This is a genomic window from Pseudomonas sp. CLCA07 (assembly GCF_053615335.1).
Genome location: NZ_CM132131.1, coordinates 4751543 through 4864839, shown reverse-complemented (window position 1 = coordinate 4864839; position 113297 = coordinate 4751543). Strand labels below are relative to the sequence as shown.

Here is a 113297-nt window from a genome sequence, read left to right as displayed (position 1 = left end):
TAGGCAATCCAGGTTTCTTCGAAGGGCAAAATACGCTGATCCAGCAGGTACAGGGCGCCATCACGCCAATCGATGGCCTTCACCTTCTCCGCAGCCAACAGTCGATCGCGCATCCCTCACCCCGCACTCAAGCACAAAAGCCGCCGATTATAGCGATCCCCCCGCGAAGACGCTCGGGTATACTTCGCCATCCTTTACAAAAGCACTGGAACCCCACCCTCGATGCCGAACACTGCCGCTGCGCTCGACCTTTTGTTGCTGCCGACCTGGCTGGTACCCGTCGAACCCGCTGGTGTTGTCCTCAAAGAGCATGGCCTGGGCATCCGTGACGGACGCATCGTGTTTATCGGCCCACGCTCGGCTGCGTTGAAGCTTAACGCAACCGAAGTCCGTGAATTGCCGGACATGTTACTCAGCCCCGGGCTGATCAACGCTCATGGGCACGCCGCCATGACGCTGTTTCGTGGCCTGGCCGATGACCTGCCACTCATGACCTGGCTGGAAAACCATATCTGGCCGGCAGAAGCCAAGTGGGTCGATGAAGCCTTTGTACGAGATGGTACGGACCTGGCCATCGCCGAACAGATCAAAGGTGGCATCACCTGCTTCTCTGACATGTATTTCTTCCCAAAGGTTGCCAGCGAGCGCGTGCATAACAGCGGTATTCGCGCGCAAATCGCGATTCCGATCCTCGATTTCCCGATCCCGGGCGCCAGTACGGCGGACGAAGCCATTCGTCAGGGCGTGGAATTGTTTGGCGATCTCAAACACCACGAGCGCATCAAAATCACCTTCGGCCCCCATGCGCCCTATACCGTGGGCGACGAAAACCTGGAAAAAATCCGCATGATCGCCGAAGAGCTGGACGCTTCGATCCACATGCACGTCCATGAAACGGCCTTCGAAGTGCAGCAATCGGTCGAGCAGCGCGGTGAACGCCCACTGGCTCGCCTCGGCCGCCTGGGCCTGCTCGGGCCGAGGTTCCAGGCCGTTCACATGACCCAGATCAGCGATGAAGACCTGGTGATGCTGGTAGAAAGCAACACCAATGTGATTCATTGCCCGGAATCCAACCTCAAGCTGGCCAGCGGATTTTGCCCGGTCGAGCGCTTGTGGCAGGCAGGCGTCAATGTGGCCGTCGGCACCGACGGTGCCGCCAGTAACAACGATCTCGACCTGCTCGGCGAAACCCGCACCGCTGCGTTGCTGGCCAAGGCCGTCGCCGGCTCGGCCACCGCGCTGGATGCTCATCGTGCCTTGCGCATGGCCACGCTCAATGGCGCCCGCGCCTTGGGGATCGAGGCTGAAACGGGTTCGCTGGAAGTCGGCAAGGCGGCCGATATGGTGGCGTTTGACCTGTCCGGCCTGGCGCAGCAACCGGTCTATGACCCGGTTTCGCAACTGATCTACGCCACCGGCCGGGACTGCGTGAAACACCTGTGGGTCGCCGGCAAGCAACTGCTCGACGACCGGCGCCTGACCCGCCTGGATGAAGAACAGTTATGTGCCACCGCCAAGGCCTGGGGCCAGCGCATCAGTGGCCGCACCGAATCGTAAGATCCCCGGACCAAACACCGGGGCAACAGGATTTTTCAAGTTTTAGAGGACTGAACCATGAGCAACGTCGACTACGCCGAGATCGCCAAATTCGAAGCCCTGGCCCATCGCTGGTGGGACCGTGAAAGCGAGTTCAAGCCGCTTCACGACATCAACCCGCTGCGGGTCAACTGGATTGATGAACGCGTCAATCTGGCCGGCAAGAAGGTGCTGGACGTCGGTTGCGGCGGCGGGATTCTCAGCGAGGCCATGGCCCAGCGCGGCGCTACCGTCATGGGCATCGACATGGGTGAAGCGCCGCTCGCAGTCGCGCAGTTACATCAGCTGGAATCGGGCGTGAACGTCGAGTACCGCCAGATCACCGCCGAAGGCCTCGCCGAGGAAATGCCCGAGCAATTCGACGTCGTCACGTGCCTGGAAATGCTTGAGCACGTACCGGATCCGTCTTCGGTCATACGCGCCTGCTTCCGCATGGTCAAGCCCGGTGGCCAAGTGTTCTTCTCCACCATCAACCGCAACCCGAAGGCGTACCTGTTCGCCATTGTCGGCGCTGAATACATCATGAAGCTGCTGCCGCGCGGCACGCACGACTTCAAGAAATTCATCCGTCCATCCGAGCTTGGCGCCTGGAGTCGCATGGCTGGCCTGACCGTCAAAGACATCATCGGCCTGACCTACAACCCGTTGACCAAGCACTACAAACTGGCGGCCGATGTGGACGTCAACTACATGATCCAGACCCTGCGCGAGGAGTAAGTCGATGCGTATCAGAGCAGTCCTTTTTGACATGGACGGCACGCTGCTCGACACCGCGCCGGACTTTATCGCCATCTGTCAGGCTATGCGCGCCGATCGTGGCTTTCCACCCATGAATGACAAATACATTCGTGACGAGATCTCCGGCGGCGCCAAGGCAATGGTCGCCGTAACCTTTTCGATGGACCCGGAATCGCCGGGCTTTGAAGAGCTGCGACTCGAGTTCCTGGAGCGCTATCTCGTCGGTTGCGCGGTTCACAGCAAGCTCTTCGATGGCATGGGCGAACTGCTGGCCGACATCGAGAAGTCCAACCTGATCTGGGGCGTGGTCACCAACAAGCCTCTGCGTTTTGCCGAGCCGATCATGCAGCAACTGGGGCTGGCCGAGCGTTCCGCACTGCTGATCTGCCCCGATCACGTGAAGAACAGCAAGCCAGACCCGGAGCCGCTGATTCTGGCGTGCAAGATGCTCGACCTGGACCCGGCCAGTGTGTTGTTTGTGGGCGATGATCTGCGAGATATCGAATCCGGTCGCGATGCCGGCACTAAGACGGCTGCGGTGACCTACGGCTACATTCACCCTGACGACAACCCGCGACACTGGGGCGCGGACGTGGTGGTGGATCATCCCCTGGAATTGCGCAAGGTTTTAGATAGCGCCCTCTGTAGCTGCTGAAAACCGGTTTCAATTCCGAAATCGGGTTGTCGGTGCTGACGCCTTCGCGGGCAAGCCCGCTCCCACATGGATCTCGCAATACCTGTGGGAGCGGGCTTGCCCGCGATGGGCGCGCCGCGATCTGTGTTCTGTTTTAGTTGAGGTTTCTTATGTTTGATTATTCCGCCCGCCCTGAATTACTCAAAGACCGGGTCATTCTGGTCACCGGTGCTGGTCGCGGCATCGGCGCGGCGGCTGCGAAAACCTACGCAGCCCATGGCGCCACCGTATTGCTGCTGGGCAAGAGCGAAGCCAACCTGACTCAGGTTTATGACGAAATCGAAGCGGCCGGGCATCCACAGCCGGCGGTGATTCCGTTCAATCTGGAAACCGCCCTGCCCCACCAGTACGACGAACTGGCCGCCATGATCGAAACCGAATTCGGCCATCTCGACGGTTTGCTGCATAACGCGTCGATTATTGGTCCGCGCACGCCGATCGAACAGCTGTCCGGCGAAAACTTCATGCGCGTCATGCATGTCAACGTCAACGCCATGTTCATGCTCACCAGCACCCTGCTGCCTCTACTAAAGCTGTCGCAGGACGCCTCGGTGGTGTTTACCTCCAGCAGCGTCGGCCGCAAGGGGCGTGCCTATTGGGGCGCGTATGGCGTGTCCAAATTTGCCACTGAAGGCCTGATGCAAACCCTGGCCGACGAAGTGGACACCGTGGCTCCGGTACGTTCCAACAGCATCAACCCGGGCGCCACGCGCACCAGCATGCGGGCCCAGGCTTACCCAGCGGAAAATCCGCTCAACAACCCGACCCCGGAAGAGATCATGCCGGTCTATCTCTACCTGATGGGCCCGGACAGTACCGGCATCAATGGCCAGGCGTTCAACGCCCAGTAACACCGTGCGTCGCTTTTGTGCCGTGCCGATTTCCCGGCGCGGCACACAAAGTGCGCCACAACCATACCCCCTTGCCAGTCAAACAACTGTCACACATTTCATCACCCGCCCTCGCCATCGAATTCAACCTAATGATTTATATAGACTTTTATCTGAATGAACCGAATGGCACGACTTTCGCTCTAAAGCTGCTCAGACAGCAGTGTGAAAGCAGACGGGCGGACGCTTGAGTCGATAGTTCATTGATCTTCGGCGAAGCGGACTAAACTTGCGGCATATGTCCTACGGGACTGATGGACCAGTATGTCGCGCAGCCCAAAGCCGCTCTCACCCAGCCTGTAAGACTGCTTTACTGCTTAGGGGCTTACGCCATATGAAATCACCTTCCCAGTCCAACGCAATTGACTTCGACACTGCCAAATTGCAACGCCTGGGATTTGGTCAGCAGCCTCCCCTTCTGGAACGGCCCGTCAACCTTGCGCAATTGCGCCAGCAACTGGGTCAGCAGCTGCAAACCAGTCTTGAGCCACAACGCATTCTCGGACTTTTCTTCCGCGAAATTCAGCGCCTGGTGCCACTGGATGCCTTGACCTATCAGCATCAAGCCAGTGACTTGCGCCTGGAGTTTGGTCAGCGTGGTCATCACTCGGTCAGTTACAGCCTCAGCCATGAAAGCGAACAGCTCGGTGAACTGGTGTTCCGGCGCAATGAGCGATTCAGCGAGCTGGATCAAGGCAATCTGGAGTCGTTGCTGTCCGCACTGCTCTTCCCGATGCGCAATGCGCTTCTTTACCGAGCCGCTACCCAAAGCGCATTGCGCGATCCGCTGACCGATACCGGTAACCGCATTGCCATGGATCAGACCCTGGAACGCGAAATCGAGATGTCGCGACGCCACTTGATGCCTTTGTCATTGCTGATGCTGGACATCGATCACTTCAAAAACGTCAACGACAGTTATGGCCACAATGCGGGCGACGATGTGCTCAAGGCTGTCGCCACCGCGATCAAAAACCAGTTGCGCAATGTCGACATGGTGTTCCGGTTTGGTGGCGAAGAGTTCCTGATCCTGCTGTCCAACACCACGCGGGAAGTAGCAGCCATGGTCGGTGAGCGACTACGGGTGGCAGCTCAGGCCCAGGAGTATCAGGCCGATGGCAATGCCATAGAGCTGACCGTCAGCCTCGGATGCTCGACCCTGCTGCCTGGCGAATCTGCCGAAAGCTTGTTGCGGCGGGCCGACAGTGCGCTGTATGTCGCCAAGCGCGAAGGACGTAACCGGCTGACGATGGCGGGTTGAGTTTTCGCAACACCGCATAACCAATGTGGGAGCAAGCCCGCTCCCACATTTGGTTTGTGTTGCCTATGGATCAGCTTTCAGCCAGCGCCATGCGCTCACGCAGCACCGGTGCTTTTTCCGAATGCTCAAGCTGCATGCAGCGCTCCAGAAACAGGTGCATGTAGTCGTAGCTCTTGCACACTGCCTGTCGCAATTCCACTTGCAGGGATTTGCTCGGGTTCATGCCCGCCAGGGTACAGATGATCTCCAGTGCTTCCCATGGATGGGCATCGTCATATTGGGCATGCATCTTTAACCACTTCATGGCTCGCTTGCGATCTTCTTCCGGGAATGCCGCGGCGTAGACGCCACTGGAGCAGACCAGGGCCGACCACTCTCCAGTCGCGCCTTCAATGGCGTAGTTGGTCGCAGCGATGGCCACGATCAACGAATCGGCCGAACTGGTGTGCCAGCACCAATGGCTCAAGGCATGAAGTTCGGGGGCAACCTGTTGCGCTTGCAGGTCTTCCAGGCTGACCCCATGAGCCCGACTCCAGTGCACCCAATAATCGGCATGGTTCAACTCCACGCGAATATTGCGCATCAGCCAACGACGCGCCATGTCTTCGCCGGGATGACGGGCAAAACGAGTCTTGGTCAGGTTCTGTGCCATGTATAACGCGAACTGTTCAACAACCGGCCAGCCACCAATAAGGTACTGGCGCATGGTTTTTGCGCTGAGTTTGTTGTCTCGCATGCGCTGATACAGTTCGTGTTCAACAACCCGGCGCTTACTCTCGCTGCAATCCTTGATGAGCTGCTGAGCCCAGGCGGGATAACTTGCCGCTTCCATGAGTGGTCCGGTTCGGTTGAATGTGTCGATCACTGTCGAGCTCCTTTTGATTGTGATTGTTCGGATCAGCAAGAGATTTCAACGGAACGTGCCAGGAGCCTTGAATAACAAAGGCTGAGGCCTGGCAGGACGACTTTGCAAACTATCGCAGGTAAACGGATTCGGGCGTTCAATCACATACCCTTGAGCGAAATCGACCCCGATTTCCAGCAATGCCTGCTCAATCTGGGGTGATTCTACAAACTCGGCAATCGTGCGCTTACCCATGACATGCCCTATGTGGTTAATCACTTCGACCATGGCGCGGTTAATCGGGTCGTCCAACATATCCTTTACGAAACTCCCGTCGATCTTCAGGAAGTCTACAGGTAAATGTTTCAAGTAAGCGAACGAGGACATTCCGGCACAGAAATCATCTAATGAAAAGTGACAACCTAAACCTTTGAGTTCATTGATAAATCTAGTTGCACTGCCCAAATTGGAAATTGCACTGGTTTCTGTGATTTCAAAACAAATCATTTCAGGTGGAATTGAATAGTTAACGAATTGTTCACGCAGGAAGTCCAGAAACGCCTCATCTCCGATAGTTGTGCCTGACAGATTAATCGCACACATGGCTAATGGACCTTGGCGCTCTTCAGCCCTGCATTGGGCAATGATCTTGAAGACGTTCTCCACCACCCAACGATCCAGTGCAGTCATCAACCCATAACGCTCGGCGGCCGGAATAAAACTGTTCGGCAAGATCATGCGGCCGGCTTCGTCATGCAGACGCAACAGGATTTCGATATGACCGCCGCCGCGCTCGGTATGCCCCAACGGCGCGATTTCCTGGGAATACAGGCAAAAGCGATTCTCTTCCAGCGCTATGTGCAGGCGCTGCACCCAGGCCATTTCGCCAAAACGCAATGTCAGTTCCGAGTCATCGGCGTGATAGACCTGAACCCGATTTCGTCCTTTTTCCTTGGCCATGTAACACGCCATATCAGCGGCGCGCAGTGATGCTTCCAGCGTCGTAGGAGGTTGCGCGACATGCACCAGCCCTATGCTTACCGTGGTGACAAAGGGTCGGCCTTTCCAGACAAAGTGCAGGTTTTGTACGGTCAGGCGCAAACTTTCGGCAATCTTCTCGGCAGCGTCCGATGCACAGTTTTCCAGCAAGATGCCGAACTCATCGCCACCCAGCCGAGCCAAGGTGTCACCTTCGCGCAACCCGGATTGCAACAACGCACAGATATGCCGCAGCAGCTCATCTCCCGCCGCATGACCGCACGTGTCATTGACCAGTTTGAATTGATCCAGATCGAGAAACATCAGGGCATGGCGCCCGGTATGCCGCGCCAGATTTTGCAGTGCCTGCTCCAGTCGAAACTCGAACTCGCGGCGGTTGGCGAGCCCGGTCAAGGCGTCATGAGTCGCCTGCCAGGACAGATTGGCAATGTACTGGCGCTCCTGCGTCATGTCATGCAACACCAGCACGGTGCCACTGACCTTGCCCACATTGCGAATCGGCGAACCCACCAACGTTACCGAAACCGTACTGCCATCCAGACGCTGAATCAGTTTGGAATGTTCGCTGCCACCGCTGAGTTGACCGCTCAAAATATGTTCGATCAACGTGAACCCGTCAGCCTGAGCGTTTTCATCCAGCAAATTGAACAGCGCCGCCAGCGGCAAACCCGTCGCCTGTTCGGCTTTCCAGTGGGTCAGCGCCTCGGCGGCGGGATTCATGTAGGTGATAGCGCCCTCGACATCCGTGGTGATCACGCCGTCGCCAATGGATTGCAAAGTGATCTGCGCCCGGTCTTTCTCCAGTTGCAGCGCTTCGGCGAATTCATGCCGCTGCTTGAGCAACTTGTGGGTACGCAGCAACGCAAGCGCGATCAAGCCCAGCGCCGTGGCGAGGTTGGTCACCAGCAGCAACTGGAGGATCAAGCGCGAGCCCTCGCCCAATGCATCACTGAACGCTTTGGCGGCTGGCGTCACTGCATCGTTGATGGCAAGTATCTGGTCTTTCCAGCGCCAGATATCAGCGGGTGAGACCTGTTTGTCGGCAACGCGCTGGTGCATCTCTTGCGCAACATCATCGAGTTGCAGCAAGTACGCGTCACCCACCGTCCAGCGGTCGATGGCTTTTTCAAGGTAAGAGAAATGCCGGAAGTTGAGGTAGAGCCAGATCAGACTGGAAACGTCGTCAGGGTGGTTGCCCCCTTTGAGGATCGCCTCTCGCGCGGTTTCGATTTCAGGTGGCTGGTGATCCAGCGCCAGGCGCAATTCGTGCCCCCCCTGAGGTATGGCAATGGCGTTCTGGTATTTGAGGAAAATCGCCTCGTCGCGACTGTCCGCGTAGAGGTTGAGGTAATAGATGGCGTCTTTTTGCCCCTTCGACCATAGGCTCTCACCGGCAACATAGCCGCGCACTGCCGACAGAACGTACAAGCTGACGCCCCCCAACAGGGCCTGAAACAACACGACGGCAATAAATGGCCAGACAATGCCCAACAACCGTGGCGTTCCGAGAGTCCGGGTTTGATTCATGAGGTCCCTTTTTAGCACTGCCAGATCATCATCCCAACGTGATCGCTACCGCTAGACTAGGGTGCGATCTCGATCCCGGCAAGCAAACCGTCCAACTTCAAGACTTGCACTGACAAAGACGCACTGAATTACTACCGGCGTTATAGCTGTTGTAAATGCCCGTAAAGCTTGGCGTACAAACCACCATCAGCTATCAATTGCTGGTGGTCGCCATCCTCGGCAATCTGTCCGCCATCGAACACCAGCACCCGGTCAGCCTGCTTCACCGCCGACAATCGGTGGGCAATGATCAGCGTGGTGCGGTGGCTGAGGAACCGCGCCAGCGCCTGATGCAGGTTGTATTCGGTGGCGGCGTCCAGCGCTGAAGTGGCCTCGTCGAGAATCACAACTTTGGGTTCGGCCAGGACCATCCGCGCAATCGCCAGGCGTTGGCGCTGGCCTCCGGACAAACGCACACCGGAGCGTCCGACGATGCTGTCCAGACCGTTTGGCAGCGCTTGAACCGTCTGGTGCAGCTGTGCGATTTCCAGCGCTTGCCAGCAGGCTTCGTCGCTGCGCACTCGGCCCATCGTCAGGTTGGCGCGGATGGTGTCGTTGAACAGCGCAGGATGTTGCAGAACCACCGCGACATTTTCGCGCACGGTTTCCAGGCCGATCTCCTGTTGGGTCGAGCCACCGAAGCGGATGGTCCCGGCCTGTGGCGTGTACAAGCCCAACAACAGTTGCACCAACGTGCTTTTGCCGCCGCCACTGGCGCCGACAATCGCGACTTTTTCACCGGGGGCGATGGACAGGTCCATCTTGTTCAGCACCCACTCATCGCCGTAACCGAAACTCAGGCCCTGGACTTCAATGCCCACGGTGTCACGGCCCTGGAACGGATCGACGCCGCCGGGGTATTGCGGCTCATCGGCCCGGGCCAGTAGCTCGTTGATCCGCGACAGCGCACCACTGGCGGCGTAATAGGCGTACTGCAGATTAAGCAGCTGTTCCACCGGACCGATCATGAACCACAGGTAGCTGAACACCGCCAGCATCTGGCCGATGGACAGGTCGGAGAACAGCACGGTGAGCATGGCCGCCGCGCGAAAAATATCGATGCCGAACTGGAACAGCAAACCGCTGGCCCGGTTCGAGGCATCGGTTTTCCATTGCGAGTTGACCGCGTAGTCGCGCACTTCCCGGGCCCGCAGGCCAAGGCGACCGAGGAAGAATCCCTGGCGGTTGCCGGCGCGCACTTCCTGGATCGAGTCGAGGGTTTCGGTCAGTGCCTGGGTGAAGCGCGAGGTGCTGTCGTTCTCGAGTTTCTTCAGGTGTTTGACCCGTTTGCCCAACAGCACCGTGGCGTAAATCACCAACGGATTGAACAGCATGATCAGCAGCGCCAGCTTCCAGTGCATCCAGACCAGAATGCTCGCGGTGCCGACCAGGGTCAGCATCGCCACAAGGAAACGACTGAGGGTTTCACCGACGAATTTGTCCAGCGTGTCCAGGTCGGTGACCATGTGCGTGGTCACCGTGCCGCTGCCCAGGCTTTCGTATTCGCCCAGGGAAATGCGCTTGAGCCGCTCGATCAGCCGGGTGCGAATGCGATACACGATGTCCTTGGCCAGCGCCGAGAACAATTTGGCCTGTATCACGTTGAACAACAAGGCGCCGCAACGCAGCAACAAGGTCACGAACAACATCAGGCCGATGTAGCCTGCCGCTTTCTGCCAGCCTTCGGGCAGGGCGTGGTTCATCACCTTCAGCGCGGCGTCACCGTGTCCCAGCAACACTTCGTCCACCAGCAACGGCAGCAGCAACGGAATCGGCACGCTGCACAAGGTCGCCAGCACGGCGACGCCATTGGCGATCCACAGGGATTTTTTATGGTGCAGGGCCAGTCGGCGGATTTCGGCCCAGCTCAGCCGATCGACACGCGTGGGAGCCGGGACATCATCGGGTACATCATGCACAGACAGAGTGCTCCAGCCAGCGGCCGAGCAACGGGGACAATTCACTCAGGGGTTGATAGCCATTGGTCAGCAACGCCAATTGACCATTGCGCTCAGCCAGCAACGTAGGGAACCCGGCGATGCCCAGGTCCTGAACCCAGGTGAAATCGGCCGCCGTGGCGGTGTGCATATCCGCACGGTCGAACGCAGCGGCGAATTCAATGCGCGGCAGACCGGCCTGCTCGGCCAGTTCCACCAGCACGCTGGCGTGGGTGACGTCGCGACCTTCGACGTAGAACGCGTGCTGAATCAGGCCCAGCAGCTTCCACGCGCAATCCGGCGCCAGGCTGCGCGCAGTCACCAACGCCCGACACGCAGGCTCCGTGTCGTAGACAAAGCCGTCGGGCAGAGCGCCTTCGGTTTTGAACGGTTGGCCGGTGGCCTCGGTAACCGCTTGCCAATGCTCAAGAATGTAGCGTCGGGTGGTCGGCTCCAGCGCCGCACCACTGCCGGTGCGCAAACCACCGACGATCAGATGCACCTCTACGCCCGCTGCGTGCGCCTGTTCGACCAAGGCGTTAGCCACTGGCGCAAAGCCCCAGCACCAGGAACACATCGGATCCATCACATAGAGCAGGCGGCGCGCAGACATGATTCAAGCCTCGGAAGGGGTTTGCTTATAGTTGTAACCGATCGGGTGCGGCAAGTTGCGAGCCTTGGCCAGTTCGATCTGCTTCTGCCGATCAATGGCACTGCGGCGGGTTTTCTCGCTCAGCGTGTTCCAGCAATGCGGGCAGCTGATACCGGCCACGTAATGCTCGCAGGCGCGGTCTTCGACGCTGATCGGCGTACGGCAGGCATGACATTGATCGTAGTCGCCTTCACTGAGGTCATGACGCACGGTCACTCGGTTGTCGAACACAAAGCAGTCGCCCTGCCATTTGGTTTCTTCCTGCGGCACCTCTTCGAGGTACTTCAGAATGCCACCTTTGAGGTGATAGACCTCATCGAAGCCTTCGCTGAGCATGAAGCTCGACGCCTTCTCGCAGCGGATGCCGCCGGTGCAGAACATCGCGACTTTCTTGTGCACGGCTGGGTCGAAGTTGGCTTTGATGTAGTCGGGAAATTCGCGAAAACTGGTGGTTTTCGGGTCGATGGCGCCTTCGAAGGTGCCAATCGAGACTTCGTAATCATTGCGGGTGTCGATCAACAGTACTTCAGGATCGCTGATCAGCGCGTTCCAATCCTGAGGATCAACGTAGGTGCCGACCTTTTTGTTCGGGTCCACGCCTTCAACGCCGAGGGTGACGATTTCTTTCTTGAGTTTGACCTTGGTGCGATAGAACGGCTGATCGTCGCAGTACGACTCTTTGTGATCGATGTCGTCCATGCGTGGGTCGTTCTTGAGCCAGGCCATCAGCCCGTCAATGCCTTCGCGACTGCCGGACACGGTGCCGTTGATGCCTTCTTCGGCGATCAGCAGCGTGCCTTTGATGCCGTTGTCGACCATTGCTTGCAGCAGTGGCTCGCGCAGGGCAACGTAATCTTCCAGGGTGACGAACTTATACAGTGCCGCCACGACAATCTGTTGTGTCATGGGTGTTTCTCCAGGTGGCTACCCTCGCAAAGGGTGAACCGGATTCAAAAAAAACGCGCCGGATGAGCGGCGCGTTGCGGATTCTAGCAAAATTAACGAGATCTCTGTAGGAGCCAGGCTTGCCTGCGATAGCGATCTTGAATACGCCATCGCCGGCAAGTCGGATCGCCGCACCGCGTGCTCCTACAGGTGCTGATTTCAGTGTTTGCTGCCGCCAGCACAGGTCGGTGAGGCCGGGGCCGCGTCGATCTGTGCCCATTCCTCAGGCGTGTAGGTATGCAGCGCCAACGCATGAAACTCGCCCATCAGCTCGCCGAGCGTGCCGTAGACTTTTTGATGACGCTTGACCCGATTCAGCCCTTCGAACTGCTGGCTGACCACCACGGCCTTGAAGTGGGTCTGCAACCCACGGCTGTGCATGTGGCTCTCATCCAGCACTTGCAGATGCTGTGGCTGTAACAGGCCCAGCGTCGATTCAATGCGTTGTTGCATGGTCATACCGAACTCCGCTTAAGGCTTTTTCTTGGCTGGAGCGGCGGCGCCTTTAGGCTCCAGCTCGGCGGTCATGTCAGCCAGCAGTTTGTTGACCACAGGCACCGCGCTTTCCAGCTTGGCTTGAGTCATCTGGGCCGATTGCTGAGTCAGCTGTGGCATTTTTTCCAGGACTTTCTTGCCCAGTGGCGACTGGTAGAACGCAACCAGGTCTTTAAGCTCGGATTCGCTGAAGTTGGTGGTGTAGAGCTTGACCATGTCCGGCTTCAGCTTATTCCAGCCAATGGCTTGGTCCAGCGCGGCGTTGGCTTTGGCCTGATACGTTTCCAGCACGGCTTTTTTCGATTCAGGGGCTTTGGTCTGTTCAAAGCGCTGAGCGAACATTTGCTGCACTTGCATGTACACCGGAGTGCCCAATTTGTCAGCGTGCGCCAGGGTCAGGAAAGCTTCAGCACTGGCGTTGTGGCTGGCGGTATCGGCAAAAACTGGGCCGCTGGCGCAGACCAGTGCAACCGCGGTACAGATGGCACGAAGACGAGTCATCGAGTTTCCTTTTCTAGCAGGCGAGGTAAAACCCCAAGGGCGTCCATTCTGCGCCTAAAAAAGTGTGTCGCTCAACCCCAAGCCTTGTCGGGACTGAATTAGAGGGGTTGAAGGGGCAAAAACCGATCAGATGGAACCACAGCCGCCGATCACAGCCTAAACTGCGCTATCAGACCAACAGGAGTGTGCATGATGAGCCGTATCGAAACCGACAGCCTTGGCCAGGTGGAAGTCCCGGATGAAGCTTACTGGGGCGCTCAGACGCAACGCTCGCTGATTAACTTCGCCATCGGCAGCGAGAAAATGCCGCTTGCGGTGCTGCATGCCCTGGCGCTCATCAAGAAAGCCGCAGCGCGGGTCAATGACCGTAACGGCGACGTGCCCGCCGATGTCGCCCGGCTGATCGAACAGGCTGCCGACGAAGTGCTCGATGGCGACCACGACGACCAGTTCCCTCTGGTGGTCTGGCAGACCGGCAGCGGCACCCAAAGCAACATGAACGTCAACGAAGTGATCGCCGGTCGCGCCAACGAGCTGGCAGGCAACCCCCGCGGCGGCAAGTCGCCGGTGCACCCCAACGATCACGTCAATCGCTCACAAAGCTCCAACGACTGCTTCCCCACCGCCATGCACATCGCGGCAGCCCAAGCGGTGCAGCAAGACTTGCTGCCGGCCATCAGTGAATTGTCGGGCGGGTTGTCCGAGCTGGCGGCGCGACACATGAAACTGGTCAAGACCGGTCGAACACACATGATGGACGCCACGCCGATTACCTTCGGCCAGGAAATCTCGGCGTTTATCGCGCAACTGGATTACGCCGAACGGGCAATCCGTAGCGCGCTGCCTTCCGTGTGTGAACTGGCCCAGGGCGGCACTGCTGTCGGCACGGGCCTGAATTCACCTCACGGTTTTGGCGAAGCGATTGCTGCCGAACTGGCTGCCCTCTCCGGTCTGCCCTTCATCACCGCGCCGAACAAATTCGCCGCGCTGGCCGGTCATGAACCGTTGACGACCCTGTCGGGTGCGCTGAAGACCCTGGCGGTGACGCTGATGAAAATCGCCAACGACCTGCGCCTGCTGGGCTCTGGTCCCCGGGCCGGTTTCGCCGAGGTGAAACTGCCAGCCAACGAGCCGGGCAGCTCGATCATGCCGGGCAAGGTCAATCCGACACAGTGCGAGGCGCTGTCGATGCTGGCATGTCAGGTCATGGGGAATGACGTCGCGATCGGGTTCGCGGCAAGTCAGGGTCATCTGCAATTGAACGTGTTCAAACCGGTGATCATTCACAACCTGCTGCAATCGATCCGCCTGCTGGGGGATGGCTGCAGCAATTTCCAACAGCATTGCATCGCCGGACTTGAGCCGGACGCAGAGAAAATGGCTGAACATCTGGAGCAGGGGTTGATGCTGGTGACCGCGCTGAATCCGCATATCGGCTATGACAAATCGGCGGAAATTGCCAAGAAGGCTTACGCCGAAGGGCTGACATTGCGGGAGGCGGCGTTGCAGCTGGGGTATCTGACGGATGAAGAGTTTGATGCCTGGGTGCGGCCGGAGAATATGCTGGAGGCAGGGGCCAAGGGCTGAAACTTGTAGCGCCTGACAGTCAGTCTTCGCGAGCAAGTCGAATCGTCGCACCGCCGCTCCCACAGGAGACTGTGATCCCCTGTGGGAGCGTGGCTTGCCCGCGATGAACGATAACGCGGTTTACTTAACCTGCTGCCATCCGAACGCGACGCGCCTTGAGCCCCGCAATCAACGAAGGCCCCAACGCCACCAACGCCGACCCCAACACCACCAGCACCGCCCCGCCATAACCCAAACCATTGATCGTTTCGGCCTGTACGAAGTCAGGCCACAACCACGCGGCCACGGCCACCGCGACAAACGTCACCAATGGCGTGATCGCCAGCGTCGCACTCACCCGCGACGCTTCCCAATGGGCCAGCGCTTCGGCAAACGCGCCATAGGCGATCAGCGTATTCATGCAGCACGCCAGCAGCAGCCAGCCTTGCAGCGGGCTTAATTGCAACGCCTCAAGTGGATGCACCCACGGTGTCAGCAACAGCGCGCAGAACAGGTAGATCACCATCATCACCTGCAGCGAATTCCACACCGTCAGCAATTGCTTCTGCCCCAAGGCGTAGAAGGTCCAGACCGTGGACGCCAACAACACCAACAGCACGCCGGTGGTGTATTCGGTCAACGAAGTGAGCAGCTCGGCCAGGCGCTGATTGAAAAACAGGGTGAAACCGATCAGCAGCACCAACAGGCCAATCCCCTGACCCACGCTGAAACGTTCCTTGAACACAAACAGACTGGCGATCAGCAACATGATCGGGCCCATCTGCACCACCAATTGCGCAGTGCCGGCGCTAAGCAGGTTCAGGCCCATCAAGTACAGCACGTAGTTGCCGACCAGACCGAGCACCGCCATCAACACCAGCCAGCCACCTCGCGGGCCGAGGACTTTACGAGTCGGCAAACGCCTGGTCGCCGCCAGATACACAAACAGGCACCCACCGGACACGATCAGGCGAAACCAGGTGACGGTCACCGGGTCCATCACCAACAACACTTGCTTGAGTTTGATCGGCAGGATTCCCCACAACAGCGCAGTCAACAAGGCCAGAAACAGACCGTAGACCCAGCGACCGGATGAAATGTGCATGCGAACCCCAACAGCCAGATGGCGAGAATCGTCATTCTAGGCGCAGAGGCGTCTGGCACACAGGGACAGTTGGCGAGCAGGCGCGAATGAAACTGTGCAGGTCGCAGCATCGTTTGATCGTCCGCAGGCGGCAGAGCGGGAGATTCGGGTGTATATCGAGCGGATGCGGATTTTATGTGCCCGCCGATTAACCGAGGTGCTGCCTTCGCGAGCAGGCTCGCTCCCACATTGGAATGCGATCAATTGTGGGAGCGAGCCTGCTCGCGAAAGCGATTAATCAGACAACTCAACTATTGGAGGCTTAACGCACCGCTTCAAACAACCCCGTCGCCCCCATCCCGCCACCCACGCACATGGTGACGATGCCGTAACGCAATTTGCGCCGCTGCAATTCGCGCACGAGATGCCCGACCTGACGCGAACCGGTCATGCCGAACGGGTGGCCAATGGAAATCGACCCGCCACTGACGTTGTACTTCTCGTTATCGATCTCCAGCCGATTGCGGCTGTACAGGCACTGCGAAGCAAACGCTTCGTTGAGTTCCCACAGATCAATGTCGGCGATCTGCAAACCCTTGGCCTTGAGCAACTTGGGCACCGAGAACACCGGACCGATGCCCATCTCATCCGGCTCGCACCCGGCGACCGTGAAACCACGGAAGAACGCTTTGGGCTTCAAGCCCAGTTCCAGCGCTTTTTCCAGGCTCATCACCAACGTCATCGACGCCCCATCGGACAGTTGCGACGAGTTGCCCGCCGTGACCGAACCGTCTTCGGCAAACACCGGTTTCAAGCCCGCCAGGCTTTCCAGCGTGGTGTCCGGGCGGTTGCAGTCGTCGCGATCGACGATGCCATCGAGAATTTGAATTTCACCGGTGTTTTTGTCTTCAACCCGGTACTTCACCGCCATTGGCACGATTTCATCATCGAACAGACCGCCAGCCTGAGCCTGAGCGGTGCGCTGCTGACTTTGCAGGGCATACAGGTCTTGCTCTTGGCGACTGACGTTGTAACGACGCGCGACGATTTCGGCGGTCTGGCCCATCGGAAAGTAGATGCCCGGTACCTGCTCCTTCAGCAACGGGTTGATCAGGTTATCGGTATTGACGCTTTTCATGGTCAGGCTGATGGACTCGACGCCACCGGCAACGATGATGTCGCTGCAACCCGAAGCAATCTGGTTGGCGGCAATGGCAATCGCCTGTAAGCCCGAGGAGCAAAAGCGGTTAAGGGTCATGCCGGCAGCGCCGATGCCCAAACGCGACAACACGGCGACGTTGCGACCGATGTTGTAGCCCTGCGCGCCTTCGTTGGAGCCTGCACCGACGATGCAGTCTTCGACGCTGGCCGGGTCGATGCCATTTCGTGCCAACAACGAGTCGACACAATGCGCCGCCATGTCATCTGGCCGGGTCTGGTTGAACTTGCCGCGAAAGGATTTGGCCAGGCCAGTCCGCACGCTGTCGACGATCACCACTTCACGCATGGCATACCTCATTGTTGTTATCGGTTGAGAGTGGACCGAGCATAAGTCCACCTCATAACTCACCGCGACAATCATTCATCCCGCGTATGCGTAACCATCGACTCAGTTCTTGTGCTTCCTGGCCCTCTTGTCGGACTTTTCGAACGCGGCTTCCAGCGCCCGATTAATCGTGCGCAAGACTTTGACTCGCGCCCAGCGCTTGTCATTGGCCTCCACCAGCGTCCAGGGCGAGATTTCGGTACTGGTGCGATCGACCATGTCACCCACCGCAGCGCGGTAAGCGTCCCACTTATCTCGATTGCGCCAGTCCTCTTCGGTGATCTTGAAACGCTTGAAGGGAATTTCTTCCCGGGCCTGAAAACGCTCCAACTGTGTCTGCTTGTCGATGGCCAGCCAGAACTTGACCACGATGACGCCCGAGTCGGAAATCTGTTCTTCGAAGTCGTTGATCTCGCTGTAAGCCCGCAGCCAGTCCGTCGGCGGGCAAAAGCCTTCGATGCGCTCTACCAGCACCCGCCCGTACCAGGAGCGATCAAAAACCGTGAACTTGCCCTTGGCCGGGAGGTGGCGCCAGAACCGCCACAGATACGGCTGCGCCCGCTCCTCTTCGGTCGGAGCGGCGATCGGCACGATGCTGTACTGACGCGGATCGAGCGCCGCCGCGACTCGCCGAATCGCCCCGCCCTTGCCCGCCGCATCGTTGCCTTCGAACACCGCCACCAACGCGTGCCGACGCATGCGTTTATCGCGCATCAGGCCCGAGAATCGCGCCTGTTCGGTAATCAGTTGTTCTTCGTAGTCTTCCTTGTCCAGGTGCAGGCTCAAGTCGAGACTGTCGAGCAGGTTGATCTGATCGATATGGATCGGCAGCGGCGCGGCATTGACCTTGTCGGGATGGACATCGGGGCGTTTCAGCGCAGTTTGCAGACCTTCAAGCAGGATCTTGCCTACCGCCAGGCTACGGTAATGGGCGTCCAACCCTTCAATCACATGCCACGGCGCGTAGTCGCGACTGGTGCGGCGCAACACACGCTCGCCATATTTCACAAATTTGTCGTATGTCTGGGATTGTTGCCAGTCCAGCGGACTGATGCGCCAGCTGTGCAGCGGATCGTCGGCAAGGGCCTTGAGGCGCGCTTTCATTTGCTTTTTGGAGAGGTGGAACCAGAACTTGAAGATCAGCGCGCCTTCGTCGCACAGCATCTTTTCAAAACGCTCGGATTGGTTGATCGACTGATCCAGCACCGCGTCTTTGAACAGGCCATGAACCCGGCCTTGCAGCATCTGGCTGTACCAATTGCCGAAGAAAATCCCCATGCGACCGGAGGCCGGCAGCATCCGCCAATAACGCCAGGCGGGTGGTCGGGCCAGCTCCTCATCAGTTTGCTGGTCGAAGGTGCGGACCTCTATCAGGCGCGGGTCCATCCATTCGTTGAGCAACTTGACCGTCTCGCCCTTGCCGGCGCCTTCGATACCATTGATCAGGATGATCACCGGGAAACGTTTTTGCTGCTGAAGTTCGAACTGCGCTTCAAGCAAGGCTTCGCGCAACGCCGGCACCTCGGCGTCATAGGTTTCTTTGTCGATGGCGTGACCGATTTCAGCGGATTCGAACATTGGACGGCTCCCTTTCCAGATTGAGCAAGACTAGCGGATTGACCTCCGTTGCGGGGGAGGAATCCCTTACTTCACGGCCGCAATAGTTATGTGTAGCAGCTGCCGAAGGCTGCGTTCGGCCGCGCAGCGGTCGTGAACCTGAGCTCACGTTTTACCTGAAAAAACACATTGCCTGATTTTGCGACCGCTACGCGGTCGAACGCAGCCTTCGGCAGCTGCTACAAGTCTTCCGTTGCCATGGATCAAGCAGTGTCTCGGCGATCGGCTAGAATGGCGACCTTGCCGCTGCCGAGCCTGCCATGAAACCTGTATTGCCTCACGCCCAACTCGACTGGGACGACCAGGGTCGCCCGTATTCGCGGGTGTTCGACGACGTGTATTTTTCGGACAAGTCGGGCCTTGAAGAAACCCGCTACGTGTTCCTGGAGCAGAACAATCTGCATGAGCGTTTCACCGCGTTACCGGACGGCGGTCGACTGGTCATTGGCGAGACCGGCTTCGGCACCGGGTTGAATTTTCTGTGTGCCTGGCAATTGTTTGAACAACACGCGGTGGCGGGTGCGCGCCTACACTTTGTGAGCGTCGAAAAATATCCGCTGAGCTTGCCCGATCTGCGACGCGCCCTGGCGTTATGGCCAGAACTCAAACGGTTCGCCGATCAATTGCTCGCGCAGTACGTAGCGATCCATCAAGGCTTCCAGCGATTGATCCTGGACAACGGCCGCGTGACGCTGACCTTGCTGATCGGCGATGCTCTTGAGCAGCTGCCGCAATTGGACGCGCAGATTGACGCCTGGTTTCTCGACGGTTTCGCCCCGGCGAAAAACCCCGACATGTGGACCGCCGAATTGTTTGCCGAGCTGGCACGGCTGGCAGCGCCAGGCTCGACGATAAGCACGTTCACCAGCACCGGTTGGGTGCGCCGCCTGCTGAACGCGGCAGGCTTCAAGATGAAGCGCACACCGGGCATTGGCCACAAGTGGGAAATCCTGCGGGGTGTGTTCCTTGGCTGGCCCGAAGACACCGAGGCACCCGTTGCTGCAAAACCCTGGTTTGCTCGACCGACAGCATTGACTGGCGAACGTCGAGCCTTGGTAATCGGTGGCGGCCTGGCCGGTTGCGCCACAGCCGCCAGCCTCGCCACGCGGGGTTGGCAGGTCAGTTTGTTGGAGCGACATGACGCACTGGCCCAGGAAGCCTCAGGCAACCCACAAGGCGTGTTGTACCTCAAGCTTTCCGCCCATGGCACCGTATTGTCTCAGTTGATCGTCAGTGGTTTTGGCCACACACGACGCTTGCTGGAGCATTTGCAGCGCGGTGTCGACTGGGACGGTTGCGGCGTGCTGCAACTGGCCTTTAACGCCAAGGAAGCGCAACGTCAGGCGCAATTGGCGGCGGCGTTTCCCGAAGATCTGCTGCACGTGCTGGATCGAGAAAACGCCGAGATTCACGCCGGTATCGCACTGCAATCAGGCGGTCTGTTTTACCCCGAAGGCGGCTGGGTGCATCCGCCCGCCCTGTGCCACTGGCAAGCGACGCATCCGGATATCCAGATTCTTACCCATCGCGATGTGCTGGAACTGCGCCGCGTCGACGGGCACTGGCAAGCCTGGGATGGCAAATCATTATTAGCTGACGCCCCCGTGGTGGTGCTCGCCGGCGCCGCCGAGATCAAGCGTTTCCCATACAGCAGCGAATTGCCGCTCAAACGTATTCGCGGGCAAATCACTCGCCTGCACCAGACACCTGAGAGCAAAAGCCTGAGTACCGTGGTTTGCGCTGAAGGTTATGTCGCCCCGGCTCGATTGGGTGAACACACGCTGGGCGCCAGTTTCGATTTCAACAACGATGACCTGACGCCAACGGCAGCCGAGCATGCCGGCAACCTGCACATGCTTGAAGAAATTTCGGTGGATCTGGTTGCTCGGCTCGGCGCAGACACCTTGCAACCTGAAGCCCTTGAGGGTCGCGCGGCATTTCGCTGCACCAGCCCGGATTACTTGCCGATTGTCGGGCCCTTGGCCGATAGTCAGGCGTTTGCCGACGCCTATATCGCCCTGAGCAAGGATGCCCGGCAAACCCCGGACATCCCTTGCCCCTGGCTGGACGGTTTGTACGTCAACAGCGGCCATGGTTCACGAGGGCTGATCACCGCGCCATTGTCGGGCGAGTTGCTGGCCGCGTGGCTGGAGAACGAACCACTGCCATTGCCCAGAGCAGTGGCCGAAGCCTGTCACCCAAACCGTTTTGCCTTGCGGCGTTTGATCCGGGGTAAGTGAATCCACTCGACTCATGACGTCCCGGGTCAGGCGCACGGTCCCGATGGCGTTGCCCTCCTTGTCCGTCCCGCGGACTTATTACTTATCGATCTAAAACTCCCTCGCCCCCACCGGGTCAGTTTCTGAGTACCTGCCGTTTTGGCCGGGTATCGATTGACCCTCCCCAACGGAAAAACCGGTAAGGATTTTATGTGCGGATTAGCTGGCGAGTTACGTTTTGATCACCAACCGGCGGACCTCGCGGCCGTTGAACGAATCACCCATCACCTGGCCCCTCGCGGCCCGGATGCCTGGGGCTTTCACGCTCAAGGGCTGATTGCGCTGGGCCATCGGCGCCTGAAAATCATGGACCTGTCGGACGGCTCGGCGCAGCCGATGATCGACAATCAATTGGGCTTGTCCCTGGCCTTCAACGGCGCAATCTACAACTTCCCGGAACTGCGCGCCGAGCTCGAAAGCCTCGGCTATGTCTTCTATTCCGGCGGTGACACCGAGGTGCTGCTCAAGGGTTATCACGCCTGGGGCGAAGCCTTGCTGCCCAAGCTCAACGGCATGTTCGCGTTCGCGATTTGGGAACGTGACGCCCAGCGCTTGTTCATCGCCCGCGACCGCCTCGGCGTGAAGCCGCTGTACCTGTCGCGCACCGCTCAGCGACTGCGCTTTGCCTCGGCGTTGCCGGCATTGCTCAAGGGTGGCGACATCAACCCGATGCTCGACCCGGTGGCGCTCAATCATTATCTGAATTTCCATGCCGTGGTCCCGGCGCCGCGCACCCTGCTGGCCGGTATTGAAAAACTGCCGCCGGCCACCTGGATGCGCATCGAAGCCGATGGCAGTACCACGCAGAAAATCTGGTGGACCCTGCCCTACGGCCCACGCGCCGACGAAATGAACCTGACCCTCGAAGACTGGCGTGACCGTGTGCTCGACAGCACTCGCGACGCAGTGGCGATACGTCAACGTGCGGCAGTCGACGTCGGCGTATTGCTTTCGGGTGGTGTCGATTCAAGCCTGCTGGTCGGGCTGTTGCGGGAAGTCGGCGTGGAAAACCTGTCGACCTTCTCCATCGGTTTTCAAGATGCCGGCGGCGAGCGCGGCGACGAATTTCAGTATTCGGACCTGATCGCCAGGCACTACGGCACCCAACACCATCAATTGCGCATCGACGAAAAAGAGATCATCGAGCAACTGCCGGCAGCGTTCCGCGCCATGAGCGAGCCGATGGTCAGCCATGACTGCATTGCCTTCTATCTGCTGTCCCGCGAAGTGGCCAATCATTGCAAAGTGGTACAGAGCGGCCAGGGCGCGGACGAGTTGTTCGCCGGGTATCACTGGTATCCGCAGGTCGACGGTGCTGCCAATCCGTACACGGCCTATCGAGAGGCGTTCTTCGACCGCAGCTACGACGATTACGCAGCCACCGTGCAGCCAAGATGGCTGACAGCCAATGACGCCGCCGGTGACTTCGTGAAGGAACATTTCGCACAGCCCGGCGCCGACGCGGCGGTGGACAAGGCCCTGCGCCTGGACAGCACGGTGATGCTGGTCGACGACCCGGTTAAACGCGTCGACAACATGACCATGGCCTGGGGTCTGGAAGCACGCACGCCGTTTCTCGACTATCGGCTGGTCGAATTGTCGGCCCGCGTGCCGAGTAAATTCAAACTGCCGGACGGCGGCAAACAAGTCCTCAAGGAAGCCGCGCGACTGGTGATTCCGAGTGAAGTCATCGACCGCAAGAAAGGTTACTTCCCGGTGCCTGGCCTCAAGCACTTACAGGGCGATACGCTGGACTGGGTGCGCGAACTGCTGCTCGATCCCAGTCAGGATCGCGGCCTGTTCAACCCGGCCATGCTCGACCGGCTGCTGACAGATCCGCAAGGTCAATTGACCCCGCTGCGCGGCTCCAAGCTGTGGCAATTAGCGGCCCTGAACCTGTGGCTCAGCGAGCAAGGAATCTGATTGATGAAACCCAACGCTACGGCTTACAGCCAACGCTTGTTGCGCGGCCAGACGCCTTCCTATGAACGCTTGCAGGCGCGTCTGGCCGAAGACGGCAGCGAACTGAGTGCCGCGCCGATTGCCGTGCATTGCGGCTGGGGCCGGTTGCTGATCGGGCACACCTTTCCCGATCCGGCCAGCCTCGCCCAAGAGTTGCTCAATGAGCAGCCGGGCGAACGCGACATTGCGTTGTACGTTGCCGCACCTCAGCAAATACTGGGGCTTGAACCCGCACAGCTGTTTCTTGACCCGTCCGACACCTTGCGGTTGTGGTTCAGTGATTACCGTCAGGCAACGCGCGTGTTTCGCGGTTTTCGTATCCGTCGGGTACAAAGTGATGCGGACTGGCTGGCAATCAATCAGCTGTATCAGGCGCGCGGCATGTTGCCCATCGATGCAAATCTGCTGACCCCGCGCCATCTGGGTGGCCCGGTGTATTGGCTGGCCGAGGACGAAGACAGCAGCGCGATCATCGGCAGTGTCATGGGCCTCAATCACCACAAGGCGTTCAACGACCCGGAAAACGGCAGCAGCCTGTGGTGCCTCGCGGTCGACCCTTGCTGCTCGCGGCCCGGTGTCGGTGAAGTGTTGGTGCGACATTTGATCGAACACTTCATGAGCCGTGGGCTGAGTTACCTCGACTTGTCGGTTTTACACGACAACCGGCAGGCGAAAAGCCTTTACGCCAAGCTCGGATTCCGCAATCTCTCGACCTTTGCCATCAAGCGCAAGAACGGCATCAATCAGCCGCTGTTTCTCGGGCCGGGGCCGCAGGCCCAATTCAATCCCTATGCACGGATCATCGTCGAGGAAGCCCATCGGCGCGGCATTGATGTGCACGTGGATGATGCCGATGCCGGCCTGTTCACCCTCAGCCATGGCGGGCGCCGGGTGCGCTGCCGCGAATCGTTGAGCGACCTGACCAGCGCCATCAGCATGAGCCTGTGTCAGGACAAAAGCCTGACGCACAAAGTGCTCAAAGGCGCAGGGCTGAACCTGCCTTCGCAACAACTGGCGGGCAATGCCGATGACAACCTGGCGTTTCTCGATGAGCACGAGCGGGTGGTGGTCAAGCCGCTGGATGGCGAGCAAGGTCAAGGGGTTGCCGTGGATTTGCGGACGATTGAAGAGGTGCAGCAAGCCATCGAAGCCGCTCGCCAGTTCGACAGTCGAGTGCTGCTGGAAAGTTTTCACGAAGGCCTCGACCTGCGGATTGTGGTGATCGGGTTTGAGGTGGTGGCGGCGGCGATTCGACGGCCGGCGGAAGTGGTCGGCGATGGCCAGCATTCCATCGGTGCGCTGATCGAAGCCCAGAGCCGGCGTCGACAGGCGGCGAGCAGCGGAGAGAGCAAAATACCCCTGGATCATGAGACCCAGCGCACGTTACATGCGGCGGGTTACGACTACAGCAGCATTCTCCCGGCGGGCGAGCATTTGTTCGTACGGCGTACGGCGAATCTACATACAGGCGGGATTCTGGAGGATGTCACGGCGATTCTGCATCCAACTCTGGAGGATGCGGCGGTGCGTGCGGCGCGGGCGCTGGATATCCCGATGGTCGGACTCGACTTGATGGTGCTCGCTGCCGATCAGCCGGCGTATGTGTTTATCGAGGCTAATGAGCGCGCCGGATTGGCCAACCATGAACCACAGCCGACGGCTGAGCGGTTTGTGGATTTGTTGTTTCCGCACAGTCAGCCGGCGGTTTCCTAGTGATGTGTCGTCTGAACTGACGCCATCGCCGGCAAGCCGGTCTCGCTCCCACAGGGGAATGCGGTCAAATGTGGGAGCGAGACCGGCTTGCCGGCGAAGGCGGCCTGACCGACACTACAAATCCTGTTTCCTCATCGAAACCATCGATGTTCTGTACCCATCAGGAGTTTCCATGACCAGCAAAATTCCCGAACCGGATCTCAACTATCTGCAAAAAGTCCTGCTGGAAATGCTCGCCATTCCCAGCCCGACCGGGTTCACCGACACCATCGTGCGTTATGTCGCCGAACGTCTTGAAGAGCTGGGAATCCCATTCGAAATGACCCGTCGCGGGACCATCCGTGCGACCCTCAAAGGCAAGAAAAACAGTCCCGACCGCGCAGTTTCCGCCCACCTGGACACCATCGGTGCGGCGGTTCGCGCCATCAAAGATAACGGTCGTCTGACACTGGCGCCGGTCGGTTGCTGGTCCAGCCGTTTTGCCGAGGGCAGCAGGGTCAGCCTGTTCACCGACAACGGCGTGATTCGCGGCAGCGTGTTGCCGCTGATGGCTTCCGGGCACGCCTTCAACACCGCCGTGGACGAGTTGCCGATCAGTTGGGATCACATCGAGTTGCGACTGGACGCTTATTGCGCCACCCGTGCCGACTGCGATTCGCTGGGGATCAGCGTTGGCGATTTCGTGGCCTTCGACCCCTTGCCGGAATTCACTGAAAGCGGGCACATCAGCGCACGCCATCTGGACGACAAGGCCGGTGTTGCTGCATTGCTCGCGGCAATGAAAGCCATCGTCGACAGTGGTGAAGAGTTGATGATCGATTGCCATCCGCTGTTCACCATTACCGAGGAAACCGGCAGCGGCGCGGCGGCAGCGTTGCCGTGGGACGTCAGCGAATTCGTCGGCATCGACATTGCGCCCGTCGCGCCCGGCCAGCATTCCAGCGAACACGCCGTCAGTGTGGCGATGCAGGATTCCGGTGGACCTTATGACTATCACTTGTCGCGACATTTGCTGCGCCTGGCCAGTGACAACGAATTGCCGGTGCGCCGCGACCTGTTCCGTTACTACTTCAGCGATGCGCACTCGGCGGTGACCGCCGGGCACGACATTCGCACCGCCCTGCTCGCCTTTGGTTGCGATGCGACGCACGGTTATGAGCGTACGCATATCGATAGCCTGGCGGCATTGAGCCGCTTGCTGGGTGCCTACATTCTGAGCCCGCCGGTGTTTGCCAGCGATGCGCAACCGGCGAAGGGGTCGCTGGACCGGTTCAGTCATCAGATTGAACATGACGCGCAGATGGAAAGTGATACGCGGGTGCCGTCGGTGGATAGTCTTGTCGGGCAGCGCACCGATAGCTGATCCGGACATTTGTATCGCCTGATCCACCGCCATCGCGAGCAAGCCCGCTCCCACAGTTGACCACATTCCCCTGTGGGAGCGAGCTTGCTCGCGATGGCGGTGGATCAGGCGACAAATGAACCCAGAGTAGCCGCCACCGATCATTCGCCGTAGCATCGCGCCATTGTTTAGCCGAGGTGCCTATGCTGATCCCCTACGACCAACTTGAAGTCGACACCCTGACCCGCCTGATCGAGGATTTCGTGACCCGCGACGGTACGGACAATGGCGATGACACGCCGATGGAAACCCGTGTGTTGCGGGTCCGCCAGGCATTGACCAAAGGCCAGGCACTGATCGTTTTCGACCCGGAAAGCGAACAATGCCAATTGATGCTCAAGCACGATGTGCCCAAGCACCTGTTTGACTGAACGGCTCAGCGCCCCTTGGTCTTGGCCAGTTTTACCTGGATGCGCTCATAGACTTCAGCCCGATGCACATTGACGTTCAGCGGCGCTTCGACGCCAAAGCGCACACTGTTGCCGCTGACGTTGAGGACACGCAGTGAAATGTTGTCACCGATGGAAATCACCTCGCCCGCAACGCGACTGAGTACAAGCATGGTATTGGTCCTTGAGGATTGCCGGCCCTTGAAGATGCCCGGCGTTTAGCGGGTCTTCAAGGCGAGGACGGCAAATCAGTCCAGCCCTACAGCGCTGGACGATCACATCTGACGGATGCGTCCGACAAATCGATTGAATGCAGGACCGTTCCTTCAGGACGCGGTAAAGCGCGGGCCAAACAAAATGACGCTGGCCCCGATCACGCACAGCACCACACCAATCCAGTCCGAGCTCAATGGACGGATTCGCTCGACGACCGCCAGCCAGCCAATTGAAGCAATGATGTAAATGCCACCGTAGGCAGCATAGGCGCGCCCTGCGTAGGAGGCCTCGACACGCGTCAGCAGCAGCGCGAACAAGGTCAGGCTGAGCAGCGCCGGAAGCACCCACACAACGCTTTTGCCTTGGCGCAACCACATCCAGAACGCGAAACAGCCGGCGATTTCAAACAGCGCCGCGAGGAAAAACCACAAGTAATTGAGCATGCAGATGCCTCGTGAGGATGGCCGATGGCGGCCACCCTAACGACGCTGTTGACTACGGGCAAGTTCAGCCAGCGTTTTGTTTGGCCTTGGCGCGCATTTTATCGGCCATGACGGTCATTTCGTTGTAGAGCAGTTGCGGGTTCTTCTGTTTGATCGCCCAGGCCATACGGCCTTGTTCGTGAGGCAGGATCATGAACTCGCCAGCAGCCACCTGTTGGTAGATGTAGTCGGCAATGTCGGTGGCGGTGATCGGCGAACTTTCCAGCAATTTACCGACCTGCGCCTTCATCGCCGGGGTCGGACCGCGGAAAGAGTCGAGCAAGTTAGTCTGGAAGAACGACGGGCACACCACATGCACGCTCACTTCCTGCTGTGCCAGTTCGATCAACAGGCTTTCGGACAACGCCACCACGCCGGCTTTGGCCACGTTGTAGTTGCTCATGGCCGGGCCTTGCATCAGGGCGGCCATCGACGCGATGTTGATGATTTTGCCTTTGCTTTCTTCCAGCAGCGGCAGGAACGCCTTGCAGCCCTTGACCACCCCCATCAGGTTGATCGCGATTTGCCAGTCCCAGTCTTCCAGCGACAGTTCACTGAAGAAGCCGCCCGAAGCAACACCGGCGTTATTGACGATGATATCGATGCCACCCAGCTTTTCTTCGCAGGCCTGAGCGAATGCGGTCAGCTGGCTGTAATCGCGCACGTCGCAGCGCTGGATAAATCCGTCACCCCCGGCCTCGCGAACCAGTTTCAGGGTTTCCTGCAAGCCGGGTTCGCTGACATCTGACAAGGCCAGTTGCCAGCCTTCGCGCGCCCAACGCAGCGCGATTTCGCGACCCAGGCCCGAGCCCGCGCCAGTGATCATCATGCGATTTTGCATAGCAAACAGCCTTGTGGTTCCGGGGAAGATTCGCTGAGTGTAGCGAAGGACATTGCCCGACCCACGCTCCATCAGATTGCTGAATGGCCCGAGCAAACCGTGGGCGCGTGTGACTCAACTAACGCTGGAACAAATGAAATAAACCCGTCTTCGAAAAACATTAAAAAAACATGGAATTTTCCGACTCGCGCACCAGTCGGACTTTGTAAGCAGCTAGAAATTATTGCCTTCCAGCTGACAGTTAAAAGACAGGTCATTCCAGAAGACTTTCAACAAGGAAATAGACATGGGCACAATTCTGATCGTTATTCTGATCCTCTTGCTGATCGGTGGTCTGCCGGTTTTCCCACACTCCAGAAGTTGGGGTTATGGCCCGTCGGGTATCATCGGCGTGGTGTTGGTGGTGCTGTTGATCCTGCTGTTGCTTGGCCGGATATAACGGACATAACGAGTTAACAGACAAAAAAAGAGGCCCTTGAAAAAGGACCTCTTTTTTATTGCGCCGAAAGCTTAGTCCGGCGTGCCATCAACCACACCAGCGGTGTTATCGAGCAGGCTTTTGGTCGCCGTTTGCAGGAACGATTCGAGCTTGAGCTTCAACTCCGCAGTGCGTGGATCGTTAGGAACGATCTCGGAACGCGGATTGGCGCCCAGCTCGTAGCGGTACATCTTAGGCTCCATATCCTTGTCTTTCGGTAGCACCAGAATCTGGTCAGCAGTAAGAATGGCCGTGGTCTGTTCGCTGCCCGACGGTTTGATCACGCCAAAACCGGCGTCACCTTCCGGTAGGTTGAGCAGGTCACGACCCCAGCACTGGTGGCGCACTTCGCCACCGATACGGCCCATGATAGTCGGAACGATGTCGATCTGAGTGCCCACGGTGTGGTCACGCTGGCCGAACTTTTCTTGGATGCCCGGTGCGATCATCAGCATCGGCACGTTGAAGCGACCCAGGTCCATTTCGGTGATTTGCTGCTCGTTACCGAAACCATGGTCACCCACGATGACAAACAGGGTTTCCTTGAAGTACGGCTCTTTACGCGCCTTCTCAAAGAACTGACCCAGCGCCCAGTCGGAGTAACGCATGGCGGTCAGGTGTTCGTTGAGGTTGCCGCGATCGGTGACGCGCTCGACCGGCAAAGGTGTCGGCAAGGCATACGGCGTGTGGTTGGACAGTGTTTGCAGCAAGGCATAGAACGGTTTGCCGTTTTCCCGAGCCTTGAGCTCCACCAGGCCACGGTCGAACATGTCCTGGTCAGACACGCCCCAGGTCGGATCAGAGAACACCGGGTTCACGTAATCGTTACGACCGATAAAGTTGGTCATGCCCTGGTTACTGAAGAAGCCCGACTGGTTATCCCAGGCGAAGTCGCCGTTATAGACGTACACGTCTTCGAAGTCACGGGCACTGAGCAATTGCGGCAGGCCGGACAGTTTGTGGCTGCCTTCCGGGGTCTGCATCAGGTATTCGAAACCCGGCAGGTTCGGGAAGCAGGCCATGGTGGCGAACATACCCTGGTGGGTGTGGGTGCCATTGGAAAAGAAACGGTCGAACAACAGGCCTTCCTTCGACAGTTTGTCGAGGTACGGCGTGATGTTACCCGGTCCGCCCAGCGCGCCGACCGAGTGCCCGGCCATGCTTTCCATCAGGATCACGACTACGTTCTTGATTGGCAGGGTCTTGTCGGCCGGTGGTGTGTAATCACGACGCACGGCGGCGGTTTCGGCATCCACCAGTTTTTCGTCTTTCATCACCAACATGTCACGCACGGTCTGCTGAGCCTGAGGCTGCGGCAGCGTCGCTTTCCAGATGTTGTCGCGATCTTCGGACATCCGGCTCTTGGCCGCCGCGATCAGCGACAGGGTGCCGTTGAGGCCCAACTGGTTGGCAAAGATCGAGTCGGTGGTGTAGACGTCCCCCCAACGCATCGGTGGGCCCTGACGCAGAGTGCCACGAGCAGCAACCACGCAGATCAACAGGCAGACAACGAACACGCCGATGCGTGCATACCACGGGGCGATCTTGCGCGTGCTGATGCTGCCACCGCTGAACGGGCCGCGAGGACGGGTCGCACGATCGGCGCCCTTGAACGCCAGAGTCAGGATCAAAGTGCCAAAGGCCCACGCCAGCAGATAGCGAACCACCGGGAAACCGTACCAGAGCATGCTCATCACGGTTTTCGGGTCTTCTTTCACATACTGGAAGACCAAGCCGTTGAGGCGCTGGTGAAACTCGCGGTAGAAGTCCATCTCCATCAGTCCGAGGAACAGCGCGATGCTCGAAGCGAGGGTCAGCCAGAAGCGGAAGAACCCGCGAGCAGCCATCGCCCGGGCGCTGAACAGTGCCAGCAACAGCGGAATGCAGAGGTAGACCACCAGACGCAGGTCGAAACGCAGGCCGTTGGCGAACGCTTCAAGAAAGGTCGCAGCCGGTGTGTCGAGGATCATCGAGCGGTTGTAGACCAGCAGCGCAACACGCAGCAGGCTGAACATGACCATCATGATCAAGGCGCACAACAGCGTATAGGCCAGATGCGATTTGACGGTCGGTTGCAGCAGGCGACTAGAAGCTCGCTGCTGATTCAGGGCGTCCGGGTTTGACATGTCGTTTTAGGACCCATTGGAAGTTGAAGTTTCAAAAATACGGCGGCGCCTTGCCCTCTATTGGCCAATACCTGACCCCGGGGCTTGCGCGGTGCGCAAATGTTGCACGATCACCCGCCTCATTGCCATTGATTACTGTTTGGCTGGCAGATGCGGGGCGGATTGTCTTGGAGGCTTTGTGAAAATTTTGTGCAACGCATATCCGGAAACACAATAAAGCCGCGCACTGGTAAAAACGCAAACGCCCCGAACCAGTCGGGGCGTTTTGCAGAACAACGGTGCGATTACTTCTCGGCGCGTTCTTTCAGGGCTTTCAACGTATTGAACGGCGCATCGACGACGAACTTGTTGGCGACCATCGACGGCACACTGCCGCCGGGCTCGGTGTGAACCTGATAGGTCACTTCAACCTGGTCACCCTTGGGTACGAACTTCCAGAACCCGTCGACCTTGGCGACGCGCACGAAACCTTCTACTTCCGGAATGTACTTCGGTACGCCTTCAAGCTTGCGGGTCAGGCTGCCATCGGCGCCTTCAACGGTGGTGATGTGCAACACCGAATCACGCGGGGTGACGGGCCACGGGGTATTGAACTGGGTGTAGGTCCAGGTCTGATCGCCTTCGCGCTTGAGCAGCTTCTGCATTTTGCACTCGTGAATCCAGGCACAGGCGCCGGACACGTCTTCCTGCAATGCGCGCAGTTTGGCAACAGTGGTCTTCATCAAGGTAACGCCCTGATAGGACTTGTAGTCCGAACCCGGCACTTCAGCTAGAGAGATCTTGATGCCGTCTTCGTTCTTGGCGACCTTCCAGTCTTCAGCCTGGGCGGCCGTCGTGGCGAGCACAGCGGTCAACCCACACAACACAGCGATACGATGCAGCGAACCCATAGTTTTATTCCTTATTGTTGAAGTTCCGTTGTTGAACACATCACACCGCCGTCATTTGCTCCCACCATCCCAGCAATTTGATCGCTTCGTCACTGTTGCTTCCGCACACCTCGACATCAGCTTCAAAGGCCGAACACACCGCCGGGCGTTGTGGACGGCCAAAAATGAGGCACAGGTTATCGACCGAAAGTTGTACGCAACGTTCGCCAGCGGCTTTGCCATTGGGCATACCGGGAATCGGTGAGCTGATGGAAGGGGCTATGCAACAGGCGCCACAGCCTTCACGGCATTTCATGATGACGGGCTCCTCACGAGGAGTGATGTGTAAAAAGGACGGGCACAGAGTAACCGCTAAAACAGTTGTTTAAAATTACCTGAACCGGGGTTTTTCCGTTCAAATCAACGTGACTGACCAGTCTCCGACAAAGCGTCTGGCCAGCGGGTCACGGACAGTGACGGATTTACCGCTTGAACTCGAAATCCAGCGCCGCGCCTTCGACTTCGTGGCGCTCATCATTGCGCAGTTGCAGCTGCATTTCGTTATTGAGCAGCCGACCGTTGAGCTGAAACGGGCTGCTGCCGGTCTTGTCGCCAAACATGGGTGGCAGCAGCGCATCGTTGCCAGGCATCGGCACCGTGCCGACCGGTTTCAGTTCTTGTGCCATTTGCGGGGGCAATTTCAAGTCAAGTTTGGCGGGCGGGAGTTCGGTTTTCACCACTTCGCTGGCCGCTTTTGACTTGGAGGCAGTGGGTGGACGCTTTTTCACCACCTTGACGGGCTCGGCTTTTTTGGCAGGCGCCGGTTCTTCCGCGGTATCGCCAGTCGTCGGTTTTTCCTGACCCGCCGCCATGACGCCTTCAACGTGAACGCTCATCAACAGGCAAAAAAACAGGCAGACGGCAGGAAAAATCGGTTTCATGAACCCAACAGCAAAAAACGGCAGAGGGCCATATGCTCCCCTGTTGCACGCCACATGACAAGCACCGCCGTGAACGACCGACTCAGAAGCCGCCGGCCGTTTCCTGGCAAAGTTGCGTGGCCAACATCCCAAGGGTCATCAATGCACGCTCGGCCTCACGGTTCCAGGGGGTGCCGCAATTCAGCCGAATGCAGTGATTGAACTGCTCGGTGTTACTGAAGATAAGCCCCGGCGCAATACTGATGCCCTGTTGCAACGCCCGCACGTGCAATTCCTGTGTGTTGACCCGCCCCGGCAAACTGACCCACAAAATGAAGCCGCCAGTCGGCCGGGTCATCTGCGTGCCTTCAGGGAAGTACTGCTGGACTGCCAGCTGGAAGGCGCTGAGGTTCTTGCGGTATTCCTGACGGATGTAGCGTAAATGTCGGTCGTAACCACCGTTTTCCAGATAGGCCGCAATGCCCATTTGCGTGACGCTGCAGGCCGAATGGGTACTGAACGTCTGCAGCCGCTGGATTTCCTGCTGGTACTTGCCGGCAATCATCCAGCCGATCCGCACGCCTGGCGACAGGGTTTTGGAGAAGCTTGAACAATAGATGACCCGATCCAGCCGATCGTAGGCCTTGAGCGATTTGGTGCGCCCCTGCTCGAACATCAGCTCGCCGTAAATATCGTCTTCGACAATCTGGATATCAAAATCCGACGCCAGGCGCAGCAATTGTTTTTGCCGCTCCTCGGGCATGGTCCCGCCCAATGGATTGCTCAAGCGCGTGGTCAGCACCAGCGCCTTGATCGACCACTGGTTGGCCGCCAGTTGCAGGGCTTCGAGGCTCATGCCTGTGGCCGGGTCGCTCGGAATTTCGATCACTTTGAGGCCGAGCAAGTCTGCCAGTTGCAGCAGGCCATAATACGTTGGCGACTCGGCGGCGATCAGGTCGCCAGGACGGGTCAGTACACGCAGGGACATCTGCAACGCATCGACGCAGCCATGGGTGATGACCACTTCGGAGGGGTCAACCACCACGCCGGCATCGCGCATGCGGATCGCCACTTGCCGGCGCAACGGCTCAAAACCGGGGCTGAACATGTAGCTGAATGCCCGCGGGCTATGGAATCGGGTGACTTTGGCCAATTGCTGATGCAGCGCCCGAACCGGCAGGTAATCGACGCTGGGCACTGCGGCGCCCAGCGGAAAAACACCCTCGCGGCGGGATTCGACCAACACTTGCTGAATGATGCTGCTGCGCGTGACCAGCCCCGGACGCTCGACCCGGGCGATGTCCGGCGTCGGTGCGGTCAGGGCTGGCGTTTGGTGAACGTAGTAGCCCGATTGCGGCCGAGCCCGGATCAGCCCCTGGTCTTCAAGATTGGCATACGCCTGCAACACCGTCGCATGGCTGACGTTGAGCTGCGAACTCATCTTGCGCACCGAAGGCACGCGCTCCCCCGGTTGATAGACACCACGGCGGATGTCTTCGGCCAGTTGTTGAGCAATACGTTGGTAGAGCAAGAGATTGGTCATGACGCAGCACTCGATTTCACGGGCATTTTATTCTTGTGTGAAACAATACCGGAACAGTTTAGAAGTGTACGGGGACAGTTGCCACAATAGTCGACCGTACAGTGCAGTGTCAGCAAAATCTGTACTGCTTTTTTCCATGTACCCAGACAATTGGCAGGCGCAAAAAAACCCGGCGCTGTCTGGCAGGCCGGGTTTTCCAGAGACGCGGCCCTTAGCGGGCAGCGCCGAGCTGGCCTTTTTCGTCGGAGAACACAATTTCCACCCGACGGTTCTGCGCACGGCCACGCTCGGAAGCGTTCACGTCCACCGGGTATTCATCGCCGTAGCCTTCGACCTGGATGCGTTTGTCGTCGATGCCCAAGTCCATCAAGACGTCAGCCACCGATTGCGCACGGTCACGCGACAGTTTGAGGTTGTCGTGTTTACCGCCGGTGCTGTCGGTGTAGCCTTCGATCCGCACCACGCGTTTCGGATTGAGCTGCAGGAACTGAACAATCTTCAGCACCACACGGTTCGCCGAGTTTTTCAGCTCGGCTTCACCCGTATCGAACAGCACATCGCCCAATGTCATCACCAGCCCCCGGTCAGTCTGGGTGGTCGCCAATGCGACAATCTGTTCTTCGAGCCACTTGCCCTGCTGCTGAACGCTGAGCAATTTGGATTCGCGCAACGCCAATTGCAGACGCTGACGCTCCAGTTCGAGCTTCGCCGCACGCTCTTCGTTGAGCACTTGATTGGTGTGTTCACGGGCGATTTCGCTGTAGCGCTGGCTCAGGTAGGCGTAATGCACCACGTCCGAACCGCTGCCCCAATAGCTGGACAGACGATCTGCGCGGGCCAGGGATTCACCGGCGCGGATCACGTCTTTGGGCGCGATACGCAGCACATTGGAATCTTCCTTGACCTTCTGGAAGTCTGCGCCCGCTTCTTGCAACGCGGCTTCACTGTGTTGCCCGGCGCAGCCATACAGGCTGGCGCAACCGGCGAGGATCAAGCTGCCGAGCACTTTTGACTTGAGGCTCATTGGGCATCTCCCAGTTGCTTGCGCAGACGAGTGATGCGGGTATTGAGCACGTTCAATTGCTCCTCGCTCTTGAGGGTCAGCACCTTGGCTTCGGCCAGGCGCGCGTCCAGTTCGGCCTGCTCGGCTCGCATGCGCGCACGTTTGTAGGACTGCTCGGTCATGTTGCTTTGGGCACGAGCGAATTTTTCTTCGGCCAGTTTCATTTCCGGCATGTCATCGGCGGTAGCGCCCACGGCTTTGGCTTGTACGAGAGCCTGTTCGGTCAGGCGAATCTGTTCATTCGGCGCCGGATCGGCTGCACAACCCGCCAGAGCCAGAACGGCCAGGGCAGCGAAAAGAGGTCGAATACTCACTAAAAATCCCTACTGTTTTGGGGTACTGACAGGTTGTTGCTGTTGCTGCGCTTTCCAACGCTCGATATTGCGTTGCAACGCGGCGTCCGTCAGTCCTGAGGCGGGCAATTCTGTCATCTTTTTGGCCAGCTGTCCGCGCAACCACGGATCGTTGCAGACGGAGTTATGGGAAACCGCGAGGTAAAGACCGGGCTTGTCGATCGGTTGCGGGTAGGCGATCAGGTCATTGGCCATGCTCAGCGTCTGCGCGACCGCCATACCTGAATAGCGTCCGGCAAGGACAAATTCCACCTCACCCAGGAGCAATTTCTGAAAGGCCAGGGTCAGGTTGGGTGTACGGATGAGGGTCAATTGCTGCTCGGCAAAAGTGCCGAATGCCGGGGTCATTCGAGACTTTTCCGACAACGCGCCGGGATGACCGTGAAGGTCCTGAGCTCCGTTGTAGATCAATGTCGAATTCTTGCGGGTCCAGACCAGGTAGTCGTTTTCCAGCAGCGGCGGATGAATGTAATCCAGGGTTTCCAGTTCGCTGATAGTCAACGGTGCATCGGCCAACATGTCCATGCGCCCGCTGCGCACTTCGTCCAGCGCCTGGGAGCGTTTGCCGGCATAAAGCAGTTCAACCTTGATGCCCAACTCCCCCGCCACGTGCTGCAACAGATCAGCACTGGCACCGATCAGGTTTTTAGGATTTTGCGGGTCTTGCCACAGGTACGGAGGTGCGTCCGGGCTGCCGGTCACGACCAGTCGCTCGCACTTGCCCGCCGCATTGGACAGCGCCGGCAACATCATCAAACCCAGCAGTAATGGCCAGCCGCACACGCGACGCAGATCCATGGCAACACTCTCCACTAAAACCCTGTTATATCGCCGGTAGGAGCTGTCGAGTGAAACGAGGCTGCGATCTTTTGATCTTCCGCTTGGGATTCGAGCGGACCTGAAAATTCGCAGCCTCGTTTCACTCGACAGCTCCTACAACAGCTCCTACAGAAGAACAAAAAAAAGCCCGACCAAAAGGTCGGGCTCTTTATAAGTCAGGCCGCTGGATTAGACCAGCTTCTCGAACTCTGGGATAGCTTCGAACAGGTCAGCTACCAGGCCATAATCGGCCACCTGGAAGATCGGCGCTTCTTCGTCCTTGTTGATCGCAACGATCACTTTGGAGTCTTTCATGCCGGCCAGGTGCTGGATCGCGCCGGAGATACCGACCGCGATGTACAGCTGTGGAGCAACGATCTTGCCGGTCTGACCGACCTGCATGTCGTTGGGTACAAAACCTGCGTCGACCGCGGCGCGGGAAGCACCGACGGCAGCGCCCAGCTTGTCAGCCAGTGCGTACAGGTGTTTGAAGTTGTCGCCGTTCTGCATGCCGCGACCGCCGGAAACGACGATTTTGGCAGCGGTCAGTTCCGGACGATCGGACTTGGCCAGTTCTTCGCCGACGAAGCTGGAAGTGCCAGCGTCGTGAGCAGCGGCAACGGCTTCAACGGCAGCCGAACCACCTTCAGCTGCAACCGGGTCGAAACCGGTAGCACGCACAGTGATGACTTTCACCGAAGCGTTGGACTGAACGGTAGCGATGGCGTTACCGGCGTAGATCGGGCGCTTGAAGGTGTCAGCGCTTTCGACCGAGATGATCTCGGAGATCTGGTCAACGTCCAGCTGCGCAGCAACGCGCGGCAGGATGTTTTTGCCGTTGGAAGTGGCGGCAGCCAGGATGTGGCTGTAGCCCTTGCCCAATTCGGCCACCAGCGGCGCGACGTTTTCCGGCAGTTGATGAGCGTAGGCGGCGTTATCAGCCACCAGCACTTTGGCCACGCCAGCGATTTTCGCCGCGGCTTCAGCAACAGCACCCACATTCTGGCCAGCGACCAGAACGTGAATGTCGCCACCAATTTTGGCGGCAGCAGCAACGGTGTTCAGGGTGGCAGGAGCCACAACCTTGTTGTCGTGCTCAGCGATTACCAAGATAGTCATGATTAGATTACCTTCGCTTCGTTTTTCAGTTTCTCGACCAGTTCAGCCACCGACTTGACCTTGATACCCGCGCTGCGTGCAGCAGGCGCTTCGACTTTCACGGTCTTGTTGGTAGAGGCGGTGGAAACGCCCAAAGCGTCCGGAGTCAGCACTTCGAGAGGCTTCTTCTTGGCTTTCATGATGTTTGGCAGGGACGCGTAGCGCGGCTCGTTCAAACGCAGGTCGGTGGTGACGATGGCCGGCAGTTTCAGGGAAACTGTCTGCGCGCCGCCGTCGACTTCGCGAGTCACGGCAACGCTGTCGCCGCTGATTTCAACTTTGGACGCGAACGTGCCCTGACCGTAGCCGCTCAATGCAGCGAGCATCTGGCCAGTCTGGTTGTTGTCGCTGTCGATGGCTTGTTTGCCAAGGATCACCAGCTGAGGCTGTTCCTTGTCGACAACAGCTTTCAACAGTTTGGCAACGGCCAGCGAAGTCAGGTCTTCGGCGGATTCGACGAGGATGGCGCGGTCAGCACCCAGAGCCAGCGCGGTACGCAGTTGCTCTTGAGCGGTGGACGGACCGACGGAGACGACGACGATTTCAGTCGCAACACCTTTCTCTTTCAGGCGTACGGCTTCTTCCACGGCGATTTCGCAGAACGGGTTCATCGACATCTTGACGTTGGCAAGATCGACGCCGGAATTGTCCGCCTTGACGCGGACCTTGACGTTGTAGTCCACAACGCGTTTGACAGCTACAAGAACCTTCATGGATTCCTCGTTACTCTCCGGTGAAAAGAAAGTCGCCTAGGCGAACCTGGCGGTTGATGCTCATCGGCGCAAGGGCACCTCTAAAAACGCTGGCAAAAGTGTCAAGTGACCATCGCTCACAATGATGATGACCGTTTGTCAGTGGTGACCGACGAGTCATTCATTATCGCGGCGTGTAAACTGCGCGCTATACGTGCGCTGCGCATCACCTTGTACTGCCATCGCCCTGTCTTTAGAGGTGCTCTTGAAACCAACAGTGTGCCTACGGCGAGCGCAAAACCGACCGTATCTTGACCGGAACGCCTATTCCGGTCAATACGGTAAAATGGCCGTTCGTAAGCCGCGTGACTTTGATTTCTCTGGCTTTGAGCCAATTCAAACAAACGTTTGTATTGGACGCTGGGAGTGGTGTAGATATAATGCGCCACCCAGAGAGAAAGGTGGACTATCGATTGTCCTGTTCCGCGCTCGCGCAGGGATTCATGGATGCGACACCAAACCTCCAAAATTAGAAAAAAAACTGTTGAGCCTTGAGTAGGAGATAACCTGTGGAACGCGAATACATGGAATTCGACGTCGTCATCGTCGGTGCCGGCCCCGCTGGTCTTTCCGCTGCCTGCCGCTTGAAGCAGAAGGCTGCTGAAGCCGGTAAGGAAATCAGCGTCTGCGTGGTCGAAAAAGGCTCCGAAGTCGGTGCTCACATCCTGTCTGGTGCCGTGTTCGAACCACGCGCCCTGAACGAATTGTTCCCGGACTGGAAAGAACTCGGCGCCCCGCTGAACACGCCGGTCACCCGCGATGACATCTTCGTTCTGAAAAACGCAGACAGCGCGCAAAAAATTCCTGACCTCTTTGTGCCCAAGACCATGCACAACGAAGGTAACTACATCATCTCCCTGGGCAACCTGTGCCGCTGGCTGGCCCAGCAGGCCGAGAACCTGGGCGTAGAAATCTACCCCGGCTTCGCCGCTCAGGAAGCGCTGATCGACGAGAACGGCGTGGTGCGCGGGATCATTACCGGCGACTTGGGCGTTGATCGCGAAGGTAATCCGAAAGAAGGCCTGTACACCCCGGGCATGGAACTGCGTGGCAAGTACACGCTGTTCGCCGAAGGTTGCCGTGGCCACATCGGCAAGCAGCTGATCAAGCGTTTCAACCTCGACAGCGAAGCCGACGCCCAGCACTACGGCATCGGCCTGAAAGAAATCTGGGAAGTCGACCCGGCCAAGCACCAACCAGGCTTGGTAGTCCACACCGCCGGCTGGCCGCTGGACATTATGGGCACCGAGAACACCGGTGGCTCCTTCCTCTATCACCTGGAAAACAACCAAGTGGTTGTCGGCCTGATCGTCGATCTGTCCTACAGCAACACTTACCTGTCGCCGTTCGATGAGTTCCAGCGCCTCAAGCACCACCCGGTGCTCAAGCAGTACCTGGAAGGCGGCAAGCGCATCAGCTACGGCGCCCGTGCCATCAGCAAAGGCGGCCTGAACTCGTTGCCGAAAATGGTCTTCAAGGGCGGCGCGCTGATCGGTTGCGACCTCGGCACCCTGAACTTCGCCAAGATCAAAGGCAGCCACACCGCGATGAAGTCCGGCATGCTCGCCGCTGAATCCGTGGCCGACGCGCTGTTCGCCGAGAAAGATGGCACCGAAGAACTGACCACTTACGTCGACGCGTTCAAGAAAAGCTGGCTCTACGACGAACTGTTCGCCAGCCGCAACTTCGGCCCGGCGATTCACAAGTTCGGCGCGATCGTCGGCGGTGGTTTCAACTGGCTGGACCAGAACATCTTCGGCGGCAAACTGCCGTTCACCTTGCACGACACCAAGCCGGATTACGCTTGCCTCAAGCTCGCCGCCGACTGCAAGAAGATCGACTACCCGAAACCGGACGGCAAGATCAGCTTCGACAAACTCAGCTCGGTGTTCATCTCCGGTACCAACCACGAAGAAGAACAGCCGTGCCACTTGAAGCTGGCCGACCCAAGCATCCCGATCAGCAAAAACCTGCCGCTGTACGATGAGCCTGCCCAGCGCTACTGCCCGGCCGGCGTGTACGAAGTGATCACCATGGAAGACGGCGAGAAGCGCTTCCAGATCAATGCCCAGAACTGCGTTCACTGCAAGACCTGCGACATCAAGGACCCGGCACAGAACATCACCTGGGTCACACCGGAAGGTGCTGGCGGTCCGACTTACCCGAACATGTAAGTTGAACGCCTGAACATCAAGGCTCCCGATTGGGGGCCTTTTTGTTGCCCGGTATGGTAGGAGCCGAGCTTGCTCGCGATAGCGGTGTGTCAGACAACAATGAAGCCGGATGACAAACCGCTATCGCGAGCAAGCTCGGCTCCTACAAGGGATTTGCGGTAGATCAGGCAGCGCGCTCATCGCCGGGATTACGCTCGAAGTAGCGCTTGTACTCCCGACTGAACTGCGACGTACTCTGATACCCCACCCGATGCGCCACTTGCGCCACCCCCAAGCCTTCAGACAGCAACAACTGCTGCGCCTTGAGCAAGCGCAAACGCTTCAAGTACTGCACCGGCGACAACAAGGTGCTGCGTTTGAAATGCTCATAAAAAGTCGACGCACTCATGTTCGCGCAACTGGCGAGGGTCTCGACATTCAGCGGCTCGGTGTAATGCGCATGCAGATGACTGAGCGATGCCGCGACCCGTGCGAATTGCCCCTGCTGCTCCACCAGCGCGCGCAACACATCGGCTTGCGGCCCGCGCAACGCGACGAACAACAACTCACGCAAACGCGCCTGGCCCATGACCTGACATTCCAGCGGATCGTGCAGGCAACGCAACAACCGTTCCACGCATCCACGCATCGCGTCGTCGAGCACTGTCGAGGTCATGGACTCCAGCGTCTGCGCAGCAATACTGCGCCCGGACACGAGCCCCATGGCCAATACCAATTCACCGAGCAAAATCCGGTCTATCGCGATGGAAATGCCCAGCATCGGCCCATCCGGCGCCGCAAAGGTTTCGCACTCAAACGGCACCGGCAATGCCTGAATCAGATAATGCCCAGCACCGTACTCCAGCGTTCGCGGGCCCAGGTACGCCAATTTGCTGCCCTGGACGATGATGACCAGGCTCGGCTCATAAATCTGCGGGCCACGGGCGACGTCGCAACTGGCACGCAACACCTGCACACCTGGCAACGCGGTAGGAGCGAAGCCGTCGCGAGTGGTCAGCGTCTGGATCAACGAAACCAGCGTGGCATTGGCATCGAGATGACGGGTCAACAACATGGGAGCTCTTCACAAAAAAGTCGCGGGAAAAGGGATGAAAGCATCTTCGCAGGTCTGATCGTCCATTTGATCAATCGCACGTGGATGCCGGAGGAATAGGCATGACACCCGGAGGAATCGCCATGGCCGGTGCAAGGTGCGGCGCCCAGAATGCACCGCCTCACCTGTCACTGCTTTTGCGAGGTTCCTCATGTACACCGCCATCGGATACGCCGCCCAGTCGGCCACCACTCCCCTCGCCCCCGTGAAATTCGAACGCCGCAGCCCTCGTGCCGATGACGTGGCGATCGAGATTCTCTACTGCGGCGTCTGCCATTCCGACATCCACCAGGCGCGCAACGAGTGGGGCATTGCCGTTTACCCGCTGATGCCCGGCCACGAGATCGTCGGCAAAGTGACCGCCATCGGTGCGAATGTGACCCGGTACAAGGTCGGGGATTTGGTTGGCGTCGGCTGCATGGTCGATTCCTGCCGCAGCTGCGAAGCCTGCCAGTCGAACCTTGAGCAATACTGCCTCGAAGGTCCGACCATGACCTACGCCACCCCGGACCGGGTCGATGGCAGCAACACCATGGGCGGCTACTCCGACAGCATCGTGGTCAGCGAGCACTTTGTCGTGCGCATCCCGGAAAAACTCGCCTTGGCCAGCGCCGCGCCGATCCTGTGTGCCGGCATCACCACCTACTCGCCGCTCAAGCATTACGGCGTCAAGGCCGGTGACAGAGTCGGGATCCTCGGCATGGGCGGCCTCGGTCACATGGGCATCAAGTTCGCTAAGGCGATGGGCGCCGAAGTCACCCTGTTCACCCGTTCGGCAAGCAAGGCCGAAGAAGGTCGTCGCCAGGGCGCAGACCACGTGATCGTGTCTACCGATGCCGAGCAGATGAAGGCTGCGGCTGGCCAATTCGACTTCCTGCTCGACACCATTCCGGTGCAGCACGACCTCAACCCCTACCTCGACACCCTGCGTTTCGACGGTGTGCACATTTTGGTGGGTTTGATTGAACCGATCGATCCACCGGTCCACGCCGCAAAATTGGTGTTGGGACGTCGCGTGCTCGCCGGTTCGTTGATCGGCGGTATTGCCGAAACCCAGGAAGTGCTGGATTTCTGCGCCGAGCACAACATCACCTGCGACATCGAAATGCTCGACATCCGCCAGATCAACGAGGCTTACGCCCGCATGATCGCCGGGGATGTGAAATACCGCTTCGTTATCGACATGGCGACCTTGAAGATCTAAACCTTCAAGCCCAGTTCTGCCGACAGCCGGGCTGTGACCCCTTTGATCAGGGGAATCAGCTCGGCCATTTTTTCCAGCGGCATGTACGGCACAGTGCTGGCAATGCTGATGCCGGCGACGATGCGCTTGCTGGCATCACGGATCGGCGCCGCCACACAACGGATCGACGGTTCGTTGTCTTCCAGATCAAAGGCATAACCGCCTGCCACATACTCGACCATGCGCTGCTGAAACTGCTCCCAGGATTGCTCCGGGTGCTGCGGCCAAAACAGATTTTTCCCACCCGCCGGCAAGCTGATTTCGTACAGCCGCTGCCATTCTTCCTGCGTGTCATCCAGCATCAGCGCCTTGCCGATCCCGGTGCGCGCCAACGGCATACGATGGCCGACCCGCGAACGCATTTCCGGGCCATTACGCCCCGGATTCTTGTGTAGGTACAGCACCTCGTCGCCTTCGCGAACCGCCAAGTGAATGGTGTCGCCGGTCAACGCCGACAACTCATCCAGATACGGTCCGGCCAAGGTCACGAGCGGCAACTCTTCACGCGCCTGGAAACCCAGTTCGATCAGCTTTGGCCCCAACAGGTAGCCGACCTGCGGCACCACGCGCAGGTAACGCTCGTCCACCAGGCAACTGGCCAGTCGATGGGTGGTGCTGCGCGTCGTGCCGATCAGCCGGGCGATTTCCTTGAGATCGCGGGCGCCGCTGGCCACAGCCTGAACCACACCCAAACCACGAAGCAGTGTCTGGGTGCCGGTCGGCGCGGCGTCCTTGGCGATTTTTGGGGCGTCTTCCTGCATATCCAGCCTTTACGTTGAGCGAGTGACGGGCGGCATTATGGTCGCCCGATGCCCGCGACTACAACTTGATACGCTCGACTTTGCCCACCAGCAAGATGTAGGAAAGCGCGCCAATCAATGCCAGAACCGAGATGTAGGTAATCGCCGGGGCAAACGAGTCACCGGTCGCCAGGAAACCAATGACAATCGGCGTGGTGATCGCCGACAAGTTGCCGATGAAGTTGAACACCCCGCCGGTCAGCCCCAACAAACGTGCCGGTGCCAAGGTTGAAACCAGCGACCAGGTGATCGACGCCAGTCCGTTGCCGAAGAAGGCCAGCGCAAGGAAGGCAATCACCAACGGCGTCGATTCGACGAAGTTGGCGCCGATGATTGAGGTGGAAATCAGCAGGCCGCCAATGATCGGCAACTTACGGGCGAAACCTACCGTGTAACCGCGACGGATCAGGAAGTCAGAGAAGAACCCCGAACACAACACACCGACGAAGGCGGCGAGGAATGGTAGCGAGGCCAACAGGCCGGACTTGATGAAGTCCATGCCGCGATATTTCACCAGGTAAGTCGGGAACCACGTCAGGAAAAACCACAGCGTCGAGTTGAGGCAGAACTGGCCGAGGTAGATGCCCCACAGTTTGCGTTTAGTCAGAACAATCCCGAGGTCAGTCCAGCTGAACTTCGCTTTGACTTTGGCTTGCTCGGCCTGAATATCCACCAACCCGCCACCCTCGCGGATCAGATCGATTTCAGCATCGTTGACGCCTTTGAAATCCCGAGGCTCGCGATACACCGCGTACCAGATCACCGCCCACAGAATGCCTACCGCACCGGTGCTGATGAACACCATGTGCCAGCCAAATTCATGCTGCAACCATGCGAGTACCGGCGTCAGGAATGCCAGGCCGACGAACTGCCCGGAGGTGTAGAAACCGATGGCAGTGGCGCGTTCGCGCTCGGGGAACCAAGTGGTGACCACGCGACTGTTGATCGGATAGGCCGGGGCTTCCAGGGCACCGACCGCCATGCGCAAGACGAACAGCGCGATGAAACTCGCGGCGAATCCGAGCATGACCGTGGCGATCGACCAAAGCAGCAAGGCGACGCTGTAGAGGATGCGCGGTGGAACACGGTCCACCAGCCAGCCGCCGGGAATTTGCATCGCGGCGTAGGTCCAGCCGAAGGCCGAGAAGATCAGCCCGACGTGGATCGGATCGATGCCCAGTTCGCTGGTCAGCGCCGGGGCTGCGATGGAGAGGTTGCTGCGGTCCAGGTAGTTGATCACCACGGTGATGAACAGCAGGACCATGATGAAAAATCGCTTGCGACTGGGCGTCACCAACGACGCTTGCCCGGTGAGGGTTTGCGATTGCATGAGGAGTGCCTCTTCTTATGTTTATTGAGGTCGTCTAGAAGACTTGCGCTGAACCCTGTAGGAGCCGGCTTGCCGGCGAAAGCATCCTGTCAGTCGCATCAATGTCGGATGTCATGCCGCCTTCGCTGGCAAGCCAGCTCCTACAGGGGATTTGGGGTGGATCAGAGATCAATCACCACTCAGCAAAACTGCCATCGGCATGGCGCCAGATCGGGTTGCGCCAGCGGTGACCGACGGCGGCGCGTTCGATCACGTATTCCTCGTTGATCTCGATACCCAAGCCCGGGCCATTCGGGATCTTCACGAAGCCTTTGTCGTAGTCGAACACCCGCGGATCTTTCACGTAATCGAGCAGGTCATTGCTCTCGTTGTAGTGAATGCCCAGGCTCTGTTCCTGGATGAACGCGTTGTAGCAAACCGCGTCCAGTTGCAGGCACGCCGCCAAGGCGATCGGCCCCAGCGGGCAATGCAGCGCCAGCGCCACGTCGTAGGCTTCGGCCATGTTGGCGATTTTGCGGGTTTCGGTGATGCCACCGGCGTGCGACGCATCCGGCTGGATGATGTCGACGTAACCTTCGCTCAGTACGCGCTTGAAATCCCAGCGCGAGAACAGCCGTTCACCGAGGGCAATCGGGGTGCTGGTCAGCGGCGCCAGTTCCTTCAGCGCTTCATAGTTTTCGCTGAGCACCGGCTCTTCGATGAACATCAGTTTGTACGGATCGAGTTCCTTCATCAGCACCTTGGCCATGGGCTTGTGCACCCGGCCATGGAAGTCGACGCCGATGCCGACGTTCGGTCCGACCGCGTCACGTACGGCCGCGACGTTGGCCAGGGCCAGGTCGACTTTCTCGAAGGAGTCGAGAAATTGCAGCTCTTCGGTGCCGTTCATTTTTACCGCAGTAAAACCACGGGAGACCGCTTCTTTCGCCGCGCGCGCAGTGTCCGCTGGCCGGTCGCCGCCGATCCACGAATACACACGAATCTTGTCCCGCACCTGGCCACCGAGTAAATCACTGACCGACACGCCCAGCGCCTTGCCCTTGATGTCCCACAAAGCCTGATCGATACCGGCCAGCGCGCTCATGTGGATCGCGCCGCCCCGGTAGAAGCCGCCTCGATAGAGCACGGTCCAGATGTCTTCGATGTTGCGTGGGTCTTTGCCGATCAGGTAGTCAGACAATTCTTCAACGGCAGCTGCAACGGTGTGGGCGCGGCCTTCAACCACGGGCTCGCCCCAACCGGTCACGCCCTCGTCGGTTTCGACCTTGAGGAAGCACCAGCGCGGCGGAACGATGAAGGTGGTCAGTTTGGTAATTTTCATCTCTGCTCTCTTTTTATAAATGCAGCTCTTATAGATGTAGCGCTCACAGCGCCAAAAGTCTTAGCGAAGGGCTTTCCAGGCAGCCACGTAGGCCTTGGCATTGACGGCCACGTCCGCTGGCGTCATCCCCGGCTTGAACAAACCTGAACCAAGACCGAAGCCTTTGACGCCCGCGTCAATAAACACCTGCATGTTGTCCGGCGTGATACCGCCGACCGGTGCGAGAATGGTTCCGGCCGGCAATACCGCGAGCCAGGCTTTGACGACTGCCGGCCCCATCTGCTCGGCCGGGAACATCTTCAGCACGTCCGCACCTTCGGCCAAGGCTGCAAAGGCTTCCGTCGGCGTCGCCACACCCGGCGACAGGAACAACCCCGCCGCTTTCGCCGCGCGCAGCACCTTGGGATCGCTGTGCGGCATGACGATCACTTGGCCGCCGGCGGCTTTCACTTGCTCGACTTGCTCCGGTGTCAGCACAGTGCCCGCGCCGATCAGGCAATCGGCAGGCAAGGTACTGCGCAGGATGCGGATACTTTCGTACGGTTCGGGGGAATTAAGCGGCACTTCGATGACGCGAAATCCGGCGGCGTACAGGACTTCGCCGATGGCCGCCGCTTCTTGCGGGCGCAGGCCACGCAGGATCGCGATCAGGCCGTTTTGCGCCAAGGCGTGTTTGAGCATGTCAGACCTCCAGTCAGGTTTAACGGGATGGGTTGGGTGTGATCAGTCCAGCGGCGAGCGCCAATTGCCACAACCCGCGTTCGGTGGCTTGCTCAGCCAGCAGCACCCGAGCAAAACCGCAGGCGTCGAGAGCCCGGCTGTAGCGGGCACAGAGTTGGGCATTACCGATGAGGATGATCGAAGGCAGGTGTACGCTATTGCGCCGACGTCGCTGGGCGGTCGCCAGCGCTGACAGTTCATGACCGATCAACAGCCCCGACAAATAATCCGCCTGGGCCGTGGCGCTCAGATCACCGATCAGCCCGAGGCTGCGGGCACTGAACAATGTCGATAACGGGCCGATCTCGCCGTCCACCGACAAGGCCACTTGCACCCCACGATCAAAAGCCTGGCCATCGAAAGACGCGCCTTTTTGCTGGGTGCGCCCCAGAATGCTGTGTTCGCTGAGCACGGCGAAAATTTCGCCGGTCATGAACGTATCGAAATGCACGATGCAGCCGTCGGCCACTTCCACCCATTTCGAATGACTGCCTGGCAAGCCGATCAGCAGATCGTTGCCCGCCTCGCCCTGAAGAGTGTGCAAAACGCCAAGTACCTGCGTTTCTTCGCCACGCATCACATTCGGCAACGGCGAACGCTGAATCACACCCGGCACGATGTGCACATCGACACCGCGAAGACTGCGAACCGTTTGTAGGGAAGTTCCGAGATTGGCGACGTTCGCCGGCGTATCGCGGTAGGCCGCTTCAAGCCAGCCCTGGGCGCTGCCGACCATGCCACAGGCGATCACCGGAAAATCCGGCTGCGCGTCGAGCCAGTCACCACAGGCCTCATCGAAGGCCAGTTCAAAACCGTCTGAACATTCCTGACCTTTGATGATTCGCGGCGTCCGGGGCAGCTGCATGACCCCCGATGACAACGAACGTTGTTCGAGCACCAGGCCATCCGCAGCGAGTTTGTAAGCACGTAATGAGGTTGTCCCCCAATCGAGCGCGATCAATTGCGCCAGCATCGCTTCACCTGTTTTGTTTATTGGCAGTGAGTGAGCGGGACTATAAACCGGGAAGTGCAATAATCTCAATATATAAATATCACTCCCATATATTGGGATATACGCAAAAAAAATCGCAACTCAAGGCTGCGATCTTTTAACCGGCGACGCTGGCGATTAATTACCCTCGGCAAACTCGCGCAACACCGCCCCATCCATCCGGTATCGCACCCACTCTTCCTGTGGTTGCGCACCCAACGATTTATAGAACTCGATCGCCGGTTTGTTCCAGTCCAGCACGCTCCACTCAAACCGTCCGCAATCATTGGCGCAGGCGATTTTCGCCAGGTGGCGCAGCAAAGTTTTGCCCGCACCACCGCCACGTTGTTCGGGGGTGATGTAGAGGTCTTCGAGGTACAGGCAGTTGCTGCCGAGCCAGGTGGAATAGCTGAAGAAGAACACGGCGAAGCCGATCGGCTGACCGTCGCGCAGGCAAATCAGGCCGTGAGCGGTGGCGCCTTCGCTGAACAGACTGCGCTCGATGTCGGCGACGCTGGCGATGACTTCGTGGCGGGCACGTTCATAGTCGGCCAGTTCAGTGATGAACCCGAGAATTTGCGGAGCATCGCTGGGGGTCGCCGGGCGGATCTCGATCGTCATGGGACGTGCCTTCGTCAAAGGTTGAAAACGCCATACTAAGTTGCCACGCTGCGTCCGTCACATGGGAAATTAATCCTGATCTATGGACAACGCATTCACATTCAAAGGAAGGTTATGACCACCAACGCTTTCGTCCCCCTGCAAACCCTCGCCGCTCAATTGCTGCCCCATGCGCTGGAACCCTCAGAGGACGGCGCCCACGACCTGTCACACTTGCAGCGGGTCTGGCACAACGCGCGTACGATTCAGGCACAAGAAGGCGGCGAGCTTGAGGTGCTGCTGGCAGCGGTGCTGTTGCATGATTGCGTGGCGGTGGAGAAGAACTCGCCGCTGCGTTCGCACGCATCGCGACTGGCCGCCGAGAAAGCATCTGCTGTGTTGGCAGACTTGCATTGGTCCAGCGTAAAAATCAGCGCGGTGGTCCACGCTATTGATGCTCACAGCTTCTCCGCCAACATTCCCGCTACATCGCTCGAAGCGAAAATCATGCAAGACGCCGACCGCCTCGATTCCCTCGGTTTGCTCGGTGTCGCGCGCACGTTCTACGTTGCCGGGCGCATGGGCAGCGCGTTGTACGACCCGCTGGACCCGGAGGCACAGCATCGCGACTACGACGACAAACGCTTTTGCCTCGACCATTTCCAGACCAAGCTGCTGCACTTGGCAAACGGCTTCCAGACCACTACCGGTCGACGCCTGGCGCAGATCAGGCATGAGCGTCTGAAAGGTTTCATGGAGCAGTTCAAGGAAGAGATCGGCGTCTGTTGAAGGCAATACTCCGGCCAGCGCTAATCCTGAAATCGCTAACCCAGGACCTAACATCGGCGCGATGCGTGATAGATATCAAACGCTCATTTCTATCGGCTCAAGGAACCGCGTCATGTCCAGCGCAACACCCCCAGTCTCCAGCCGGTTGTTCGGCCTGTTTTGCCTTGCCAGCTATTTGCTGTCGCTGTCCTACGGCTCGACTTTTTTGCTGTCGTTGCTGATCGGCTCACGCGGCGGCAATGAACACGATGCCGGCAGTGTGATTTCGGCGGCCATGCTCAGCACGTTCGCGGCGGTGATCGTCTCGGGGCATTTGTCTGACTGGCTCGGTGCCGCGCGCTCGATTGCCTTGTTCGGCGTCTTACTGGTGGCGGCCAGCCTCGGCTTCGCCTTGACCCCGGGCTTCGGCACTGCGCTGTTGTTTTTTGGACTGTTGCTGGGGCTGGGTTGGGGCGTGTTTTACACCCTCGGGCCGATCATTGTGGCCAGCTTGGTGACACCGGCCCAACGGGCCAAATACTTTGCGTTGCTGTCGGGCAGCATGATGACCGGGATCGGCAGCGGCCCTTTACTGGGCCGCGCTGCCAGCGCCCTCGGCTATCCGGTAACCGCCGCGTTTTACCTCGCTGCAATGGCCAGCCTGATCGGCGTTTTACTGTTCTGGCGACTGGATGCACAGATCAGAAAAACGCCCGCGCCCGCCACCTCGGTCGCGCGAATTTCCTGGCGCGCAACGGTTCGAGTGCTGTCGTCCAGAGCCGTGTTCCCGATCTTCATGGTGGGTCTTGGTGGTTGCGTGTTCGGCGGCCTGTCGAGCTTCCAGACCAGTTACGCCGCGTCCCGCTCGCTGGATTATTCGCTGTTCTTTTTTGGCTTCATGGGCGCGGCGATCAGCAGCCGAATGCTGATTGCCGGCATCGTGGTCAAACGTGACCCATTCCGCTCATCGTGCCTGTTGTCGGGCCTGATGATGGGGTCGATTGTGCTGTTTGGTTTCGTCGTCGACAGCGGGCTCAGTTATGTACTGGCAGCCGTGATGCTCGGGGTCGGATACGGTCTGACCTATTCGGTGATCAACGGCCTGGCGGCCAACGAAGCGCCACACGGCACGACCTCGCAAGCCTTGCTGTTGTTCAGCCTCTCCTACTTCATCGGCGTGTTTGGTTTTCCCTTGCTGGCCGGAAAAATCATCGTCGAACAAGGGATGCCCGCGTTGCTCCTGACCGTGCTGGCCGTGGCTATACTGAACTGGTTGATCACCGTGGGTCGACTGATCTGGCGTCGCGTAGCGCCGGTTAAATCCGTGCAGCAGGCCTGAACCGTTCGTCATTCATCAGGCACCAATTCAAATGCGAGGCAGACCAATATCAGGTAGAGACTCTATTAAACGGAGACGATGCCATGTTCATGTCCAGGTTGAGCGCCCTCGTTCTCGCCACACTGCTGTCCTCTGCTGCGTTCGCCGCCACACTCGCTGAAGGTACGGGCCCGACCAACCCGGTCGAGGGCCCGAAAGCGCCCGCCATCCAGAGCGCACCCAGCATGAACACCAACGGCACCGGTATCGACAGTAACCCCCCACCCACGACGGGCACTGACCCACGGATCCAGGGCAACGACGCGGGCCGTCAAGGCGGACTGAACATGCCCGACACCCAGACACCCGACAATGCCGGCAGCGGCATCGGCTCGAAAACCACCACCGGTGGTTCGGGCTCCGAGGGCGGTGCCTATCAATAGTTCGCCCACGCGAGCGACCTCTCCACACACATCAAGAGGTAAGCATGAACGACGATAAAAACCTGGAAAAAGAAGTCCTGATCCGCCTGTTGCATGCCCACCCGAGTGGCTTGGGCAAAGAGGTTCTGGACAATTATCGGGGGGAGAAAATCGTGGCCAGTACCCTCGCCGCCCTGCAGGACCGGGGGCTGATTCAACACGGTCATGTGACCTGCGATGAGGCTGGCGAGCACACGGTGAATCTGCCGATCAAACTCAGCAGTGCCGGGGTTGAGGCGGCACGCAAACTGGATAGCTGAACACTTCGAGCGAGGCCGGGTAACGTGTTGATACTACTGGCCTCTTCGCGGGCAAGCCCGCTCCTACATTTGTTTTGTGTCGTTCACAAATCCACTGTAGGAGCGGGCTTGCCCGCGAAGGCGTCGGCACATCCAACACTAATGCGTCAGACCCACCGCTCTCGCAGGCAAGTCGGATCGCCGCACCGCCGCTCCTACAAGTAACCGCATATCAGCGCTGTTTCAGCCGGTCTATGACAACGGCCAGCAACAGAATCGAACCGCGAATCACATACTGGTAAAACGTGTCGATGTTCTTCAGATTCATCGCATTTTCAATAATCGCCAGAATCAGCACCCCGGCAATCACGTGCCGAATCATGCCGATCCCGCCACTCAACGACACCCCGCCCAACACGCAAGCCGAGATCACCGTCAGCTCAAAACCCTGGCCAATCATTGGCTGCCCGGAGGTCATGCGCGATGCCAGAATTACCCCGGCCAGCGCACCAATCACGCCATGCACGGCGAAGATGATGATCTTGGTCCGGTCAACGTTGACCCCGGCCAGCAACGCCGCTTCCTGATTGCCACCAATGGCCATGGTGTTGCGCCCATAAGTGGTGTAATTCAGCAGCCAGCCGAAAAACAGGAAGCAGACGATGGTGATCAGGATCGGCACCGGCACGCCAAACAACTGGCCGTTACCGAAGACGAAGAACTGCTCCTGCGACACGCCGACCGCTTTGCCGTTGGCGAAGATGTAAGCCAGACCGCGAACGATCTGCATGGTCGCCAGCGTGGTGATCAACGCATTGACCCGCAGCTTGGCAATCACGATCCCGTTGATCAGCCCGACAATCAACCCCATCACCATTGCGGCACTCACGCCGAGGAATACGCTGTCGGTGTCGCGCATCACCACCGCCGCGACCACGCCGGCACAGGCGATCACCGAGCCCACCGACAAGTCAAAGTGCCCGGACGCCAGGCAATACAACATGGTGCACGCGGCAATTCCGGTAGTGGAAATCGCTAACCCGAGGCCGCGCATGTTCAGTGGCGAAAGGAAGTTGTCGATCAGCAACGTGCAGAGCACGAAGATCCCGACCGCCGCCAGCAGCATCACCCAGTCATCGAGAAAGCGCCGCAGGTCCAAGGGCTTGCGCTGGGTCGGCAGAGCGTTGTTTTGGGTTGTCATCATAGTCACCTCTCAGTTCGCCACGCCGTCAGCGCGTTGGCGCGGCAAAGCCAGTAGCAGCAGATTGGATTCATTGGCCTCGGTGCGAGACAACTCGCCACGCATCGCGCCTTCGCAGAGCACCAGAATGCGGTCGGAAATACCCATCACTTCCATCAGGTCGCTGGACACCACAATCACCGCGATGCCGCTTTCGGCCAGGTTATGGATGATCTGGTAAATCTCGGCTTTGGCCCCGATGTCGATGCCGCGAGTCGGCTCGTCGAGCAGCAGGACTTTCATCGGCATCGACAACCACCGACCGAGAATGGCCTTCTGCTGATTGCCGCCGGACAGGTACATGATTTTCTGCGCAGCATTCGGCGTCTTGACCTTCAGCGCCTTGATCTGTTTGTCGGCATTGCCCTTTTCCCACAGGCCGCGCAACAAACACCCGAAGGTGGAGTGGGCGCCGCGTGCGCTGATGTTGATGTTCTCGGCGACACTGGCGAGCGGGATGATGCCCTCCTTCTTGCGGTCCTCGGGGCACAGCAAAATCCCGGCCGCAATTGCATCACGCGGTGAGCGCAGTTTCAGTTCATGGCCGCGTAATTCCAGGCGTCCGGCGGTGTTGCGCTCCAAGCCGCTGAGCAGACGGAACAACTCTGTGCGCCCGGCACCGACCAGTCCGAACAACCCCAGAATCTCGCCTTTGTGTGTCTCGAAACTCACTGGTTCGCGCAAGCCGGGGCCGAGTAGGCCATCGACTTTCAACGCCACCGCGCCACGCTTGCGAGGCCGATAATCGTAGATGTCCTGAATGTCGCGACCGACCATGCACGTCACCAATTGGTCGTGGGTCAGTTCGCTCATGTCCTCGAACGTGCGCACGTAGCGGCCGTCCTTGAACACCGTCACCGCGTTGCAGATGCGGAACACTTCTTCCATGCGATGGGAGACGTACAGCACCACTTTGCCTTCATCGCGCAGGCGTCCGATGATCGCCATCAAACGGTCGATCTCACGCGCCGACAGACTGCTGGTTGGTTCGTCGAACGCAATCACATGCGCGCCACGGGACAGCGCCTTGGCGATTTCCACCAGCTGCCGCTGGCCGAGGGACAGGCGCCCGACTTTTTCTTGCGGATCGATTTCATCGGCCAGGCCTTTGAGGCAAGCCAATGCCTGTTGGCGCAAAGTACCGCGATTGATCAGGCCAAAACTGGCCGGCAGGTGGCCGATAAACAGGTTCTCTGCCACGGTCATTTCGGGCACCAGGTGCAACTCTTGATGGATCACCGCGACGCGGCTGGCGATGCTGTCGGCGGTGGATTTGAATGCCATCGTCTGCTCGCCGATCTGCAGGTTGCCACTGCTGGGCGTGTAAGCGCCGCCGAGGATTTTCAGCAGTGTGGATTTGCCGGCGCCGTTCTCGCCCATCAAGGCGTGAACCTGCCCCGGGTGCGCAACGAAGCTGATGTTGTCCAACGCCTTCACGCCGGGAAAGGTCTTGCCGATCCCGTTGAAGCGCAAGCTGCCGCCAACGCTGTGTTCGTGTGTCTGTACTTGCGCGTGCATAAAACCACCTCTTCACAGGTCAGGCAGCCCCGTCGCCGGGGCCACCGCTGAAATCAACCGCGCCTCAGTTCCACAGACCGATCTTTTCCAGTTCCTGCTTGAAGTTGTCGCGCGTGATCAGCGTTACGTCGTCCATCGCGGTGAATTTCGCCGGTTCCGTGCCGGTGGTGACCCACTCGTACATCATGCTGGCGGTGTTGTAGCCCTCGATGTGGGGGCTAGGCAGCATCGAGCCGAAGAAACCGCTATTGGCTTTTTTCAGTTCGCCGATGGCGTCGGTGCCATTGATGCCGATCCCGATGACATTGGCAGCAGCGAAACCGGCGCTTTCGGTGGCGCGCACGCCGCCGAGTACGGTGTTGTCGTTCATGCCGCCGATGATCAGGTTTTTCGCCGAGCCCGGCAGTTTCACCAGCGCCGAGTTGGTGGCGTCCATGCTGCCCGGTACGTCGAGGGTTTTCAGCGCCGAGAACAGGATGTGGTCTTTGGGCATGCCGGCGTCTTCCAGCGCTTTGACCGAACCGTCAGTGCGTTTCTTGCCGGTGTCGAGTTCGTTGAAGGTGTTGATCACCGCGTAGGTGTCTTTCCATTCCCAGCCACGTTTCTTCGCTTCGGTGGCCATGGCGCTGCCTTGTTTCTGGCCGACTTCGAACGCGGCCATGCCGAGGTACGGAACGTCTTCCATGAACTTGCCGCTGGCATCGACAAAGCGGTCATCGACGGCGATCACTTTCAAACCGTTCAGCTTGGCTTTGGCCATGATCGCCGGGCCCAGGGACACGTCGGGCGGGCAGATCACGAAGCCCTTGGCACCGTTGGCGGCGAGGCTGTCGATGGCCGAGAGGGTTTTCTCACCATCCGGCACGGCGATTTTGATGAGGGTGAAGCCTTTCTCTTTCCCAGCCTTTTCGGCGAATGCCCATTCGGTCTGGAACCAGGGCTCTTCCGCTTGCTTGACCAGGAAACCGATTTTCACTTCCTCGGCCGCCAGCAGCGTACTGCTCAGGCTAACCGCGGTGACCGCCAAAGCGGCACAGCACAGGGAACGGATCCGACGACGACGATTCATAAGCTGACTCCTTGTTATTTTTTTTGAGCGTTATTTGAAAGCCGGTGTAAACGTTGGAGCTAATAGTCATATCGTATGATGATTGGCTTTCAGACGGAGTTCCGCGCCTGAAAGCCGTTTTGTTCAGTCGTGATACATCACTGAGCGCCCGCCATCGATGGTGATGCACGAGGCATTGATGAACGGTGCTTCATCACTGGCCAGGAATACGGCGGTCATGGCCACTTCAATCGGTTGACCGATGCGACGCGGTGGATGCAAATCAAACGCGCGCTGGCGCTCGGCCTGCGGGTTGGCAAAACCGTTCCAGTAATCCACGTTCAATTGGGTTTCGATGTAGCCCGGTGCGATGGCGTTGACTCGAATGCCCTTCGGCGCATATTCGATGCCGAGTGCGCGGGTCAGGCCGAGCAAACCGTGCTTGGCCACCGGGTATGGGAAGCAGCCCGGGATGATGTGGGTGGAATGGGTCGAAGCGATGTTGATGATGCTGCCGATGCCCTGCTCGATCATTTGTGGCAATACCGCCTTGCAACCGTACCAGGCGCCGTCGAGGTCGATGGCGAAGCAGCGATGCCAGTCTTCTTCGGTCATTTCCAGTGGGTCTCGGAACACATTGACCCCGGCGCAGTTGACCAGTACGTCGATCCGGCCGTGCAGGTCAATCGCCAGTCTGGCCATGGCGTGCAGGTCTTGCTGGCGCGATACGTCAGCCTTGATCGCCACCACATCGGCGCCTTGTTCGCGCCAATGTGTCGCGACTTTCTCGACTTTTTCAGCCTGGATGTCGCTGATGATCAACTTGGCCTGCTGGGCCGCGAACGTCGCAACGATGGCCTCACCGATGCCTTGAGCGGCACCGGTCAGCAGCACCACTTTGTTTTTCAGGCGCTCGCCCTTGGGCGGTTCGGCCACCGGTGGCAAGGAAAGAGATTCAGCCATGAATCAACGCTCCTTTTTGCCGGCACAACAAAAACCGGGCATCTGTCGATGTCCGGTCAAAAGACTGTTTGGAAAATCGCTGCATCACTTCACCTGTTTTGTTTTTTTAAGTGTGAGTGCGTGTAACTGATGGCCGACTATAAACCCGCCCACCAAACAATCTCAATATATAATTTTACATCCCATATTTTGGGATTCAACCAGCAAAACGTACGCATGGCTTTCCGGCCACATCCACTCGAATCGATAACACCGCACCATCCAGCGGATGGTTGAGCGGACTCGCAGCGCTGGTGATGTACAGAGTTTTCAGGTCTTCGCCGCCGAATACGCAACTGGTGGGACGGCTGATGGGCAGTTCGATGATTCGATCAACATGACCGTCCGGGGTCAGCCGGAGTAAACAGCTGCCATCCCAGCGGGCGTTCCAAATGTAACCTTCGGCGTCCATGGCCGAGCCATCGGGAACCCCACGCTTATCGGGACCGAACCAGACATAAGCGGTGTCCAGATTGCCGTCGGCACGGATGAAATACCGGTACAGCGTGGCGTCGAGGCTGTCAGCGAAAAACAGCGTCGTTGCGTCTTCGCTCCATAGCAACGTATTGGGAACCCCCAGCCCACGTAGTAGTGGCGTCACCCGCGCATCACGGTCGATACGAAACAGGCCGCCGGAGCGACGGGTGACAGGCTGGTCTTCACCGTTTTCGCCGATGTTGTTTTGCATGGTGCCGAGCCAGAGCCGGCCCTGCGCATCGCAACGGGCCTCATTGGGGCGATTGCCGGGTTGCGGGTCGGCCACGCAGAGCAGGGTCAGGCGCGGTTCAAGGCCCGGTGAGTCGAGGTCCAGCCGATAGACGCCACTGCTCAACGCGACCAACGCGTCGCCGCTTTCGCAGGGGATGAATGCGGAGATATGTTCCGGCATTTCCCAGATCTCGACGTTGGCGCCGATCAGCCGAAGCGCTTGTTTGCCGGCGATATCAACCCAGTACAGCGCCTGCGTCGGCACGTCCCAGAAAGGGCCTTCGCCAAGCCGCGCGCGGTGCTGGGTCAACGCATTCAACGTCATGAAACCTCCTGCCTTGTTCTTGTTTTTATTTGTGGGAGCGGGTTTGCTTGCGATAACGGTGGATCAGGCAACAATGATGTCGGATGACAAACCGCTATCGCGAGCAAGCTCGGCTCCTACAAGGGATTTGTGGGGTCAGCCGGCTTTTTTGTCGGCCATGACTTGCGGGTAGAAACGCTTGATCGCCAGGTCCGCGTTATCGATCAGGGTCATGCAGGCCCATACCCCACGCGCGGAGTCGCGGGCGGCGATGGCGTTGGCCATGTCTTTGTGAATCGGCAGCGTACGGCGCAGTTCGTCAGGATCGGCCGCAGAGACTTCGAACGACACCGCTAGCAGCGCGCCTAGGGCCGGGACCATTTGCTCAATGAATTGATTGTGGCTGGCGGCAAGGATGCACTCGTGGAAAATCTGGTCCGCGCGGTTGTAATCGACACCGCTTTCCACTGCCCGCTCCAGCGCGTTGTAGGCCAGAAGCACCGCCTGCACTTGCTCGACCGTCGCCCGCTCACAGGCCCAGCGCACGGCCATGGGTTCGATGGTGCGGCGCAGATCTAGCAAATCGTCGACGAAGTTTTCCGGCAAACCACTGCGTGACAACCAGCCGACGACTTGTGGATCGAAGAGGTTCCAGCGGCGCACTGGTAACACCCGCGTGCCGACTTTCGGCCCGACTTCGAGCATGCCTTTGGCGACCAGGGTTTTGATGGCTTCGCGGATGACCGTGCGACTGACACCGAGCTGCTCGCCCAGATCGGCTTCGACCTTGAGCGTTTCGCCGGGCTTCACTTGGCCTGCGGCAATCCAGCAACCCAGCCAATCAACGGTCGATGCATGAAAACTGCTGGACATGGAAACCTCGAAGCAGGGACGGCAAAAAGCCGTTCGCGATGGAGGCTTACGCTAATCATCATATGATTGGGTGTCAATTGGATTTTATAAGATTCAGCGACAGTCACATACCACTGTAGGAGCGGCGGTGCGACGATTCGACTTGCCCGCGAAAGCGGTGTAACAGGCAACATTGAAGTTGAATGTTAACCCCCCTTCGCGGGCAAGCCCGCTCCTACAGTGTTTTGTATTAAGGTTCGAGGCCGATGGGGAAGAACTCGCCACCGCTCCACACGCCAAGCCAGCGTTGCCCGGCGATTTCACGGGTCACTGCCAGTTCCACCAGTTGGTAGAACACGTTTCGATGGATCAGTGCTTCGAGGTTGGTGCGCACGTGAACATAGGGCGCGGGCTCTTGGGTGACAGGGTCGATCACCACGCGTATCGGGTGCTCTGCGCCCGCCTCGCTGGTTTCATCAACGTTGGTGGTGAACCGCAGGAGCTGAGCTTCGCCCTCGCCTTCCACATCCACGGCGATCGCCACAAACGGTGCATCATCGACCTTGATCCCGACCTTCTCGACCGGCGTGATCAGGAAATAGTCATCGCCATCGTGGCGAATGATGGTGGAGAACAGTTTGACCATCGGCTTGCGCCCGATCGGCGTGCCCAGGTAATACCAGGTGCCGTCGCGGGCGATGCGCATATCGATGTCGCCACAGAAATCAGGGTTCCACAGGTGAACCGGCGGCAAGCCTTTGGTTTTGGGGATCTGCCCCAACAAATCGTTGGCTTTTTGCGGGTCACTCATGGCGTACTCCTTGAATTTACTGGTCGCTGATCCCGATCAGGCTGCGCGCGTATTGCTGCAGCGGCGGGCCAATCAGGTCTTCTGGCCTGTTGTCGTGGAACGTCAGTAAACCGCCACGACTCTTGATGGTTGCAGTATCAATCAAATACTGGGTGTTGGTCTCGATCAACATGATTTGAATCACGCCGCTGTCGATACCGAGGCGATCCACGTATTCCTGATCGATCCAGTCATCCATGTTGCCGATGCGGTCGTCAGCGTTGGCAAACCGGGTGTAAAGCAGGTAATGGGCTCCGGCGGCGCGGGCTTCAGCCATGGCTCGGTCGATACCTTCGGGTGTGCGGGCGCGGCGTACCATCGGGAAGTATTCGATAAAGCCGTTGAAGGCCACTTCGGCCACCGCGTTAGGGCGCGGATAGACACTGCCCGGTGGCGCGAACGGACCTTGGGCGATGTAGATGAACGAGTCCGGCTGAATGCGCAGGTTGTTTACCCGACGGCTGTTGCTGTGATCCAGCAGTCCCACGTCGCTCATCTGGTAGCGAGTCTCTTCCGCCATGTCGCTGACATTCATGCAGCCACCCAGCGCCAAAACGGTCAGCAGCAAAACCAGACTACGCATCCTACCCTCCAGAGGCCGGTGACGGAAAACCGGCGAATGGCCATGGGATGCAGCTTCCGCGCCAGCTCGGGAGAAGCACACCCTTGTAGCCGCTGGCGAAGCCTGCGTTCGACTCGGGCCGCGATCGGACGCAGCGGTCGCGGGATCAGGCGATGCGGTGTTCCAGATATATTTTGATTACAGGATTTACGGCGGCTTCGCAGCCGGACGCAGCCTTCGGCAGCTGCTATGTATGGACTCGCCCCCACTTTCAACCCGCTTTTGAACACTGCTACCCGGTTGCATCTATGTATAAGGCCTATTCGAGGAAGCCTTCATCGGCTTCTGGCCAACATTGGGTGAGCTCGCGGTATGCCTATTACATTTAGGCCTCAAGGGCCGGTAGCAGCTCAGGCATCTATCCGCGACGGTCTGACCTGGGGTCAATGTTCTTCAGCAAGGGTTGAGGCGGCTCAGCGCCCTGGTGGCAGAACTCTGTCAATGACTCTTGATCAGCCCCTCATCACGGCCTCTGACCAGTGGCCGGTTGGCGATGATAGGTCTGCTCGTTTTGCAGCAGCACCCACATGATGCGCAGGTTGCGGTTGGCCAACCGCACCGCCGCGCCTTTTTGACCGTGACGGCTCAACCAGCGTCGCAGGCGCTGGTCATCTGGATGTTCCGAATCTGGCCGCACCTGCCTCAATACAGAGTGCGCACCTTGAATCGCCAAGCTGCGCAGATAGGCATCACCGCGCTTGCACATATTGCCCAGTCGAATCTTTTGCCCGCTGCTGCGCTGTTCGGGCACCGTGCCGAAATAGGCGGCGAACTGGCGCGCGTTGGCAAAGCGTTCAGGCTCAGTCTGTTTGGCTAGCATCGCCGTGGAGAAGATCGGGCCGACACCCCGTATCGTCATCAACCGTTTCGCCGTCTCGTCCGCGCGAGCACTGGCTTCCAGGCGCCCCGTCAGCACGTTGATGTGTTCGCCCAGTTGGCCCCACTCAGCCAGTATTTCGTCGATCAGCTCGCGCAACATATCCGGCAGCGGCTGGCTGGGGTCTTCCAGTACCCGTGGCACATCTCGGCTGAGGGCCATCTCGCCCTGCGCCAAGGCAATGCCGTGTTCCAGCAGCAAGCCACGCATCTGGTTACCCAAGGCCGTGTGCCGTCGCACGCACCCCTGCCGGACGCGGTGCAGCGCTTGCATCGCTAACGCCGACTCACTCTTGACCGGTACGGCTGCAATTTTTTGGTCTCGGCCTGCACGTAATATCGCCAGCACATCGTTGCGGTCATTCTTCGCTCCGCTACGGTGTTCGGCCACACGTTGTGCAGGCAGTATCCGCACTGGATTGCCTTGCGCCTGTAACAGCCGTGCCCACGCTTGCGCGCCCGGCCCGGTCTCCATCAGTACCGTCACATCCGCCGACAACTGGCGCAGGAACACGTGAAAAGCTTCACGAGACTTGATCCGTTGCTCGTGGACCACCTGGCCAAGGGAATTTTCCCCCGCGACCTGAAACACATTCTTCGCAAGATCCACCGCTACTGTCGTGCACGCCGCAAGATTGGCTGGCGACAAGGATTTGTTTATCGTCGTATGCTTGCTCATGGCCTCGCCCTCGCTGTCGTTGGCTTTCATAGAATGCCACCGTGGCGCGAAGACGCCTCGGCTTGGGCGAGTCCATTCAATTACAGGAGAGCGTGCTCAGCCGCCAATAATCTTCATGACCGTCGCACCACCCGAAAACGCCACTTCCTGCTTGTCACCCAAGGCCTTCACCAGCAGCCGCTGCAAAGCAGGCAGCGCTTGATGGCGAGGCTTGTCCAACAAGTCGCCGACGTAATGGCGATTGCTCGATGACAGGCAGCCATGCAGCCAACCCGTGGATGAAAGGCGCAAACGTGAGCAAGTTCGGCAGAACGGAACGCTTTCGTTGGCGATCACGCCGAAGTGCCCCAGCCCTGGAACTTCATAACGTACCGCAGTGGCATCGACCGGCGCATCGGCTTGCAGGTATTCATAGCGCTCGCCAATCAGGCTCAGCAACTGCTGGAGGCTGACGAACTGTTGCAGGAAAGCATTGGAGTCGGTGGCCAGGTGGCCCATGCGCATCAGCTCGATGAAGCGTAATTCATAGCCGCGCTCCAGACAGTAATCGAGCAGCGGCATCACCTGATCAAGGTTCTGTCCGCGCAATGGCACCATGTTGACCTTGATCTTGATGCCCGCTGCGCTGGCCTGATCCATACCGTCAAGTACGGTCGCCAGATCACCGCCGCGCGCAATGCTGCGAAAAGCGCTAGCGTCCAGGGTGTCGAGGGAAACGTTGATACGACGAATGCCGGCATCTACCAGCAACGGCAGCTTTTTCGCCAGCAATTGACCATTGGTGGTCAGGCTGATGTCTTGCAGGCCCATCTGACCAACGGCGGTCATGAAGGCTTCGAGTTTGGGGCTGACCAGCGGCTCGCCACCGGTGATGCGCAAACGCTCGATGCCTGCCGCTTCGATCAAATACGCCACGCCGCGCGCCATGGCCTCGGCCGACAACTCATCCTGCGCAGCCACCAGCCGCTTGCCGTTAGGCACGCAGTAGGTACAAGCGTAGTTGCAGGCTGAAGTCAGACTGATCCGCAAATTGCGAAAACGCCTGCCTTGACGGTCAACGATCATGGATCACTCCGGCGATGGGAAATTGGAACACGCAAAACTTGACTCACAATTCAAGTTTTAGCAAGTCCCATGCCTGAGTATATTCCTGCGGTACTGCGCCATATAGCTAAATCATGGCGCAATCAGGCAGCTGAATGATTCAGCTGCTCGGGGTGTCGCTATCGCGCTTGCGCTTGTTGCCCATGCGCACGCCGATGTCCATCAGGAACTGAAAGAAGCCTTCCTGATCTTCCAGCACATTGCTCCAGAACGGCGAGTGATACAGCGCCACGGCGCCATGCACCAGCGCCCAGGATGCGCAGTAATGAAAGTAAGGCGGCACGTCTTCGAGCTTGCCTTCGCTGATACGGCCTTTGATCAGCAGGGTCAGGCGCTCAAAGTTGGAGGCGCGGATCTTGTGCAGCTCCTCGACCATCTCCGGCACTTGATTGCCCTTGACCACCTTCTCTTCCAGTCGGTCGAACAAACGATAGCGTTGCGGATCGCGCATGCGGAATTCGAAGTAAGCCCGGGACAGCGCTTCCTTGTCCTTGTCGACATCGGCCGAATGCAACAGCTCGTTCAAATCACGCTCGTAATCGAGCATCAGGCGCAGATAAATCTCCGCCTTGGATTTGAAGTGCTTGTAGATCGTGCCTTTGCCGATACCGACGGCATCAGCAATCATCTCGACGGTGACACTGTCTTCACCTTGGTCGAGGAACAGCTTGAGCGCGGTATCGAGAATTTCTTGCTCGCGGCGACGAAACTCACGGACCTTACGAGGTTCTTTATGCATAAGAAAAGGTCTGTTGGGGGTCAAAATTCGAAGCCGCGTATTATGCCTAACTTACGCAAAAATGCACGGATCATCCGACCATATCTGTGTTTCGTGATGATTTCCAGCAGGGTCGCCCACTGATGAGAACTCTTCCGAAGCGGCCGTATTCCAAAATTGTTTAAAAATCGCGACCGGTAAACTGGACGAGGCGCAATAGTGATCAATACTTGAACTGTCGGCGAGACATCTCCCCCAAGTGTTTCGCCGATATTGGTACCAACGGACCGCGTGCCATTGTTTTACTCCTAATGGTCTTAACCCGGATTCACCCCCCAGAACCCGGGTTTTTTTTGCCTGCGATTTAACCTTTCACATGCGCCAGCGGGAACAGCCGCTTGAAGTTCTCAGTGGTCTGCTCGGCAAATCGCTCGTAGGGCTCACCTCGCAACATTGACAGAAACTCCGCTACTTCACGCACGTACTGCGGCAGATTAGGCTTGCCGCGATACGGGATCGGCGCGAGGTACGGTGAGTCGGTTTCCACCAACAAACGGTCGGCCGGCACCTTGCTGGCCACATCGCGCAATGCATCGGCATTGCGAAAAGTGACAATACCGGACAAGGAAATGTAATAGCCCATGTCCAAGGCAGCCTTGGCCATGTCCCAGTCTTCGGTAAAGCAATGCAGTACACCGGCCTGAGGCAGTGCCGCTTCACGCAACAAGCTCAGGGTATCGGCCCGGGCACCACGGGTGTGGATGATGACTGGCTTGCCAGTCTGCCGGGCCGCTTGCAGGTGCAGGCGAAACGACTCCTGCTGCAACTCTGCCGCTTGCGGTTCGTAGTGATAATCCAGACCGGTTTCACCAATCGCGACCACACGGGGGTGATTGAGCTCGCGCAATAGCCAATCCAGCGCGGGCGCAGCGCCCGGTTGCACATCCAGCGGATGCACGCCGACCGAACAGTCGACGTCGTCATAACGTTCGGCCAGGGCTTTGACGTCGGCGGCGTTGTCGACGCTGACGCCGATGCACAGGAAGTGCCCTACCCCGCGCTGACGAGCCGCATCGAGTGCTGCATCCAGAGAGCCGTCGTGGGCGGCGAGGTCGAGGCGATCAAGGTGACAATGGGAATCTACGAGCATAAAAGGGCTGCAACTTACATCGTATGAGTGGGACGGTCGGACTTGAGGGCTCCGGCCAGGTGGGTGCCGATGCACAGAGTCTAGGTGCAGACGGTCACTTCTGGGTAGGCAAGGACGCCCATTGCACCAGCAGCGCTTCCAGCAATAACACCCGGTTCAGGTTCGCCTTGCTCATCACTTTCTGGCGCTGGGCGAGGATCCAGTCCTGAATACCGAGGACTTTGTCCTGACTGGTTTTCTGCGCCAGGTACTGAACCACCTTGCGCATGTCCGCCAGCCCGAGGCCTTCTTCATCCTGAGTCAATTGATAACGCAGAATCAGGCTCGACCAGTCACAAAACCAGTCGAACAACAGCAATAGCGGGATCGCATTCCAGCCTTCGGCCAGTTGCGTCGGCGATTGTTGCTGCTTGAGCAACTTTTTCACCCCATCGACCACCAGTGCCCGCTGCTCGCGCACGCCTTGGGCTTGCAGGGTGACCGCAGCCAATGGTGAACCGGCGGCCAGGGTCAGCAGTTCGATACGTTCTTCTTCCGCGCAGTCCGGCAAGGCTTTGGCCAGCCAGGCAAGGCTCATCGCCTCGCTTGGCAAAGGGCAGGCTTGCTGGACGCAACGGCTTTTGATGGTCGGCAACAGTCGACTGGTCTGGTGGCTGACCAACAGCAAAACGGTATCGCCCGACGGCTCTTCAAGGCTTTTGAGCAAGGCGTTGGCAGCGTTGACATTCATCGACTCGACCGGCTCGATCAGCACCACTTTGCGCCCGCCCATCTGCGAAGTCTGCACCACGAAGCTGACCAACTCGCGCACCTGATCGACCTTGATCGCCTTGTCGGCTTCTTCCGGTTCCAGGATGTAATTGTCGGGATGGCTGCCAGCCTTCAGTAGCAGACAGGATTTGCATTCACCGCAAGCGTCCTGCGCGGTCGGGCGCTGGCACAGCAAACTGGCCATCAACCGTTCGGCCAGCGCGCGCTTGCCGATCCCGGCCGGGCCATGCAGCAGATAGGCATGAGCGTGTTGCTTACGACCGGCCAACTGCTGCCAGAGACTGTCTTGCCACGGATAGGCTTCAGCCACGTGTCAACTCCAGCAGACGCGGCAGCAGAACGTCCAGAGACTGCTGAACCTGCGCCAGTGGCTGGGCCGCATCGACCAGTACATACCGCGCAGGGTCCGCTTCAGCGCGCTTGAGAAATGCACTTCGCACCGCATCAAAAAAGGTTCGGCCTTCGAGTTCAAAACGGTCCAGTCGACCGCGAGCGCTGGCACGGGCCAGGCCCACTTCCACCGGCAGGTCGAAGATCAGCGTCAGGTCCGGGCGCAGATCGCCCTGGACGAAAGTTTCCAGGGTCGCGATGCGCTCCAGCGACAAACCGCGACCGCCGCCCTGATAGGCGTAGGTAGAATCCGTAAAGCGATCACACAGGACCACCGCACCACGGGCCAGCGCCGGGCGAATCACTTCGGCCAGGTGTTGGGCCCGCGCGGCGAATACCAGCAACAATTCGGTGTCGGGGTTCATGGCTTCATCAGCTGGCGCCAGCAGCACGTCGCGAATCCGCTCGGCCAACGGCGTACCGCCCGGTTCGCGGGTCAGCACCACTTCGATACCGGCAGCGCGCAGGCGCTCGGACAGGTATTCGCGATTGGTGCTTTTGCCGGCACCTTCCGGGCCTTCCAGGGTAATAAACAAGCCAGTCACGGGCAGTCCTTAGTCAGAATTATTGCGGGCTTTGCGGAGCGGCTACATCCGGCGCGAGCTCAGGTGCAAGTTCAGGCGTCGGTGCAGGAGCCGCTTCAGGTGTAGGCGCAGGAGCCGGTTCAGGAGCCGGTTCTTGCGGCGCCACGGATGGCAAAGCCTCGGGATCGGGACCCGGCGAAGCCGCCGGAATCGGCGCCTCGGTGTCCAGCGATTCGCCATTCGCCGTCTCTGGCGCAGGGATCGGCGCCGGGCTGGAACGATAGTCGACTCGACGCCTGATCTGGAACTCGCGCACCGCGTTGTTGTGAGCATCCAGATCATCTGAGAACACATGGCTGCCATCGCCACGCGCGACGAAATACAGGCTGTTGCCGGCCACCGGGTTCAACGCGGCATGGATGGCTTCGCGACCGACCATGGCAATCGGCGTCGGCGGCAGGCCCGAGATCACATAAGTGTTGTACGGGGTCGCTTCCCTGAGGTGGGCCCGGGTCAATTTACCGCTATAGCGATCACCAAGACCGTAGATCACCGTCGGGTCGGTCTGCAGCAACATGCCGATCGCCATGCGTCGAACGAAGACGCCAGCAATCTGCCCGCGCTCCTGCGGCACGCCGGTTTCCTTTTCCACCAGCGAGGCCATGATCAGCGCCTGATAGGGCTCGGTGTATGGCACGTCAACAGCGCGCTGATCCCACTCTTTGGCGAGGACCTCGTCGAGGCGGTCATAGGCTTTTTTCAGCAGATCGACGTCGGTCATGCCACGCACAAACCGATAGGTGTCGGGGAAGAAGCGACCTTCCGGAAAGATCCCGCGGTGACCGAGCTTCTCCATCACCTGACTGTCACTCAACCCGTCGATGGTCTGCTCGAGTTTTTCGTCTCTGGCCAGGGCTGCGCGAACCTGACGGAAATTCCAGCCCTCGACCAGGGTCAGGCTGTATTGAACCATTTCGCCGCGTTTCCACAGCTCGATCAGCCCCTCAACCGTCATGCCCGGAATCATGCGGTACTCGCCGCTGTGCAACGGTTGTTTGGGGAGATTGAAGCGCCAGTAAACGCGCAGCCAGAACGCATCCTTGATGACGCCCTTGGCTTCGAGTCGATAGAAGGTGCGGGTTGGCGTCGTGCCCTTGGGCACCTCCAGCAGTTCTTCCTGGGTGATGTTCAGCGGCTGTTCCAGCGCCGAATGGATTTTCCAGGCAGAAGCGCCCAGACACAGCCCCGCCAGAACCAATCCGGTTTCCAGCAGCAGCAAGAATTTACGTCTCACGTATCAAGCATCCAGTAGCGCACAGGCAATGGTTTGGAGTTTACGGGTGAGCGGCCCAACCGGCCAGCTCAACGCAGCATAGGCACGCACCGGCCAAACGCCATACACGCTGTTGCAGACAAAGACTTCGTCGGCCCATTGCAGCTGATCTAGGCTGATGTCGGTGATTTGTGTGGGAATCCCCAGTGACTCGGCTTGAAACAATAATTCGGCACGCATCACGCCGGCCACGCCACAGCGTTTTAAATCGGCGGTGATCAGCACGCCATGGCGCACCAGGAACAGATTACTGAACACACCTTCGATGACGCGGCCGGCCTGATCGAGCATCAAGCCTTCGGCATGTTCGGTGTCTTGCCATTCGCCACGGGCAATCACTTGCTCAAGACGGTTCAGATGTTTTAGCCCGGCGAGCAAGGGTTGTTTGGAAAGTCGCGTGACACAGGGGAACAGACGGACGCCCTGCTCTGCATGAACAAACGGATAAGCAGCAGGAGGATTGCCTTGCAGAATGCGTCGGGCTTGCGCCGAAGGATCAGCGGCATAACCGCGCAAGCTGTCGCCGCGCGTGAGAATGAGCTTGAGCACCCCCTCATCGAGCGCTGCGGCGTAGGCCAGCAATTCGTTGCGAACCAGCTCGTGATCAACAGCGATCGCCAGGCGCGAACAGCCTTGCGCCAGACGCGACAGGTGCCGGTCCAGCAACAGCGGCTGCCCGCCACGCACAGCAATGGTCTCGAACAGACCATCGCCGTAAGCCAGGCCGCGATCTTTCAGCGACAGAGCGTCAGCCGGCTGACCGTCGACCCAGCTGTCCATCAGTCAGCGAACCGGCGGAACACCAGCGAGCCGTTGGTCCCGCCAAAACCGAAGGAGTTGGACAGCACCACATCGATGTCCATGTTGCGCGCAGTGTGCGGCACAAAGTCGAGATCACAGCCTTCGTCCGGCTCATCGAGGTTGATGGTCGGCGGCGCTACCTGGCTGTTGATCGCCAGCACGCTGAAGATTGCCTCGACTGCGCCCGCTGCGCCCAGCAAGTGACCGGTCATGGACTTGGTCGAACTGACGGCCAGTTTGTAGGCGTGATCGCCAAACACCGACTTGATCGCACAGGCTTCGGCAAGGTCGCCGGCCGAGGTCGAAGTACCGTGGGCGTTGACGTATTGAACCTGATCAACGTTGACCTTGGCATCGCGCAGGGCGTTGGTGATGCAACGTGCAGCACCTGCACCGTCCGCCGGTGGCGAGGTCATGTGGTAAGCATCGCCACTGGTACCGAAGCCGATCAGCTCGGCGTAGATGGTCGCGCCGCGCGCCTTGGCGTGCTCCAGTTCTTCTAGCACTAGAGCACCGGCACCGTCGGACAAAACAAAGCCATCACGGCCCTTATCCCAAGGGCGGCTGGCACGGGTCGGCTCATCGTTGCGGGTCGACAGTGCGCGGGAAGCACCAAAGCCCCCCATGCCCAGCCCGCACGCTGCCATTTCGGCACCGCCGGCAATCATCACGTCGGCTTCGTCGTACATGATGTTACGGGCTGCCATGCCAATGCAGTGAGTACCGGTGGTACACGCGGTGGCGATGGCGTAGTTAGGTCCCTGTGCACCCAAGTGGATGGACAGGAAACCGGAAATCATATTGATGATCGAGCCAGGCACGAAAAACGGAGAGATCCGCCGTGGGCCAGTATCATGCAGGGTGCGGCTGGTTTCTTCGATATTGGTCAGACCGCCAATACCCGAACCCATCGCCACGCCGATACGCTCGCGGTTGGCGTCAGTGACTTCCAGACCGGAATTGCGTACAGCCTGAAAACCTGCGGCCAGACCGTATTGAATAAACAGGTCGAGCTTGCGAGCTTCCTTGACCGACAGGTATTCCTCGACATTGAAGCCCTTTACCGAGCCGCCAAAACGGGTGGAATAGGCAGAAAGGTCGGTGTGTTCGATCAGACCAATGCCACTGCGGCCAGCCAGAATGCCCTGCCAACTGCTCGGCACATCCGTGCCCAGTGGCGACAACATACCCATACCGGTGACTACGACGCGTCTACGCGACACAGCACTCTCCTTTTTTTTCAAATGACGACTTTGCATCATGCCTAAAGAAAAAACCGCACGCCGTGATGGCAGTGCGGTTTTTCCATGACAGCAAGCAACGATTACAAGCTATTAAGCCTGATGGTTAGTAACGTAATCGATTGCGGCTTGTACAGTAGTGATCTTCTCAGCTTCTTCGTCAGGGATTTCGGTCTCGAATTCCTCTTCCAGAGCCATCACCAGCTCAACGGTGTCAAGGGAGTCGGCACCCAGGTCTTCAACGAAGGAAGCAGTGTTGACCACTTCTTCTTCTTTAACGCCCAGTTGCTCAGCAACGATTTTCTTGACGCGCTCTTCGATGGTGCTCATACCTTGTTTTCACTCCTAATGGACAAATTCAGGCAGCTGGCCAGTGGGTAAGTGTATAGAAAGACTTTTCAGCTTTTCAACTGAAAGCTTCACTCCTCAAACCCGACAGCCCTCTGCCTATAAAATAGATTGCAGCTTTATAACGGATTTTAGACAGCTCGTATGACATTTTTTTGAAGCGATCCGTCACATTTAACTCATGTACATCCCGCCGTTCACCGGGATTGTAGCCCCAGTAACGTAAGCCGCACCGTCGGACGCAAGAAAAGCGACCACAGACGCGATCTCTTGAGCTTGCCCCAGACGGCCCAGCGGAATCTGCGTCTGCAAGGCTTCACGCTGTGCCTCAGGCAGCTCACGAGTCATATCGGTGTCGATGAACCCTGGGGCCACCGAGTTTACCGTAATCGAACGCGAACCGACCTCACGTGCCAGTGCGCGGCTGAAACCTTCCAGACCGGCCTTGGCGGCTGCGTAGTTTACTTGGCCTGCGTTGCCCATGGCACCCACAACCGAGCCAATACTGATAATTCGTCCCCAACGGGCTTTGGTCATACCACGCAAAACGCCCTTGGACAGGCGGAACAGACTGTTCAGGTTGGTATCGACAACGTCATGCCACTCGTCGTCTTTCATACGCATCATCAGGTTATCGCGGGTGATACCGGCATTGTTGACCAGGATCGCCGGAGCACCGAACTGTGCAGTGATGCTCGCCAGTACTGCAGCAACGGATTCGTCGCTGGTGACATTGAGCTCAAGACCGGTGCCTTGAATACCGTTTTCCTTCAGGGTTGCGGCGATGCGCTCGGCACCGGAAGCGGAGGTCGCGGTGCCAATCACGGTGGCGCCCTGACGACCCAGTTCCAGGGCGATGGCCTGGCCGATCCCGCGGCTCGCGCCGGTGACCAGTGCAACTTTACCTTGCAGACTCATGCAAGTTTCTCCTGATTCAGGCCTGCGCTGCACGGGCGGCAGCGAAAGCGTCTGGGGTATTGAGGTTGGATGTCGACACGCCTTCGGCGCAGCGCTTGTTCAGACCGGCCAGCACTTTGCCAGGACCGCATTCGACCAGTTGGGTCGCGCCCTTGGCGGCCAGCGCCTGGACTGATTCAACCCAGCGCACTGGCTTGTAGAGCTGCTCAAGCAGATCGCGCTTGAGGGTATCCAGATCGGCCGGCACATTGGCGCTGACGTTCTGTACGACAGGAATCTGCGGCGTTTGCCAGTCGATTGCAGCGATGGACTCGGCAAAACGCTCGGCCGCCGGGCGCATCAGCTCACAGTGCGACGGCACGCTGACCGGCAACGGCATGGCGCGCTTGGCACCACGAGCCTTGCAGCCTTCGATAGCGCGCTCCACTGCCGCCTTGGCACCAGCGATCACTACCTGGCCCGGGGAGTTGAAGTTCACCGCACTGACCACTTCGCCTTGCGCCGCTTCGGCACAGGCTGCCAGCACGTCAGCATCGTCCAGACCGAGAATGGCGGCCATGCCACCCTGCCCGGCCGGAACGGCTTCCTGCATCAACTGCCCCCGGCGTTCAACCAGTTTGACCGCATCGCCGAGGCTCAGGCTGCCCGCAGCAACCAGAGCGCTGTACTCGCCCAGGCTGTGACCGGCAACGTAAGCCGGACGCGCGCCGCCTTCAGCCAGCCACAGACGCCACAAGGCGATCGAGGCGGTCAGAATGGCCGGCTGGGTTTTATCGGTTTGATTGAGTTGCTCTTCCGGCCCTTGCTGGGTGAGTGCCCACAGGTCGTAACCCAGAGCATCGGAAGCTTCTTTGAATGTTTCGAGGACAACCGGATGTTGCGCGCCCAACTCGGCCAGCATGCCGAGGGACTGCGAACCCTGCCCTGGAAAGACGAATGCGAGGGAAGCAGACATTTAACAAGCCCCTAATGATCTTGTCGTCGGAGAGTTGACGTCCCAAGTGGGGGACGCAAGAAACTGACAGTTGGATGGCCAATTGACCCAAGCGGTCACATTTAAGCATTGTCCGACGAAAACGCCTAAAGCAACAAATCCTCCAGACGACCGTGAATCCGCTCCGGCAGATTTTCCTGAATCTCGATCAACGCACGGGAAATGGCGCTTTGAAACCCCTGAACCCCGGCCGAACCGTGACTTTTCACCACAATCCCTTGCAAACCAAGGAAGCTGGCGCCGTTATGCCGCGCAGGTGCGAGCTCAGCCTGAAGACGCTTCATCAGCGGCAACGCCAAGGCCCCCACCATTTTCGACGCGAGGTTTTTCTTGAACAAGGCTTCGATGCGCCCGGCAATCATGGTTGCCAGCCCCTCGCTGGACTTGAGCAGGATATTGCCGACAAAGCCATCACACACCACCACATCCGCCTCGCCACGGTACAAACCGTCACCTTCGACAAAACCGATGTAATTGATGCCACGAGCAGCCTGCAACAAGGTGGCCGCCAGCTTGACCTGCTGATTGCCCTTGATGTCTTCGGTACCGATGTTCAGCAGCGCGACACGCGGGCGAGCAATGCCAAGCGCTTCCGCCGCCACCGAACCCATGACCGCGAACTGCAACAAGTGCTCGGCACTGCAATCGACGTTGGCCCCCAGATCGAGTAACTGGCAGTAGCCCTTTTGCGTCGGAATCGCCGCCACCATTGCCGGACGATCAATGCCCGGCAAGGTCTTGAGCACAAACCGCGACAACGCCATCAGGGCGCCGGTATTGCCAGCACTGACACAGGCTTGAACCTTGCCGTCTCGCAATAACTCGAGCGCCACGCGCATCGACGAGTCGGGCTTGCCGCGCAGGGCCTGCGCAGGCTTTTCGTCCATGGTGATGACTTCAGACGCGGGCGCAATCGACAGGCGCGAGCGATCCACAGCCGATTGGCCAGAGAGCAATTCTTCAAGAAGGGAGGGTTGACCGACGAGGGTCAGGTGCAGCGAGGGTGTAGCAGACAGGCAAGCGAGGCTGGCCTGAACAATGCTGCGGGGACCGAAGTCCCCGCCCATTGCGTCAATCGCGATGACTTGAGCGGACAAGTGATTACTCGTCAGCGCCCTTGTCGATCACTTTACGGCCACGGTATACGCCTTCTGGCGATACGTGGTGACGCAGGTGAACTTCACCGGTGGTTTTTTCTACAGACAGGGTGCTAGCCTCGAGAGCGTCGTGCGAACGGCGCATGTCACGGGCGGAGCGGGATTTTTTGTTCTGCTGAACAGCCATAATTGATTAACTCCTAAACGTTTGGGTCACGCTTTAACTGCGCCAATACACTGAACGGGTTGGACCGCGTTACCTCGTCCTCGCTCGGTTCGGGCTCATCGAGACCCGCCGGCTGCTGGCATTCTTCCGGATGATGAGCAGGCACAATGGGCAAGGCGAGCAGAAGCTCCTCCTCGATCAGTGACTGCAGATCCAAAGGATCTTCGCCCAGTTCCAGCACGTCATAACCTTTCGGCAACGACTGGGTATTCGCACCCTCCTTCACCACAGCATAACTGCATTCGCTATGGATCGGCAGGGTGACCAGCTCAAGACAACGCTGGCAAACCATTTTGACCTCGGTGTCGATAAAGCTGTGGATGACCACAGATTTACGTTCATCTCGTTCAAAAACGAATTTAGCCTGCACCGTACCGACAGTGTCGGAAAGCGGGTCGCAGAGTCTCTCCAAATCGGCCAGCAGCAGTTCACCTTGAAGGGTGGTGCCACGATCAGCCAATTTGCGCGGGTCAACGTGAGGTGGAATCGGGTCATTCAACATAGGCGCAGCATTATAGGGATGCCCCCAGCCATGTCAAAGGAAATTCAGCCCTGTCCGTCACTTGCAAGCCTCCGCTAGAATTCACGCCTGACTTTTGGAGTTGCGCATGCTGCCTTTATTACTCGCTTCAAGCTCGGTGTATCGCAGGGAATTGCTGGCCCGCTTGCAGCTGCCATTCACCTGCAGCTCGCCGGATATCGACGAAAGCCATCGACCGGGTGAGCCAGCCATTGAACTGGTCAAACGCCTTGCCAAAGAAAAAGCCCAGGCACTTGCGGACAGCCATACCGCCCATCTGATCATCGGCTCCGACCAGGTCGCGGTACTCGGCAACAGGATTATCGGCAAACCCCATACCTTCGAAAAGGCCCGCGAGCAACTGCTGGCCGCCAGCGGTGCCAGCGTGACCTTCCTCACCGGCCTGGCACTGCTTAACAGCCAGACCGGCGAATATCAGGTTGATTGCGTGCCGTTCACCGTCCACATGCGCGCACTCGATCAGGCACGCATCGAACGCTACCTGCGCGCCGAACAGCCCTACGACTGCGCTGGCAGCTTCAAGGCCGAAGGTTTGGGGGTGAGCCTGTTTCAAAGCACCGAAGGCCCTGACGCCACCAGCCTGATCGGCCTACCACTAATTCGCCTGATCGACATGCTGTTGGCCGAAGGCGTGCAAATCCCCTGAACACCACAATCGTGTAGCAGCTGGCGAAGCCTGCGTTCGAGTGCGCAGCGCTCGCCAAACCATACGCCGCGACCTGTCAGGCAAACCGCGAAATCCGGATTTGCGAGCGCTACGCACTCGAACGCAGGCTTCGCCAGCTGCTACAGAGACCGCACAGGTATTAAAAAACCGGCCACTTGGGCCAGTTTTTTTTAATACCAAAGGAAGATCAGCGCATAGAGGGACCGTGAAAGCCCATCCACATCGCCAATTGCTCAGCAACACTGGCTCCGAGCTTTTTCGAAAAGCGATCGAACGTCGATTCCTGAACGGTGAAGTCCACCAGCTCTTTCTCGCCAATCACGTCACGCGCAACCGAACTGGCATTACCCAGACCATCAATCAGACCAAGCGGTAGCGCCTGCTCACCATTCCAGACCAGACCAGAGAACAGCTCAGGATGTTCTTTGTCCTTGAGGCGGTCGCCGCGACCCTTCTTGACGCTGTTGATGAACTGTTGATGCGTTGTGTCCAGCACGCCTTGCCAGAATTGAGTTTCCTCTGGCTTCTGCGGCTGGAACGGGTCGAGGAACGACTTGTGCTCACCCGACGTGTAAGTACGACGCTCGACACCCAGCTTCTCCATGGTGCCGACAAAGCCGTAACCAGCCGCCGTCACACCAATGGAGCCCACCAGGCTCGCCTTGTCGGCGTAGATCTGATCCGCCGCACTGGCAATGTAGTAAGCACCGGAAGCGCCCAGATCCGAGATCACTGCATACACTTTGGTGTCCGGATTCAGGCCGCGCAGACGGACGATTTCGTCATACACATAACCCGACTGCACCGGACTGCCGCCAGGGCTGTTGATGCGCAAAATGATGCCTTTGACCTTCTCGTCCTCGAAGGCCGCACGCAGACTGCCGACGATGTTGTCAGCACTGGCCGGCTCCTTGTCGGCGATCATGCCCGTCACGTCGATCAGTGCCGTGTAATTGGAGCTGCTGGTCGCACTCTTTTCCATGTCCATCAGCGGCGTGAACAGGATCAGCGCGACAAACAGGTACACAAAGGTCAGCAGCTTGAAGAAAATCCCCCAGCGACGCGACCGGCGCTGCTCTTGCACACCAGCCAGCAGGGTCTTTTCCAGCAGCCTCCAGCTTTTTTCGTCACCGCTCTCTGCGCTCGCCTTGGCGGGCGCTTTCCATTCGTCGGTCATGACATCTACCCCAGCAAAAACCTATTAAGCCCGCTGACCCAGCCAGGCATGCAATTCTGAAAAACGATCAATGGCCAATGCTGGCTCGAACAATTTCAGCGCCTCGATCGATTGAGCGCCGTAACTGACCGCCACTGAATCCATACCGGCGTTGCGCGCCATCTGCAAGTCGAAGGACGAATCGCCAACCATCAGCGCTTGCTCGGGGCGAACCTCGCAATGAGCGAGAATCTGCTCAAGCATCAGCGGATGCGGCTTGCTCGCGGTTTCGTCGGCGGCGCGAGTGATATCGAAATAATCTCCCCAACCGTGCGACTTCAGCACCCGATCCAGCCCGCGACGGGCCTTGCCGGTCGCCACAGCCAAATGATACCCCTCGGCACGGAACGCCTCCATCGACTCGACTACGCCTTCGAACAGCGGCGAAGGCACGGCTTCCGAGGCGACATAGTGATCCGCATAGTGCTGACGAAACGCTATCAGTTCGGTATCGCCTATCTCGGGATACAACGTGCGAATCGCCTCAGGCAAACCCAGACCTATAATGCCTTTGACCGCAAAATCATCACGCAATGGAAATCCGGAGCGCTCGGACGCGACATGCATCGCCTCGACAATCCGACCAATGGAGTCGGCCAACGTGCCGTCCCAATCGAAAACCAGCAGCTTGTAATCAGAGTGGCGCACTCAATCGCTCCACGGTCTTGGCCCACATCTCATCCACCGGCGCCTGCAATTTCAGTTCGCTGCCATCAGGCAACGGCACGGTCAGCATGTAGGCGTGCAAGAACAGGCGTTTGCCACCCAGATCGCGGATTTCCTTGCTGAAATTTTCGTCGCCATACTTGGTATCGCCAGCGATGCAATGACCGGCATGCAGGGTATGGACGCGGATCTGGTGAGTCCGGCCAGTGATCGGCTTAGCCTCGATCATGGTGGCAAAGTCGCCGAAACGACGCAGCACTTTGAACACGGTCACCGACTCCTTGCCCTCCTCCTCGTCGACCTCGACCATGCGCTCGCCGGAGCGCAGATTGCTCTTGCCCAGCGACGCACGGACTTGTTTGATCGAGGCGGCCCAGTTACCGCGGACCAGCGCCATATATCGCTTATCGACGCCATCGCCGCGCAATGCCGTGTGCAGGTGACGCAACATGCTGCGTTTCTTGGCGATCATCAGCAGGCCGGAGGTATCACGGTCGAGACGGTGAACCAGTTCGAGTTCCTTGCAATCGGGACGTAACTGACGAAAGGCTTCGATCACCCCGTAAGTCAGGCCGCTGCCGCCATGAACCGCGATGCCGCAAGGCTTGTTGATCACGATCAGCGCCTTGTCTTCAAAAACAATCGAGGCTTCGAGGCGTTGCAGAAGGCCCTGGGCCAGCGGCACCGGCTCGTCGCGCTCAGGCACGCGAACCGGCGGCACGCGCACGATATCGCCCGCCTGCAGCTTGTATTCGGGCTTGATCCGACCTTTGTTCACTCGCACTTCGCCTTTGCGCAAAATGCGGTAAATCAAGGTCTTGGGCACGCCTTTGAGCCGAGCGAGAAGGAAATTATCAATACGTTGGCCGGCATATTCCGGCGAGACCTCCAGCAGTTGTACGGCTGGGGTCGAAGGGGCTGTAGTCGTCATGGCGCGGATGATAACAATTTTTTATGGAATTGAAGCACTTAATCATTGCTGCTATAGTCGCGAACGCCGCCAAAAGCGGCCTGGACAGCGGACCAACGGTCAAAAACCGGCCCTGACCAACGCAATTCACCAGGACGCGAGGCCGTCCTACGGGGCTTTCGCTACGTAAAGGTGGAGTTTGCAGCTGTAACAAGCGCAGGTGACATGAGGCCTGAATCATGCCGCAAAGCAGAGTTTTCACTCGCCTTGCGAGCAAATATTCACGGCCAGTTCACAAAGTGCAGTCAGCCACGAACGACCCTGGGCGAACGCTTCGGAAACAACGCCTAAATTAGCCATGATGCGTGACCTCCCCCTTCGGAGCTCACGGTAAATGCCAACCCGCTGCGGATTCTGCGCGCGGCAGCACCCGAATTATCAGGGATACGTGTAGGGTGGAGATGCACAACCGCTGGACTGTGTAGCAATAGGCTTTATCAAGACGCTTCATCTCGTCCACAGCCGCTGGTTGATTCCTCCTCCTGACTGAGTGCTTAAGTAGCCACAGCAAGCAGGACGCGTACGTCGCGACACCGGCCCAATTGGTCGGGGTTCGCTAGACACTGGAGTGGCCAACCACTCCTGACGCACCTGACACCGACCGTGAGAAGTCGTGTGTGCCGAACGCCGTTTCCGGCAGCCCGGAAACCGACGGTACTACATGAAAAGAATGCTGATTAACGCAACTCAACCCGAAGAGTTGCGTGTTGCACTGGTAGATGGCCAACGCCTCTACGACCTGGACATCGAATCCGGTGCACGCGAGCAGAAGAAGGCCAACATCTATAAAGGCCGGATTACTCGCATCGAACCAAGCCTTGAGGCTGCCTTTGTCGATTTCGGCTCCGAGCGCCACGGCTTCCTGCCCCTCAAAGAAATCTCCCGCGAATACTTCAAGAAAGCCCCCGAAGGCCGCGTCAATATCAAGGACGTCCTGAGCGAAGGCCAGGAAGTCATCGTTCAGGTCGAAAAAGAAGAACGTGGCAACAAGGGCGCCGCCCTGACCACCTTCATCAGCCTGGCCGGTCGTTATCTCGTTCTGATGCCGAACAACCCGCGTGCCGGCGGTATTTCCCGTCGCATCGAAGGTGAAGAGCGCAACGAACTGCGTGAAGCCCTGAACGGCCTGGTTGCCCCGGCCGACATGGGTCTGATCGTGCGCACTGCCGGCCTGGGCCGCAGCAGCGAAGAAATGCAGTGGGACCTCGATTACCTGCTGCAACTCTGGACCGCCATCAAAGAAGCTTCGCTGGATCGTTCCGCGCCGTTCCTGATCTACCAGGAAAGCAACGTGATCATCCGCGCCATCCGCGATTACCTGCGCCAGGACATCGGCGAAGTGCTGATCGACAGCGTTGAAGCCCAGGACGAAGCCCTGACCTTCATCCGCCAGGTGATGCCGCAGTACGCCAGCAAGATCAAGCTGTACGAAGACAGCGTTCCGCTGTTCAACCGTTTCCAGATCGAAAGCCAGATCGAGACCGCCTTCCAGCGCGTCGTTGAACTGCCTTCCGGCGGTTCCATCGTTATCGATCCGACCGAAGCCCTGGTGTCCATCGACATCAACTCGGCGCGCGCCACCAAAGGCAGCGACATCGAAGAAACCGCACTGCAGACCAACCTTGAAGCCGCCGAAGAAATCGCCCGTCAGTTGCGCTTGCGCGACATCGGCGGCCTGATCGTCATCGACTTCATCGACATGACCCCTGCCAAGAACCAGCGCGCCGTGGAAGAGAAAGTCCGCGAATGCCTGGAAGCCGACCGCGCTCGCGTGCAAGTCGGTCGCATCTCGCGCTTCGGCCTGCTGGAAATGTCCCGTCAGCGCCTGCGTCCATCCCTGGGCGAAAGCAGCGGCATCGTTTGCCCGCGTTGCAACGGCACCGGCATCATCCGTGATGTTGAATCGCTGTCGCTGGCCATCCTGCGCCTGATCGAAGAAGAAGCCCTGAAAGACCGCACCGCCGAAGTTCGCGCACAAGTGCCTATTCCGGTTGCCGCGTTCCTGCTCAACGAAAAACGTAACTCGATCACCAAGATCGAACTGCGCACCCGCGCCCGCATCGTCATTCTGCCGAACGATCACCTCGAAACGCCGCACTTCGAAGTTCAGCGTCTGCGCGATGACAGCCCGGAAGCCAGCATCAATCAGTCCAGCTACGAAATCGCTGCTGCCGCTGCCGAAGTTGAAGAAGTCCAGCCAGCCGCTGCGACCCGCACCCTGGTTCGCCAGGAAGCGGCGGTCAAGACCGCTCCGGCCCGTGCCAACGCTCCGGTTCCGACCGAAGTCGTCGCTGCCGCCCCCGTGGCTGCACCGGTTGCTGCGCCAGAACCAAGCCTGTTCAAAGGCCTGGTAAAGACGCTGGTCAGCCTGTTCGCCACCAAGGAAGAGCCTGCTGCTCCGGTTGTGGTTGAAAAACCAGCGACCACCGAGCGTCCGGCCCGTAACGAAGAGCGCCGCAACGGTCGTCAGCAAAGCCGCAACCGTACTGGTCGCCGCGATGAAGAGCGCAAGCCTCGTGAGGAACGTGCACCGCGTGAAGAACGCGCACCGCGCGAAGCCCGCGAAGAAACCCCGACCGTAGCCCGCGAAGAACGCGCTCCACGTGCCCCTCGTGAAGAACGTGCACCGCGCGCTCCACGCGAAGACCGCAAGCCACGTGGCGATCGCGAAGAGCGTCCGGTTCGTGAACTGCGCGAGCCTCTGGATGCTGCTCCGGCCGCTGCTGCCGCTACTGCTACCACTGAAGAGCGTCCAGCTCGCCAGCCACGTGAAGAACGCGCTCCACGCCCACCGCGTGAAGAACGTCAGCCACGTGCAGAACAAGCCGCTACCGCCGTCGCTGAAGAAGAGCTGACCTCAAACGAAGAGCAACTGCAGGAGGAAGGTCAGGAAGGCGCCGAAGGCGATCGTCCACGCCGCCGCTCCCGTGGTCAGCGTCGTCGCAGCAACCGTCGTGAGCGTCAGCGTGATGCCAACGGTAACGTGATCGAAGGTTCGGAAGAATCCGAGTCCGCCGAGGGTAGCGAAGCTGGCGAAAGCAACGAAGCGCCAAGCACTTCTGATCTGGCCGCCGGCCTGGCTGTGACCGCAGCCGTTGCCAGCACCGTGATCAGCGCGCCAGCTGAAGCACAAGCTCACGAGCAAGCCGAACGTGCGACTGCTGCTGTTCAGGAAACTGCTCCGGTTGAAGCGCCAGTGGTTGAAGCAACGACTCCGGTCGAAGCGACTGCCGCTCCGGAAATCGAAGTGGCGCCGGTTCGTGAAGCACAGCCTGTTGTTGAAGCTGCCGCCGAGCCTGCTTTCGCTGAACCCGTCGCCGAGCCAGTGGTTGCTGCCGAAACTGTCACCGAAACCGTGACCGAAGCTGTCCGCGAAGTTCGTGAAGAACAAACCGCGTTCAACTGGGTTGCCGAGCCAGCCGTCGAAGCGCCAGCGCCAGTCGTTGAAGCCCCGGTGGCTGAAGCGATGGTTTCCGAACCAGTGGTTGTGGCAGCCGAACCTGCTCCAGTCGTTGAAGCGCCGGCTCCAGTGGTTGCCGAAGTGGCGGAACCGGCCGTTGAAGCTGCCCCGGTTAGCGCCCTGACGCCTAGCGGCCGCGCGCCGAACGATCCACGTGAAGTGCGTCGTCGCAAGCGTGAAGCCGAGCGTCTGCAGAAGGAAGCCGAACTGGCTGCCGCTGCTGCTCCGGTTGAAGCTGAAGTGGTCGAAGCGGCGCCTGCCGAATCGGTCATCGAAGAAGCACCGCGCTCCGTTCAAGAAGCCGTAGAGCAACACGAACAAGCCCAGGAAAAAGAGCACGAGCCTAAACCCCTCGTCTAATTCCCCAGGCCATTAAAAAGCCCCGTCTGGTAATCCCAGGCGGGGCTTTTTTATATCTCCGAATTTCACTGCGATCCCCTGTGGGAGCGAGCCTGCTCGCGATAGCAATTTATCACTCAACATTGATGCTGACTGATCCACCGCTATCGCGAGCAGGCTCGCTCCCACAGGGAGATCTATGCTGGCTTGAAGGTCAGCGCCTCAGGCACATCCACATCCCACAACACCCCGGGATCATCCACCGCCACTTCAACCACCCTTCCCCGCGCAAACAATGGCTTGGCGCCGTGATCGCCGGACAATCCCGTCAACCCCGACCCAAAGCTGCGACCGAACCCGACCGGATGCCCGTAATCGCCCGCATGCACCGGCACACTGACGGAGTCTTCAGCAATCCCCGCCACCACCCGCTCAATACTCGATGGCAGGATAAACGGCATATCCCCCAGCACAATCAACCAGCCATCGAGCTGCGGACATGCCGCCACGCCAGCTGCAATGCTGTCACCCATGCCCGTCGTTTCGATCAATACAACCTCGAAATCGTAGGCCTGAGCCATGCGAATTACCTGCGGACGATCCTCTGTGGTCACCAGCACGCGTTTATTCAGCGAAGTCGGCACGTTCACCAACACCTGCTCGATCACCGAACGCACAGTGCCGTCGCGCCCCGTGCAATCCGCCAACAGCTTGTCCCTGTCAGCCCCCGCCACCTGACGAAATCTTCTGCCCTGCCCCGCCGCCAGCACAATGACGCCGATAGATTCATTCATATAGCCTCCTGCAACGGCTTCTTTTGCTTCAGTTCGACGCCGTTCTTGATCGCGACAATTTCGGCCAGCAGTGACAAGGCGATTTCCGCCGGACTATGGCTGCCAATGTGCAACCCGATCGGGCCATGCAGACGTTCAATCGCCTGTGGCGACAAGCCTAGCTCGGCAAGGTTTGCACGGCGCTTCAGGCTGTTGACCCGCGAGCCCAGCGCGCCAACATAAAAAGCCTTGGAGTCCAGGGCCGTGAGCAGCGCCATGTCATCCAGACGAGGATCGTGAGTCAGGGCGACGATGGCCGTGCGCTCGTCGGCCTGAATGGTCAGCACAGCCTCATCAGGCATGCCCGAGACAAAGCGACCGTGCTGCTCTTCCCAACCGTAAACGAACTCGGGGCGTGGATCGCAGATCGATACTTCGAAGTCCAGCAGCCGGGCCATCTCCGCGACGTAACGGGACAATTGCCCCGCGCCGATCAGTAACAGGCGCCAACGCGGACCATAAATCGCGCGCAGCGTGTTGCCGTCGAAACTCAGCACATCGGCCTTGTCCGCTGACTGCAACACCACTTCACCCGTCGCAATATCAAGCGCACGAGCGACAATTTCATGCGCCTCACAGCGCGTCAGCAACTCGGCGACCCAACGCGGATCGCCAATCTGCTCCTCGGTCAGGCGCAACGTACCGCCACAGGGCAAACCAAACCGCGCGGCCTCCTCGCGGGTGACGCCATAGGTGATCAACTGCACGGGCGGCCCGTCAGCCGTAATACGCCCGTCGTGCAGCCGGGCAATCAGATCATCCTCGACACAACCGCCCGACACCGAGCCGATCACCACGCCATCTTCACGCAAGGCCAGCATGGCGCCAGGCGCCCGAGGCGCGGTGCCCCAGGTCTGGACCACGCTGTACAACACCACCCGCTGACCGGCGCGGCGCCATTCGAGCACGCTGCGTAGGACATTCAGATCGACGCTGTCCATCAGGCTTGTGCCTTCTGCCAACCTTGCAGTTGATAGCGAACCGGCAGGCTGCGAATACGTTTACCGGTGGCGGCGAAGATCGCGTTGCACAGCGCCGGCGCAATCGGCGGCACGCCAGGCTCGCCGACGCCACCCAATGGCACGACGCCTGGCGGGGTGACCAGATGAACAGCGACTTCCTTGGGCGCCAGCGACATGCGCGCCACTTCGTACATGTGGAAGTTGTCTTGCTGGACCTTGCCATCCTTGAAGCTGATTTCCCCCAACACTGCATTGCCCAGCCCCATAACGCAGGCGCCCTCGAACTGCGAGCGGATGCGCTCGGGGTTGATCTGCGGCCCGCAATCCACGGCGATGTCAGCCTTGTGCACGATCAGTGTGCCGTCGTCTTTGACTTCGACCTCGATCACCGCTGCCACATAGGTGACGAAGCTGTACTGCACCGCCAGCCCCAAGCCTCGGCCCTTCGGCAACTCGCGCCCCCAACCGGCGGCTTTGGCGGCGGTTTCCAGTACTGTGCGCAGCCGTGCAGTATCGATCGGATAACGCTCGGGGGATTCGCCGTAGTTCCACTCGTCACTCAACGTGCGCGGATCGATCTGACGGTCCGGGCCGAGCAATCTGATCTGGTACTTGAGCGGATCCTGCCCGGCCTTATGCGCCAGTTCATCGACAAAACTTTGAATCGCAAAGCCGTGCGGGATGTTCGACACCGAGCGATACCAGCCGACGCGGGTATGAGCCGTCGCCTCCGGATTTTCCAGGCGCACGTTGGGAATCGCGTAGGCCATGTTGGTGAACCCCATGCCCAGCTCAAACGCCGCTTCATGGTTCATGCCTGGTGCAAACAGCGCAGTGATGCTCGGCGCCACGGTGCGGTGCAGCCAGGCGGAGGGCAGGCCGTCCTTGTTCAGGCCAGCTTTCAGATACTCCGCCGACACGGTGTGGAAATAGGAACAGTGGATGTCGTCTTCACGGGTCCATTGCACCCGCACCGCCTTGCCAGGGAACTCTTTGGCGAGGATCGCCGCTTCAATGATGAAGTCAGGCTTGGATTTTCGACCGAAGCCGCCACCGAGCAAGGTGACATTGAACGTGACGTTATCGAACGGGATGCCGAGGCGCTCGCCAATCCGTGTGCGAGTGACTTGCGGCGCCTGACTCGGCCCCCAGGCTTCGCAGACACCGTCCTTGAAGCGGGCAATGGCGACCATCGGTTCCATTGGCGCCTGCGCCAGGTGCGGCAGGTAGTAGGACGCTTCGAGGATAATGTCGGCGCTGTCCATGGCCTCCTCGATGTTGCCGGTATTGCGCACCACTTTGCCGGGTTTGAGGGACGCGGCTTCCAGTTCCTTGCGATAGGCAATCGAGTCATAACTGGCGTTCGGGCCGTCATCCCACTCGATCTTCAGCGCCTCGCGGCCCTTGATTGCCGCCCAGGTGTTCTTGGCCACCACGGCCACGCCACCCAAAGGTTGAAATTCGGACGGCACCGGACTGGCGCCGATCTGCAACACCTTAATCACACCGGGGACTTTCATCGCGGCGCTGGCATCGAAGGTTTTGACCTTGCCGCCGTATACCGCCGGACGCGCAATGGTGGCGTAGAGCATGCCGTCGAAATGCACGTCGGCGCCGTAAATGGCGCGGCCGTTGACGATGTCGGCCCCATCAATGGCCTTGGAGCCTTCCTTGCCGATGTAGAGAAACTGCGACGGATCCTTGAGCCGAACGCTGTCGCGAGCGGGCACCGCCAGCGCACCGGCTGCCACGGCCAGCTCGCCATAACCCAACTCACGACCGGTCGGTGTATGGATGACTTTGTGCAGTTGCGCATGGCACTCGCCAACCGGCACTTTCCATTGCTCGGCGGCGGCCTGTTCCAGCATGGTTCGAACGGCGGCACCGCAACGGCGCATCGGCTCGTACCAGTGACGCATGCTGCGCGAGCCGTCAGTGTCCTGGTTGCCGAAACGCACTTCGTCGCCCGGCGCCTGTTGTACTTTCACCCTCGCCCAATCGGCGTCCAGCTCATCGGCCACCACCATCGTCAGGCTGGTACGCACGCCCTGGCCCATCTCCGAGCGGTTGCAAACCACGGTCACCGCGCCATCGGTGGCGATGCTGACGTACACCTTAGGATCATCAATCGCGCCGTGGGGCATGCCGTCGGCGCCGAACTGCTTCGATGTCTCTTCGGCGAAAGCATCCTGCCAGCCCCAACTGGCCGCCAGCACCAATGCACTGGTAGCACCGACACCTTTGAGGAAACCGCGTCGGCTCAGGTTGCTGAGATTGCTCAGGGCAAAATCATTCGGTAACTGGCTCATGCCTTGACCTCCTTCAAGTGAGAGGAAGCCTGACGGATGGCGATTTTGATGCGGTTGTAAGTCCCGCAACGACAAATGTTGCCGACCATCGCTTCTTCGATTTGCGCGTCGGTGGGGTTCGGATTGGTTTTGAGCAGCGCTGTCGCTGACATGATCTGCCCGCCCTGGCAGAAACCGCATTGCGCGACGGCGGTATCGAGCCAGGCTTGCTGGACCACCTGCCCGATCGGGTCGGCGTGCAAGTTCTCAATGGTGGTGACGTTCTGCCCGACCACCGAGCCAATCGGCGTGATGCAACTGCGCGCCGGCGATCCGTCGATGTGAATCGTGCAAGCGCCGCACAGGCCCATGCCGCAGCCGAATTTGGTACCGTTGTAACCGGCCACATCGCGAATGGCCCAGAGCAGCGGCATGTCCTCGTTGACGTCGAGTGGATGGTCTTGACCGTTGAGCTTCAGGGTAATCATGGGCACGCCCGCATAGTTCTTGAGTTATGGGGTCGAGCAATCTGCCGTGGGATCTTGATTGGTTACACGCAGATCGACTCAGGCTAATGAGGCTCTCTTATGCAACGGGAATGTCTGCACCGGGCCTTTAGTGGAGCAAATGCTTGCATCGTTAGGTGGCTAAGTTAACCCAGCATTAACAAAAAAGCCCTGCACAGTTGAAGGTGTACAGGGCTTTGAGTTCAGATTTGAAAGCTTAGCTTCAATACTGATTGGGCTCCATTTCCAGGTCGACATGGAAACGTTCCAAAATGTCTTTCTGGATACGTTGCGCCAGATTGAGCAATTGCAGGCCGGTCGCGCTGCCGTAGTTGACCAGCACCAGCGCCTGTAACTTATGCACGCCGGCGTCGGCGTCACGGAAACCTTTCCACCCTGCCCGTTCGATCAACCAGCCTGCCGCCAGCTTCATTCGCCCGTCGGGTTGCGCATACGCCACCAGATCAGGGTATTCACCCTTCAACTGCGCGACCAGCGCCGCGGGCACCAACGGGTTCTTGAAGAAGCTACCGGCGTTGCCCAGCACGGCAGGGTCCGGGAGCTTTTCATTACGGATGCTGCAAATCGCCTGGCTGACATCCGTGGCCGTCGGTTGCTCGATGCCTTGCTCGGTCAGGCGCTGACGCACCGGGCCGTATTCCAGATGCAGGTGCGCAGCACGATCGAGGGTGAAACGAACGCGCAGGATCAACCAGCGCCCCGGCTCTTGCTTGAACAGGCTGTCGCGGTAAGCGAAGTTGCATTCTTGCAGGGTGAAATCGCGCAGTTCACCGGTCCGGCGATCCAGCGCGGTCAGGCCGGCGAACACGTCCTTGATCTCGACCCCGTACGCGCCGATGTTCTGCATCGGCGCCGCACCGACGGTGCCAGGGATCAGGCTGAGGTTTTCCAGGCCCGAAAGGCCCTGCGCCAAGGTGTGCTGGACGAACGGATGCCAAGGCTCGCCGGCCTCGGCTTCAATCACGACTTTGCTGCCGTCATCACTGAGGATGCGAATCCCGCGTGTGGCCATGCGCAGCACCAGCGATTGAATATCGGCGGTCAGCAGCAAGTTGCTGCCGCCACCAATCACCAGCAGTGACACATCATGTGCCGATGCGTAAGCCAAGGCTTCACGCACGTCGGCATCGCTGTGGGCCTCGGCGAACAGGCGAGCCTGAACGTCGACACCAAAGCTGTTGAACGGTTTGAGTGAAACCTGCGATTGAACCTGCAAACTCATAACCGTCCCTTCAATTCGATCACCAGCAAATCACTGGCGCGCTCGATCAGGTCCAGCACCTGTTCGAAGCCCTGGTCGCCGTCGTAGTACGGGTCCGGCACTTCATCGAGTTCCGACTGGTAGCGACGCAGGAACAAGTCCAGCTCGGCTTTACCCTTGGCCGGTTGCAAGGCCTTGAGGTGGCGCAGGTTGCTGTTGTCCATTGCCAGGATCAGGTCGTAGGTGGCGAAATCGGCACGGGTGACTTGCTGGGCGCGCTGGGCGGACAGGTCGTAACCGCGCAATTTGGCCGCGGCCTGGCTGCGTTTGTCCGGTGCCTTGCCAACGTGCCAGTCACCGGTGCCGGCGGAGGCAACTTCAATCTGATCGGCCAGCCCCGCTTCGCGCAGTTTGCGCCGCAGCACGCCTTCGGCCGTTGGAGAACGGCAGATGTTGCCCAGGCACACGAACAAAACGCGCATCAGGCCTCCAGCAGGCGACGAACGCGCTCAAGGTCTTCAATGGTATCCACACCAGCAGGCGGCGCGATGAGCGCGTCGGCGACGTGAATCCGCACGCCATGCCACAGGGCACGCAGTTGTTCCAGGGATTCGGTGTCTTCCAGCCAGCATGGGCCCCAGCTGACGAAGTCATGCAGGAAACCGGCGCGGTAAGCATAAATGCCGATATGGCGACGATACGGCACGCCTTCGGGCAATTGCTCACGGCTTTTGGCGAACGCATCCCGGGCCCACGGCAACGGCGCGCGACTGAACGTCAATGCCATGCCATTGAGGTCGCTGACGACCTTGACCACGTTAGGGTTGAACAGGGTTTCCACGTCTTCGATCGGCTCGGCCAGGGTGGCCATGCGCGCTTCGGTGTGGGCTGCGAGGTTGGCCGCGACCTGATCAATCACACTCGGCGGGATCAGCGGTTCGTCACCCTGGACGTTGACCACAATGGCGTCGGGCGCCAAGCCGAGTTTCGCTGCCACTTCGGCAAGGCGGTCGGTGCCGGAATTGTGGTCTTCGCGAGTCATCACGACTTCAGCGCCGAACCCGTTGCATGCTTCGGCAATGCGCGCATCGTCAGTGGCAACGACCACGCGCTGTGCGCTGCTTTTGCTGGCCTGTTCCCAGACATGCTGGATCATCGGCTTGCCGGCGATCAACAGCAGCGGTTTGCCCGGCAAACGGGTGGAGGCGTAACGCGATGGAATTACAACGGTAAAGGCTGTGCTCATTTATCCAGACGCTCGTCGGTGGTCAAGGTGCGCGCTTCGGTTTCGAGCATCACCGGGATGCCGTCGCGGATCGGGTACGCGAGGCCAGCGCCCTTGCTGATCAGCTCGGTCTTGTCGGCGCTGAGCTTGAGTGGGCCTTTGCAGACCGGGCAAGCGAGGATGTCGAGCAATTTGGTGTCCATGAGCATTCCCTGGGTAAAAACGGAGTTAAGGCAAAAGACGATCCGGCAACAGGCGCATCAGCTGCGTATCGAACCAGGCCACGAAGGCCGGCGATGGCACAGCATCGACCGCCAGGTACCACCAATCGGCGGCAGCGAAGGCACGGCACTTCACCGCGTCTTTTTCAGTCATCACCAACGGCAATGACGGTGTGAAATTCAAGGCTTGCACGCTGTATTCCGCGTGGTCGGCAAACGCATGCGAGACCGGCTGCCAGTGTAGCGTTTCGAGGGTTGTGAAGAAACGCTGCGGATTACCGATCCCGGCCACGGCGTGCAACGCCTGGCCTGCGGGGAAGTGGTCGAGGGGACGCCGTTCACCGCTTTGCACATTGATCAAGGCGGTGGGTTGCAGCTGGAACGCAAATCCGCCATCGCGATCATCCGCAGCGCCGTTGTAGAGCACCGCGTCGACGCTTTGCAGGCGCTCGACCGGCTCGCGCAACGGTCCGGCAGGCAGGCAACGCTGGTTGCCCAGGCCTCGTGCGGCATCGATCAGTACCAGTTCCAGATCGCGCGCCATGCGGTAATGCTGCATGCCGTCGTCAGAAAGAATCAGGTCCAGCGGCTCGCTCGCCAGCAGTGCCTTGACCGCGCTGCTGCGTTCCGGGTCGATCATTAACGGCACGCCGGTACGCTGGACGATCAACAACGGTTCGTCGCCCGCCATATCCGCGCTTTGATCCGCTTCAACGCGCCACGGCAGTTGCGGCGGTTTGGCGCCGTAACCGCGACTCACCACGCCCACCCGCAAACCGCTGCGCTGGCAATGCTGGATCATCCACAGAATCAGCGGCGTCTTGCCGGTGCCACCTACCGTGATATTGCCGACCACGATCAGCGGCACGGGCGGCTGATAGATATCGCCCTCACCCGCCAGAAACCGCTTGCGCTTGTTCATGACCACCCGCCGATACAACCACTCCAGTGGCTGCAACAGTTTCAGGGCCGGATGACCTTCGTACCACGCGGCGAGCAGGCGATCAGACATGGCCATCAGGGCGCGGGCGCCGCTGCCTCGACGGTGGTCATGCGCAGGTGGCTGAAACCGAGTTTCCCGGCGGCGTCCATGGCGGTGATGACGGACTGATGTTGAGTCTTGCCGTCAGCGCTGATGGACAGCGGCAGGTTGGTGTCGCCGTTGGATTCTTTTTGCAGCGCTTCCATCACGGTTGTCAGGTCGCTCTTGGGCAATACCTGATTGTTCACCGAGAACACGCCTTCGGCGTTGATACCGATGTCCAGTTGCTTGACCTGTTGATCTTCAGCCGGCGAGCCGCTGACCGCTTCCGGCAGTTCGACGCGCAACTGGGTTTCACGGGTAAAGGTGGTCGTGACAACGAAAAACAGCAGCAGGACAAACACCACGTCGATCAGCGACACAAGATTGATGTCCACGTTCTCCCGTTGCTTGCGGCGGAATTTCACGCTTTTTTGCCCTCGGACAGGTCCACGTCACGGTCACCCTGCACTACCTCGACCAGTTTGATCGCTTCCTGCTCCATCCCAACCACCAGCTCATCGATGCGCCGTTGCAGGAACCGGTGGAAGAAGACCGCCGGGATACCGACGATCAGGCCCGAAGCCGTGGTGATCAGGGCTTTGGAAATACCGCCGGCCAACACGGCGGCGTTGGTGGTCATGCCCGTGCCCATGAACGAACTGAAGATATCGATCATGCCCAGCACCGTGCCGAGCAACCCGAGCAACGGGGCCATGGCGGCAATGGTGCCCAGCGCGTTGATGTAACGTTCAAGCTCGTGAATCACCCGCGCGGCGGCTTCTTCAATGCACTCTTTCATGATCTCGCGACCATGCTTGGAGTTGGCAAGGCCTGCGGCCAGGATCTCGCCCAACGGTGAGTTGGCGCGCAGTTCCTTGAGTTTTTCTTTATTGAGTTGCTTGTCCTTGATCCATACCCAGACCTGCCCGAGCAGATGCTCCGGGGTCACACGGCTGGCTCGCAGGGTCCAGAGACGCTCGGCGACAATCGCCATGGCCGCGATGGAACTCAGAATGATCGGCAGCATCATCCAACCGCCGGATTTGACCAATTCCCACACAGTGACAGTCCCCTCGAAAAAGTGCGCCACTCTAACATAGGGGGTGAGCGCACCGAAGACCGTGATGTCGCTTCCGGTCGGGCTTTAATAACTCCCGGCTATTTATTGATAGATGGCGGAGCGCGCCAGAAACGCCGATCCAGACGCATTGTCCACGGTGGCTTGAAATGCCCCAGTTGCAGACGAATGGCTCCGTGCTCGGCGCTGTCGTAAATCGCCATGCCGCGTTTCTGATAGCGCGCCACGACCGTGGGGTGCGGATGGCCAAAAGAATTGCCCTGCCCACGGGAAATCAACACCGCCTTGGGTTGCAACATGCTCAACAGGGCCATCGACGAGGAACTGCGGCTGCCGTGATGCGGTGACTGCAACCAATCGGTGGCCACCGCCAGAGGCCCCTCAAGCAAGGCCCGTTCGGCAGCGATGTCGATATCGCCGGTCAGCAACAGACGCTCGCCGCTGGCCTCAACTTGCAAGACGCAGGACTTCTGATTGCTGTCATGGGCTGACGTCCATTGCCACAGTTGGAAATTCACACCGTCCCAGTTCCATTGCCGGCCACTTTCACACCCTTGGGCTTGCAGCTCGACAGGCAAACCCTCGGGATCGCCACTGAGTACCCGCTTGACAGGCAAACCATTGGCCACTGCTCGCGCACCGCCGGCGTGATCGGCATCGGCGTGGCTGATCAGCATCAGGTCGAGCGCCTTTACCCCGAGTTTGCGTAATGACGGCAGCACCACCCGTTCACCGAGGTCGAGATCGCCGAAACGCGGTCCGGCGTCATACAACAGCGTGTGATGGCGGGTACGCACAAGGATAGCCAACCCTTGGCCGACATCCAGTTGCCAGACATCGGCCATGCCTTCAGGCAACAACGGCCGAGGCGGAAAAACCAGCAACAGCAACAACGGCCACCCCAATGGGCGCAACGGCACACCGCGCGGCAGCAAGAGTAGAAAGGCCCCCAAAGTACCGAGTCCCCAACACCACAACGGCACCGCCGCCGGCACCCATGCGGGCAATTGCCCGGCCATCAAAGTCAGCGCCTTGAACAGCCCGTCAATCAAACCGCCTGCCAGCCACAGCAACCCTTCGCCCGCATAAGGCACAGGCAACAACAATGTCCCGAGCAAGGCAGGTGGCAACACCACCAGACTGATCCAGGGCACCGCCAGCAAATTGGCCACCGGGCCGCTGATACTAATCGGCAGGCCGAGCACCAGCAGCAATGGGCACAGACCGATAGCGATCAGCCATTGAGCCCGGGTCCAGGTTTGCCACCATCGCCAAGGCCCCAATCGCCCGCCAAAGGTAAAGATCAACACTGCCACGGCGGCGAAGGACAACCAGAAGCCCGGTTGCAGACTGGCCAACGGATCCAGCAGCAAAACGCCATTGAGCGCCAGTAGCAGCGGCCGCCATGCCCCGAGATGACGAAAGCGCAACCGCCACAACAGCACCAGACCGATCATCACGCAAGCGCGTTGCACTGGAACATCGAAGCCGGCCAACAGCCCGTAAGCCAGCGCTGCCAGGAACGCCAGCCCGCATGCCCAGGGCAGCCAGGGCAAACGTCCTGGCCACAGGCCAAAACGTGCCAGCCCGGCGATCAGCAGATAGACCAACCCCGCCAACAATCCGATGTGCTGCCCGGAAATCACCAGCAGATGCACGGTGCCAGTGTCTTGCAGCACTTGCCACTCCTCGCGACTCAGCCCGGCGCCATCTCCGAGTACCAGCGCCGTCAACGCTGCGGTTCGGCCCTGGGCATCGACCGCTTGTAAACGCTGACGGATGCCGTCGCGCCAAGCCCCTCGGGCTTCGTTGAGTCGCTCACCCGCCTTGACCGTGCCGGTCGCGCCGATGTGTTGCGCCAGCAACCAGGCGTCGTAATCGAAGGCATGCGGATTGAGCAGCCCGGAGGGTCGCTTCAATTTGACCGCCAGTCGCCATCGCTCGCCACTGTTGACGGACGGCCCGTCGTACCAGGCCAGCCGAAGTTTCGCGGGCAGCTTCGTTCGGCGTGATTGGCTGTCCGTCAGTTCGAATCGCACCACGCCGTCGGCATTCTGCGGCAACCCCGTCACCAGTCCTTCTATCCAGCGGGTTTCGCCATCCAGCTTCAGTGGCAGGCGGTCATCCAGCGCCCACTGTGCATTCGCGCACGCCCAGCTGAAGCCGAACAGGAAAAACGCCAACGGATACGTCCGAAACGGCAACAACATCAAACCCACTGGCGGCAGTAACATCCATAACCCGACCGGCGGTAAAACCGGCAAAAAACGCAGGGTCAACAGACCCAACGCCAGCGCCAACATCCCTGTGCGCATACACTCATCCTGGAGAGTTCCCACCTAGGCTTAGCCGGCTAGTTGCACAGACGCCGTTAATAATTGTCACAAAGTCTGAATGGGTGGTTCGCAGAATCCAGACATACTTGCCGCCTTAACCGACCGAGAAGCCTTATGCCCCGGCGCTTGTTCAAACGCTACATGCCAGACCCGACCAGCATCAAGGAACACAAATCCTTACGCTTTCTCGGCAGCTTGCTGCATGACCCCAACCTCTGGCATCTCAACCGCCACTCTGTGGCCCGGGCGATGGCAGTCGGTCTGTTCGCGGCGTTTTTGCCGATCCCGATGCAAATGCTGTTGGCCGCCGTGCTTTCCATCCTGGTGCGGGGCAATATGCCGATTGCGGTGAGTCTGGTCTGGCTGACCAACCCGATCACCATGCCTGCCGTGTTTTTCTGCACGTACCAGACCGGTGCCTGGCTGTTGGATGTGCCCACCCGCCAGTTGCCGGACTCATTGTCCTGGGAATGGGTCAGCGGCGAGTTGTCTACGTTATGGCAGCCGTTTTTGCTGGGCTCGGTGGTGACTGGGCTGGTGTTGGGTGCTCTCGCCTACTTCCTGACCATGATGTATTGGCGCTGGTGGGTGGCGCGGCAGTGGAAGCGGCGCAAGAAAAATAGGATGTAGGAATGCAAAACGGCCTCCATTGTGGGAGGCCGTTTTTTTATGCGGTGTTTGTGCTGGCCCCTTCGCGAGCAGGCTCGCTCCCACACTGGATCTTCGGTGCAACATAGATCCGGTGTGGGAGCGAGCCTGCTCGCGAAGGGAGCGACGCGATCTTGAATCAGGTACGCATCCCGCGCCCACTGACCAGCAACCGTGCGCAACCGATGTACAACACGATGGTCGCCACCAGCATAAAGGTGATCGCGATGCTGATCTTGATGTCCGAAACGCCGAGGATGCCGTAACGGAAAGCGTTCACCATGTGCAGCACCGGGTTCGCCAGGGACACGGTCTGCCAGAACGGCGGCAACAGGGAAATCGAGTAAAACACCCCGCCCAGATAGGTCAGCGGTGTCAGCACGAACGTCGGGATGATCGAGATGTCATCGAAATTGCGGGCAAACACAGCGTTGATGAAGCCCAGCAGCGAGAAGATCGTCGCCGTCAGCACCACCACCAGAATGGTCACGCCCAGGTGATGCACCTGCAAATCTGTAAAGAACAGCGACAGCAACGTCACAATGATCCCGACCATCAGCCCGCGCAGCACGCCGCCCAAGGTGTAGCCGATCAGAATCGTATGCGGCGAGACCGGCGACACCATCAATTCCTCGATGGAACGCTGGAACTTGCTGCCGAAGAAACTCGACACCACGTTACCGTAGGAGTTGGTGATCACCGACATCATGATCAGCCCCGGCACGATGTACTCCATGTAAGTGAAGCCACCCATATCACCGATCTGGCGACCGATCAGATTGCCGAAGATCACGAAGTACAGAACCATGGTGATGGCCGGCGGCAGCAGCGTCTGCGGCCAGATCCGGGTAAAACGCCGGACCTCACGGTAAACGATGGTATTGAGGGCAACGAGGTTGGGTTGCAGCTCCGAACTCATACCGCCACCTTCGACAGATTTTTCTCCACCAGAGACACGAACAACTCCTCGAGACGATTGGTTTTGTTACGCAGGCTCAGTACCTCAATGTTTTGCTGCGCCAACTGAGTGAACAGCGCGGTGATGCCCATGGCTTTGTCGACCTGGACTTCCACGGTGTGGCTGTCGAGCAGCCTGGTCGGGTAGCCGAGCAACTGCGGCGCACTGTTCAATGTGTTCTTGACGTCGAGCAGGAACGTTTCCACATGCAGTTGGCTGAGCAACTGTTTCATGCTGGTGTTCTCGACGATGATGCCGTGGTCAATGATGCCGATGTTGCGACACAACTGCTCAGCCTCTTCCAGATAGTGCGTGGTGAGGATGATGGTGATGCCTTTCTGGTTCAGCTCGGTGAGGAAGGTCCACATCGAGCGACGCAGTTCGATATCCACACCTGCCGTCGGTTCATCGAGGATCAGCAGACGCGGTTCATGAACCAGCGCACGAGCGATCATCAGTCGTCGCTTCATACCGCCAGACAGCGAGCGTGAAGGCGTGTCACGTTTGTCCCACAGCCCGAGCTGGGTCAGGTATTGCTCGGCGCGTTCCTTGGCGACTTTCGCCGGAATGCCGTAGTAACCGGCCTGGGTCACGACGATATCGAAGGTCTTTTCGAACTGGTTGAAGTTAAATTCCTGGGGTACCACGCCGATGGAGCGCTTGAGTTGCGCAGGATTTTTGTCGAGGTCGTGACCGAAGATATTCACCGTTCCGCTGGTCTTGTTCACCAGGGTCGAGAGAATGCCGATGGTCGTGGATTTGCCGGCGCCGTTAGGGCCGAGCAAGGCGAAGAAGTCACCTTCGGCGACATCCAGATCGATACCACTCAGGGCCTGGAAACCGTTGCCGTAGGTTTTGGTTAGCTGCCGGATGGACAGAGCGGAACTCATATCGGATTACGCACCAAGAGGGAAGAAAGGAATAAAAGACGGCCGGCGGCGACAGGTACAACCGCGGCGCGTGAGCGCAATGGTGCTTGTCGCCGCCACACAAGTACAGTCAAGTGTGTCGATAGTGAGTATTAAGTCAACGCAGTCATAACGGCTTTTTGATACGCCGGACGCTGTTTCAACCGGGCGTACCAGGCTTCAAGGTGCGGCAGTGATACGCGCTCGATCGGCATCTCGAACCAGGCATAAATAAAACTACCGAGCGGGATGTCGCCCATGCCGATTTCGTCGCCGGACAGGTACGGTTGGGCGGCCAGTGCCTGATTGGCCAGTGACAGCAGATCTTCGCACTCCTTGATAGCGGCGTTGATGGCCGACCAATCCTGCTTGTCTGCCGGGGTGCGCAACACGCCCCAAAATACGGTGCGCAATGGACCGGCGAAACTTGAGGTCGTCCAGTCCATCCACTTGTCGGCCGTGGCGCGAGCTTTTATATCCGCCGGATACCAAGCGCTGCCGTTGGCATGAAGGGCCATCAGGTAACGCACGATGGCATTGGATTCCCACAACACAAAACCGTCGTCTTCGATCATCGGCACGCGGCCATTGGGGTTCATCGCCCGATACTGCGGCGTATCGACGACACCAAAGGCACCGCCCGCATCGATGGCCTCGTAGGCCAGCCCCAGCTCTTCGGCGGCCCACAACGGTTTCCTGACATTCGACGAGTTTTTCCGACCCCAGATCTTCAGCATGACCGCCTCTTTTTCGACAAGTGGGCAGGCAGCATACGCCGGATCAGGCGCGACTCAAATCGCTCTGCATATCACCCAGCAGTGTCGGCAACTCGTCGCTGAACAGGTGCGGATAGCACTTTTTCAGGTGCTCGAAAAAGAATGCTTCCGGTACATCGGTGAACTGGCCGTGATCGATCAGGTACTCCATCAACTGCTCGCCATCGCGATTGAACGGATGGAAAACACTGTCGTTGATGCCGTCGAACTCCAGCGGCGCGACATTGAACAGCTCACAGAGTTTCTGGTTGAACGCCGGTGTCGCCTTGACCCAGCGGTCGTTCAGATACAGCTCTGTATAGCCGTGCATTGCGAACACATCGCTCTTGAGCAATTCGAGCAAGCGTGGCGTCGACAGGTGATTGCGCACATCGGCCAGACCGATCCGCGCCGGGATCGCGCAATGTCGCGCAGCGCCGGCCAGCAACGTGGCTTTGGGCACGCAATAGCTTTCCCCGGTTGTCAGCGCATAACTGCCGCGCAGGGTCTCTGGATCGCGGCTGAACGTGTAGGGGTTGTAGCGCACGGCCTCGCGCACCGCGTAATACAGGTGGATCGCCTGCTCGACCGGGTCTCGACGGCTGCCGCGATGTTGTTCGGCGAACTCCACCACCGAGGGATGGTCACTATCGATGAAGCGACCGGGACTCAAGTACTCGTGCATGAGAATAATCTCCTGGGGAAGCCCCGAGTCTAACGACAGGTTCAGCACAGAGATAACGACGTTTCGGCCAAACATGAGCGCATTGCCGCGCAGGAAACGAACCATTTCCCGAGCATGTTGCCAACCGAGCCTACAAATCTCACCCAAGGTTTCCCACGATTTCAATCACATCGCTCTGACCACCCTCTTTGGCGGATGCCGTCTAAGCTCTGAAGGTTGGTTTTACCCTGGTTCACGGAGGATTAAATATGCTGCTGTTGTGGATACTGGTTCTGGTTGTCGGGATAGCATGGTTAGCCCATCGTCGCATCGCTCCCCTGCCCGCTCTCTGCATCGTTGCCGTTTACGTGGTGGCAATGGGGGCTTTCAGTCGCGCGCCCGGTTGGCTGCTGCTGTTGTACTGGGTGTTGATCGCAGCCGTTGCGGCACCATTGTTGCTGCCCGACCTGCGTCGCAAGTTCTTCAGCGCGCCGCTGTTCAACTGGTTCCAGAAAACCCTGCCGCCGATGTCGCAAACCGAACGCGACGCCATTGATGCCGGCACCGTGTGGTGGGACGGCGAACTGTTCAGCGGTCGCCCCGACTGGGACAAGCTACTGTCCTACCCAAAAGCCCAACTGAGCGAAGAGGAACAGGCCTTCATCGATGGCCCGACCGAAGAGCTATGCGCCATGGTCACCGACTGGCAAATCGGGCAAGACATGGACCTGCCCGCTGAAGCCTGGTCGCACATCAAGGAGAACGGCTTCTTCGCGCTAATCATTCCCAAAGAATTTGGCGGCAAAGGCTTCTCTGCCTATGCGCATTCACAGGTCGCCATGAAGCTGGCGACCCGCAGCGGCGACCTTGCTTCCACCGTGATGGTCCCCAACTCCCTCGGCCCCGCCGAACTATTGCTGCATTACGGCACCGACGAACAACGCAACCATTACCTGCCACGCCTGGCCCGAGGCGACGACATTCCCTGTTTCGCGTTGACCGGCCCGCTGGCCGGTTCCGACGCTGGGGCAATGCCCGACACCGGGGTCATCTGCAAAGGTGAATGGGAAGGCAAGGAAACCCTCGGCCTGCGCCTGAACTGGGAAAAGCGTTACATCACCCTCGGCCCGGTGGCGACCCTGCTCGGCCTCGCCTTCAAGGCCTATGACCCGGACCATTTGCTGGGTGATGAAGAAGACCTGGGCATCAGCCTGGCCCTGATCCCAACGGACACCGCAGGCGTGGAAATCGGTCGTCGCCACTTGCCTCTGGGTGCCGCGTTCATGAACGGCCCGAACTCCGGCAAGGACGTGTTCGTGCCGCTCGACTTCCTCATCGGCGGTCAGGAAATGCTCGGCAAAGGCTGGATGATGCTGATGAATTGCCTGTCGGTCGGGCGGTCGATTTCGTTGCCAGCCGTCGGCACCGGAGCGGCCAAATTCACCAGTCTGGTGACCGGTCAGTACGCTCAGGTTCGCGAACAATTCAACGTGCCACTGTCGGCGTTCGAAGGGATTCAGGAGGCCATGGCGCGCATCGGAGGCAACGCCTGGATGATGGACGCGGCGCGCATGTTGACCGCCAACGCAGTGGATCTGGGCGAGAAACCGTCGGTGCTGTCGGCGATTCTCAAGTACCACCTCACCGAACGCGGCCGCGAGTGCATCAGCCATGCGATGGATGTTCACGGCGGTAAAGCCATCATCATGGGGCCGAACAACTACCTTGGCCGCGGCTGGAATGGCGCGCCGATTTTCATCACCGTGGAAGGCGCGAACATTCTCTCGCGCAACCTGATGATCTTCGGCCAGGGGGCGATTCGTTGCCATCCGTTCGTGCTCAAGGAAATGGCCCTAGCTGGCCGCGAAGACAAGGACCAGGCGCTCACCGAGTTCGATGGTCTGCTGCTCAAGCACATCGGTTTTGCCGTGAGCAACGCCGCCAGCACACTGGTGTTGAACCTGGGTTTAGGGCACTTCGAACACACGCCGGGCAACAAGCTCAGCCAGGGTTACTTCCGGGCGCTCAACCGTCAGGCCGCGGCGTTCGCCTTGCTGGCGGACCTGAGCATGATGCTGCTGGGCGGTGAACTGAAACGTCGCGAACGCCTGTCGGCACGCCTGGGGGATGTGCTCAGCAACCTGTACCTCGCCTCTGCCGCCCTCAAGCGCTACCACGACCTCGATTCACCGGAGCACATGACGCCGCTGTTTACCTGGGCCATGGAGGAAAGTCTTGGCCAGTCGGAACGCGCGCTGGATGAACTGCTGACCAATTTCCCGAACAAGGTGCTGGGCTGCCTGTTGCGGATGATCGTGTTCCCGTTCGGCCGTCGACACAAAGGGCCATCGGACGCACTTGGCGCCGAAGTGGCCGCCGTGATTGGCCGCGCCAAGGGCGACCCGACGCTCGAAGAGTTGCTGGGCGGTTGCTATCGACCGCAATCGGCCGATGACGCCGTCGGGGCTTTGCAACACGCCTGCAATTTGCTCAATGCAGCGCAACCCCTGCAGAAAAAACTGCACATGGCGCTCAGAAGTGGCCAGCTCGAGCCGGCAGCCGGGGAGAACATCATCGATGCAGCGCTGGAGGCCGGCGTATTGCAGGCAGGGGAAGCGCAGACCCTGCGTGCCGCCGAAGCGGCGCGGCGCAAGGTGATTGATGTCGATGATTTCGATAAAGAAGAGTTGGCGCTGGCGCAAGGAAAGGTCCGCTGATCCAGCCATACCTGTACGCCAATGCAAAATGGGCGCGGGCGCTTTATACTCCCGCGCCCGTTTTGCTCTTGAGGACTTATCTCGTGTCCAACGTCGTTGCCGACCATCTCGTCTTGCTTGACCACTTGCGCAGCATCCTGGTCGCCGTGGGTGAGGCCGAACAGGTTCCTGAAGAAAGCCATGCCTTGTTCCTGGAGCGCTTCGACGAACTGCGTGCGTTGCTGCCGGTCGATCCGATCGAAAGCCAATACCTGGGTCAGGACATTCTCTGCCAGGTGATCACCCGCTACCCGCAAATTGCCCACCTGGTCCCGCGCGACCTGCTGTGGTACTTCGCCGGTGACTGCCTGCATTACATGCCCGATGATGAAATCGATCTGTATCAGGCGCTGGAAGAACGTCGCTTCGAAGCTGAACAGAACGACGAACCGTTTGACTGGAACCAGGAAAAACAACTGCTGGCGATGTCGAATCAGGACAGCAAGCACTGATTGCGGCTCAGCAATGAAAAAGGCCCGCATGGTTGAACATGCGGGCCTTTTTTGTGCTCAAAACAAGCCGTCGCTCTCCGGCAGTTCATACTCCGATGAGGACCAAACCGGACCATTCGACTTGCCTGGCTTGCCCAACGTCGGCTCCTTCTCCAGACACGCCACCAGGTAATCAATCAACACTCGTAGCTTGGGAGGCAGGTACCGGGTTGGCGAATGCAGCAACCAGGCACCTCCGTGGTAGGACGCCAGAAAGGTCCAGTCCGGCAGCACCTGCACCATCAGGCCTTTCTCCAAGGCATGGCGCGCAGTGAAATAGGGCAAGCTGCCAATGCCGATGTGCTGCAACACCGCGCCATAACGTACGCCGGTGTGATTGGCAGCATATCGCCCTCGCACACCGACAGTCACCGATTTGCTGCCCTTCTTGAATTTCCAGCGCGCATCGCTCGGGGTTTCGCCCAGGTAAATGCAGCTGTGATTGAGCAAGTCATGGGGGTGCGTCGGCGTACCGTGTTCGGCCAGATACTGCGGTGTCGCGCAGAGCAAATGGTCGATGGTGAGCAACTGCCGTCCCACCAGCCCCGCAGGCGGCCGGTCGGTGATGCGAATCGCCAGGTCGACGTTGTCGTCGATCAAATCGACCTGACGATCCTCAAGCAACAGCTCCAGGTCCACTTTGGGATAACGGCGCAAAAACTCCGGCATATGCGGGTGAATCACGATCCGGCCTACCGCTTTCGGGACGCTGATACGTACCAGCCCCTCGGGTTCGTCAGTGAACTGCCCACTGATTTCCATCACTGACTGGGCGGCATTGACCATTTCCTGGCAGCGTTTGAATACCTCTTCGCCCCCGTCGCTCAGCCGCAATTTACGCGTGGTTCGTTGCAGCAGACGCGTGGCCAGCGCCTTCTCCAGACGCGAAATGCTACGACTGACCGCCGAAGGAGAAGTGCCCAGTTGACGGGCCGCTTCAGAAAAGCTGCCGGTCTCGACCACCTTGACGAAAATCGCCATTTCACCGAGCAGCAGTAGTGGAAGATTTATGCTCACAGCGCAACAGTCCTTTGATGATTGAACGGATTATCACGCAATTCCACGCTTCATATAATAAAAATAGAAACTTTAATAAGGGCATGGAATATGACGCTTCGCCTCTTTTTCCATAGTGATGACCTCAAGGCTAATGTGGAAGTCCTGGATTGCACGCCCTACGAGAACGAATATGCGGTGGTTCTACGCGCCACGCTGTTTCACCCCCAGGGTGGCGGACAACCCTTTGATACAGGCTGGATCGGCGATAGCCAGGTACTGCGCGTCATCCAGGACCCTGACCAGATCATTCATTTCGTCGACCAACCGGTAACACCCGGCATGACCCTGATTCGGGTGGACGGGGAGCGTCGCCAGTTCAATACACGCATGCATTCAGCCGGGCATCTGATCGGCCACTTCGTCCAGGCCAAGGGTTGGATGCCGATCAAGGCGCATCACTGGCCGGGCGAAGGCCGCGTGCAGTTCAAGGCGCTGGAATGCGCACAGGACGTCGATGCCCAAACCATTCAACTCGGCCTCGAACAGTGGGTGACCCAGGATTTTCCGCGCCTGACGTCGTTGCGCGAAGGCGCCCGGGAAATCGGTTTCGGTGAGCTGCCCGCCTACGGCTGCGGCGGCACCCATGTATGGAGCCTGAAGGAATTGGGCACAGTCACGATCGCGCCCCTTTCATTGAAGAAGGGAACGCTGTCAGTCCACTACAACGTGGATTGAGCATTTGGGCGATGCCAGCACCGTCATCGCCTGACGCCGGGGGAGCCTGCGCTCGCGGGTTCTGTTGACTATCTGATAGATGGACCTAAGACATGATGCTTGACGTCGAGCGTCTCGATGAGACGTGCATAAAAAAACTGGTCAATGAAGAAGTCCTCGCCATCCGCGTCAAGGGCTTGCTGCCCCCGCCGCTGGCGATTCAGATTGGCGACAAGATTCTCGCCCCGGGCTTCGAAGGCTATATCAATGCGCCGAGCATCGGCCGCATCGGCATGGCGTTTTATGAAGCGGAAAACCAGCCGCTACTGATCGAGGACTACTTCGAACGCGCCACGCGCAACATTGCGGAGTTGCGTAACCGTTGCGCTCCCTATTCGTCCCCGGTCGACACCCTGCGCTGCATGCTCGACGAATCCTGGCCGGCGGGTGCGCACCTGGAAAACCTCTACGGCCGCAAGATGTACGTCGGGCTGTCGCGGGTGGTGAAACCGGGGGTGTGCTTCCTCGCCCATCACGACATTTTCGCCAAGGACGCCCCGGACAGTTACCAGGCCAGAAGCCTGGAAGCGCAGTTCGCCTGCAACGTTTACCTGAACATGCCGACCGAGGGCGGTGCGCTGCAGGTGTGGGACGACGACATTTCGCCGGATCAGTTCGACGACATGCGCGGCGACAGTTACGGCATCGACCCCGCCCTGCTAGGTCCTCCGACCCTGGAGATACGCCCTGAGCCAGGCGATTTCATCATGTTCAATTCACGCCGCATGCACTCGGTGACTCCGGGCGTGGCGGATCCGCGACTGAGCCTTTCGTTCTTTGTCGGTTACCGCGGCAATGCTTCACCCCTTACCTTCTGGAGTTGAGATGTTTTCAAATTACCTGGGCGAATTTCTGGCGCTGGCGACTATTCACTTTCTGGCCGTGGTCGCACCCGGGCCGGATTTCGCCGTGACCATTCGTCAGAGCGTGCGTTTCGGCCGGTGGGTGGGCATCTGCACGGCGCTGGGTATCGGCGCAGGGATTTCCGTGCACGTGCTGTACACCCTGCTCGGGGTCGGCGCGCTGATGCATACAACGCCTTGGCTGTTGACCGTGGCCAAGGTCGCGGGCGGCGCCTACATTTTGTACCTCGGTGTCAGCCTGTTGCGCAGCAAACCCAAGTCCGCGCTTGAGGGCGATAAAGGCTCGGACGAGCCCCTCGCCGAACAAACGCTGTCGAAGGCATTTATCACCGGGTTTCTGACCAACGCAACCAACCCCAAGGCGACGCTGTTTTTCCTGGCGATTTTCACCACCATCATCAGCGCCACAACGCCACTCAAGGTCCAGGCACTTTATGGGGTCTGGATGTGTTTTGTGAATGCACTGTGGTTTGTCATTGTCGCGCTGTTCTTTTCCAGTGCCCGGGTGCGAGTGCTGTTCATGCGCATGGGCCATTGGTTTGAACGGACAATGGGGGTGATTCTGATCCTGTTTGCCGGGCGCTTGATCCTGTCGATGTAAAACCTGCACAAACGCAAAAGGCCCGCTCAGTCAGACTGACGGGCCTTTTTTTGCATTCAGCACACCCCGTCAATATCAGGCAATCGCACTGCGCTGCGACCTTGCCCGCACCGCTCGCCAGCCAGCCTTTGCACCAATGGTTTTTTTAAAACGATGGCACTTTGGCTTGTTTGAACTACCTTCAAACGATAAGAAGTCATAACGGCTCGAATTTCCACGTTAGCTTCAGTGATCAGATAGCGGATTGGCAAAAGGAGTTACCTCACTATGATCCTGGCAGGCGTTTTGCGGCTCTGTACCTTCATTGCCGATTACTTTCCGGGGGAGCCAGGTCGGCGGACAGTACGGTCCATAGCCGCGAGTGTCGCTCTGTCGGGCAGTCCAGGTCACCGGATCACTAAAAATCGTTTTAGCAAAGGCCGCTCGCTGTCCAGCCAGATCAGCAAATTGCGCCTGTTTGTATGTAGCACGCAAGGAATAACGCCAAGGTCATGGATAAATGGTCTGGCGCATTGGGGGGGACAGTCCGATCCCCGTGAAGTGATCCGTGACAACTCCGTCAGCCTAAAAGGATGTCCTTAATGAGCCTTCGTCCCGTGCCCGCTTTCAAGCGAATTATCCATGGCCTGTTCTGGATGGGCCTCAGCGTGGATGCGGCTCAGGCCGCGCCAGCCAATTGTCCACAGCTGGACAATTGGCCGACAACGTACGAGGTCGGTCAGGGGCTGCAGCATGAACTGCGCAGCCCCGTTCCGATAACACAACTGGCGGTGGGTGACCCGAAAATTGCCGACGTACAACCCAGCGGCAGCAACGCGTTCATACTCACGGGCGTTGCGCCGGGGACTACCAGCCTGATGGTCTGGACCGCCTGTTCGAAAACGCCGCGCCAAAGCATGGTATTCGTCAAGGGTAAAGCCACGTCGGCGCTGACCAGCGTGCCGTCGGTGCCTTCCGAAGACCCGCTGCTGCCGAGCCAGGTGCAGACCGATATCCGCTTCGTAGAAGTCAGCCGGACCAAGCTCAAGGAAGCCTCCGCCTCGATTTTCGGCATCCGGGGCAACTGGCTGTTCGGCTCGCCGAGAACCTTGCCCACCATCGGCGGCATTGTCACGCCGGCGGTGCCGGTGAACAACAACAACTTCAACCTCACTTTTGCTACCGGCAATACCCTGGTGGCGCTCAACGCGCTGGAAGGCAGTGGTTTCGCCTACACCCTGGCGCGGCCAAGCCTGGTAGCGCTCAGCGGGCAGAGTGCGAGCTTCCTGGCCGGCGGTGAAATACCGATTCCGGTGCCCAGTTCAGGCAGCGATAACGTGTTCATCGAGTACAAGGAGTTCGGTATCCGCCTGACTCTGACGCCGACCATCATCGGGAAAAACCGTATCGCGCTGAAGGTGGCGCCGGAAGTCAGTGAACTGGACTTCACCAACGCCGTGAGCATCGCCGGCACGGTAGTCCCGGCCCTGACCGTGCGCCGTACCGATACCAGCATCTCCCTGGCCGACGGCGAAAGCTTCGTCATCAGCGGCCTGATCAGCACCCACAACGACTCCCATGTGAACAAGTTTCCGGGGCTGGGGGATATCCCGGTTCTGGGTGCGTTTTTCCGCGACAACGTCATCAACCGTGAGGAGCGCGAACTGCTGATGATCGTCACCCCGCATCTGGTCCAGCCACTGGCCGCCAATGCACAACTACCGTCATTGCCTGGCGAGCAAATGCGCAATTACGACCCGAACTTCTACCGCATGTTTTTCCTGGAAAATGGCGACTTCGACAGCCTCAGCGGGCTCTCGCAATGAACCGAAGCCTGAACCAGACTTGCCTCGCCCTCACTCGTAACGGTGACTTTGAACGCTGGCCGGGCCAGCTTTATTGCCATTGGCCAGGCGTTCAACGTGTCGTAGCCAGAGGACATTCGATGAAAGCAGTCATTGCAATAGCCGCGACATTAATGCTCGCAGGTTGTGCCAGCAATGGCATGCCTTCGCAACCAGCTAACTGTGCCAAGCCCGGTTCAGATCAAGAACTGGCCCTGAACCTGGCCGACAGCATGGCCGAAGAAGGCCGTTTGTATGCCAGCCTGGCGAATCTGGAAGGATTGCCCGATGACCTGGTCCAGGTTCGCCTGCGCAAGGCTCGGGTGCTGCGCTTGATGGGGCGTAGCGGCGACGCGCAGCCGTTGTACGAAAGCTTGCTCGGCACCTGTCTGGCGGCTGAAGGGGAACATGGCCTGGGCCAGTTGGCCGCCGCCAAAAATGATAACGCCACCGCTGCCACTCACCTTGAACGTGCGGTGAAGATGGCCCCCACCGACGACAGGATGCGAAATGACCTGGGGGTCGTCTACCTCAATCAGCGACGGATCCCTGAAGCACGCTTTGAGTTCATGACCGCCATGGAGCTCAAGCAGGCAAATACACTGGCGGCACTCAATATGGTGACGCTGCTGATCTACCAGGATAACTGGAAGGCGGCTGCTGAACTCGTGACCCGCGCCGACTTGAGCCCCAAGCAAGTCATAGAGGCTCAAACCCGCGCGGAAAAACTCAAGGCCTCCGCCAATAAAGTGGTGGCCTCCGAGGGGAATCGCAGGACTGAGGTAGCCGATACCTCGTCCAGTGCGAACAAGTAGAACGTACGAGGAGTCGAGATGAATACCAAAAGGCTGTTGATCGTGTGCATGGCTTGCCTGTCCACCACTGCCTGGGCAATTGAGCCGGGCCCCTCTTCGCCGTATCAACAAGGCACCGAACAGTGGTTGCAGCTGCAGATTCGCGGTGTGGTTGCCTCCCCTAAACTGCAAACCGCTTCGGCCACCGAACGTGACCTGGCCATGCAGCGCTGGCTGAATAGCTTCAGCTACCCGATTCCGCAGTTTTATGACCAGGATTCAGCAGGACAAATGACCATCGGCAACTGAGGCATATCGATGGGTGATCAGCCTCTGGCGTCGTCCAGAGTGGCCTGGCTAAAAAGCCAGGCTCAATCACGTGTGCAGGAAAATACAGTCCAGATACTACAAGGTGGAGCAGGCGATTGGAGTGAATGCACTCTGCTCGCCTGATCCACCCCGTTCTAATGCAGTACAGCCATCCTGTTCGACAGCAAGCCACCCCTGTTCACTTACCGAATACTCTGAATACCCCGATTATGGCGGGGCCGATAGCGACCAGAAAGAAGCTCGGCCATAGACAGAGAATCAGCGGGAATATGAGCTTGGTACCGACTTTCGCCCCCATCTCTTCGGCGGCCTGCGTACGCCGGTCACGGAACTCATCGGCATAAATGCGCAGGGTGTCGGCCACGCTGGTACCAAAGCGGATACTCTGCGCCAACAGGCTGACCAGACCTTGTACGTCATCCAGGCCAGTGCGTACGGCCAGTTGCTTGAGCGCCTCGGTACTGGAAATGCCCGCGCGGATTTGCGCATTGACCAGGGCCAGTTCTTCAGCCAGTTCGGCCTGACTGACCGACATCTCCTCAGCCACCCGTTCGATGGTCGTGGGCAGGGCCAGCCCCGACTCCACGCACACCACCATCAGATCCAGCGCATCCGGAAATGCGGCACGCAGCCGACCTTGTCGCAACTGCTTGCGCTTGGCGACATACAGCGCTGGCACCAACCATCCGATACAGGCCACCAAGGCCACCAACAGCAGCCCCATGGTCAGGGAAACCTTGGGAATCATCGGCAACAGCAGCAACGCAATACCGATCAATAACAGCGGCAACATCAAGCGCACTGCCCAATACATCTGCACTGCCGAAGAGGAACGGTACCCCGCATGCGTCAACAGGGTCTGGGTGGCGGACGTCTGAGCCGATTCGGCCGAGGCAAAGCGCTGGCCGACCCGCTCCAGTAACAGTTGCAGGTTACCTGGAGCTTCCTGCCCGGTGGTGTTGCCTAAATGACCACGCTTGATCAGCGCCAGACGACGCTGCACCGGATCCTGAAGCCCCTGCATCAGCAAGATCACGGCGACGACCGCAAGCACCGTACTCAAACCGATCGCGCCAAGGAACAACAGGCGCGCCATCTCCTCGTTCCCCGTGACCCGACTGAACAACCCGAGCAAAAAATCCATGACCTGTACCTCCCGGTAGCGAATACCGCTTAAACCTGAATCCGGATGATTTTGCGAATCCAGAAAATCCCGAGCAACATGGCGCAGAACGCCCCGATGATCAGCTTGTGGCCCAGGGGATCATTGATCAGCACAGGCAGGTAACTGGGGCTGGTGACTATGATCGCGATCGCCAGCACGAAGGGAATCGCCACCAGCACCCAGGCCGACATGCGCCCTTCCGCCGACAGGGTTTTGACCTTGCGCTGGAAGCGGAAGCGCCCGCGAATCAGCCGACTCAGACGCTCCAGCACCTCGGTCAGATTCCCGCCGGTCTCGCGATGGATGAGGATCGAGGTCACCAGCATCATCACCGTCATGCTCGGCATCCTCTCAAGCAGGCCGAGCATGGCCCGGCGCACATCATTGCCATAGTTGATATCGGAGAAGGTCAGGCCGAACTCATGAGCGACCGGCCCCTTGTGTTCCTCGGCCACCAGGCGCAGGGTTTCGTTGAAGGGGTGTCCAGCGCGCAGGGCACGGCACATGGCATCCAGCGCATCCGGGAGGCCTTCCTCAAACTCAGCGAAGCGCTTGCCACGGTCGCGAGAGATTTTCAGTATGGGTAACCAGAAAACCGCGAAACCCGCCAGCAGCGCCATCCACCAGACTGACCAAACCATCCAGATCAAGATACCCGCCCAGACACCCAGCACCAGCCCGAGCAGCAATACCCGATAGGCCCGGTATTCGTGCCCGGACTGCTCAATCATTTGCGTCAATGCCTCCATAAAAGGCAGCTGCTCAAGCCTGGCCTCCAATGGCGACAAACGCGTCAGGTACTTCTGTCGCAACACGGTCTGCATGCTGGACTGATTGTTGGCTTTCTCCAGTACATGCAAGCGGCCACGAATGCGCTTGCGCATCTTGCCGGCCTCGCCAAACACCGGCACTGCCACACTCTGAGACAGGAGGAAGACGGCGATAAAAACCATGCCCAGGAACATCAGAATGAATTCACCAGGAATATGGTTCATGACTGCCGTGCCTCCATCCACTCAGGCCTGAACATCGCAAGCGGCAACTCGATACCGCGCTTGGCCAGCACATCGCGGAAGGCAGGGATCATGCCGCTGGGCCGAAAATCACCGAGTACTTCGCCGTTTTCGCCCATGCCGAGGCGCACGAAGGAGAAGATTTCGGTCATGGTGATGATCTCGCCCTCCATGCCGTTGATCTCCTGCACGCTGACCAGGCGGCGCTTGCCGTCCTCCTGGCGTTCCAGCTGGATGACCACTCCGATGGCCGAAGCGATCTGTTGGCGCATGGCCTTGATCGGAAAGGTCGCCCCGGTCATCGACACCATGTTCTCGATTCGCCCCAATGCATCGCGTGCGGTGTTGGCGTGGATCGTGGTCAGCGAACCGTCGTGACCGGTGTTCATCGCTGTCAACATGTCCAGCGCCTCGGCGCCGCGCACTTCGCCAATCACAATGCGGTCCGGCCGCATCCGCAAGCTGTTGCGCACCAACTCCCGCTGGCTCACCTCGCCACGTCCCTCGATATTCGAAGGCCGGGTTTCCAGGCGTACCACGTGGGGCTGTTGCAACTGCAGTTCGGCGGAGTCTTCGATGGTAACGATCCGCTCGTTGTGCGGGATGAAACTGGACAGCACATTGAGCATGGTGGTCTTGCCGCAGCCGGTACCGCCAGAAATCAGCACGTTCAAGCGCCCACGGACAATCGCCTTGAGCAGCAGGGCAATGGCCGGGGTCAACGCCCCCACCTGGATCAGGCTGTCGGTATTGAGCAGGTCCACGGAAAAGCGCCGGATCGACATGCTCGGGCCGTCGATGGCCAGCGGAGGAATAATCGCGTTGACCCGCGAACCGTCCTTGAGCCGCGCATCCACCAACGGCGAAGACTCGTCGATACGCCGACCCAGGCTGGAGACGATGCGGTCAATGATGTTCAGCAAATGCCGATCATCGCGAAAACGCACATCGGTGCGTTGCAGCTTGCCGAAGCGCTCGACATACACTGAGTCATGCCGGTTGACCAAAATGTCGGACACACTGTGATCGGCCAGCAGCGGCTCCAGAGGCCCCAGACCGAGCACCTCGTCGGTGATCTGCTTGATGATCAACTGGCGGCTGGAAGTACTCACCGGTGCCGAGTGTTCATCGAGCAGGCGCTGGCAAATATCGCGAATCTGCCGCGCGGCCTCAGCCTGTTCAAGGGAGTCCAGCAAGGACAGGTCCATGACCTTGAGCAACTGCTGGTAGATCTTTTCTCGCCACTCGGCTTCCACCGGGGTGACCTGACTTCTGGTTTCGTAAAGAACATCCGGCGTTGCACGTTCCCACGCCATTATTTCCTCTGCCGGATACAGCAGGTCGTCACCCGGCTGGCCAGCCGGCGATGAGGCGGGTTTACCGGCCTGTTTGCGCAAGCGGTTACGAAAGTCGTTGATCATGGGTCATCCCCCGAAAAAACGGTTGAAGGCGCGTTTGAGCAAGCCTTTGTTGTCAGCCATCTGGTTGCCGACCAGGTCCTCAGCCATGTTGCGCAGGGCAATGGTGATCGCCGCCCTCGGCGCATGCAGCCCCAACGGCACACCAGTGTTCTGACTCTGGCTGACCAGGTTGAAGTCGTTGGGTAATTTCGACAGATTCGTGCAGCGCATCGCCTCGCCGATATCTTTGAGGCTGATCGCTGCGGCCTTGTCAAAGCGGTTGACCACTATCTGCAATTGATCCCCGCGCACACCCAGGTCATCGCGAAGAATCCGCACCAGAGAGCTGGCATCGCGCAGATGGCTGACGCTCTGCTGCACCACCACATACACCCGATCCGCTTGCTCCAGCACAGAGCCGGTAAGGTGGTCGATTTGCCGCGGCAGATCGATCACTACCCAGTTATAGCTGGCACGGGCCAACTGCAACAGGGTGTCAAGTTGCTCGGCTTGGGCGTCCTGCGGCAGACACAGCTCACCGGCCCGGCCACCCAGCACATGCAAAGTCTGGCTGAAGTGGCTGCAAAAACCACGCAACGCGACGCTGTCCATACCGTCGATCTGATGCAACACCTCCAGATGGCTGTGCGTTTGCGCCACATCCAGGTAATGCGTCACGCTACCAAATTGCAGGTCCATATCCATCAACAGGGTACTGCCATCCTTCATGCTGAGTTGCTGAGCCAGGTTGCAGGCCAGCAAGGTTCCGCCGGAACCGCCCTTGGCGCTCATCACAGCGATTAATTTGCCTTCTGTCCCACTGCCGGTCCGAACCTCCGTGACCAGCCGATTCAAGGCGGCGACCAGTTCTGTCTCGGCGACGGGCTCCGGCAGCACGTCACGGGCGCCGGCCTGCATCGCCAGGCGCATGCCTTCCTGTTCGCTCAACAGTCCGCACACCAACATCGGCGGACGCTCATGGGCCGGGCGCTGCAACAGTGCCGCCAGCTCTTCACGCCACAGGTGGCTGACGCGCAACAGCAACAGATCAGGCATCCGCTCCAGGCCGTAGAGCGGGTCGACATGCCCATTGCTCACCAGGCGAGTACTCACCTCCAGGCTGGGCATGCGTTGGCAGACGCCTTGCAGGTCGCGCAACGACGCAGCGTCACGGCTGCTGATCAGCAACCGTAGCCCGGCTTTGCCGGTCGAGGTAGAGACGGGAGTTTCCTTGGTATTCAGCATGGCGTTATCTCCCCGGAATCGGAATGACGCCCGAGGCTTTCGCGTGGCAACGTTGCCCTGAATGGGGACAAGGTAATGGGCACGCCGAACCCGGGAATAAACAATTTGAATACGAAGCCTGACAGACTCATCCGGACATAGCGGATGGCACGAAAACCGGTGGCGCTGACAGTGTCAAGGGGGTTGGCCACCGGAGCACCGTTTACGTCCAGATAGGTCAGCGTCAGGTGGGTGGTGGCCAGGTTACCGATCAACTGGCTCGTACCCGCATCGCCCGCCGTGTTGAAGATCGCCCGCTGCTTCACCACCTCATCCTTGATGTTGCACACCGCCGCCAAGCGCGCACCACGGCGCACGACTTCATCCAGCGCATTGACCGTGAAGTACAGGCGGCCCATTTCCACTACGCCGAACAACAGTGTGAACACCAGCAGACCAACGATGGCGAACTCCACCGTATAGATGCCGCGCATGTGTTTTCTGTTCATCACAGAGCCCTCATCACGGTAGTGGCAACCAGCGGAATGCTCAGTGCAATCTGATTACCAAAAAAGCCGGGGAGCGCTCCGGGGCAAATGCCACCGCTAATCACCGGGCAGTACGTATAAGTGATGGTGACACGCACATGGTCAGTGCTCTCTGGGGCGACGATAACGTTGCCAGTCGTCAAATCTGACAACACCTCAGTACCAGGCCCGGTGTCGACAGGCACGCCAAACACCGCAACGTTTTTCGTCTCGGTCTGCAGCGTAGCGCTCAGAACGACCTTGCCAAGCGTTGAGTTCCAGGCCTGGCTGGCGACAAAACGGCCGGCATCACGACTGGCCTGCAACAGGATGTTGTACTGGTAGAGCATGCGGCCGAACTCACCGAAGGCCAGCAACATCAGGAGCAACACCGGCAGGACCAGGGTGAATTCCACCATGGCCAGGCCTTGCTGGCGCTGCCGATATTTAAATCCGTGACGTCTCATGACGCCTCCTACGAGTCAGTGCTCGGAGTGCCGATGCCGAGATAGGTTTTGTAGAGCTGAATGATCTGTGGGCCGGCATCGGTTGACGGCGAGGGGCCGGCCACGTTGTCGCCTTCGCACTTCTGCACGAACTGGCCGAAGATCTGCTCGTCTCCGCCGCCATCCATGGGCTGCACCACGAAATAGCAGCCAAAACCGAGGACGGGGATCGAGGTTGAACCATTCTGTTTCCCGGTGCAGTCGCCCACCACGACTTTCAGCATCCGGCGCTCGAATACCCCATTGCTCTCACAGCCACTGGCCCCTGCCACACACGCGGCAACGCTCGTACGCCAGTCGTTGTAGTCCAGTATCGGGTTGCCGCCCGCCGTGAGATTGCCATTGTTCGAGGTGACGGCTTGCCCGTTGTACTTCGGGCCTGTGCCGTCGTCAGTGATTGCGGGGTCACTGGACGTGGTCACCAGGTCCGGCGGATAGGCCGAGGCACTGATCTGGCCGCCCTGGTAGATGCCGAAGCGCGTATTCAGGCCTTGAGACGCAGGGCCGACCTTGTTGCCAGGTTCAGTCAGGACATTGTCCCCCACATTGCGGCAGACCTTGCCACCTCCGGCCATTTCTTCTTTGACCGCATTGCCGCCCGTGCCAAAATCGAGCAATTGAAAGTTGCCTGGACCAATGGGGTCGGACGATTTGCCGGAACCCGTCTTCAATACCTGCAAGTTACCAAATTGAAAACCCCAGAACATGCCAGCGGCCGGGTCGTTTTTAGTCTTATCGCCACAGACCATCAAAGGCGCGAGATCGCAGGGGCTGGTAGGGCTGGGTCCAGCGGTGGCAATCGCCGCCACCGCTTTGGTTCCCAGGCCACCAGGGCCGAATGCCTGGGCGAAGTTCCAGAAAAATCCCGTCAGCTTATAGCTCTGTACCGAAACCCGAACGTATTTGGCATCCGTCGGCCCGGGAAAGGCGAACGGGCCATAGACGCTGCTTGCCAGTTCCACCACTGCAAATGTACCGGCGTTGCCGCCGACCGCCGTGGCCAATTCGTTGTTGCCCGTGGCATTGGCATTTCGTATCAGCGTATTGAGCGCGGCGGTACGCGTCGCGTCGGCCGCGCTGACACTGTTGACGCCTCCCTCCACCTGACTCAGGGTCTTGGCGCCACTCAGGGCGGCGGCGTCCACCACATTCTGCAGGCGCGTTTTGTTCAGCATCATATGCCCGCCGTCCAAAGCCAACGCCGCCATCATGGCCATCGACGCCAACGCGATCACCATCAATACACTTACCGATCCTTCCTGGCGCCTTGGCGTCGAAGTGAACGGCTGCTGAATACGAAGATTCATCATCAAGCCCTCGATTGCCGATACTGATCCGGATCGGCTCCGCCAATACCCTGGTGCCCAGATACCGGTTGCGCCCTGTCAACGAATGTTGACTACTTTGGCTTCGATCCCGCGGAAAACGGTGATACCCCCGCCCTCGCCACTGCTGCGCTGTACCACGCGTTTTGGCGCCTCGGCGGTGGCCACAGCCATGGCCGGGGCAGCAGGTGCAACAGGCGCAACGGCCGCGATTTTCTTCTCGAGGTTCAGTGGGTTACGCAGTGCCAGTTGCAACTTGCCTTCCGTCTGCGCCGTGACCAGGGCTTCCGCTTCAGAAGCCGACATCTCCAGCGTCACTGCGCGCACCACGACCGGCTGGGTCTTGTCGGTCCCCGCGGTCTGATCCACCGCCAACACCCGCAAGTTCTCGAGGATGGTCCTGGACGTGGCGCTGTTACTGCCGGTATTCGAGGCTTTGGTCGCCAGTACATCGACCCGGTTACCCGGCAAGAGGAATCCGCCGACACCTACCACATCGTCCACACGTACCGAAATGGCGCGTTTGTCAG

111 protein-coding genes (2 of these 111 running past the window's edge) are annotated in these 113297 nt (G+C 59.1%); 29 read left to right on the top strand and 82 right to left on the bottom strand.

Annotated features, from left to right (window positions below):
- Positions 1-113, bottom strand: partial view of an S-methyl-5-thioribose-1-phosphate isomerase gene (gene mtnA / locus ACWGZX_RS22400; RefSeq protein ID WP_452625469.1) — the 5' portion only. Its footprint begins 964 nt before the window's first position; the window shows 113 of its 1077 coding nt (coding positions 1-113); it begins with the start codon at positions 111-113; its stop codon lies off the left edge, out of view.
- A gap of 109 nt (positions 114-222) precedes the next feature.
- Between mtnA and ACWGZX_RS22395 the strand changes: the two genes are divergently transcribed.
- From ACWGZX_RS22395 to ACWGZX_RS22375, 5 genes are all read left to right on the top strand, one after another.
- Positions 223-1557, top strand: a complete 1335-nt coding sequence (locus ACWGZX_RS22395; RefSeq protein ID WP_452625468.1) for a TRZ/ATZ family hydrolase — start codon at positions 223-225, stop codon at positions 1555-1557.
- A gap of 57 nt (positions 1558-1614) precedes the next feature.
- Positions 1615-2313 carry a bifunctional 2-polyprenyl-6-hydroxyphenol methylase/3-demethylubiquinol 3-O-methyltransferase UbiG gene (gene ubiG, locus ACWGZX_RS22390; protein ID WP_007945809.1) on the top strand — a complete coding sequence of 233 codons (699 nt, stop codon included), beginning with the start codon at positions 1615-1617 and terminating at the stop codon, positions 2311-2313.
- A gap of 4 nt (positions 2314-2317) precedes the next feature.
- A complete protein-coding gene (mupP, locus tag ACWGZX_RS22385) occupies positions 2318-2989 on the top strand; it encodes an N-acetylmuramic acid 6-phosphate phosphatase MupP (RefSeq protein ID WP_452625467.1) in 672 nt (223 codons plus the stop codon).
- 149 nt (positions 2990-3138) lie between these two features.
- Positions 3139-3879: a YciK family oxidoreductase gene (locus ACWGZX_RS22380; RefSeq protein WP_452625466.1), complete on the top strand. Its 741-nt coding sequence runs from the start codon at positions 3139-3141 to the stop codon at positions 3877-3879.
- A 373-nt stretch (positions 3880-4252) separates the two neighbouring features.
- Positions 4253-5179, top strand: coding sequence for a GGDEF domain-containing protein (locus ACWGZX_RS22375; RefSeq protein WP_452625465.1), 927 nt, complete (start codon positions 4253-4255; stop codon positions 5177-5179).
- A 70-nt stretch (positions 5180-5249) separates the two neighbouring features.
- On the opposite strand, the gene ACWGZX_RS22370 is transcribed toward ACWGZX_RS22375, so the two are convergent.
- The 7 genes from ACWGZX_RS22370 to ACWGZX_RS22340 all read right to left on the bottom strand — a co-directional run bounded on the left by ACWGZX_RS22370 (position 5250) and on the right by ACWGZX_RS22340 (position 13118).
- Positions 5250-6011, bottom strand: coding sequence for a TenA family transcriptional regulator (locus tag ACWGZX_RS22370; protein ID WP_452629052.1), 762 nt, complete (start codon positions 6009-6011; stop codon positions 5250-5252).
- A gap of 78 nt (positions 6012-6089) precedes the next feature.
- Positions 6090-8549, bottom strand: coding sequence for an EAL domain-containing protein (locus ACWGZX_RS22365; RefSeq protein ID WP_452625464.1), 2460 nt, complete (start codon positions 8547-8549; stop codon positions 6090-6092).
- A gap of 140 nt (positions 8550-8689) precedes the next feature.
- Entirely contained in the window at positions 8690-10507 is a 1818-nt protein-coding gene (locus tag ACWGZX_RS22360; protein ID WP_452625463.1) for an ABC transporter ATP-binding protein, read from the bottom strand.
- Complete coding sequence (locus ACWGZX_RS22355; RefSeq protein WP_452629051.1) at positions 10500-11102, bottom strand: DsbA family protein; 603 nt, start codon at positions 11100-11102, stop codon at positions 10500-10502. The genes ACWGZX_RS22360 and ACWGZX_RS22355 overlap by 8 nt, the downstream gene beginning before the upstream one ends.
- A 39-nt stretch (positions 11103-11141) precedes the next feature.
- Positions 11142-12083 (bottom strand): oxygen-dependent tRNA uridine(34) hydroxylase TrhO, encoded by a 942-nt coding sequence (trhO, locus tag ACWGZX_RS22350; protein ID WP_452625462.1) that lies wholly within the window; start codon positions 12081-12083, stop codon positions 11142-11144.
- A 198-nt stretch (positions 12084-12281) separates the two neighbouring features.
- Positions 12282-12581, bottom strand: a complete 300-nt coding sequence (locus tag ACWGZX_RS22345; RefSeq protein WP_008151216.1) for a BolA family protein — start codon at positions 12579-12581, stop codon at positions 12282-12284.
- Positions 12582-12593: 12 nt separating this feature from the next.
- Complete coding sequence (locus tag ACWGZX_RS22340; RefSeq protein WP_223519066.1) at positions 12594-13118, bottom strand: DUF2059 domain-containing protein; 525 nt, start codon at positions 13116-13118, stop codon at positions 12594-12596.
- Positions 13119-13310: 192 nt separating this feature from the next.
- Here ACWGZX_RS22340 and ACWGZX_RS22335 point away from each other — a divergent pair, with 192 nt between their 5' ends.
- The gene (locus tag ACWGZX_RS22335) at positions 13311-14705 is read left to right on the top strand and encodes a class II fumarate hydratase (protein ID WP_452629050.1); all 1395 of its coding nucleotides are present in this window, start codon (positions 13311-13313) and stop codon (positions 14703-14705) included.
- A 124-nt stretch (positions 14706-14829) separates the two neighbouring features.
- Here ACWGZX_RS22335 and ACWGZX_RS22330 read toward each other — a convergent pair whose 3' ends face one another.
- From ACWGZX_RS22330 to pap, 3 genes are all read right to left on the bottom strand, one after another.
- On the bottom strand, positions 14830-15789 hold the full coding sequence (locus tag ACWGZX_RS22330) for a DMT family transporter (protein WP_452625461.1): 960 nt from the start codon (positions 15787-15789) through the stop codon (positions 14830-14832).
- A 301-nt stretch (positions 15790-16090) separates the two neighbouring features.
- On the bottom strand, positions 16091-17275 hold the full coding sequence (locus ACWGZX_RS22325; protein WP_452625460.1) for a thiolase family protein: 1185 nt from the start codon (positions 17273-17275) through the stop codon (positions 16091-16093).
- A gap of 102 nt (positions 17276-17377) precedes the next feature.
- Positions 17378-18892: a polyphosphate:AMP phosphotransferase gene (pap, locus tag ACWGZX_RS22320; RefSeq protein ID WP_452625459.1), complete on the bottom strand. Its 1515-nt coding sequence runs from the start codon at positions 18890-18892 to the stop codon at positions 17378-17380.
- Between the two features lie 299 nt (positions 18893-19191).
- Between pap and mnmC the strand changes: the two genes are divergently transcribed.
- The 5 genes from mnmC to ACWGZX_RS22295 all read left to right on the top strand — a co-directional run bounded on the left by mnmC (position 19192) and on the right by ACWGZX_RS22295 (position 26658).
- Positions 19192-21171: a bifunctional tRNA (5-methylaminomethyl-2-thiouridine)(34)-methyltransferase MnmD/FAD-dependent 5-carboxymethylaminomethyl-2-thiouridine(34) oxidoreductase MnmC gene (mnmC, locus tag ACWGZX_RS22315; protein WP_452625458.1), complete on the top strand. Its 1980-nt coding sequence runs from the start codon at positions 19192-19194 to the stop codon at positions 21169-21171.
- 189 nt (positions 21172-21360) lie between these two features.
- Entirely contained in the window at positions 21361-23133 is a 1773-nt protein-coding gene (locus ACWGZX_RS22310; RefSeq protein WP_452625457.1) for an N-acetylglutaminylglutamine amidotransferase, read from the top strand.
- A gap of 3 nt (positions 23134-23136) precedes the next feature.
- Positions 23137-24885 (top strand): N-acetylglutaminylglutamine synthetase, encoded by a 1749-nt coding sequence (gene ngg / locus ACWGZX_RS22305; protein WP_452625456.1) that lies wholly within the window; start codon positions 23137-23139, stop codon positions 24883-24885.
- Positions 24886-25057: 172 nt separating this feature from the next.
- Positions 25058-26248, top strand: coding sequence for an osmoprotectant NAGGN system M42 family peptidase (locus ACWGZX_RS22300; protein ID WP_452625455.1), 1191 nt, complete (start codon positions 25058-25060; stop codon positions 26246-26248).
- 182 nt (positions 26249-26430) lie between these two features.
- Positions 26431-26658, top strand: a complete 228-nt coding sequence (locus tag ACWGZX_RS22295) for a YheU family protein (RefSeq protein WP_452625454.1) — start codon at positions 26431-26433, stop codon at positions 26656-26658.
- 5 nt (positions 26659-26663) lie between these two features.
- On the opposite strand, the gene csrA is transcribed toward ACWGZX_RS22295, so the two are convergent.
- From csrA to ACWGZX_RS22280, 3 genes are all read right to left on the bottom strand, one after another.
- On the bottom strand, positions 26664-26849 hold the full coding sequence (csrA, locus tag ACWGZX_RS22290; RefSeq protein ID WP_452625453.1) for a carbon storage regulator CsrA: 186 nt from the start codon (positions 26847-26849) through the stop codon (positions 26664-26666).
- A 153-nt stretch (positions 26850-27002) separates the two neighbouring features.
- Positions 27003-27335, bottom strand: coding sequence for a YnfA family protein (locus tag ACWGZX_RS22285; protein WP_452625452.1), 333 nt, complete (start codon positions 27333-27335; stop codon positions 27003-27005).
- 64 nt (positions 27336-27399) lie between these two features.
- Positions 27400-28215, bottom strand: coding sequence for an SDR family oxidoreductase (locus tag ACWGZX_RS22280; protein ID WP_452625451.1), 816 nt, complete (start codon positions 28213-28215; stop codon positions 27400-27402).
- A 280-nt stretch (positions 28216-28495) separates the two neighbouring features.
- Here ACWGZX_RS22280 and ACWGZX_RS22275 point away from each other — a divergent pair, with 280 nt between their 5' ends.
- Positions 28496-28654: a DUF3309 family protein gene (locus tag ACWGZX_RS22275; protein WP_172825980.1), complete on the top strand. Its 159-nt coding sequence runs from the start codon at positions 28496-28498 to the stop codon at positions 28652-28654.
- Between the two features lie 71 nt (positions 28655-28725).
- On the opposite strand, the gene ACWGZX_RS22270 is transcribed toward ACWGZX_RS22275, so the two are convergent.
- From ACWGZX_RS22270 to ACWGZX_RS22225, 10 genes are all read right to left on the bottom strand, one after another.
- Entirely contained in the window at positions 28726-30819 is a 2094-nt protein-coding gene (locus ACWGZX_RS22270; RefSeq protein WP_452625450.1) for an LTA synthase family protein, read from the bottom strand.
- Between the two features lie 284 nt (positions 30820-31103).
- Positions 31104-31709, bottom strand: coding sequence for an START domain-containing protein (locus tag ACWGZX_RS22265; protein WP_452625449.1), 606 nt, complete (start codon positions 31707-31709; stop codon positions 31104-31106).
- A gap of 40 nt (positions 31710-31749) precedes the next feature.
- A complete protein-coding gene (locus tag ACWGZX_RS22260; protein WP_452625448.1) occupies positions 31750-32004 on the bottom strand; it encodes a YkgJ family cysteine cluster protein in 255 nt (84 codons plus the stop codon).
- Positions 32005-32170: 166 nt separating this feature from the next.
- Entirely contained in the window at positions 32171-32629 is a 459-nt protein-coding gene (locus ACWGZX_RS22255; protein ID WP_452625447.1) for a translation initiation factor 2, read from the bottom strand.
- A gap of 82 nt (positions 32630-32711) precedes the next feature.
- Positions 32712-34151, bottom strand: coding sequence for an aminotransferase-like domain-containing protein (locus tag ACWGZX_RS22250; protein ID WP_123432724.1), 1440 nt, complete (start codon positions 34149-34151; stop codon positions 32712-32714).
- 211 nt (positions 34152-34362) lie between these two features.
- The gene (locus ACWGZX_RS22245; protein ID WP_223519037.1) at positions 34363-35175 is read right to left on the bottom strand and encodes an OmpA family protein; all 813 of its coding nucleotides are present in this window, start codon (positions 35173-35175) and stop codon (positions 34363-34365) included.
- On the bottom strand, positions 35172-35528 hold the full coding sequence (locus ACWGZX_RS22240; RefSeq protein WP_223519035.1) for a DUF4398 domain-containing protein: 357 nt from the start codon (positions 35526-35528) through the stop codon (positions 35172-35174). The genes ACWGZX_RS22245 and ACWGZX_RS22240 overlap by 4 nt, the downstream gene beginning before the upstream one ends.
- 9 nt (positions 35529-35537) lie before the next feature.
- Positions 35538-36365, bottom strand: a complete 828-nt coding sequence (locus ACWGZX_RS22235; protein ID WP_452625446.1) for a substrate-binding periplasmic protein — start codon at positions 36363-36365, stop codon at positions 35538-35540.
- Between the two features lie 210 nt (positions 36366-36575).
- Positions 36576-37505 (bottom strand): electron transfer flavoprotein subunit alpha/FixB family protein, encoded by a 930-nt coding sequence (locus ACWGZX_RS22230; protein ID WP_452625445.1) that lies wholly within the window; start codon positions 37503-37505, stop codon positions 36576-36578.
- A gap of 2 nt (positions 37506-37507) precedes the next feature.
- The gene (locus tag ACWGZX_RS22225) at positions 37508-38257 is read right to left on the bottom strand and encodes an electron transfer flavoprotein subunit beta/FixA family protein (protein ID WP_007945693.1); all 750 of its coding nucleotides are present in this window, start codon (positions 38255-38257) and stop codon (positions 37508-37510) included.
- 548 nt (positions 38258-38805) lie between these two features.
- Here ACWGZX_RS22225 and ACWGZX_RS22220 point away from each other — a divergent pair.
- Positions 38806-40470, top strand: coding sequence for an electron transfer flavoprotein-ubiquinone oxidoreductase (locus ACWGZX_RS22220; RefSeq protein WP_223519030.1), 1665 nt, complete (start codon positions 38806-38808; stop codon positions 40468-40470).
- 163 nt (positions 40471-40633) lie between these two features.
- Here the strand turns inward: ACWGZX_RS22220 and ACWGZX_RS22215 are convergent, their stop codons facing one another.
- Positions 40634-41524: an AraC family transcriptional regulator N-terminal domain-containing protein gene (locus ACWGZX_RS22215; RefSeq protein ID WP_452625444.1), complete on the bottom strand. Its 891-nt coding sequence runs from the start codon at positions 41522-41524 to the stop codon at positions 40634-40636.
- Between the two features lie 190 nt (positions 41525-41714).
- On the opposite strand from ACWGZX_RS22215, the gene ACWGZX_RS22210 reads away from it, so the two are divergent.
- Entirely contained in the window at positions 41715-42767 is a 1053-nt protein-coding gene (locus tag ACWGZX_RS22210; protein WP_452625443.1) for an NAD(P)-dependent alcohol dehydrogenase, read from the top strand.
- Here ACWGZX_RS22210 and ACWGZX_RS22205 read toward each other — a convergent pair.
- The 6 genes from ACWGZX_RS22205 to ACWGZX_RS22180 form a co-directional block, all read right to left on the bottom strand.
- The gene (locus ACWGZX_RS22205) at positions 42764-43567 is read right to left on the bottom strand and encodes an IclR family transcriptional regulator (protein ID WP_452625442.1); all 804 of its coding nucleotides are present in this window, start codon (positions 43565-43567) and stop codon (positions 42764-42766) included. The genes ACWGZX_RS22210 and ACWGZX_RS22205 overlap by 4 nt on opposite strands.
- Positions 43568-43625: 58 nt before the next feature.
- Positions 43626-44936 (bottom strand): MFS transporter, encoded by a 1311-nt coding sequence (locus ACWGZX_RS22200; RefSeq protein ID WP_223519022.1) that lies wholly within the window; start codon positions 44934-44936, stop codon positions 43626-43628.
- A gap of 172 nt (positions 44937-45108) precedes the next feature.
- Positions 45109-46257, bottom strand: coding sequence for a galactonate dehydratase (gene dgoD, locus ACWGZX_RS22195; protein WP_007903915.1), 1149 nt, complete (start codon positions 46255-46257; stop codon positions 45109-45111).
- A gap of 60 nt (positions 46258-46317) precedes the next feature.
- A complete protein-coding gene (locus ACWGZX_RS22190) occupies positions 46318-46938 on the bottom strand; it encodes a 2-dehydro-3-deoxy-6-phosphogalactonate aldolase (protein WP_452625441.1) in 621 nt (206 codons plus the stop codon).
- 19 nt (positions 46939-46957) lie between these two features.
- Positions 46958-47950, bottom strand: coding sequence for a 2-dehydro-3-deoxygalactonokinase (locus tag ACWGZX_RS22185; RefSeq protein ID WP_452625440.1), 993 nt, complete (start codon positions 47948-47950; stop codon positions 46958-46960).
- A 156-nt stretch (positions 47951-48106) separates the two neighbouring features.
- A complete protein-coding gene (locus ACWGZX_RS22180; protein ID WP_150780608.1) occupies positions 48107-48589 on the bottom strand; it encodes a GNAT family N-acetyltransferase in 483 nt (160 codons plus the stop codon).
- A gap of 114 nt (positions 48590-48703) precedes the next feature.
- Between ACWGZX_RS22180 and ACWGZX_RS22175 the strand changes: the two genes are divergently transcribed.
- The 4 genes from ACWGZX_RS22175 to ACWGZX_RS22160 all read left to right on the top strand — a co-directional run bounded on the left by ACWGZX_RS22175 (position 48704) and on the right by ACWGZX_RS22160 (position 51396).
- Positions 48704-49357, top strand: a complete 654-nt coding sequence (locus ACWGZX_RS22175) for an HD domain-containing protein (protein ID WP_452625439.1) — start codon at positions 48704-48706, stop codon at positions 49355-49357.
- A gap of 112 nt (positions 49358-49469) precedes the next feature.
- A complete protein-coding gene (locus ACWGZX_RS22170; protein WP_452625438.1) occupies positions 49470-50675 on the top strand; it encodes an MFS transporter in 1206 nt (401 codons plus the stop codon).
- Between the two features lie 83 nt (positions 50676-50758).
- Complete coding sequence (locus tag ACWGZX_RS22165; RefSeq protein WP_452625437.1) at positions 50759-51097, top strand: hypothetical protein; 339 nt, start codon at positions 50759-50761, stop codon at positions 51095-51097.
- A gap of 44 nt (positions 51098-51141) precedes the next feature.
- Entirely contained in the window at positions 51142-51396 is a 255-nt protein-coding gene (locus tag ACWGZX_RS22160) for a hypothetical protein (protein WP_452625436.1), read from the top strand.
- 211 nt (positions 51397-51607) lie between these two features.
- On the opposite strand, the gene araH is transcribed toward ACWGZX_RS22160, so the two are convergent.
- The 23 genes from araH to ACWGZX_RS22045 all read right to left on the bottom strand — a co-directional run bounded on the left by araH (position 51608) and on the right by ACWGZX_RS22045 (position 73191).
- On the bottom strand, positions 51608-52576 hold the full coding sequence (gene araH / locus ACWGZX_RS22155; protein WP_452629049.1) for an L-arabinose ABC transporter permease AraH: 969 nt from the start codon (positions 52574-52576) through the stop codon (positions 51608-51610).
- Between the two features lie 12 nt (positions 52577-52588).
- On the bottom strand, positions 52589-54133 hold the full coding sequence (gene araG, locus ACWGZX_RS22150; RefSeq protein WP_452625435.1) for an L-arabinose ABC transporter ATP-binding protein AraG: 1545 nt from the start codon (positions 54131-54133) through the stop codon (positions 52589-52591).
- Positions 54134-54197: 64 nt separating this feature from the next.
- Positions 54198-55202, bottom strand: coding sequence for a substrate-binding domain-containing protein (locus ACWGZX_RS22145; protein WP_452625434.1), 1005 nt, complete (start codon positions 55200-55202; stop codon positions 54198-54200).
- A 123-nt stretch (positions 55203-55325) separates the two neighbouring features.
- A complete protein-coding gene (locus ACWGZX_RS22140; protein ID WP_452625433.1) occupies positions 55326-56144 on the bottom strand; it encodes an SDR family oxidoreductase in 819 nt (272 codons plus the stop codon).
- Positions 56145-56340: 196 nt separating this feature from the next.
- On the bottom strand, positions 56341-57216 hold the full coding sequence (locus ACWGZX_RS22135) for an SMP-30/gluconolactonase/LRE family protein (protein WP_452625432.1): 876 nt from the start codon (positions 57214-57216) through the stop codon (positions 56341-56343).
- Positions 57217-57351: 135 nt separating this feature from the next.
- The gene (locus tag ACWGZX_RS22130) at positions 57352-58068 is read right to left on the bottom strand and encodes a FadR/GntR family transcriptional regulator (protein WP_452625431.1); all 717 of its coding nucleotides are present in this window, start codon (positions 58066-58068) and stop codon (positions 57352-57354) included.
- Between the two features lie 229 nt (positions 58069-58297).
- A complete protein-coding gene (locus tag ACWGZX_RS22125; protein ID WP_452625430.1) occupies positions 58298-58858 on the bottom strand; it encodes a DUF1285 domain-containing protein in 561 nt (186 codons plus the stop codon).
- 16 nt (positions 58859-58874) lie between these two features.
- Positions 58875-59480 carry a DUF4823 domain-containing protein gene (locus ACWGZX_RS22120; RefSeq protein WP_452625429.1) on the bottom strand — a complete coding sequence of 202 codons (606 nt, stop codon included), beginning with the start codon at positions 59478-59480 and terminating at the stop codon, positions 58875-58877.
- Between the two features lie 502 nt (positions 59481-59982).
- Complete coding sequence (locus ACWGZX_RS22115; RefSeq protein ID WP_452629048.1) at positions 59983-61074, bottom strand: IS110 family transposase; 1092 nt, start codon at positions 61072-61074, stop codon at positions 59983-59985.
- A 96-nt stretch (positions 61075-61170) separates the two neighbouring features.
- Entirely contained in the window at positions 61171-62139 is a 969-nt protein-coding gene (locus ACWGZX_RS22110; RefSeq protein WP_452625428.1) for a GTP 3',8-cyclase MoaA, read from the bottom strand.
- A 139-nt stretch (positions 62140-62278) separates the two neighbouring features.
- On the bottom strand, positions 62279-62917 hold the full coding sequence (locus tag ACWGZX_RS22105) for a TetR/AcrR family transcriptional regulator (protein ID WP_007945721.1): 639 nt from the start codon (positions 62915-62917) through the stop codon (positions 62279-62281).
- Between the two features lie 343 nt (positions 62918-63260).
- Complete coding sequence (locus ACWGZX_RS22100) at positions 63261-64046, bottom strand: TatD family hydrolase (protein ID WP_452625427.1); 786 nt, start codon at positions 64044-64046, stop codon at positions 63261-63263.
- 94 nt (positions 64047-64140) lie between these two features.
- On the bottom strand, positions 64141-65127 hold the full coding sequence (locus ACWGZX_RS22095) for a DNA polymerase III subunit delta' (RefSeq protein WP_223518989.1): 987 nt from the start codon (positions 65125-65127) through the stop codon (positions 64141-64143).
- A complete protein-coding gene (tmk, locus tag ACWGZX_RS22090) occupies positions 65120-65752 on the bottom strand; it encodes a dTMP kinase (protein WP_452625426.1) in 633 nt (210 codons plus the stop codon). Before tmk ends, ACWGZX_RS22095 begins: the two co-directional genes overlap by 8 nt.
- 19 nt (positions 65753-65771) lie before the next feature.
- On the bottom strand, positions 65772-67025 hold the full coding sequence (mltG, locus tag ACWGZX_RS22085; protein WP_452625425.1) for an endolytic transglycosylase MltG: 1254 nt from the start codon (positions 67023-67025) through the stop codon (positions 65772-65774).
- Between the two features lie 3 nt (positions 67026-67028).
- Positions 67029-67844: an aminodeoxychorismate lyase gene (pabC, locus tag ACWGZX_RS22080; RefSeq protein WP_452625424.1), complete on the bottom strand. Its 816-nt coding sequence runs from the start codon at positions 67842-67844 to the stop codon at positions 67029-67031.
- Positions 67844-69088: a beta-ketoacyl-ACP synthase II gene (gene fabF / locus ACWGZX_RS22075; protein ID WP_007945728.1), complete on the bottom strand. Its 1245-nt coding sequence runs from the start codon at positions 69086-69088 to the stop codon at positions 67844-67846. The genes pabC and fabF overlap by 1 nt, the downstream gene beginning before the upstream one ends.
- Before the next feature lie 111 nt (positions 69089-69199).
- Positions 69200-69436 (bottom strand): acyl carrier protein, encoded by a 237-nt coding sequence (gene acpP, locus ACWGZX_RS22070; RefSeq protein ID WP_003442511.1) that lies wholly within the window; start codon positions 69434-69436, stop codon positions 69200-69202.
- Positions 69437-69628: 192 nt separating this feature from the next.
- Positions 69629-70372, bottom strand: coding sequence for a 3-oxoacyl-ACP reductase FabG (gene fabG / locus ACWGZX_RS22065; protein ID WP_223518981.1), 744 nt, complete (start codon positions 70370-70372; stop codon positions 69629-69631).
- Positions 70373-70388: 16 nt separating this feature from the next.
- On the bottom strand, positions 70389-71327 hold the full coding sequence (gene fabD, locus ACWGZX_RS22060) for an ACP S-malonyltransferase (protein WP_452625423.1): 939 nt from the start codon (positions 71325-71327) through the stop codon (positions 70389-70391).
- A 125-nt stretch (positions 71328-71452) separates the two neighbouring features.
- Positions 71453-72463 (bottom strand): phosphate acyltransferase PlsX, encoded by a 1011-nt coding sequence (gene plsX / locus ACWGZX_RS22055; protein ID WP_452625422.1) that lies wholly within the window; start codon positions 72461-72463, stop codon positions 71453-71455.
- Positions 72464-72467: 4 nt separating this feature from the next.
- Positions 72468-72650, bottom strand: coding sequence for a 50S ribosomal protein L32 (gene rpmF, locus ACWGZX_RS22050; RefSeq protein WP_003179396.1), 183 nt, complete (start codon positions 72648-72650; stop codon positions 72468-72470).
- 13 nt (positions 72651-72663) lie between these two features.
- A complete protein-coding gene (locus ACWGZX_RS22045; protein WP_004371317.1) occupies positions 72664-73191 on the bottom strand; it encodes a YceD family protein in 528 nt (175 codons plus the stop codon).
- Positions 73192-73297: 106 nt separating this feature from the next.
- On the opposite strand from ACWGZX_RS22045, the gene ACWGZX_RS22040 reads away from it, so the two are divergent.
- Positions 73298-73876 (top strand): Maf family protein, encoded by a 579-nt coding sequence (locus ACWGZX_RS22040; RefSeq protein ID WP_452625421.1) that lies wholly within the window; start codon positions 73298-73300, stop codon positions 73874-73876.
- A gap of 208 nt (positions 73877-74084) precedes the next feature.
- Here ACWGZX_RS22040 and ACWGZX_RS22035 read toward each other — a convergent pair whose 3' ends face one another.
- From ACWGZX_RS22035 to rluC, 3 genes are read right to left on the bottom strand one after another with little or no spacing between them, the layout of a single operon-like run.
- The gene (locus ACWGZX_RS22035; protein WP_452625420.1) at positions 74085-75074 is read right to left on the bottom strand and encodes a S49 family peptidase; all 990 of its coding nucleotides are present in this window, start codon (positions 75072-75074) and stop codon (positions 74085-74087) included.
- Between the two features lie 24 nt (positions 75075-75098).
- On the bottom strand, positions 75099-75761 hold the full coding sequence (locus tag ACWGZX_RS22030; protein ID WP_452625419.1) for an HAD-IA family hydrolase: 663 nt from the start codon (positions 75759-75761) through the stop codon (positions 75099-75101).
- Positions 75748-76710 (bottom strand): 23S rRNA pseudouridine(955/2504/2580) synthase RluC, encoded by a 963-nt coding sequence (gene rluC, locus ACWGZX_RS22025; RefSeq protein WP_452625418.1) that lies wholly within the window; start codon positions 76708-76710, stop codon positions 75748-75750. Before rluC ends, ACWGZX_RS22030 begins: the two co-directional genes overlap by 14 nt.
- 700 nt (positions 76711-77410) lie before the next feature.
- On the opposite strand from rluC, the gene rne reads away from it, so the two are divergent.
- Positions 77411-80569 carry a ribonuclease E gene (gene rne / locus ACWGZX_RS22020; RefSeq protein ID WP_452625417.1) on the top strand — a complete coding sequence of 1053 codons (3159 nt, stop codon included), beginning with the start codon at positions 77411-77413 and terminating at the stop codon, positions 80567-80569.
- Positions 80570-80745: 176 nt separating this feature from the next.
- On the opposite strand, the gene ACWGZX_RS22015 is transcribed toward rne, so the two are convergent.
- The 12 genes from ACWGZX_RS22015 to ACWGZX_RS21960 all read right to left on the bottom strand — a co-directional run bounded on the left by ACWGZX_RS22015 (position 80746) and on the right by ACWGZX_RS21960 (position 92222).
- On the bottom strand, positions 80746-81342 hold the full coding sequence (locus ACWGZX_RS22015; RefSeq protein ID WP_452625416.1) for a nucleotidyltransferase family protein: 597 nt from the start codon (positions 81340-81342) through the stop codon (positions 80746-80748).
- The gene (locus ACWGZX_RS22010; protein WP_452625415.1) at positions 81339-82322 is read right to left on the bottom strand and encodes an XdhC family protein; all 984 of its coding nucleotides are present in this window, start codon (positions 82320-82322) and stop codon (positions 81339-81341) included. The genes ACWGZX_RS22015 and ACWGZX_RS22010 overlap by 4 nt, the downstream gene beginning before the upstream one ends.
- Positions 82322-84652, bottom strand: coding sequence for a molybdopterin cofactor-binding domain-containing protein (locus tag ACWGZX_RS22005; RefSeq protein WP_452625414.1), 2331 nt, complete (start codon positions 84650-84652; stop codon positions 82322-82324). Before ACWGZX_RS22005 ends, ACWGZX_RS22010 begins: the two co-directional genes overlap by 1 nt.
- Positions 84649-85119: a (2Fe-2S)-binding protein gene (locus ACWGZX_RS22000; RefSeq protein ID WP_452625413.1), complete on the bottom strand. Its 471-nt coding sequence runs from the start codon at positions 85117-85119 to the stop codon at positions 84649-84651. Before ACWGZX_RS22000 ends, ACWGZX_RS22005 begins: the two co-directional genes overlap by 4 nt.
- Positions 85120-85360: 241 nt before the next feature.
- A complete protein-coding gene (gene murB / locus ACWGZX_RS21995; RefSeq protein WP_452625412.1) occupies positions 85361-86380 on the bottom strand; it encodes a UDP-N-acetylmuramate dehydrogenase in 1020 nt (339 codons plus the stop codon).
- Positions 86377-86841, bottom strand: a complete 465-nt coding sequence (locus ACWGZX_RS21990; protein WP_223516899.1) for a low molecular weight protein-tyrosine-phosphatase — start codon at positions 86839-86841, stop codon at positions 86377-86379. The genes murB and ACWGZX_RS21990 overlap by 4 nt, the downstream gene beginning before the upstream one ends.
- Positions 86841-87605, bottom strand: a complete 765-nt coding sequence (gene kdsB / locus ACWGZX_RS21985; protein ID WP_452625411.1) for a 3-deoxy-manno-octulosonate cytidylyltransferase — start codon at positions 87603-87605, stop codon at positions 86841-86843. Before kdsB ends, ACWGZX_RS21990 begins: the two co-directional genes overlap by 1 nt.
- Complete coding sequence (locus ACWGZX_RS21980; RefSeq protein ID WP_007945752.1) at positions 87602-87787, bottom strand: Trm112 family protein; 186 nt, start codon at positions 87785-87787, stop codon at positions 87602-87604. Before ACWGZX_RS21980 ends, kdsB begins: the two co-directional genes overlap by 4 nt.
- A 25-nt stretch (positions 87788-87812) precedes the next feature.
- Entirely contained in the window at positions 87813-88823 is a 1011-nt protein-coding gene (gene lpxK, locus ACWGZX_RS21975) for a tetraacyldisaccharide 4'-kinase (RefSeq protein ID WP_452625410.1), read from the bottom strand.
- A complete protein-coding gene (locus ACWGZX_RS21970; protein WP_452625409.1) occupies positions 88823-89254 on the bottom strand; it encodes an ExbD/TolR family protein in 432 nt (143 codons plus the stop codon). Before ACWGZX_RS21970 ends, lpxK begins: the two co-directional genes overlap by 1 nt.
- Positions 89251-89889 (bottom strand): MotA/TolQ/ExbB proton channel family protein, encoded by a 639-nt coding sequence (locus tag ACWGZX_RS21965; protein WP_223516891.1) that lies wholly within the window; start codon positions 89887-89889, stop codon positions 89251-89253. Before ACWGZX_RS21965 ends, ACWGZX_RS21970 begins: the two co-directional genes overlap by 4 nt.
- Positions 89890-89987: 98 nt before the next feature.
- Positions 89988-92222 (bottom strand): DNA internalization-related competence protein ComEC/Rec2, encoded by a 2235-nt coding sequence (locus tag ACWGZX_RS21960; RefSeq protein WP_452625408.1) that lies wholly within the window; start codon positions 92220-92222, stop codon positions 89988-89990.
- A gap of 135 nt (positions 92223-92357) precedes the next feature.
- Between ACWGZX_RS21960 and ACWGZX_RS21955 the strand changes: the two genes are divergently transcribed.
- On the top strand, positions 92358-92873 hold the full coding sequence (locus ACWGZX_RS21955; RefSeq protein ID WP_452625407.1) for a DUF2062 domain-containing protein: 516 nt from the start codon (positions 92358-92360) through the stop codon (positions 92871-92873).
- 157 nt (positions 92874-93030) lie between these two features.
- Here the strand turns inward: ACWGZX_RS21955 and ACWGZX_RS21950 are convergent, their stop codons facing one another.
- From ACWGZX_RS21950 to ACWGZX_RS21935, 4 genes are all read right to left on the bottom strand, one after another.
- The gene (locus tag ACWGZX_RS21950) at positions 93031-93810 is read right to left on the bottom strand and encodes an ABC transporter permease (RefSeq protein ID WP_223516886.1); all 780 of its coding nucleotides are present in this window, start codon (positions 93808-93810) and stop codon (positions 93031-93033) included.
- Complete coding sequence (locus ACWGZX_RS21945; protein WP_452625406.1) at positions 93807-94739, bottom strand: ABC transporter ATP-binding protein; 933 nt, start codon at positions 94737-94739, stop codon at positions 93807-93809. The genes ACWGZX_RS21950 and ACWGZX_RS21945 overlap by 4 nt, the downstream gene beginning before the upstream one ends.
- A gap of 131 nt (positions 94740-94870) precedes the next feature.
- Complete coding sequence (locus tag ACWGZX_RS21940) at positions 94871-95494, bottom strand: glutathione S-transferase family protein (protein ID WP_452625405.1); 624 nt, start codon at positions 95492-95494, stop codon at positions 94871-94873.
- Between the two features lie 43 nt (positions 95495-95537).
- Positions 95538-96197, bottom strand: coding sequence for a transglutaminase-like domain-containing protein (locus ACWGZX_RS21935; protein WP_452625404.1), 660 nt, complete (start codon positions 96195-96197; stop codon positions 95538-95540).
- A 248-nt stretch (positions 96198-96445) separates the two neighbouring features.
- Here ACWGZX_RS21935 and ACWGZX_RS21930 point away from each other — a divergent pair, with 248 nt between their 5' ends.
- Both ACWGZX_RS21930 and ACWGZX_RS21925 read left to right on the top strand, forming a co-directional pair.
- On the top strand, positions 96446-98893 hold the full coding sequence (locus ACWGZX_RS21930; protein ID WP_452625403.1) for an acyl-CoA dehydrogenase: 2448 nt from the start codon (positions 96446-96448) through the stop codon (positions 98891-98893).
- A gap of 83 nt (positions 98894-98976) precedes the next feature.
- Positions 98977-99384, top strand: a complete 408-nt coding sequence (locus ACWGZX_RS21925) for a PA2817 family protein (protein ID WP_007905217.1) — start codon at positions 98977-98979, stop codon at positions 99382-99384.
- 57 nt (positions 99385-99441) lie between these two features.
- Here the strand turns inward: ACWGZX_RS21925 and ACWGZX_RS21920 are convergent, their stop codons facing one another.
- The gene (locus tag ACWGZX_RS21920) at positions 99442-100440 is read right to left on the bottom strand and encodes a LysR substrate-binding domain-containing protein (RefSeq protein WP_452625402.1); all 999 of its coding nucleotides are present in this window, start codon (positions 100438-100440) and stop codon (positions 99442-99444) included.
- A 90-nt stretch (positions 100441-100530) separates the two neighbouring features.
- On the opposite strand from ACWGZX_RS21920, the gene ACWGZX_RS21915 reads away from it, so the two are divergent.
- The 6 genes from ACWGZX_RS21915 to ACWGZX_RS21890 all read left to right on the top strand — a co-directional run bounded on the left by ACWGZX_RS21915 (position 100531) and on the right by ACWGZX_RS21890 (position 105586).
- On the top strand, positions 100531-101157 hold the full coding sequence (locus ACWGZX_RS21915) for an alanyl-tRNA editing protein (RefSeq protein ID WP_452625401.1): 627 nt from the start codon (positions 100531-100533) through the stop codon (positions 101155-101157).
- A 92-nt stretch (positions 101158-101249) separates the two neighbouring features.
- Entirely contained in the window at positions 101250-102020 is a 771-nt protein-coding gene (locus tag ACWGZX_RS21910) for a 2OG-Fe(II) oxygenase (RefSeq protein WP_223516873.1), read from the top strand.
- A 1-nt stretch (position 102021) separates the two neighbouring features.
- Entirely contained in the window at positions 102022-102660 is a 639-nt protein-coding gene (locus tag ACWGZX_RS21905) for a LysE family translocator (RefSeq protein WP_452625400.1), read from the top strand.
- 581 nt (positions 102661-103241) lie between these two features.
- Complete coding sequence (locus ACWGZX_RS21900) at positions 103242-104465, top strand: type II and III secretion system protein family protein (protein WP_452625399.1); 1224 nt, start codon at positions 103242-103244, stop codon at positions 104463-104465.
- Positions 104466-104584: 119 nt separating this feature from the next.
- Positions 104585-105298, top strand: coding sequence for a tetratricopeptide repeat protein (locus tag ACWGZX_RS21895; RefSeq protein WP_452625398.1), 714 nt, complete (start codon positions 104585-104587; stop codon positions 105296-105298).
- A gap of 18 nt (positions 105299-105316) precedes the next feature.
- Positions 105317-105586 carry a DUF3613 domain-containing protein gene (locus ACWGZX_RS21890; RefSeq protein ID WP_452625397.1) on the top strand — a complete coding sequence of 90 codons (270 nt, stop codon included), beginning with the start codon at positions 105317-105319 and terminating at the stop codon, positions 105584-105586.
- A 199-nt stretch (positions 105587-105785) separates the two neighbouring features.
- On the opposite strand, the gene ACWGZX_RS21885 is transcribed toward ACWGZX_RS21890, so the two are convergent.
- The 8 genes from ACWGZX_RS21885 to cpaB form a co-directional block, all read right to left on the bottom strand.
- Complete coding sequence (locus ACWGZX_RS21885) at positions 105786-106751, bottom strand: type II secretion system F family protein (protein WP_452625396.1); 966 nt, start codon at positions 106749-106751, stop codon at positions 105786-105788.
- Positions 106752-106780: 29 nt separating this feature from the next.
- Positions 106781-107767: a type II secretion system F family protein gene (locus ACWGZX_RS21880; RefSeq protein WP_452625395.1), complete on the bottom strand. Its 987-nt coding sequence runs from the start codon at positions 107765-107767 to the stop codon at positions 106781-106783.
- A complete protein-coding gene (locus ACWGZX_RS21875) occupies positions 107764-109206 on the bottom strand; it encodes a CpaF family protein (RefSeq protein WP_452625394.1) in 1443 nt (480 codons plus the stop codon). The genes ACWGZX_RS21880 and ACWGZX_RS21875 overlap by 4 nt, the downstream gene beginning before the upstream one ends.
- Before the next feature lie 3 nt (positions 109207-109209).
- The gene (locus ACWGZX_RS21870) at positions 109210-110430 is read right to left on the bottom strand and encodes an AAA family ATPase (protein WP_452625393.1); all 1221 of its coding nucleotides are present in this window, start codon (positions 110428-110430) and stop codon (positions 109210-109212) included.
- Positions 110424-110918, bottom strand: coding sequence for a TadE/TadG family type IV pilus assembly protein (locus tag ACWGZX_RS21865; protein WP_452625392.1), 495 nt, complete (start codon positions 110916-110918; stop codon positions 110424-110426). Before ACWGZX_RS21865 ends, ACWGZX_RS21870 begins: the two co-directional genes overlap by 7 nt.
- Positions 110918-111403: a TadE/TadG family type IV pilus assembly protein gene (locus ACWGZX_RS21860; protein WP_452625391.1), complete on the bottom strand. Its 486-nt coding sequence runs from the start codon at positions 111401-111403 to the stop codon at positions 110918-110920. The genes ACWGZX_RS21865 and ACWGZX_RS21860 overlap by 1 nt, the downstream gene beginning before the upstream one ends.
- A gap of 8 nt (positions 111404-111411) precedes the next feature.
- Positions 111412-112752: a Tad domain-containing protein gene (locus ACWGZX_RS21855; RefSeq protein WP_452625390.1), complete on the bottom strand. Its 1341-nt coding sequence runs from the start codon at positions 112750-112752 to the stop codon at positions 111412-111414.
- A gap of 75 nt (positions 112753-112827) precedes the next feature.
- On the bottom strand, positions 112828-113297 hold the 3' portion of the coding sequence (gene cpaB / locus ACWGZX_RS21850) for a Flp pilus assembly protein CpaB (protein ID WP_223516852.1). Its footprint extends 346 nt past the window's final position; only the last 470 of its 816 coding nucleotides appear in the window; its start codon lies off the right edge, out of view; its stop codon occupies positions 112828-112830.

What these genes read in the sequence shown, in the direction of transcription:
- ACWGZX_RS22335 (WP_452629050.1), top strand. Translation starts at nt 13,311, where the DNA reads ATGAGCCGTATCGAAACCGACAGCCTTGGCCAGGTGGAAGTCCCGGAT.
- ACWGZX_RS22105 (WP_007945721.1), bottom strand. Translation starts at nt 62,917, where the DNA reads ATGCATAAAGAACCTCGTAAGGTCCGTGAGTTTCGTCGCCGCGAGCAA.
- acpP (WP_003442511.1), bottom strand. Translation starts at nt 69,436, where the DNA reads ATGAGCACCATCGAAGAGCGCGTCAAGAAAATCGTTGCTGAGCAACTG.
- ACWGZX_RS22215 (WP_452625444.1), bottom strand. Translation starts at nt 41,524, where the DNA reads ATGTTGTTGACCCGTCATCTCGATGCCAATGCCACGCTGGTTTCGTTG.
- rluC (WP_452625418.1), bottom strand. Translation starts at nt 76,710, where the DNA reads ATGACGACTACAGCCCCTTCGACCCCAGCCGTACAACTGCTGGAGGTC.
- ACWGZX_RS22145 (WP_452625434.1), bottom strand. Translation starts at nt 55,202, where the DNA reads ATGAATCGTCGTCGTCGGATCCGTTCCCTGTGCTGTGCCGCTTTGGCG.
- murB (WP_452625412.1), bottom strand. Translation starts at nt 86,380, where the DNA reads ATGAGTTTGCAGGTTCAATCGCAGGTTTCACTCAAACCGTTCAACAGC.
- ACWGZX_RS22375 (WP_452625465.1), top strand. Translation starts at nt 4,253, where the DNA reads ATGAAATCACCTTCCCAGTCCAACGCAATTGACTTCGACACTGCCAAA.
- ACWGZX_RS22015 (WP_452625416.1), bottom strand. Translation starts at nt 81,342, where the DNA reads ATGAATGAATCTATCGGCGTCATTGTGCTGGCGGCGGGGCAGGGCAGA.
- ngg (WP_452625456.1), top strand. Translation starts at nt 23,137, where the DNA reads ATGAAACCCAACGCTACGGCTTACAGCCAACGCTTGTTGCGCGGCCAG.
- ACWGZX_RS22165 (WP_452625437.1), top strand. Translation starts at nt 50,759, where the DNA reads ATGTTCATGTCCAGGTTGAGCGCCCTCGTTCTCGCCACACTGCTGTCC.
- ACWGZX_RS22300 (WP_452625455.1), top strand. Translation starts at nt 25,058, where the DNA reads ATGACCAGCAAAATTCCCGAACCGGATCTCAACTATCTGCAAAAAGTC.
- csrA (WP_452625453.1), bottom strand. Translation starts at nt 26,849, where the DNA reads ATGCTTGTACTCAGTCGCGTTGCGGGCGAGGTGATTTCCATCGGTGAC.
- mupP (WP_452625467.1), top strand. Translation starts at nt 2,318, where the DNA reads ATGCGTATCAGAGCAGTCCTTTTTGACATGGACGGCACGCTGCTCGAC.
- ACWGZX_RS22325 (WP_452625460.1), bottom strand. Translation starts at nt 17,275, where the DNA reads ATGCGTGAAGTGGTGATCGTCGACAGCGTGCGGACTGGCCTGGCCAAA.
- ACWGZX_RS22285 (WP_452625452.1), bottom strand. Translation starts at nt 27,335, where the DNA reads ATGCTCAATTACTTGTGGTTTTTCCTCGCGGCGCTGTTTGAAATCGCC.
- araH (WP_452629049.1), bottom strand. Translation starts at nt 52,576, where the DNA reads ATGACAACCCAAAACAACGCTCTGCCGACCCAGCGCAAGCCCTTGGAC.
- ACWGZX_RS22260 (WP_452625448.1), bottom strand. Translation starts at nt 32,004, where the DNA reads ATGAAATGCCGTGAAGGCTGTGGCGCCTGTTGCATAGCCCCTTCCATC.
- ACWGZX_RS22130 (WP_452625431.1), bottom strand. Translation starts at nt 58,068, where the DNA reads ATGTCCAGCAGTTTTCATGCATCGACCGTTGATTGGCTGGGTTGCTGG.
- ACWGZX_RS21915 (WP_452625401.1), top strand. Translation starts at nt 100,531, where the DNA reads ATGACGCTTCGCCTCTTTTTCCATAGTGATGACCTCAAGGCTAATGTG.
- ACWGZX_RS22160 (WP_452625436.1), top strand. Translation starts at nt 51,142, where the DNA reads ATGAACGACGATAAAAACCTGGAAAAAGAAGTCCTGATCCGCCTGTTG.
- ACWGZX_RS22370 (WP_452629052.1), bottom strand. Translation starts at nt 6,011, where the DNA reads ATGGAAGCGGCAAGTTATCCCGCCTGGGCTCAGCAGCTCATCAAGGAT.
- araG (WP_452625435.1), bottom strand. Translation starts at nt 54,133, where the DNA reads ATGCACGCGCAAGTACAGACACACGAACACAGCGTTGGCGGCAGCTTG.
- ACWGZX_RS22180 (WP_150780608.1), bottom strand. Translation starts at nt 48,589, where the DNA reads ATGACGATCGAGATCCGCCCGGCGACCCCCAGCGATGCTCCGCAAATT.
- ACWGZX_RS22190 (WP_452625441.1), bottom strand. Translation starts at nt 46,938, where the DNA reads ATGCTCAAACACGCCTTGGCGCAAAACGGCCTGATCGCGATCCTGCGT.
- ACWGZX_RS22380 (WP_452625466.1), top strand. Translation starts at nt 3,139, where the DNA reads ATGTTTGATTATTCCGCCCGCCCTGAATTACTCAAAGACCGGGTCATT.
- ACWGZX_RS22115 (WP_452629048.1), bottom strand. Translation starts at nt 61,074, where the DNA reads ATGAGCAAGCATACGACGATAAACAAATCCTTGTCGCCAGCCAATCTT.
- ACWGZX_RS22005 (WP_452625414.1), bottom strand. Translation starts at nt 84,652, where the DNA reads ATGAGCCAGTTACCGAATGATTTTGCCCTGAGCAATCTCAGCAACCTG.
- ACWGZX_RS21930 (WP_452625403.1), top strand. Translation starts at nt 96,446, where the DNA reads ATGCTGCTGTTGTGGATACTGGTTCTGGTTGTCGGGATAGCATGGTTA.
- mnmC (WP_452625458.1), top strand. Translation starts at nt 19,192, where the DNA reads ATGAAACCTGTATTGCCTCACGCCCAACTCGACTGGGACGACCAGGGT.
- ACWGZX_RS22225 (WP_007945693.1), bottom strand. Translation starts at nt 38,257, where the DNA reads ATGAAGGTTCTTGTAGCTGTCAAACGCGTTGTGGACTACAACGTCAAG.
- ACWGZX_RS21955 (WP_452625407.1), top strand. Translation starts at nt 92,358, where the DNA reads ATGCCCCGGCGCTTGTTCAAACGCTACATGCCAGACCCGACCAGCATC.
- ACWGZX_RS22175 (WP_452625439.1), top strand. Translation starts at nt 48,704, where the DNA reads ATGACCACCAACGCTTTCGTCCCCCTGCAAACCCTCGCCGCTCAATTG.
- ACWGZX_RS21855 (WP_452625390.1), bottom strand. Translation starts at nt 112,752, where the DNA reads ATGATGAATCTTCGTATTCAGCAGCCGTTCACTTCGACGCCAAGGCGC.
- fabD (WP_452625423.1), bottom strand. Translation starts at nt 71,327, where the DNA reads ATGTCTGCTTCCCTCGCATTCGTCTTTCCAGGGCAGGGTTCGCAGTCC.
- ACWGZX_RS21990 (WP_223516899.1), bottom strand. Translation starts at nt 86,841, where the DNA reads ATGCGCGTTTTGTTCGTGTGCCTGGGCAACATCTGCCGTTCTCCAACG.
- ACWGZX_RS22010 (WP_452625415.1), bottom strand. Translation starts at nt 82,322, where the DNA reads ATGGACAGCGTCGATCTGAATGTCCTACGCAGCGTGCTCGAATGGCGC.
- ACWGZX_RS22340 (WP_223519066.1), bottom strand. Translation starts at nt 13,118, where the DNA reads ATGACTCGTCTTCGTGCCATCTGTACCGCGGTTGCACTGGTCTGCGCC.
- ACWGZX_RS21900 (WP_452625399.1), top strand. Translation starts at nt 103,242, where the DNA reads ATGAGCCTTCGTCCCGTGCCCGCTTTCAAGCGAATTATCCATGGCCTG.
- ACWGZX_RS22365 (WP_452625464.1), bottom strand. Translation starts at nt 8,549, where the DNA reads ATGAATCAAACCCGGACTCTCGGAACGCCACGGTTGTTGGGCATTGTC.
- rne (WP_452625417.1), top strand. Translation starts at nt 77,411, where the DNA reads ATGAAAAGAATGCTGATTAACGCAACTCAACCCGAAGAGTTGCGTGTT.
- ACWGZX_RS22000 (WP_452625413.1), bottom strand. Translation starts at nt 85,119, where the DNA reads ATGATTACCCTGAAGCTCAACGGTCAAGACCATCCACTCGACGTCAAC.
- ACWGZX_RS22140 (WP_452625433.1), bottom strand. Translation starts at nt 56,144, where the DNA reads ATGGCTGAATCTCTTTCCTTGCCACCGGTGGCCGAACCGCCCAAGGGC.
- ACWGZX_RS22135 (WP_452625432.1), bottom strand. Translation starts at nt 57,216, where the DNA reads ATGACGTTGAATGCGTTGACCCAGCACCGCGCGCGGCTTGGCGAAGGC.
- ACWGZX_RS22265 (WP_452625449.1), bottom strand. Translation starts at nt 31,709, where the DNA reads ATGGGTTCGCTGCATCGTATCGCTGTGTTGTGTGGGTTGACCGCTGTG.
- ACWGZX_RS21860 (WP_452625391.1), bottom strand. Translation starts at nt 111,403, where the DNA reads ATGAGACGTCACGGATTTAAATATCGGCAGCGCCAGCAAGGCCTGGCC.
- ACWGZX_RS22045 (WP_004371317.1), bottom strand. Translation starts at nt 73,191, where the DNA reads ATGTTGAATGACCCGATTCCACCTCACGTTGACCCGCGCAAATTGGCT.
- ACWGZX_RS21950 (WP_223516886.1), bottom strand. Translation starts at nt 93,810, where the DNA reads ATGAGTTCGGAGCTGCAACCCAACCTCGTTGCCCTCAATACCATCGTT.
- ubiG (WP_007945809.1), top strand. Translation starts at nt 1,615, where the DNA reads ATGAGCAACGTCGACTACGCCGAGATCGCCAAATTCGAAGCCCTGGCC.
- ACWGZX_RS21865 (WP_452625392.1), bottom strand. Translation starts at nt 110,918, where the DNA reads ATGAACAGAAAACACATGCGCGGCATCTATACGGTGGAGTTCGCCATC.
- fabG (WP_223518981.1), bottom strand. Translation starts at nt 70,372, where the DNA reads ATGAGTCTGCAAGGTAAAGTTGCACTGGTCACCGGCGCGAGCCGCGGG.
- ACWGZX_RS22345 (WP_008151216.1), bottom strand. Translation starts at nt 12,581, where the DNA reads ATGACCATGCAACAACGCATTGAATCGACGCTGGGCCTGTTACAGCCA.
- ACWGZX_RS22270 (WP_452625450.1), bottom strand. Translation starts at nt 30,819, where the DNA reads ATGTCAAACCCGGACGCCCTGAATCAGCAGCGAGCTTCTAGTCGCCTG.
- ACWGZX_RS22100 (WP_452625427.1), bottom strand. Translation starts at nt 64,046, where the DNA reads ATGCTCGTAGATTCCCATTGTCACCTTGATCGCCTCGACCTCGCCGCC.
- ACWGZX_RS22110 (WP_452625428.1), bottom strand. Translation starts at nt 62,139, where the DNA reads ATGATCGTTGACCGTCAAGGCAGGCGTTTTCGCAATTTGCGGATCAGT.
- ACWGZX_RS21890 (WP_452625397.1), top strand. Translation starts at nt 105,317, where the DNA reads ATGAATACCAAAAGGCTGTTGATCGTGTGCATGGCTTGCCTGTCCACC.
- ACWGZX_RS21880 (WP_452625395.1), bottom strand. Translation starts at nt 107,767, where the DNA reads ATGAACCATATTCCTGGTGAATTCATTCTGATGTTCCTGGGCATGGTT.
- ACWGZX_RS22245 (WP_223519037.1), bottom strand. Translation starts at nt 35,175, where the DNA reads ATGAGCCTCAAGTCAAAAGTGCTCGGCAGCTTGATCCTCGCCGGTTGC.
- ACWGZX_RS22230 (WP_452625445.1), bottom strand. Translation starts at nt 37,505, where the DNA reads ATGACTATCTTGGTAATCGCTGAGCACGACAACAAGGTTGTGGCTCCT.
- ACWGZX_RS21960 (WP_452625408.1), bottom strand. Translation starts at nt 92,222, where the DNA reads ATGCGCACAGGGATGTTGGCGCTGGCGTTGGGTCTGTTGACCCTGCGT.
- ACWGZX_RS21935 (WP_452625404.1), bottom strand. Translation starts at nt 96,197, where the DNA reads ATGCACGAGTACTTGAGTCCCGGTCGCTTCATCGATAGTGACCATCCC.
- ACWGZX_RS22205 (WP_452625442.1), bottom strand. Translation starts at nt 43,567, where the DNA reads ATGCAGGAAGACGCCCCAAAAATCGCCAAGGACGCCGCGCCGACCGGC.
- ACWGZX_RS22185 (WP_452625440.1), bottom strand. Translation starts at nt 47,950, where the DNA reads ATGCTGGCGCAATTGATCGCGCTCGATTGGGGGACAACCTCATTACGT.
- ACWGZX_RS21885 (WP_452625396.1), bottom strand. Translation starts at nt 106,751, where the DNA reads ATGGATTTTTTGCTCGGGTTGTTCAGTCGGGTCACGGGGAACGAGGAG.
- ACWGZX_RS22395 (WP_452625468.1), top strand. Translation starts at nt 223, where the DNA reads ATGCCGAACACTGCCGCTGCGCTCGACCTTTTGTTGCTGCCGACCTGG.
- pabC (WP_452625424.1), bottom strand. Translation starts at nt 67,844, where the DNA reads ATGGACAGCTGGGTCGACGGTCAGCCGGCTGACGCTCTGTCGCTGAAA.
- rpmF (WP_003179396.1), bottom strand. Translation starts at nt 72,650, where the DNA reads ATGGCTGTTCAGCAGAACAAAAAATCCCGCTCCGCCCGTGACATGCGC.
- ACWGZX_RS22250 (WP_123432724.1), bottom strand. Translation starts at nt 34,151, where the DNA reads ATGACCAATCTCTTGCTCTACCAACGTATTGCTCAACAACTGGCCGAA.
- ACWGZX_RS22235 (WP_452625446.1), bottom strand. Translation starts at nt 36,365, where the DNA reads ATGGATCTGCGTCGCGTGTGCGGCTGGCCATTACTGCTGGGTTTGATG.
- pap (WP_452625459.1), bottom strand. Translation starts at nt 18,892, where the DNA reads ATGTTCGAATCCGCTGAAATCGGTCACGCCATCGACAAAGAAACCTAT.
- ACWGZX_RS22040 (WP_452625421.1), top strand. Translation starts at nt 73,298, where the DNA reads ATGCTGCCTTTATTACTCGCTTCAAGCTCGGTGTATCGCAGGGAATTG.
- ACWGZX_RS22355 (WP_452629051.1), bottom strand. Translation starts at nt 11,102, where the DNA reads ATGTGTTCCTGGTGCTGGGGCTTTGCGCCAGTGGCTAACGCCTTGGTC.
- ACWGZX_RS21875 (WP_452625394.1), bottom strand. Translation starts at nt 109,206, where the DNA reads ATGATCAACGACTTTCGTAACCGCTTGCGCAAACAGGCCGGTAAACCC.
- dgoD (WP_007903915.1), bottom strand. Translation starts at nt 46,257, where the DNA reads ATGAAAATTACCAAACTGACCACCTTCATCGTTCCGCCGCGCTGGTGC.
- ACWGZX_RS22310 (WP_452625457.1), top strand. Translation starts at nt 21,361, where the DNA reads ATGTGCGGATTAGCTGGCGAGTTACGTTTTGATCACCAACCGGCGGAC.
- ACWGZX_RS22200 (WP_223519022.1), bottom strand. Translation starts at nt 44,936, where the DNA reads ATGCAATCGCAAACCCTCACCGGGCAAGCGTCGTTGGTGACGCCCAGT.
- ACWGZX_RS21870 (WP_452625393.1), bottom strand. Translation starts at nt 110,430, where the DNA reads ATGCTGAATACCAAGGAAACTCCCGTCTCTACCTCGACCGGCAAAGCC.
- trhO (WP_452625462.1), bottom strand. Translation starts at nt 12,083, where the DNA reads ATGACACAACAGATTGTCGTGGCGGCACTGTATAAGTTCGTCACCCTG.
- ACWGZX_RS22210 (WP_452625443.1), top strand. Translation starts at nt 41,715, where the DNA reads ATGTACACCGCCATCGGATACGCCGCCCAGTCGGCCACCACTCCCCTC.
- ACWGZX_RS21895 (WP_452625398.1), top strand. Translation starts at nt 104,585, where the DNA reads ATGAAAGCAGTCATTGCAATAGCCGCGACATTAATGCTCGCAGGTTGT.
- ACWGZX_RS21940 (WP_452625405.1), bottom strand. Translation starts at nt 95,494, where the DNA reads ATGCTGAAGATCTGGGGTCGGAAAAACTCGTCGAATGTCAGGAAACCG.
- ACWGZX_RS22255 (WP_452625447.1), bottom strand. Translation starts at nt 32,629, where the DNA reads ATGAAACCGATTTTTCCTGCCGTCTGCCTGTTTTTTTGCCTGTTGATG.
- ACWGZX_RS21905 (WP_452625400.1), top strand. Translation starts at nt 102,022, where the DNA reads ATGTTTTCAAATTACCTGGGCGAATTTCTGGCGCTGGCGACTATTCAC.
- ACWGZX_RS22035 (WP_452625420.1), bottom strand. Translation starts at nt 75,074, where the DNA reads ATGACCGACGAATGGAAAGCGCCCGCCAAGGCGAGCGCAGAGAGCGGT.
- ACWGZX_RS21980 (WP_007945752.1), bottom strand. Translation starts at nt 87,787, where the DNA reads ATGGACACCAAATTGCTCGACATCCTCGCTTGCCCGGTCTGCAAAGGC.
- ACWGZX_RS22295 (WP_452625454.1), top strand. Translation starts at nt 26,431, where the DNA reads ATGCTGATCCCCTACGACCAACTTGAAGTCGACACCCTGACCCGCCTG.
- ACWGZX_RS21945 (WP_452625406.1), bottom strand. Translation starts at nt 94,739, where the DNA reads ATGAGTTCCGCTCTGTCCATCCGGCAGCTAACCAAAACCTACGGCAAC.
- kdsB (WP_452625411.1), bottom strand. Translation starts at nt 87,605, where the DNA reads ATGAGCACAGCCTTTACCGTTGTAATTCCATCGCGTTACGCCTCCACC.
- ACWGZX_RS22125 (WP_452625430.1), bottom strand. Translation starts at nt 58,858, where the DNA reads ATGAGTGACCCGCAAAAAGCCAACGATTTGTTGGGGCAGATCCCCAAA.
- lpxK (WP_452625410.1), bottom strand. Translation starts at nt 88,823, where the DNA reads ATGGCCATGTCTGATCGCCTGCTCGCCGCGTGGTACGAAGGTCATCCG.
- ACWGZX_RS22280 (WP_452625451.1), bottom strand. Translation starts at nt 28,215, where the DNA reads ATGCAAAATCGCATGATGATCACTGGCGCGGGCTCGGGCCTGGGTCGC.
- ACWGZX_RS22330 (WP_452625461.1), bottom strand. Translation starts at nt 15,789, where the DNA reads ATGCACATTTCATCCGGTCGCTGGGTCTACGGTCTGTTTCTGGCCTTG.
- ACWGZX_RS22170 (WP_452625438.1), top strand. Translation starts at nt 49,470, where the DNA reads ATGTCCAGCGCAACACCCCCAGTCTCCAGCCGGTTGTTCGGCCTGTTT.
- ACWGZX_RS21910 (WP_223516873.1), top strand. Translation starts at nt 101,250, where the DNA reads ATGATGCTTGACGTCGAGCGTCTCGATGAGACGTGCATAAAAAAACTG.
- ACWGZX_RS22120 (WP_452625429.1), bottom strand. Translation starts at nt 59,480, where the DNA reads ATGCGTAGTCTGGTTTTGCTGCTGACCGTTTTGGCGCTGGGTGGCTGC.